At 62.7% G+C, this 108,100-nt stretch carries 131 protein-coding genes, 3 tRNA genes and 1 pseudogene (2 of these 135 running past the window's edge); 75 read left to right on the top strand and 60 right to left on the bottom strand.

Annotated elements, in window-relative coordinates:
* Both ABSY17_RS15300 and erpA read right to left on the bottom strand, forming a co-directional pair.
* Positions 1-480, bottom strand: the 5' portion of a protein-coding gene (locus ABSY17_RS15300; RefSeq protein WP_378952348.1) for a hypothetical protein. 33 nt of this gene lie to the left of the window's left edge; only the first 480 of its 513 coding nucleotides appear in the window; its start codon is at positions 478-480; the stop codon falls past the left edge of the window.
* A 1-nt stretch (position 481) separates the two neighbouring features.
* Positions 482-829 carry an iron-sulfur cluster insertion protein ErpA gene (gene erpA / locus ABSY17_RS15295; RefSeq protein WP_378952345.1) on the bottom strand — a complete coding sequence of 116 codons (348 nt, stop codon included), beginning with the start codon at positions 827-829 and terminating at the stop codon, positions 482-484.
* A 71-nt stretch (positions 830-900) separates the two neighbouring features.
* Here erpA and ABSY17_RS15290 point away from each other — a divergent pair, with 71 nt between their 5' ends.
* The 14 genes from ABSY17_RS15290 (at position 901) to ABSY17_RS15225 (ending at position 17,286) form a co-directional block, all read left to right on the top strand.
* Positions 901-2,121 carry a deoxyguanosinetriphosphate triphosphohydrolase gene (locus ABSY17_RS15290; protein ID WP_378952342.1) on the top strand — a complete coding sequence of 407 codons (1,221 nt, stop codon included), beginning with the start codon at positions 901-903 and terminating at the stop codon, positions 2,119-2,121.
* Positions 2,122-2,184: 63 nt separating this feature from the next.
* Positions 2,185-3,942, top strand: a complete 1,758-nt coding sequence (gene argS / locus ABSY17_RS15285; RefSeq protein WP_378952339.1) for an arginine--tRNA ligase — start codon at positions 2,185-2,187, stop codon at positions 3,940-3,942.
* Between the two features lie 103 nt (positions 3,943-4,045).
* Positions 4,046-7,315: an SPOR domain-containing protein gene (locus tag ABSY17_RS15280; RefSeq protein WP_378952336.1), complete on the top strand. Its 3,270-nt coding sequence runs from the start codon at positions 4,046-4,048 to the stop codon at positions 7,313-7,315.
* A gap of 113 nt (positions 7,316-7,428) precedes the next feature.
* Positions 7,429-8,448, top strand: coding sequence for a beta-N-acetylhexosaminidase (gene nagZ, locus ABSY17_RS15275; RefSeq protein ID WP_378952333.1), 1,020 nt, complete (start codon positions 7,429-7,431; stop codon positions 8,446-8,448).
* Positions 8,449-8,514: 66 nt separating this feature from the next.
* On the top strand, positions 8,515-9,315 hold the full coding sequence (locus tag ABSY17_RS15270; RefSeq protein ID WP_378952715.1) for a segregation and condensation protein A: 801 nt from the start codon (positions 8,515-8,517) through the stop codon (positions 9,313-9,315).
* On the top strand, positions 9,312-10,046 hold the full coding sequence (gene scpB, locus ABSY17_RS15265) for an SMC-Scp complex subunit ScpB (protein ID WP_378952330.1): 735 nt from the start codon (positions 9,312-9,314) through the stop codon (positions 10,044-10,046). Before ABSY17_RS15270 ends, scpB begins: the two co-directional genes overlap by 4 nt.
* Before the next feature lie 39 nt (positions 10,047-10,085).
* Positions 10,086-11,189: an ABC transporter ATP-binding protein gene (locus ABSY17_RS15260; protein ID WP_378952327.1), complete on the top strand. Its 1,104-nt coding sequence runs from the start codon at positions 10,086-10,088 to the stop codon at positions 11,187-11,189.
* A gap of 35 nt (positions 11,190-11,224) precedes the next feature.
* A complete protein-coding gene (locus ABSY17_RS15255) occupies positions 11,225-11,443 on the top strand; it encodes a twin-arginine translocase TatA/TatE family subunit (protein WP_378952324.1) in 219 nt (72 codons plus the stop codon).
* Positions 11,444-11,475: 32 nt separating this feature from the next.
* Entirely contained in the window at positions 11,476-12,144 is a 669-nt protein-coding gene (gene tatB, locus ABSY17_RS15250) for a Sec-independent protein translocase protein TatB (RefSeq protein WP_378952321.1), read from the top strand.
* Entirely contained in the window at positions 12,141-13,031 is an 891-nt protein-coding gene (gene tatC, locus ABSY17_RS15245) for a twin-arginine translocase subunit TatC (RefSeq protein ID WP_378952318.1), read from the top strand. Before tatB ends, tatC begins: the two co-directional genes overlap by 4 nt.
* Before the next feature lie 56 nt (positions 13,032-13,087).
* Complete coding sequence (gene serS / locus ABSY17_RS15240) at positions 13,088-14,392, top strand: serine--tRNA ligase (RefSeq protein WP_378952315.1); 1,305 nt, start codon at positions 13,088-13,090, stop codon at positions 14,390-14,392.
* Between the two features lies 1 nt (position 14,393).
* Entirely contained in the window at positions 14,394-15,152 is a 759-nt protein-coding gene (surE, locus tag ABSY17_RS15235; RefSeq protein ID WP_378952312.1) for a 5'/3'-nucleotidase SurE, read from the top strand.
* Positions 15,149-15,802: a protein-L-isoaspartate(D-aspartate) O-methyltransferase gene (locus ABSY17_RS15230; protein ID WP_378952309.1), complete on the top strand. Its 654-nt coding sequence runs from the start codon at positions 15,149-15,151 to the stop codon at positions 15,800-15,802. Before surE ends, ABSY17_RS15230 begins: the two co-directional genes overlap by 4 nt.
* A 176-nt stretch (positions 15,803-15,978) precedes the next feature.
* Positions 15,979-17,286, top strand: a complete 1,308-nt coding sequence (locus ABSY17_RS15225; protein WP_378952712.1) for a peptidoglycan DD-metalloendopeptidase family protein — start codon at positions 15,979-15,981, stop codon at positions 17,284-17,286.
* Between the two features lie 84 nt (positions 17,287-17,370).
* Here the strand turns inward: ABSY17_RS15225 and ABSY17_RS15220 are convergent, their stop codons facing one another.
* Positions 17,371-18,243 (bottom strand): ATP-binding protein, encoded by an 873-nt coding sequence (locus ABSY17_RS15220; RefSeq protein WP_378952306.1) that lies wholly within the window; start codon positions 18,241-18,243, stop codon positions 17,371-17,373.
* 179 nt (positions 18,244-18,422) lie between these two features.
* Here ABSY17_RS15220 and yajC point away from each other — a divergent pair, with 179 nt between their 5' ends.
* Genes yajC through ABSY17_RS15200 form a run of 4 tightly spaced genes read left to right on the top strand, consistent with a single transcriptional unit; the run spans position 18,423 to position 22,587 of the window.
* A complete protein-coding gene (gene yajC / locus ABSY17_RS15215; protein ID WP_378952303.1) occupies positions 18,423-18,761 on the top strand; it encodes a preprotein translocase subunit YajC in 339 nt (112 codons plus the stop codon).
* A 51-nt stretch (positions 18,762-18,812) separates the two neighbouring features.
* Positions 18,813-21,371 (top strand): protein translocase subunit SecDF, encoded by a 2,559-nt coding sequence (secDF, locus tag ABSY17_RS15210; protein WP_378952300.1) that lies wholly within the window; start codon positions 18,813-18,815, stop codon positions 21,369-21,371.
* A 6-nt stretch (positions 21,372-21,377) separates the two neighbouring features.
* Positions 21,378-21,764, top strand: a complete 387-nt coding sequence (locus ABSY17_RS15205; RefSeq protein WP_378952297.1) for an Mth938-like domain-containing protein — start codon at positions 21,378-21,380, stop codon at positions 21,762-21,764.
* Between the two features lie 25 nt (positions 21,765-21,789).
* A complete protein-coding gene (locus ABSY17_RS15200; RefSeq protein ID WP_378952295.1) occupies positions 21,790-22,587 on the top strand; it encodes a phytoene/squalene synthase family protein in 798 nt (265 codons plus the stop codon).
* A 6-nt stretch (positions 22,588-22,593) separates the two neighbouring features.
* Here ABSY17_RS15200 and trmFO read toward each other — a convergent pair whose 3' ends face one another.
* Positions 22,594-24,000, bottom strand: a complete 1,407-nt coding sequence (gene trmFO, locus ABSY17_RS15195; RefSeq protein WP_378952292.1) for a methylenetetrahydrofolate--tRNA-(uracil(54)-C(5))-methyltransferase (FADH(2)-oxidizing) TrmFO — start codon at positions 23,998-24,000, stop codon at positions 22,594-22,596.
* Positions 24,001-24,104: 104 nt separating this feature from the next.
* Between trmFO and ABSY17_RS15190 the strand changes: the two genes are divergently transcribed.
* Positions 24,105-24,710 (top strand): hypothetical protein, encoded by a 606-nt coding sequence (locus ABSY17_RS15190; protein WP_378952289.1) that lies wholly within the window; start codon positions 24,105-24,107, stop codon positions 24,708-24,710.
* Between the two features lie 306 nt (positions 24,711-25,016).
* Here ABSY17_RS15190 and ABSY17_RS15185 read toward each other — a convergent pair whose 3' ends face one another.
* Together ABSY17_RS15185 and ABSY17_RS15180 are read right to left on the bottom strand one after the other, a co-directional pair.
* Complete coding sequence (locus ABSY17_RS15185; RefSeq protein ID WP_378952286.1) at positions 25,017-25,157, bottom strand: DUF1127 domain-containing protein; 141 nt, start codon at positions 25,155-25,157, stop codon at positions 25,017-25,019.
* Between the two features lie 45 nt (positions 25,158-25,202).
* Entirely contained in the window at positions 25,203-25,343 is a 141-nt protein-coding gene (locus tag ABSY17_RS15180; protein ID WP_378952283.1) for a DUF1127 domain-containing protein, read from the bottom strand.
* Between the two features lie 223 nt (positions 25,344-25,566).
* On the opposite strand from ABSY17_RS15180, the gene ABSY17_RS15175 reads away from it, so the two are divergent.
* A complete protein-coding gene (locus ABSY17_RS15175; RefSeq protein ID WP_378952280.1) occupies positions 25,567-26,673 on the top strand; it encodes a DUF2157 domain-containing protein in 1,107 nt (368 codons plus the stop codon).
* Positions 26,670-27,254 (top strand): GDYXXLXY domain-containing protein, encoded by a 585-nt coding sequence (locus tag ABSY17_RS15170; RefSeq protein WP_378952277.1) that lies wholly within the window; start codon positions 26,670-26,672, stop codon positions 27,252-27,254. The genes ABSY17_RS15175 and ABSY17_RS15170 overlap by 4 nt, the downstream gene beginning before the upstream one ends.
* Before the next feature lie 39 nt (positions 27,255-27,293).
* Here the strand turns inward: ABSY17_RS15170 and ABSY17_RS15165 are convergent, their stop codons facing one another.
* Complete coding sequence (locus ABSY17_RS15165; protein WP_378952274.1) at positions 27,294-28,742, bottom strand: glycosyltransferase; 1,449 nt, start codon at positions 28,740-28,742, stop codon at positions 27,294-27,296.
* A gap of 652 nt (positions 28,743-29,394) precedes the next feature.
* Here ABSY17_RS15165 and ABSY17_RS15160 point away from each other — a divergent pair.
* Entirely contained in the window at positions 29,395-30,753 is a 1,359-nt protein-coding gene (locus tag ABSY17_RS15160; protein WP_378952271.1) for a DUF6538 domain-containing protein, read from the top strand.
* Between the two features lie 174 nt (positions 30,754-30,927).
* Here the strand turns inward: ABSY17_RS15160 and ABSY17_RS15155 are convergent, their stop codons facing one another.
* From ABSY17_RS15155 to ABSY17_RS15025, 27 genes are all read right to left on the bottom strand, one after another.
* Entirely contained in the window at positions 30,928-31,449 is a 522-nt protein-coding gene (locus ABSY17_RS15155) for a hypothetical protein (protein ID WP_378952268.1), read from the bottom strand.
* A complete protein-coding gene (locus tag ABSY17_RS15150; protein ID WP_378952265.1) occupies positions 31,446-31,781 on the bottom strand; it encodes a hypothetical protein in 336 nt (111 codons plus the stop codon). The genes ABSY17_RS15155 and ABSY17_RS15150 overlap by 4 nt, the downstream gene beginning before the upstream one ends.
* Positions 31,774-31,998 carry a hypothetical protein gene (locus tag ABSY17_RS15145; RefSeq protein ID WP_378952262.1) on the bottom strand — a complete coding sequence of 75 codons (225 nt, stop codon included), beginning with the start codon at positions 31,996-31,998 and terminating at the stop codon, positions 31,774-31,776. Before ABSY17_RS15145 ends, ABSY17_RS15150 begins: the two co-directional genes overlap by 8 nt.
* Positions 31,985-32,287, bottom strand: a complete 303-nt coding sequence (locus ABSY17_RS15140) for a hypothetical protein (RefSeq protein WP_378952259.1) — start codon at positions 32,285-32,287, stop codon at positions 31,985-31,987. The genes ABSY17_RS15145 and ABSY17_RS15140 overlap by 14 nt, the downstream gene beginning before the upstream one ends.
* Complete coding sequence (locus ABSY17_RS15135) at positions 32,284-32,613, bottom strand: hypothetical protein (protein ID WP_378952256.1); 330 nt, start codon at positions 32,611-32,613, stop codon at positions 32,284-32,286. The genes ABSY17_RS15140 and ABSY17_RS15135 overlap by 4 nt, the downstream gene beginning before the upstream one ends.
* Positions 32,614-33,747: a hypothetical protein gene (locus tag ABSY17_RS15130; protein ID WP_378952253.1), complete on the bottom strand. Its 1,134-nt coding sequence runs from the start codon at positions 33,745-33,747 to the stop codon at positions 32,614-32,616. It lies immediately after the preceding gene.
* A complete protein-coding gene (locus ABSY17_RS15125; RefSeq protein ID WP_378952250.1) occupies positions 33,740-33,970 on the bottom strand; it encodes a hypothetical protein in 231 nt (76 codons plus the stop codon). Before ABSY17_RS15125 ends, ABSY17_RS15130 begins: the two co-directional genes overlap by 8 nt.
* Complete coding sequence (locus ABSY17_RS15120) at positions 33,967-34,479, bottom strand: hypothetical protein (protein ID WP_378952247.1); 513 nt, start codon at positions 34,477-34,479, stop codon at positions 33,967-33,969. Before ABSY17_RS15120 ends, ABSY17_RS15125 begins: the two co-directional genes overlap by 4 nt.
* Positions 34,476-35,201, bottom strand: coding sequence for a hypothetical protein (locus ABSY17_RS15115; RefSeq protein WP_378952244.1), 726 nt, complete (start codon positions 35,199-35,201; stop codon positions 34,476-34,478). The genes ABSY17_RS15120 and ABSY17_RS15115 overlap by 4 nt, the downstream gene beginning before the upstream one ends.
* Complete coding sequence (locus tag ABSY17_RS15110) at positions 35,194-35,634, bottom strand: hypothetical protein (RefSeq protein ID WP_378952241.1); 441 nt, start codon at positions 35,632-35,634, stop codon at positions 35,194-35,196. The genes ABSY17_RS15115 and ABSY17_RS15110 overlap by 8 nt, the downstream gene beginning before the upstream one ends.
* 14 nt (positions 35,635-35,648) lie before the next feature.
* Positions 35,649-36,236, bottom strand: a complete 588-nt coding sequence (gene ssb / locus ABSY17_RS15105) for a single-stranded DNA-binding protein (protein ID WP_378952238.1) — start codon at positions 36,234-36,236, stop codon at positions 35,649-35,651.
* 1 nt (position 36,237) lies between these two features.
* Positions 36,238-36,822, bottom strand: coding sequence for a J domain-containing protein (locus ABSY17_RS15100; RefSeq protein ID WP_378952235.1), 585 nt, complete (start codon positions 36,820-36,822; stop codon positions 36,238-36,240).
* Entirely contained in the window at positions 36,819-38,051 is a 1,233-nt protein-coding gene (locus ABSY17_RS15095) for an AAA family ATPase (RefSeq protein WP_378952232.1), read from the bottom strand. The genes ABSY17_RS15100 and ABSY17_RS15095 overlap by 4 nt, the downstream gene beginning before the upstream one ends.
* Before the next feature lie 81 nt (positions 38,052-38,132).
* Positions 38,133-38,606: a helix-turn-helix domain-containing protein gene (locus ABSY17_RS15090; RefSeq protein WP_378952229.1), complete on the bottom strand. Its 474-nt coding sequence runs from the start codon at positions 38,604-38,606 to the stop codon at positions 38,133-38,135.
* 3 nt (positions 38,607-38,609) lie between these two features.
* Positions 38,610-38,942, bottom strand: a complete 333-nt coding sequence (locus tag ABSY17_RS15085; RefSeq protein WP_378952226.1) for a hypothetical protein — start codon at positions 38,940-38,942, stop codon at positions 38,610-38,612.
* Positions 38,942-39,679, bottom strand: a complete 738-nt coding sequence (locus ABSY17_RS15080) for an exonuclease domain-containing protein (RefSeq protein WP_378952223.1) — start codon at positions 39,677-39,679, stop codon at positions 38,942-38,944. Before ABSY17_RS15080 ends, ABSY17_RS15085 begins: the two co-directional genes overlap by 1 nt.
* Positions 39,680-39,741: 62 nt before the next feature.
* Complete coding sequence (locus ABSY17_RS15075) at positions 39,742-40,410, bottom strand: hypothetical protein (protein ID WP_378952220.1); 669 nt, start codon at positions 40,408-40,410, stop codon at positions 39,742-39,744.
* A complete protein-coding gene (locus tag ABSY17_RS15070) occupies positions 40,410-40,805 on the bottom strand; it encodes a hypothetical protein (RefSeq protein WP_378952217.1) in 396 nt (131 codons plus the stop codon). The genes ABSY17_RS15075 and ABSY17_RS15070 overlap by 1 nt, the downstream gene beginning before the upstream one ends.
* A gap of 3 nt (positions 40,806-40,808) precedes the next feature.
* Positions 40,809-42,002 carry a recombinase RecT gene (locus ABSY17_RS15065; RefSeq protein WP_378952214.1) on the bottom strand — a complete coding sequence of 398 codons (1,194 nt, stop codon included), beginning with the start codon at positions 42,000-42,002 and terminating at the stop codon, positions 40,809-40,811.
* Positions 42,003-42,027: 25 nt separating this feature from the next.
* Positions 42,028-42,834 carry a hypothetical protein gene (locus ABSY17_RS15060; protein ID WP_378952211.1) on the bottom strand — a complete coding sequence of 269 codons (807 nt, stop codon included), beginning with the start codon at positions 42,832-42,834 and terminating at the stop codon, positions 42,028-42,030.
* Positions 42,821-43,774 carry a YqaJ viral recombinase family protein gene (locus tag ABSY17_RS15055; protein ID WP_378952208.1) on the bottom strand — a complete coding sequence of 318 codons (954 nt, stop codon included), beginning with the start codon at positions 43,772-43,774 and terminating at the stop codon, positions 42,821-42,823. The genes ABSY17_RS15060 and ABSY17_RS15055 overlap by 14 nt, the downstream gene beginning before the upstream one ends.
* A complete protein-coding gene (locus tag ABSY17_RS15050; RefSeq protein ID WP_378952205.1) occupies positions 43,771-44,274 on the bottom strand; it encodes a hypothetical protein in 504 nt (167 codons plus the stop codon). The genes ABSY17_RS15055 and ABSY17_RS15050 overlap by 4 nt, the downstream gene beginning before the upstream one ends.
* The gene (locus ABSY17_RS15045; RefSeq protein WP_378952202.1) at positions 44,274-44,447 is read right to left on the bottom strand and encodes a hypothetical protein; all 174 of its coding nucleotides are present in this window, start codon (positions 44,445-44,447) and stop codon (positions 44,274-44,276) included. Before ABSY17_RS15045 ends, ABSY17_RS15050 begins: the two co-directional genes overlap by 1 nt.
* Positions 44,444-44,623, bottom strand: a complete 180-nt coding sequence (locus ABSY17_RS15040) for a hypothetical protein (RefSeq protein WP_378952200.1) — start codon at positions 44,621-44,623, stop codon at positions 44,444-44,446. Before ABSY17_RS15040 ends, ABSY17_RS15045 begins: the two co-directional genes overlap by 4 nt.
* A 384-nt stretch (positions 44,624-45,007) precedes the next feature.
* The gene (locus tag ABSY17_RS15035) at positions 45,008-45,310 is read right to left on the bottom strand and encodes a hypothetical protein (RefSeq protein WP_378952197.1); all 303 of its coding nucleotides are present in this window, start codon (positions 45,308-45,310) and stop codon (positions 45,008-45,010) included.
* A gap of 18 nt (positions 45,311-45,328) precedes the next feature.
* Positions 45,329-45,655 (bottom strand): hypothetical protein, encoded by a 327-nt coding sequence (locus ABSY17_RS15030; protein ID WP_378952194.1) that lies wholly within the window; start codon positions 45,653-45,655, stop codon positions 45,329-45,331.
* Positions 45,656-45,806: 151 nt separating this feature from the next.
* Positions 45,807-46,268 (bottom strand): helix-turn-helix domain-containing protein, encoded by a 462-nt coding sequence (locus ABSY17_RS15025; protein WP_378952191.1) that lies wholly within the window; start codon positions 46,266-46,268, stop codon positions 45,807-45,809.
* On the opposite strand from ABSY17_RS15025, the gene ABSY17_RS15020 reads away from it, so the two are divergent.
* The 13 genes from ABSY17_RS15020 to ABSY17_RS14960 all read left to right on the top strand — a co-directional run bounded on the left by ABSY17_RS15020 (position 46,267) and on the right by ABSY17_RS14960 (position 56,187).
* Positions 46,267-46,524 carry a hypothetical protein gene (locus ABSY17_RS15020; RefSeq protein WP_378952188.1) on the top strand — a complete coding sequence of 86 codons (258 nt, stop codon included), beginning with the start codon at positions 46,267-46,269 and terminating at the stop codon, positions 46,522-46,524. The genes ABSY17_RS15025 and ABSY17_RS15020 overlap by 2 nt on opposite strands.
* A 232-nt stretch (positions 46,525-46,756) precedes the next feature.
* Entirely contained in the window at positions 46,757-47,200 is a 444-nt protein-coding gene (locus ABSY17_RS15015; RefSeq protein ID WP_378952185.1) for a hypothetical protein, read from the top strand.
* 141 nt (positions 47,201-47,341) lie between these two features.
* Positions 47,342-47,848, top strand: a complete 507-nt coding sequence (locus ABSY17_RS15010; RefSeq protein WP_378952182.1) for a hypothetical protein — start codon at positions 47,342-47,344, stop codon at positions 47,846-47,848.
* 158 nt (positions 47,849-48,006) lie between these two features.
* Positions 48,007-48,630: a hypothetical protein gene (locus ABSY17_RS15005; protein WP_378952179.1), complete on the top strand. Its 624-nt coding sequence runs from the start codon at positions 48,007-48,009 to the stop codon at positions 48,628-48,630.
* A 204-nt stretch (positions 48,631-48,834) separates the two neighbouring features.
* Positions 48,835-49,542: a winged helix-turn-helix domain-containing protein gene (locus ABSY17_RS15000; RefSeq protein WP_378952176.1), complete on the top strand. Its 708-nt coding sequence runs from the start codon at positions 48,835-48,837 to the stop codon at positions 49,540-49,542.
* On the top strand, positions 49,539-50,132 hold the full coding sequence (locus ABSY17_RS14995; RefSeq protein WP_378952173.1) for an MT-A70 family methyltransferase: 594 nt from the start codon (positions 49,539-49,541) through the stop codon (positions 50,130-50,132). The genes ABSY17_RS15000 and ABSY17_RS14995 overlap by 4 nt, the downstream gene beginning before the upstream one ends.
* Positions 50,129-50,608, top strand: a complete 480-nt coding sequence (locus ABSY17_RS14990) for a hypothetical protein (protein WP_378952170.1) — start codon at positions 50,129-50,131, stop codon at positions 50,606-50,608. Before ABSY17_RS14995 ends, ABSY17_RS14990 begins: the two co-directional genes overlap by 4 nt.
* Positions 50,605-52,596: a DNA cytosine methyltransferase gene (locus tag ABSY17_RS14985; protein ID WP_378952167.1), complete on the top strand. Its 1,992-nt coding sequence runs from the start codon at positions 50,605-50,607 to the stop codon at positions 52,594-52,596. Before ABSY17_RS14990 ends, ABSY17_RS14985 begins: the two co-directional genes overlap by 4 nt.
* Positions 52,589-52,873 (top strand): hypothetical protein, encoded by a 285-nt coding sequence (locus ABSY17_RS14980; protein ID WP_195432372.1) that lies wholly within the window; start codon positions 52,589-52,591, stop codon positions 52,871-52,873. Before ABSY17_RS14985 ends, ABSY17_RS14980 begins: the two co-directional genes overlap by 8 nt.
* Positions 52,870-53,988 (top strand): CHC2 zinc finger domain-containing protein, encoded by a 1,119-nt coding sequence (locus ABSY17_RS14975; RefSeq protein WP_378952164.1) that lies wholly within the window; start codon positions 52,870-52,872, stop codon positions 53,986-53,988. The genes ABSY17_RS14980 and ABSY17_RS14975 overlap by 4 nt, the downstream gene beginning before the upstream one ends.
* The gene (locus tag ABSY17_RS14970; protein WP_378952161.1) at positions 53,985-55,316 is read left to right on the top strand and encodes an AAA family ATPase; all 1,332 of its coding nucleotides are present in this window, start codon (positions 53,985-53,987) and stop codon (positions 55,314-55,316) included. The genes ABSY17_RS14975 and ABSY17_RS14970 overlap by 4 nt, the downstream gene beginning before the upstream one ends.
* 17 nt (positions 55,317-55,333) lie before the next feature.
* Complete coding sequence (locus tag ABSY17_RS14965; protein ID WP_378952158.1) at positions 55,334-55,717, top strand: hypothetical protein; 384 nt, start codon at positions 55,334-55,336, stop codon at positions 55,715-55,717.
* Positions 55,717-56,187: a hypothetical protein gene (locus tag ABSY17_RS14960; RefSeq protein ID WP_378952155.1), complete on the top strand. Its 471-nt coding sequence runs from the start codon at positions 55,717-55,719 to the stop codon at positions 56,185-56,187. The genes ABSY17_RS14965 and ABSY17_RS14960 overlap by 1 nt, the downstream gene beginning before the upstream one ends.
* Before the next feature lie 354 nt (positions 56,188-56,541).
* Here ABSY17_RS14960 and ABSY17_RS14955 read toward each other — a convergent pair whose 3' ends face one another.
* The 15 genes and pseudogenes from ABSY17_RS14955 to ABSY17_RS14885 form a co-directional block, all read right to left on the bottom strand.
* On the bottom strand, positions 56,542-57,999 hold the full coding sequence (locus tag ABSY17_RS14955) for a helicase HerA-like domain-containing protein (RefSeq protein WP_378952152.1): 1,458 nt from the start codon (positions 57,997-57,999) through the stop codon (positions 56,542-56,544).
* The gene (locus tag ABSY17_RS14950; protein WP_378952149.1) at positions 57,989-58,309 is read right to left on the bottom strand and encodes a hypothetical protein; all 321 of its coding nucleotides are present in this window, start codon (positions 58,307-58,309) and stop codon (positions 57,989-57,991) included. Before ABSY17_RS14950 ends, ABSY17_RS14955 begins: the two co-directional genes overlap by 11 nt.
* Positions 58,310-58,407: 98 nt before the next feature.
* A complete protein-coding gene (locus ABSY17_RS14945; RefSeq protein ID WP_378952146.1) occupies positions 58,408-58,683 on the bottom strand; it encodes a hypothetical protein in 276 nt (91 codons plus the stop codon).
* Entirely contained in the window at positions 58,683-59,024 is a 342-nt protein-coding gene (locus ABSY17_RS14940; RefSeq protein ID WP_378952143.1) for a hypothetical protein, read from the bottom strand. The genes ABSY17_RS14945 and ABSY17_RS14940 overlap by 1 nt, the downstream gene beginning before the upstream one ends.
* 165 nt (positions 59,025-59,189) lie before the next feature.
* The gene (locus ABSY17_RS14935; RefSeq protein ID WP_378952140.1) at positions 59,190-59,924 is read right to left on the bottom strand and encodes a hypothetical protein; all 735 of its coding nucleotides are present in this window, start codon (positions 59,922-59,924) and stop codon (positions 59,190-59,192) included.
* Positions 59,917-60,618, bottom strand: a complete 702-nt coding sequence (locus tag ABSY17_RS14930) for a hypothetical protein (protein WP_378952137.1) — start codon at positions 60,616-60,618, stop codon at positions 59,917-59,919. The genes ABSY17_RS14935 and ABSY17_RS14930 overlap by 8 nt, the downstream gene beginning before the upstream one ends.
* Positions 60,619-60,659: 41 nt before the next feature.
* Complete coding sequence (locus ABSY17_RS14925) at positions 60,660-60,863, bottom strand: hypothetical protein (protein ID WP_378952134.1); 204 nt, start codon at positions 60,861-60,863, stop codon at positions 60,660-60,662.
* Positions 60,860-61,462 carry a methyltransferase type 11 gene (locus ABSY17_RS14920; protein ID WP_378952132.1) on the bottom strand — a complete coding sequence of 201 codons (603 nt, stop codon included), beginning with the start codon at positions 61,460-61,462 and terminating at the stop codon, positions 60,860-60,862. The genes ABSY17_RS14925 and ABSY17_RS14920 overlap by 4 nt, the downstream gene beginning before the upstream one ends.
* Positions 61,459-62,220: a hypothetical protein gene (locus ABSY17_RS14915; protein ID WP_378952709.1), complete on the bottom strand. Its 762-nt coding sequence runs from the start codon at positions 62,218-62,220 to the stop codon at positions 61,459-61,461. The genes ABSY17_RS14920 and ABSY17_RS14915 overlap by 4 nt, the downstream gene beginning before the upstream one ends.
* A gap of 96 nt (positions 62,221-62,316) precedes the next feature.
* A pseudogene (locus ABSY17_RS14910) lies at positions 62,317-62,607 on the bottom strand (DUF3560 domain-containing protein); the annotation flags it as partial.
* Between the two features lie 292 nt (positions 62,608-62,899).
* The gene (locus ABSY17_RS14905; protein WP_378952129.1) at positions 62,900-63,766 is read right to left on the bottom strand and encodes a DUF932 domain-containing protein; all 867 of its coding nucleotides are present in this window, start codon (positions 63,764-63,766) and stop codon (positions 62,900-62,902) included.
* Positions 63,767-63,900: 134 nt separating this feature from the next.
* Positions 63,901-64,146 (bottom strand): hypothetical protein, encoded by a 246-nt coding sequence (locus ABSY17_RS14900; RefSeq protein WP_378952127.1) that lies wholly within the window; start codon positions 64,144-64,146, stop codon positions 63,901-63,903.
* A 2-nt stretch (positions 64,147-64,148) separates the two neighbouring features.
* A complete protein-coding gene (locus ABSY17_RS14895; protein ID WP_378952124.1) occupies positions 64,149-64,403 on the bottom strand; it encodes a hypothetical protein in 255 nt (84 codons plus the stop codon).
* Between the two features lie 3 nt (positions 64,404-64,406).
* On the bottom strand, positions 64,407-64,631 hold the full coding sequence (locus ABSY17_RS14890) for a hypothetical protein (RefSeq protein ID WP_378952121.1): 225 nt from the start codon (positions 64,629-64,631) through the stop codon (positions 64,407-64,409).
* Positions 64,632-64,842: 211 nt separating this feature from the next.
* Positions 64,843-65,070 (bottom strand): hypothetical protein, encoded by a 228-nt coding sequence (locus ABSY17_RS14885; RefSeq protein WP_378952118.1) that lies wholly within the window; start codon positions 65,068-65,070, stop codon positions 64,843-64,845.
* 1,345 nt (positions 65,071-66,415) lie between these two features.
* On the opposite strand from ABSY17_RS14885, the gene ABSY17_RS14880 reads away from it, so the two are divergent.
* The 23 genes from ABSY17_RS14880 to ABSY17_RS14770 all read left to right on the top strand — a co-directional run bounded on the left by ABSY17_RS14880 (position 66,416) and on the right by ABSY17_RS14770 (position 85,378).
* Positions 66,416-66,820, top strand: a complete 405-nt coding sequence (locus ABSY17_RS14880) for a group I intron-associated PD-(D/E)XK endonuclease (RefSeq protein ID WP_378952115.1) — start codon at positions 66,416-66,418, stop codon at positions 66,818-66,820.
* Between the two features lie 384 nt (positions 66,821-67,204).
* Positions 67,205-67,540: a hypothetical protein gene (locus ABSY17_RS14875; RefSeq protein WP_378952112.1), complete on the top strand. Its 336-nt coding sequence runs from the start codon at positions 67,205-67,207 to the stop codon at positions 67,538-67,540.
* Positions 67,541-67,805: 265 nt separating this feature from the next.
* On the top strand, positions 67,806-68,117 hold the full coding sequence (locus ABSY17_RS14870) for a hypothetical protein (protein WP_378952109.1): 312 nt from the start codon (positions 67,806-67,808) through the stop codon (positions 68,115-68,117).
* 90 nt (positions 68,118-68,207) lie between these two features.
* Positions 68,208-68,333 (top strand): hypothetical protein, encoded by a 126-nt coding sequence (locus tag ABSY17_RS14865; RefSeq protein WP_378952106.1) that lies wholly within the window; start codon positions 68,208-68,210, stop codon positions 68,331-68,333.
* A 3-nt stretch (positions 68,334-68,336) separates the two neighbouring features.
* Positions 68,337-68,921 carry a hypothetical protein gene (locus tag ABSY17_RS14860; RefSeq protein ID WP_378952103.1) on the top strand — a complete coding sequence of 195 codons (585 nt, stop codon included), beginning with the start codon at positions 68,337-68,339 and terminating at the stop codon, positions 68,919-68,921.
* A complete protein-coding gene (locus tag ABSY17_RS14855; protein WP_378952100.1) occupies positions 68,922-69,470 on the top strand; it encodes a hypothetical protein in 549 nt (182 codons plus the stop codon).
* A complete protein-coding gene (locus tag ABSY17_RS14850; protein ID WP_378952097.1) occupies positions 69,460-71,283 on the top strand; it encodes a phage terminase large subunit family protein in 1,824 nt (607 codons plus the stop codon). Before ABSY17_RS14855 ends, ABSY17_RS14850 begins: the two co-directional genes overlap by 11 nt.
* 5 nt (positions 71,284-71,288) lie before the next feature.
* Positions 71,289-73,019 (top strand): phage portal protein, encoded by a 1,731-nt coding sequence (locus ABSY17_RS14845; protein ID WP_378952094.1) that lies wholly within the window; start codon positions 71,289-71,291, stop codon positions 73,017-73,019.
* On the top strand, positions 73,019-73,291 hold the full coding sequence (locus ABSY17_RS14840; RefSeq protein ID WP_378952091.1) for a hypothetical protein: 273 nt from the start codon (positions 73,019-73,021) through the stop codon (positions 73,289-73,291). Before ABSY17_RS14845 ends, ABSY17_RS14840 begins: the two co-directional genes overlap by 1 nt.
* Before the next feature lie 43 nt (positions 73,292-73,334).
* Positions 73,335-74,159 carry a S49 family peptidase gene (locus tag ABSY17_RS14835; RefSeq protein ID WP_378952088.1) on the top strand — a complete coding sequence of 275 codons (825 nt, stop codon included), beginning with the start codon at positions 73,335-73,337 and terminating at the stop codon, positions 74,157-74,159.
* A complete protein-coding gene (locus ABSY17_RS14830; protein WP_378952085.1) occupies positions 74,152-74,535 on the top strand; it encodes a hypothetical protein in 384 nt (127 codons plus the stop codon). Before ABSY17_RS14835 ends, ABSY17_RS14830 begins: the two co-directional genes overlap by 8 nt.
* Positions 74,536-74,566: 31 nt before the next feature.
* Positions 74,567-75,232 carry a head decoration protein gene (locus ABSY17_RS14825; RefSeq protein ID WP_378952082.1) on the top strand — a complete coding sequence of 222 codons (666 nt, stop codon included), beginning with the start codon at positions 74,567-74,569 and terminating at the stop codon, positions 75,230-75,232.
* A gap of 100 nt (positions 75,233-75,332) precedes the next feature.
* Positions 75,333-76,376: a major capsid protein gene (locus ABSY17_RS14820; protein WP_378952080.1), complete on the top strand. Its 1,044-nt coding sequence runs from the start codon at positions 75,333-75,335 to the stop codon at positions 76,374-76,376.
* Between the two features lie 16 nt (positions 76,377-76,392).
* The gene (locus ABSY17_RS14815) at positions 76,393-76,797 is read left to right on the top strand and encodes a hypothetical protein (RefSeq protein ID WP_378952078.1); all 405 of its coding nucleotides are present in this window, start codon (positions 76,393-76,395) and stop codon (positions 76,795-76,797) included.
* Entirely contained in the window at positions 76,794-77,585 is a 792-nt protein-coding gene (locus ABSY17_RS14810) for a hypothetical protein (RefSeq protein WP_378952076.1), read from the top strand. Before ABSY17_RS14815 ends, ABSY17_RS14810 begins: the two co-directional genes overlap by 4 nt.
* Entirely contained in the window at positions 77,582-78,142 is a 561-nt protein-coding gene (locus tag ABSY17_RS14805; protein ID WP_195432393.1) for a phage baseplate assembly protein V, read from the top strand. The genes ABSY17_RS14810 and ABSY17_RS14805 overlap by 4 nt, the downstream gene beginning before the upstream one ends.
* Entirely contained in the window at positions 78,139-78,321 is a 183-nt protein-coding gene (locus ABSY17_RS14800) for a hypothetical protein (protein WP_378952074.1), read from the top strand. The genes ABSY17_RS14805 and ABSY17_RS14800 overlap by 4 nt, the downstream gene beginning before the upstream one ends.
* Position 78,322: 1 nt before the next feature.
* Positions 78,323-78,703 carry a GPW/gp25 family protein gene (locus ABSY17_RS14795; RefSeq protein WP_378952072.1) on the top strand — a complete coding sequence of 127 codons (381 nt, stop codon included), beginning with the start codon at positions 78,323-78,325 and terminating at the stop codon, positions 78,701-78,703.
* A gap of 13 nt (positions 78,704-78,716) precedes the next feature.
* The gene (locus tag ABSY17_RS14790) at positions 78,717-79,553 is read left to right on the top strand and encodes a baseplate J/gp47 family protein (protein WP_378952070.1); all 837 of its coding nucleotides are present in this window, start codon (positions 78,717-78,719) and stop codon (positions 79,551-79,553) included.
* Positions 79,553-80,692 (top strand): phage tail protein, encoded by a 1,140-nt coding sequence (locus ABSY17_RS14785; RefSeq protein WP_378952068.1) that lies wholly within the window; start codon positions 79,553-79,555, stop codon positions 80,690-80,692. Before ABSY17_RS14790 ends, ABSY17_RS14785 begins: the two co-directional genes overlap by 1 nt.
* Positions 80,692-83,877, top strand: a complete 3,186-nt coding sequence (locus ABSY17_RS14780) for a DUF4815 domain-containing protein (RefSeq protein ID WP_378952066.1) — start codon at positions 80,692-80,694, stop codon at positions 83,875-83,877. Before ABSY17_RS14785 ends, ABSY17_RS14780 begins: the two co-directional genes overlap by 1 nt.
* An 11-nt stretch (positions 83,878-83,888) precedes the next feature.
* Positions 83,889-84,854, top strand: a complete 966-nt coding sequence (locus ABSY17_RS14775) for a hypothetical protein (protein ID WP_378952064.1) — start codon at positions 83,889-83,891, stop codon at positions 84,852-84,854.
* Positions 84,851-85,378, top strand: a complete 528-nt coding sequence (locus ABSY17_RS14770; protein WP_378952061.1) for a DUF4376 domain-containing protein — start codon at positions 84,851-84,853, stop codon at positions 85,376-85,378. Before ABSY17_RS14775 ends, ABSY17_RS14770 begins: the two co-directional genes overlap by 4 nt.
* Here the strand turns inward: ABSY17_RS14770 and ABSY17_RS14765 are convergent.
* Positions 85,375-85,932 (bottom strand): CatB-related O-acetyltransferase, encoded by a 558-nt coding sequence (locus ABSY17_RS14765; RefSeq protein ID WP_378952058.1) that lies wholly within the window; start codon positions 85,930-85,932, stop codon positions 85,375-85,377. The genes ABSY17_RS14770 and ABSY17_RS14765 overlap by 4 nt on opposite strands.
* A 149-nt stretch (positions 85,933-86,081) precedes the next feature.
* Here ABSY17_RS14765 and ABSY17_RS14760 point away from each other — a divergent pair, with 149 nt between their 5' ends.
* The 12 genes from ABSY17_RS14760 to ABSY17_RS14705 all read left to right on the top strand — a co-directional run bounded on the left by ABSY17_RS14760 (position 86,082) and on the right by ABSY17_RS14705 (position 94,084).
* Complete coding sequence (locus tag ABSY17_RS14760; protein WP_378952055.1) at positions 86,082-87,578, top strand: phage tail protein; 1,497 nt, start codon at positions 86,082-86,084, stop codon at positions 87,576-87,578.
* Positions 87,579-87,609: 31 nt separating this feature from the next.
* Complete coding sequence (locus ABSY17_RS14755) at positions 87,610-88,149, top strand: phage major tail tube protein (RefSeq protein ID WP_378952052.1); 540 nt, start codon at positions 87,610-87,612, stop codon at positions 88,147-88,149.
* Between the two features lie 8 nt (positions 88,150-88,157).
* Positions 88,158-88,517 carry a hypothetical protein gene (locus ABSY17_RS14750; RefSeq protein WP_378952049.1) on the top strand — a complete coding sequence of 120 codons (360 nt, stop codon included), beginning with the start codon at positions 88,158-88,160 and terminating at the stop codon, positions 88,515-88,517.
* A gap of 381 nt (positions 88,518-88,898) precedes the next feature.
* Positions 88,899-90,782 (top strand): hypothetical protein, encoded by a 1,884-nt coding sequence (locus tag ABSY17_RS14745; RefSeq protein ID WP_378952046.1) that lies wholly within the window; start codon positions 88,899-88,901, stop codon positions 90,780-90,782.
* The gene (locus tag ABSY17_RS14740; protein ID WP_378952043.1) at positions 90,779-91,201 is read left to right on the top strand and encodes a phage tail protein; all 423 of its coding nucleotides are present in this window, start codon (positions 90,779-90,781) and stop codon (positions 91,199-91,201) included. The genes ABSY17_RS14745 and ABSY17_RS14740 overlap by 4 nt, the downstream gene beginning before the upstream one ends.
* Positions 91,198-91,431, top strand: coding sequence for a tail protein X (locus tag ABSY17_RS14735; RefSeq protein WP_195432377.1), 234 nt, complete (start codon positions 91,198-91,200; stop codon positions 91,429-91,431). Before ABSY17_RS14740 ends, ABSY17_RS14735 begins: the two co-directional genes overlap by 4 nt.
* A gap of 3 nt (positions 91,432-91,434) precedes the next feature.
* Positions 91,435-92,448, top strand: coding sequence for a phage late control D family protein (locus ABSY17_RS14730; protein ID WP_378952040.1), 1,014 nt, complete (start codon positions 91,435-91,437; stop codon positions 92,446-92,448).
* A 30-nt stretch (positions 92,449-92,478) separates the two neighbouring features.
* Positions 92,479-92,982 (top strand): M15 family metallopeptidase, encoded by a 504-nt coding sequence (locus ABSY17_RS14725; RefSeq protein WP_378952037.1) that lies wholly within the window; start codon positions 92,479-92,481, stop codon positions 92,980-92,982.
* Entirely contained in the window at positions 92,982-93,425 is a 444-nt protein-coding gene (locus ABSY17_RS14720; RefSeq protein ID WP_378952034.1) for a hypothetical protein, read from the top strand. Before ABSY17_RS14725 ends, ABSY17_RS14720 begins: the two co-directional genes overlap by 1 nt.
* Positions 93,426-93,450: 25 nt before the next feature.
* A complete protein-coding gene (locus ABSY17_RS14715) occupies positions 93,451-93,597 on the top strand; it encodes a hypothetical protein (RefSeq protein ID WP_378952031.1) in 147 nt (48 codons plus the stop codon).
* Positions 93,594-93,917 carry a hypothetical protein gene (locus ABSY17_RS14710; protein WP_378952029.1) on the top strand — a complete coding sequence of 108 codons (324 nt, stop codon included), beginning with the start codon at positions 93,594-93,596 and terminating at the stop codon, positions 93,915-93,917. The genes ABSY17_RS14715 and ABSY17_RS14710 overlap by 4 nt, the downstream gene beginning before the upstream one ends.
* The gene (locus tag ABSY17_RS14705; protein ID WP_378952026.1) at positions 93,914-94,084 is read left to right on the top strand and encodes a hypothetical protein; all 171 of its coding nucleotides are present in this window, start codon (positions 93,914-93,916) and stop codon (positions 94,082-94,084) included. Before ABSY17_RS14710 ends, ABSY17_RS14705 begins: the two co-directional genes overlap by 4 nt.
* 353 nt (positions 94,085-94,437) lie before the next feature.
* Here the strand turns inward: ABSY17_RS14705 and ABSY17_RS14700 are convergent.
* Positions 94,438-94,522: transfer RNA gene (locus tag ABSY17_RS14700), tRNA-Leu, on the bottom strand.
* A 343-nt stretch (positions 94,523-94,865) separates the two neighbouring features.
* Here ABSY17_RS14700 and tig point away from each other — a divergent pair.
* A complete protein-coding gene (tig, locus tag ABSY17_RS14695) occupies positions 94,866-96,332 on the top strand; it encodes a trigger factor (protein WP_378952706.1) in 1,467 nt (488 codons plus the stop codon).
* A gap of 108 nt (positions 96,333-96,440) precedes the next feature.
* On the opposite strand, the gene radC is transcribed toward tig, so the two are convergent.
* The 9 genes from radC to ABSY17_RS14650 all read right to left on the bottom strand — a co-directional run bounded on the left by radC (position 96,441) and on the right by ABSY17_RS14650 (position 104,415).
* Positions 96,441-97,190 carry a DNA repair protein RadC gene (radC, locus tag ABSY17_RS14690; RefSeq protein ID WP_378952023.1) on the bottom strand — a complete coding sequence of 250 codons (750 nt, stop codon included), beginning with the start codon at positions 97,188-97,190 and terminating at the stop codon, positions 96,441-96,443.
* A 47-nt stretch (positions 97,191-97,237) separates the two neighbouring features.
* Positions 97,238-98,065 (bottom strand): type I methionyl aminopeptidase, encoded by an 828-nt coding sequence (map, locus tag ABSY17_RS14685; RefSeq protein WP_378952020.1) that lies wholly within the window; start codon positions 98,063-98,065, stop codon positions 97,238-97,240.
* Positions 98,066-98,205: 140 nt separating this feature from the next.
* Positions 98,206-98,931 (bottom strand): SH3 domain-containing protein, encoded by a 726-nt coding sequence (locus tag ABSY17_RS14680; RefSeq protein WP_378952017.1) that lies wholly within the window; start codon positions 98,929-98,931, stop codon positions 98,206-98,208.
* Positions 98,932-99,076: 145 nt separating this feature from the next.
* Complete coding sequence (locus tag ABSY17_RS14675; RefSeq protein WP_378952014.1) at positions 99,077-99,976, bottom strand: hypothetical protein; 900 nt, start codon at positions 99,974-99,976, stop codon at positions 99,077-99,079.
* A 301-nt stretch (positions 99,977-100,277) separates the two neighbouring features.
* Positions 100,278-100,502: an alkylphosphonate utilization protein gene (locus tag ABSY17_RS14670; RefSeq protein WP_378952011.1), complete on the bottom strand. Its 225-nt coding sequence runs from the start codon at positions 100,500-100,502 to the stop codon at positions 100,278-100,280.
* Between the two features lie 187 nt (positions 100,503-100,689).
* Positions 100,690-100,764: transfer RNA gene (locus tag ABSY17_RS14665), tRNA-Glu, on the bottom strand.
* Positions 100,765-101,059: 295 nt separating this feature from the next.
* Positions 101,060-101,134 (bottom strand) — tRNA-Glu (locus tag ABSY17_RS14660).
* A 79-nt stretch (positions 101,135-101,213) separates the two neighbouring features.
* Positions 101,214-102,347, bottom strand: coding sequence for a YcbK family protein (locus ABSY17_RS14655; RefSeq protein ID WP_378952009.1), 1,134 nt, complete (start codon positions 102,345-102,347; stop codon positions 101,214-101,216).
* A gap of 238 nt (positions 102,348-102,585) precedes the next feature.
* Complete coding sequence (locus tag ABSY17_RS14650; protein WP_378952006.1) at positions 102,586-104,415, bottom strand: PHA/PHB synthase family protein; 1,830 nt, start codon at positions 104,413-104,415, stop codon at positions 102,586-102,588.
* A 144-nt stretch (positions 104,416-104,559) separates the two neighbouring features.
* Here ABSY17_RS14650 and ABSY17_RS14645 point away from each other — a divergent pair, with 144 nt between their 5' ends.
* The 4 genes from ABSY17_RS14645 to glpX form a co-directional block, all read left to right on the top strand.
* Positions 104,560-104,895 carry a hypothetical protein gene (locus ABSY17_RS14645; protein WP_378952003.1) on the top strand — a complete coding sequence of 112 codons (336 nt, stop codon included), beginning with the start codon at positions 104,560-104,562 and terminating at the stop codon, positions 104,893-104,895.
* A 45-nt stretch (positions 104,896-104,940) separates the two neighbouring features.
* Positions 104,941-106,158, top strand: a complete 1,218-nt coding sequence (locus tag ABSY17_RS14640; protein WP_378952000.1) for an LL-diaminopimelate aminotransferase — start codon at positions 104,941-104,943, stop codon at positions 106,156-106,158.
* A 53-nt stretch (positions 106,159-106,211) separates the two neighbouring features.
* Positions 106,212-107,525, top strand: a complete 1,314-nt coding sequence (locus ABSY17_RS14635) for a homoserine dehydrogenase (protein WP_378951997.1) — start codon at positions 106,212-106,214, stop codon at positions 107,523-107,525.
* A gap of 196 nt (positions 107,526-107,721) precedes the next feature.
* A protein-coding gene (gene glpX, locus ABSY17_RS14630) for a class II fructose-bisphosphatase (protein WP_378951994.1) crosses the window boundary here: on the top strand, positions 107,722-108,100 show its 5' end (the start). Its footprint extends 596 nt past the window's final position; only the first 379 of its 975 coding nucleotides appear in the window; the start codon lies at positions 107,722-107,724; its stop codon lies off the right edge, out of view.

Here is a 108,100-nt window from a genome sequence, read left to right as displayed (position 1 = left end):
TTCCACGAGTATTTGTTCTATCCCGTCCCGCAGATGCGACGCATGCTCGCGTGTTGTACGCTCGTCGATCCAATCGCACGCTTCGTAGAAGTCGTGAAGCCAATGTGGAAAGCCGTAGGCATCCGCTATAGGGGTCAGCATGCGGCAGACTTGGAAGGGTTGTAGTTCACCGTCAAGATAGGCTCGGATGCGTCGTAGGAATACCGTACGAGCTCTCTCCTCAGCATCCTTGGACTTGATGTTGAAGTCAGGAAAGCACTGCGTAATCAACGCTTTCAGGCGGCTCTCGGCCTCATTTATATCTGCGACATTTCGTGGGTTGGAACGCACCAATCGCTGGTAGTTTGTATCTTCAGCATAGGCTGGGGCGGCAGCATGACGATTGGCCCAATCGACAATGTCGACCACGGAAATGGCTTCTATCTCGCGCGCGACCAGAACCGTTGTAGGATCCTCGTCTCCGTCGAGAAGTGGCCTCATCTCATATGCTGAAGCTGGTGCCGCAGCCGCAGCCGGCGACCGCGTTGGGGTTCTTGATCTGGAACGACTGGCCCATCAGGTCGTCGACGAAATCGACCACCGAACCGCCCATGTAGACAAGCGAAAGGTCGTCGACCAAGAGCGTCGCACCATCCTTTTCGATGGCGACGTCGTCGGCGTTCGCGCCTTCGACCAGGTCGAACTTGTAGGAGAAGCCGGAGCAGCCGCCGCCTTCGACCGAAATGCGCAACGCCGTTTTGCCAGGCTCGCCGGCAACGATCTTGGCAATCCGCTTGGCGGCGGCGTCGGTCATTTCGACCTTCATGGCAGTCTTGGCATCTGCGCCCATCGACGTCACCTTGCTTTCGGTTTCTTGTGATAGGTATGAAGCCCCTCGGGGCAAGTCAACGGGTAGGAAGCATGGACGGCGAGCGGAAACTTGGCGACATCGGCTTCGGCTACCGGCCGCGTGCGGCCTATGCCTGCGATCCCGCGCGCTCGCGCGGGCGTTTCGTCGACGAGGTCGAGAGCCCGACTCGCACGCCGTTCCAGCGCGACCGCGACCGCATCATCCATTCGACCGCCTTCCGCCGCCTCAAGCACAAGACGCAGGTCTTTGTGGCGCATGAGGGCGACCATTTCCGCACACGTCTGACGCATACGATCGAAGTGGCCCAGATCGCCCGGGCGTTGGCACGGGCGCTGCGCTGCGACGAGGATTTGGCGGAAGCAATCGCCCTGGTCCACGATTTCGGCCACACGCCCTTCGGCCATACTGGCGAGGACGCGCTGAACGACAAGATGGCTGCCTGGGGTGGTTTCGACCACAACGCGCAATCGCTGCGCGTGGTGACCAGGCTCGAACGGCGCTATGCCGAGTTCGACGGGCTCAACCTGACCTGGGAGACGCTGGAGGGACTGGTCAAGCACAACGGCCCGCTGACCGACGCCGAGGGCAAGGGCCTGAAGGGTGCGGTGCCGCAGGCGATCCTTGACTATTCGCAGATTCACGATCTCGAACTCGACCGCTTCGCCAGCCTGGAAGCGCAATGTGCGGCGATTGCCGATGATATCGCCTATAATACCCATGACATCGACGACGGCCTGCGGGCAGGGCTGCTGACCCTCGACATGTTGGACACCGTCGCGTTGCCGGCAGGGATCCTGCGCGGGGTGCGCGAGCGCTATCCGGCGCTCGATGCGGTGCGTACCGGTCACGAACTTATGCGCCGGCAGATCACCTTCTTCGTCGAGGACGTGATTGCGACGGCGACGGCCAATCTCGGCACCTTCAAGCCGCAGAGCGCCGACGAGGTGAGGGCGGCAAACGCGGCGATGGTGACCTTCTCCGACGAGATGACCGTACAGGAAAAGGAACTGAAGGCCTTTCTCTACCGCAACATGTACCGCCATCCCGAGGTGATGCGGGTGCGGGCCAATGCCGACACAATCGTGCGCGAGCTGTTCGACGCCTACTTCGCCGATCCGCGCGCCATGCCGGAAGGCTGGCGCGAAGGCCTCGACCGCGCCGAAGATCGCATCAAGGCGCGCGCTGTATCCGACTTCCTCGCCGGCATGACTGACACATATGCCATCAAGGAACATCGGCGCTTGTTTGACCATACGCCCGATTTGGTTTAGGCCGGACGCGATTTCCGGCACAATTGTGACGGAGCCTTTTCAATGCCATCCAGAGCCGAGCCAATGAATATTTTCGCCGAATTCAGCGAGCGGATCACCAAAGCCGTCGAAGCGCTTGAATTGACTCCGAAAGATGGCGGCGCGCTCGATCTGACGCGCATCGCTATCGAGCCGCCCCGCGATGCTAGCCACGGTGACCTGGCGACCAACGCGGCGATGGTGCTGGCCAAGCCGACGGGGCAGAACCCGCGCGCGCTGGCCGAGCGGCTCGTGGCTGAGCTTGCCAAGGATGCTGATGTCGCCAAGGCCGAAGTGGCAGGGCCAGGCTTTGTCAATCTCAAGCTCAAGGACGCGTTCTGGCACAAGCATCTCGCCGGACTTCTGTCGCGTGGCACTGACTATGGTCGCTCCGGCATTGGCAAGCGCAAGCGCGTCAATGTCGAATATGTCTCGGCCAATCCGACCGGCCCGATGCATGTCGGCCATTGCCGTGGCGCCGTCGTTGGCGACGCGCTGGCGAACATCCTCGGCTTTGCCGGCTATGACGTGACCAAGGAATATTACATCAACGACGCCGGCGTGCAGATCGACGTGCTCGGCCGTTCGGTGATGTTGCGCTACCGCGAGGCGCTGGGCGAGGACATCGGTGAGATCCCGGTGGGGCTCTATCCGGGCGATTATCTCGTGCCGGTCGGCAAGGACCTGGCTCACGAGTTCGGCAGACGCCTGCTGGAGATGCTGGAGGACGAAGCGTTTGCCATCATCAAGGATCGCACGATCGATGCCATGATGGCGATGATCCGCGAGGATCTCGCGCTACTCAACGTGCGCCACGAGGTGTTCTTCTCCGAGCGCACGCTGCATGCCGACAACGCCAAGGCGATCCGTTCGGCGATCAGCGACCTGACGCTGAAGGGCCACATCTACAAGGGCAAGCTGCCGCCGCCCAAGGGCGAAAAGCCGGATGATTGGGAAGACCGCGAGCAGACGCTGTTTCGCTCGACCGAGGTCGGCGACGACATGGACCGGCCGCTGGTCAAGTCGGACGGCGCCTTCACCTACTTTGCCGCCGACGTCGCCTATCTCAAGGACAAGGTCGATCGCGGCTTCGAGGAACTGGTGTTTGTGCTCGGCGCCGACCACGGCGGCTACGTCAAGCGCATGGAAGCGCTCGCCCGCGCCGTCACCGACGGTGCCGTCAAGCTCGACGTGCTGCTGTGCCAACTCGTCAAGCTGTTCCGTGACGGGGAGCCGGTGCGCATGTCCAAGCGGGCAGGCGAGTTCATCACCCTGCGCGACGTGGTCGAGGAAGTCGGCCGCGACGCGATCCGCTTCATGATGCTCTACCGCAAGAGCGACGCGCCGCTGGACTTCGACTTCGCCAAGGTCACCGAGCAGTCGAAGGACAATCCGGTGTTCTACGTGCAGTACGCTTCGGCGCGCACGCATTCGGTGTTCCGGCAGGCCAGGGAGCAGCTCGGCAAGGAGGACTTCGAGCGCAGCGGCCTCATCGCCGCTGCCGGCCGGCTGACGGACGAGGGCGAGATCGCGCTCATCAAGAAACTCGCCGAATATCCGCGCCTGATCGAGTCCGCTGCCCAGTCGATGGAGCCGCACCGGCTGGCGTTCTACCTGTATGATCTCGCCAGTACCTTCCACGCCCACTGGAATCGTGGCACGGACAACCCCGACTTACGGTTTGTTAAGGTTAACGATCCAGAATTGACCTATGCCAGACTCGGGCTGGTGCAGGCAGTTTCGGACGTCTTGACGTCGGGCCTGGCGTTGATCGGAGCGGATGCGCCAACCGAGATGCGCTAGGTTTTCCGGGGCTTTCTGTCACCTTTTGCCCACATTGCGCTGGTAAGGGCCAACCTTACGCGACGCTCATGGCGTGCGAAGAAGTGCGAGTTCGGGAAAAATAATGGCAGACGGAACCCAGCTGAAGATCGCCGACAAGAATGATTTCGCCGAAGAAGATCCGTTCGCGGAACTGACGCGGATCATGGGCTTCGATCCGCGGCAGCCGGTGCGCCAGGAAGCGGAAACGCTTTCCGCGCGTGTCGAGCCAGCGATGGACGATTTCGGGATCGACCTGGAAAAGGAATTGCTTGGCGAATTGGCGGCCGAGGACCTGACTGCCGTGCCAGAGCGCGCTGCGCCTTCGGCCTATGTTCAGGCCGAGCAGCCGGTTGCCTATGCGCCCGTCGAGGCGTCGGTCGCTTATGCCCCGACCTATGCGCGCGCCGAGCCGGCATTCGCCGCTGAGCCGTCTTTTGACGACGCGATGGTTGCGAGCTTCGAGCAGGAATTTTCCCTTGAGGACGAGTTGCTGCCGCGTGAGGCTACAGCCTATGCGCCAGAGCCGGCCTATGCGCCCGAGCCAGCCTATGCCGCAGCTTCGACCTATGCCCCTCAGTCCGTCTATGCGCCGGAGCCGGTCTATTCGGCATCTCCCGAACCCGATTTCACGCCTGAAGCGGCGTTTGATGATGGGGTGGATGCGTCCTTCGATCAGCATTTCTCAATCGAGGACGAATTGCTCTCGGTCGAGAGCCCGGCCGAGCCGGTCGTTGCTCAGCAGCGTTACGCGCAGGCCGAGCCTGACTTCGATACCGAATTCGACGTCGCGCTTGCCGATGTCGATATGGATTTCACCGCCAATGACGATGCTGGCTATACCGCACCTGTAAGCGCGGCCAACGCGCAGTTCAGCCATGGTGGGTACCAGCAGGCAGAGCCCGAGATCGCGTTCTCGCATGAGGATTTGGTCGAAGAAGTAGCCATTGCGCCTGTTGCGCAGGCACACGACTATGACGAGTTCGAGCGCCGTCTGCAGGAAACGCTCAGCGATAACGAGCCTGCTGTAGCGCCCGTCCCGCAGCTTGCCTATGCGCCTGCCTATGAACCGATCCATGCGCCCGAGGTTGCACCGGCTGCAGTGGCCGAGGACAAAAGCCTGGAAGACGAACTCAATGCGCTTCTTGGCAGCATGAGCAGTCAGTCCAAGGCCTTGTCGGAGCCGGCACCTGCGCCCGTTCCGGCGATCGAGCCGATTGCGGCTGGGCCTGCCGTTTCCTATTCGCAGCCGGTATCCTGGACGGCCGAGCCGCCGGTCGAGGCGGCACAGCAGGCCTCTTATGCCCAGGAAGTCTATGCCGACACGTCGGCAGACGACGACTTGGCCTCTCATAGCCATGAGGCGCCGCAGGTCGATTTCTACGCTAGCCAAGACGCGGCTCCCCTCGAGGCCCAGTCCGGTTACGCCGAACCGACCTACGATCATCAATCGGACGTTGACGTCAGCTTTGACGACGATGCGTTCGACCTCGCTCTGCAGAACAGTGTACCCGAGCAGCCTGCACCGGTAGCTGCGCCCGCAGTTCAACCAGCGCCAGAGCGTCCGCTTGCCGCCTCGCGGTACGCTCAGGCCCGCAGTTGGGGCCTCGGCACGCCGGTCGCACCGCGTGCGGCAGCACCCGTTGCCGACGCACAGCCCGTCTATACGCCCGACGCATATGTGCCGGTGGCCGAGACCTATGTTCCCCGTTCCGAGCCAGTGGCCTATGCGCCGCCGGTCGAGGAAGAGCAGGTCGATCACACGATCGGCATGGAAGATGACCTCGAGGCGGAGCTTTTCGCCGCCGTGTCGTCGTTCGACGATGCGCCTGAAATCGAGACCGTGGACGTGCCCGAAAAGGCCGTCGCGCTCGCCGATGATCTCGACATTCCCGAACTGTCTTTCGAGGATGAGACGCCGCCTGGGTCTACTTTCGACGATCTCGACGGTGAGTTCACCAATCTGATGAACGAGATGAACGCCGGCGACACCGGCGCTCAGTCGGCGGCGTCGCATTATGGGTCCAATCCTTATGCGTCCGGCTTCGACCGCAAGACGCTGCGCGATGGTGACACCACGCCTGCACAGTCGATCGAGTTCCCGGCCGCTGCGGCAGCCGGAGCCGTCGCCGGTGCGGCTGCCATGTATGCCGGTCGCCAGTCAGCGCCGCAGCAGGGTTATGATCCGCTGGGCGGGTTCGACCTCGGCGGCACGCCGCAGGGGCGCAATGCACAGCAGGCTGCAGACGACGATTTCGCTTACGACCCGGATTTCGACGAGGCGATGGCCACTACGGGCTTTGCCGCTTCGCAGCCCGAGGCACGTCCGGCGCGCCGGGGCATGATGATTGCCGCACTTGTCGCAGGCGTCGCCGTGATCGGTGGCGTCGGCGCCTGGGCACTGTCTTCAGGCGGCGTCGATGGGGGCGGTTCCCCGGTGCTGGTCAAGGCCGACGAAAGCCCGATCAAGGTCAGGCCGGAAAATCCCGGCGGCGTGACCGTGCCCAATCAGGACAACAAGGTCTATGACCGCGTCGCCGGTTCCGGCGACGGCGCGCCGACGCAGCAGAAGCTGGTGACCAACGCCGAAGAGCCGATTGATGTCGCCGCTCAGGAGGCCGAGGCCGCCGCAAGCGACATGCCGCTCGACGCGGAAGAGACCGCCGATGCGCCAGCGCCCAAGTCGGAAGATCGTGTCGACCAGGCGATGCAGGCCGCACAGCCCGACGCCAACACCGAGACTGCCGCGGTAGCACCGCGCAAGGTTCGTACCATGGTGGTCCGGCCCGATGGTACGCTTGTGCCGCGCGAAGAGCCGGCGCCTGCGCCTGTGGCCGCTGCCGAACCGGCCGACCCAGCGCCTCAGCGCGTGGACGGGGCGACCAGCGTAGCGACCGGCACCGTTCCGGCCACTGCCGAAATCCCAGCCCCCGCACCTGTTGCTGCAGCCAAGCCTGCGCCGGCCGCCAAGCCTGTACAGACTGCATCGACGCCGACTTCCGCTCCGATTGCGCCGCAGCGTCCGTCCGAACAGCCGGTCAACGTGGTCGGCGAGGTCAAGCCGGATCAGGTCGCAGCCGTTGCCCCATCGGCCCCGACGGCTGCCGCCTCCGGTGCGTGGGCAATGCAGATCGCCTCGCAGCCGAGCGAGGAGGCCGCTAAGTCGACCTATCAGGACCTGGTGAAGCGTTACGGCAGCGTGCTCAACGGCCGCGAAGCCAGCATCGTCAAGGCCGAGATCGCCGGCAAGGGTACCTTCTGGCGCGTTCGCGTCCCGGCCGGCTCCCGCAACGATGCGGTTGCCCTATGCGAAAGCTACAAGGCTGCCGGCGGCAACTGCTTCGTCTCGAAGTAGTCTGCGGCGGAGATCAGACAAGCAAACGGCGCGGCACTGCTGCGCCGTTTGCGTTTTCGGGCATTGCCAGCCCAAAATTCTCACTTGTCCCAAAAGGCGCTAAGCTTTCCGTCATGACCGAATCAAAATCGATGATCCTGGGCTGCGCAGGCCTGTCGTTGACCCCCGAAGAGATCGCCTTCTATCGTCGCGAGCGGCCGTGGGGGTTCATCCTCTTCGCCCGCAACGTGAAAGAGCCGGAGCAGATCCGCGACCTCGTTGCTTCGATGCGCGACAGCGTCGGCCGACCGGAGGCGCCTGTTTTCATCGACCAGGAAGGTGGGCGCGTGCAGCGGCTGCGGCCGCCGCTGGCGCCGAACTATCCGGCAGGCGGCGCAATCGGCGCGCTCTACCGGAACGACCGCGAAGCGGGCCTGAGGGCGGCATGGTTGCATGCGCGGCTGCACGCCTTCGATCTGGCACGCTATGGCATTACGGCCGACTGCCTGCCGGTGCTGGATGTGCCGGTGGAGGGCGCCAGCGACGTCATCGGCGCACGCGCCTATGGCAAGGACCCTGCGAGCGTGACCGCACTTGGACGTGCTGCCGCCGAGGGGCTGCTGTCGGGTGGCGTACTGCCGGTCATGAAGCACATTCCCGGCCATGGCCGCGCCTTTGCCGACACCCATTTCGAGTTGCCGACGGTCGACACGCCGCTCGATGAGTTACGCGCGTATGACTTCGCTCCGTTCAAGGCGCTCAACCACCTGCCGGTCGCCATGACCGCGCATGTCATCTTCAGCGCCGTCGACCCGGCGTCGCCCGCGACGACGTCGCGCAAGGTCATCCAGGAGATCGTGCGCGGCGAAATCGGTTTCGACGGACTTCTGGTCAGCGACGACACCTCCATGAAGGCACTTTCTGGGGATTTCCCGTCAAAGTCGGCGGCAATCCTTGCGGCGGGCGTCGATCTTGTCCTTCACTGCAACGGGGTGATGGAGGAGATGGAGGGGATCGCCTCGCGCGCCACAGCACTGACGGGCAAGTCGCTCGAACGCGCCGATCTGGCGCTCGCAGCGATCACGGCAGGCGACGGCCACGACGAAGCGGCGCTCAGGGCGGAATTCGGACACTATTTCGAGGCAGTTGCTTAGCCTCTCAACGAGAAGGCACGGATTTTGGCGGAAGCATTGGAAAGCAAGGCTGCAAAGCCCGCACCGATGGACCGCCTGTGGGCGGAGAACGTCGAGGACCGCACGACGGATGATCCGTCGCTCGTCGTCGACGTCGCCGGTTTCGAAGGTCCGCTCGATCTGCTGCTGCATCTGGCGCGGAGCCAGAAGGTCGACCTGTCGCGCGTTTCCATCCTGGCGTTGGTCGAGCAGTACCTGATCTTCGTTTCACAGGCCCGTGCGCTGAGATTGGAGCTTGCCGCCGATTATCTGGTGATGGCGGCGTGGCTGGCTTTTCTCAAATCGAAGCTTCTGATCCCCAAGCAGCCCGGCGACGAGGGCGAAAGCGGCGAGGAGATGGCCGCCGTCCTGCAGTTCCGGCTGAAGCGGCTGGAGGCGATGCGCGATGCCGCCTCGCGCCTGGTCAACCGCAACCGGCTTGGCCGTGATGTTTTTCAGCGCGGCGCGCCGGAAATGGTCATCGTCGACAAGCGCAACGAATATTCGGCCTCGCTCTACGACCTGTTGAGCGCTTATGCCGGCCAGCGCCAGCGTCAGGCCATCACCAATGTGCAGATAGCCAGGCGCGGGGTGTGGTCGCTCAAGCAGGCGCGTGAAATCCTGACCCGCATGGTCGGAGAATTGAAGGACTGGACCGCGCTCGACCATTTCCTGCTGCGCTACATGACCAGCCCGGCCGAACGCGTGACGGCGATTGCGAGTTCCTTTGCCGCGAGCCTGGAAATGGTGCGCGACGGAAGCGTCGAAATGCGCCAGCACGAGCCGTTCGCGCCGATCTATCTTCGCGAACGCCAACCCGCCCCGCCGCAGACCGAAGGTGCGTCATGACCGAAGGATCGAACATCGTTCCGTTTGCCGTCGGCAGCGAAGATGACGAGAGCGTCGAGCGCAATCCCGCCGCGCGACTCCATCTTGCCGAGGCTGTGCGCATGGCCGAGGCGATTGTCTTTGCCAGCGCCGAGCCGGTGAGCGAGCGCCAGTTGGTTTCGCGCCTGCCCGAAGGTGTCGATGTGCCTGCCGCGATGGTCGAACTGCAGCGCATCTACGAGCGCCGTGGTGTCAACCTCGTCCGCGTTGGTGACGCCTGGGCCTTCCGCACCGCCGGCGACCTGGCATTCCTGATGAGCCGCGACACCGTGCAGCAGAAGAAGCTGTCGCGCGCCGCACTCGAGGTCCTGTCGGTGATCGCCTACCACCAGCCGGTGACCCGGGCCGAGATCGAGGACATCAGAGGTGTCGAGACCTCCAAGGGCACGCTCGACACGCTGATGGAAACGGAATGGGTGCGCATGCGCGGCCGGCGCAAGACGCCGGGGCGGCCGGTCACTTATGGCACCACGGAAAAGTTCCTCGACCATTTCGGTCTGGAGGAAATCCGCGACCTGCCGGGCATGGAGGAGCTGAAGGGGGCAGGGCTCCTGTCGTCGCGCATGCCGCCGGGCTTCTCCGTGCCGCTGCCTCCTGCCGATCTGGACCAGCTTACGGAGGACGAGGATCCGCTGACGGATATCGACTTCGAGGAGCTTGGCCTGTTGACACCCCGTGTCACAGATGATTGACCGGCGCCGGTGTGGAACCGGCCCCCGGAGGCCCATCCTGTGACGACCAACCAAGCCCAGACGGCAGCTCGCGTGACGGCGGGCGTTACCTTTGCCGCCCGTCTTGCCTTCGAAAACATCCGCCATTGCTTCGCCAATGGTGCGGAGACGTTGCGCGATGTCAGCCTGGCGGCCGAGCCGGGTGAGGTTCTGTGTCTGCTCGGGCCGTCGGGATCGGGCAAGACGACGCTGCTCAGGATCGCCGCGGGCATCGAGGCACAGACATCGGGCCGGGTGCTGCTCAACGGCAAGGAAATCGCCGGGCCGTCGATCTTCCTGCCGCCGGAGCAGCGTTCGATCGGCCTGGTGTTCCAGGATTTTGCGCTTTTTCCGCACCTGACCATTCTCGACAACGTTCGCTTCGGCCTGACGGCGCTGTCGCGCGAGGAGGGCAGGCGTGAGGCACTGATCGCACTCGCCCGCGTCGGGCTCGAGCACTATGCCGACAACTACCCGCACGCGCTGTCGGGCGGCGAGCAGCAGCGCGTGGCGCTCGCCCGCGCGCTGGCGCCGCGGCCGGCGGTGCTACTGATGGACGAGCCATTTTCGGGCCTCGATTCACGCCTCAAGGATTCGGTGCGGGCCGAGACACTGGCGATCCTGCGCGAAAGCCGTGCAACCGCGATCGTCGTCACCCACGACGCCGAAGAGGCGATGCGCATGGGCGACCGTATCGCACTGCTGAAGGACGGCAAGTTGGTGCAGACGGGCAGGGCGGAGGACCTCTACCAGAGGCCGGTCAATCTGTTCGTCGCCGGCTTCTTTTCCGAACTCAACGTCTTTTCGGCCAAGGTGGTCGATGGTTACGCCGATACGCCGGTAGGCGAGGTCGAAACCGATATCGCCGAGGGAACCGAGGTGTCGGTGGCCGTGCGTCTCAACGGCATCGATGTCAGCGAAACGACGGGCGAGACCCAGGCGCGCATCCTCTCCCGTCGCTACCTCGGCGTGGTCGAATTGCTGGAGCTCGCGGTTCCGGGGGCCGAAAAGCCGGTCAGGGCGCGCATACGCTGCGGCGCTTTGTCTGCAAAAGCACGTGATATATGGCTGTCGCTTAGGAAAGCTGATGTTCTAGTGTTTGAATCCGGAAGCGAAAGAGCCTAGATCAATCGCAGGGAAACAGTTCGAAAGAGAGTTCAATGGGATCCTTCTCAATCTGGCACTGGCTGATCGTTCTGGTCGTCGTGCTGCTGCTATTCGGTCGGGGCAAGATTCCCGAGCTGATGGGCGACATGGCCAAGGGCATCAAGAGCTTCAAGAAGGGCATGTCCGAAGACGAAGCCGACGACGCCAAGACGGTCGAGCATCGCAACGACGAGACCGTGAACTCGACCAAGGAAAAGGCCAGCAAAAGCTGAGGCCGCACTCCTGCTAGCCGGATCGCACCGACATGTTTGAAATCGGCTGGACCGAAATGCTGGTGATCGCGGTCGTCATGATCGTGGTCGTCGGCCCCAAGGATTTGCCCAAGATGCTCCGCACGATGGGGCGGATGATGGGCAAGGCACGTTCTATGGCAGGTGATTTTCAGCGCCAGTTCAACGAGGCGCTGAAGGAAGCCGAACTCGACGACGTCAAGAAGTCGTTCGACGACCTCAAAGGCCTCAATCCGGCCAACGAGATCAAGAAGCAGCTCAATCCTTTCGAGCAGGCTGCAGCCGATGTGCGTGCCGGCTTTGATTCGGCGATGAAGCCGTCTCAGCCAGCCGCTCCGGCCGATCCGGCTTCGGAGGTCGCGCATCCTGCGGAGCCGCTCAAGGGCGGCGCGACCGCGATGCCAGGCGTTGCCGGGCCCGAGGCGATGCCTGCGACGCCGGTGTTCCCGGCTGCGGAAAGCCGTTCGACGCCGGTCCCGGCAGCCGTGGCTAAGGCAGAAAAGCCGAAGGCGGCCGCAAAGTCCAAAACAGCTGCAAAGGCCAAGGTGGCGACGGACGCCAAGCCGGCTGCGAAGCCCAAGGCAAGCGGGGCGCCAACAAAGGCCAAGCCTGCTGCGCCCAAAGCCGATGCGCCCAAGAAGACCGCTGCCAAGGCAGCGACCAAAGCAGGAAAAGACTCGTGAGCGCCGAAGACGACGAGATCGAAAAGTCATCGGCTCCGCTGATCGAGCACCTCATCGAGTTGCGGACGCGACTCATATGGTCGATTGGTGGCTTCTTCGTCGCCTTCCTGGTCTGCTTCTTCTTCGCCAAGCAGCTGTTCAACCTGCTCGTCATTCCGTTCAAATGGGCGACGAAATGGGCCGGGCTCGACCCGCACAAGGTCGAGCTGATCTACACCGCCCCGCAGGAATTCTTCTTCACCCAGATCAAGCTCGCCATGTTCGGTGGCATGGTGATCGCGTTTCCGCTGATTGCCACGCAGATCTACAAGTTCATCGCGCCCGGGCTTTACAAGAATGAGCGTGCAGCCTTCCTGCCCTTCCTGATCGCCTCGCCGATCCTGTTCCTGATGGGCGCGTCGCTGGTCTATTTCTTCTTCACGCCGATGGTGATGTGGTTCTTCCTCGCCATGCAGCAGGCCGGCACGGACGATCAGGTGCAGATTTCGCTGCTGCCCAAGGTGTCGGAGTATCTCAGCCTCATCATGACGCTGATCTTCTCCTTCGGCCTTGTGTTTCAGCTACCAGTGGTGACGACGCTGATGGCGCGGGTCGGCATGGTTTCCTCGCAGGGGCTCGCCGATAAGCGCAAATGGGCGATCGTCATTGCTTTCGTGGTGGCCGCGGTGCTGACGCCGCCCGATCCGGTCAGCCAGATCGGCCTTGCCCTTCCCACGATCCTTCTTTACGAGATTTCCATCTGGACCGCCCGGATGATCGAAAGGAAGCGCGAGCAGGAGCGCGTGGCGAGCGAAACGCAGGACGCGGGCGACAATCCCGCCGCAGAGCAATCGCCAGCAACGTCGACCTCTCTCGAAGGCACAGGCAGCGGCACCAACGCCGCCTGACAGCCCGATCCGCCGTCGCGGTCGTTTTGACAACCGCCGCGACCGGAACCTTTTAAATGCTTGATATCAAATGGATTCGCGAGAACCCTGAAGCTCTGATCGAAGCGCTTGGCAAGCGCGGACAATCGGCCGAGGCGGCGAAGTCGACTGTCGAGGGCCTTGTCGCCAAGGACGAGGCGCGCCGCGCCCATGTCTCGAAGCTGCAGGATGCGCAGGAGCGCCGCAATGCCGCCTCCAAGGAGATCGGCAACGCCATGCGGGCGGGCGATTCTGCGCTTGCCGAAAAGCTCAAGGCCGAAGTCGCCGAGATCAAGGGTTTCATCCAGGACGGCGAGGGCCGCGAGCGCGAACTCGACAAGGCGCTCGATGATGCGCTGGCCGTGATTCCCAACGTTCCGCTTGAGGACGTGCCGGTCGGCAAGGACGAGCACGACAATGTCGAGCTGCGCAAGGTGGGCAAGGTTCCGCCGCGCCCGAACTGGGTCAAGGAGCATTTCGAGATCGGCGAAGCGCTCGGCTTGATGGATTTCGAGCGGGCAGCCAAGCTCTCCGGTTCGCGCTTCACCGTGCTGAAAGGCCAATTGGCGCGCCTGGAACGCGCTCTCGGCCAGTTCATGCTCGACCTGCACACCACCGAGCACGGTTACACCGAGGTTCAGGCGCCGCTTCTGGTGCGCGACGATGCGCTGTACGGTACCGGCAATCTGCCCAAATTCGAGGAAGACCTGTTCTTCGTGCCGCACGGCGACAGCCGGCTGGGTCTCATCCCAACCGCCGAGGTGCCGCTGACCAATCTCGTACGCGAGGAAATCCTTGCGAATGAGCAATTGCCGTTGCGCATGACCGCGCTCACGCCATGCTTCCGTTCGGAAGCGGGCTCGGCCGGGCGCGACACCCGCGGCATGCTGCGCCAGCACCAGTTCTACAAGGTCGAGATGGTCTCGATCACCGACGCCGAAAGCGCGCTTTCCGAGCATGACCGCATGACCGAATGCGCCGAAGCGGTGCTGAAGAAGCTCGGCCTGCCGTTCCGCACCATGGTGCTTTGCACCGGCGACATGGGCTTTGGCGCGCGCAAGACGCACGACATTGAGGTCTGGCTGCCCGGCCAGAACAGCTATCGCGAGATTTCGTCCTGCTCGGTCTGCGGCGATTTCCAGGCGCGCCGCATGGATGCCCGCTACCGCCCCAAGGAAGAGAAGGGTACGCGCTTCGTTCATACGCTCAACGGCTCGGGCGTGGCGGTCGGCCGCGCGCTGATCGCGGTGCTTGAAAACTACCAGAACGAGGACGGCAGCGTAACGATTCCTGAAGTGCTGCGTCCTTACATGGGCGGCCTCGAAAAGATCGAAAAGAACTGACATGCGCATTCTGCTGACCAATGACGACGGCATCCACGCCGAAGGGCTAGCCTGCCTGGAGCGCGTCGCCAATCAGTTGTCCGGAGACGTCTGGGTTGTGGCGCCGGAAACGGACCAGTCGGGATACGCGCATTCGCTGTCGATCTCCGAGCCGCTCAGGCTGCGCAAGATCAGCGACAAGCACTATGCGGTGAACGGCACGCCAACCGACTGCGTCATAATGGGGGCGCGCAAGATCCTGCCCGAGCCGCCGGACCTGATCCTGTCGGGCATCAATTCGGGCCTCAACGTCGCCGACGACGTGACCTATTCGGGCACGGTGGCCGGTGCGATGGAAGGCGCACTGATCGGCATTCGCTCGATCGCGCTCAGCCAGGCCTATGTCTACGAAAACGACGAGCGCATCGTACCCTACGAAACCGCTGAGGCGCTGGCGCCCGACTTGCTGCGGAAGCTGATCGCCACCGACCTGCCGATTGGCGTGCTGCTCAACGTCAACTTCCCGAACTGCCCGCCCGAAGAGGTGACCGGTCCGGTGGTGGCGAGCCAGGGCAAGCTTTCATATGGCATCTGGGTCGAGGAGCGCCGCGACGGCCGCAGCCTGCCATACTACTGGCTGCGCTTCGGGCGTGATGAACCGGACGTCAAGCCCGGTACCGATCTGCATGCCGTGCGCAACAAGCAGATCTCCGTCACGCCGCTCAAGCTCGACATGACGGCGCATGAACTGCGCGATCAATTGGCCAAGGCAATCGCATGACCCTGATGCCGGACGACCGCGAAGGCTTCGCCGCCTTTATCCTTCGCTTGCGAGGGCGCGGCATCGTTCCGAAGAACCTGATCGCCGCCTTCGAGGCGACGCCGCGCCGCCAGTTCATCGACGGCCAGTTCCATTCCCTGGCCTGGTCGGACCGGATGCTGCCGATCGAATGCGGCGAGGCGATCGAAGGCGCCGATATCCAGGCGGCGATCATCTCGGCACTCAACATCGAGCCCGGCAACCGGGTGCTCGAAGTGGGAACCGGCACCGGTTATACCGCTGCCGTCATGGCGCGGCTGGCGGGGCGCGTCGTCACCGTCGACCGTTTCAAGACCCTGACCGAGCAGGCACGCCTGCGCTTCGAGGCGCTTGGCATAAGCAATGCGCTGCCCCGCCAGGCCGACGGCTCCAATGGCCTGCCGGGCGAGGGGCCTTTCGACCGCATCGTGGTGTGGGCGGCGTTTGACAGCTATCCGCGCACGTTCGTGGATCAACTGTCGAGCGGCGGCACGATGATTGCTCCAATCGGCCCGGACGAGGGCGAACAGGTGCTGGTCAAGCTGACCAAGGTCGGCAGCCGTTTTGAGCGCGAGGATCTTGGCACGGTCCGCCTGCAGCCCCTGGCTCGCGGCGTCGCTGCCGTGCTCTGAGCGGCGGCGGAACCAAACCTATCCGACATCTGTATGAAGGGCCGCTCCGAGGGCATTGCCGTGCGTTCGGAGCGCATTGCCGAAGCCGTTGATTTATTTGATCCCCTTAACCGACCAGTAACATTAACGCGCTTTAATCATGCCAGTTGGTATAGGGTAAAGCGCGGGTCATGGCGATGCGTTTCAGTGTTTTGAAGGCTAATGGACGCTCTCTGGCGCGTGGCGGCGCCGTTCTGGTGGTGGCCGGCATGGCTGCCGGGTGCAGTTCGGGGGTGGCGCGATTCGGCGGCAGCGGGATTGACGACATCTTCACCTCCGCGACGCCAAATCAGCGCGAAATCATCAATCAGCAGTCGCAGGCGCAGGTCTATCCGGGTGAAACCCAGGCGGCCCCGCTGGCTGCTTCAAGCTCCGGTTCAGTGAGTCGCGGCAGTCTTCAGCCTGTCTCTTCGCAGCCGCTGCCGGCACCCGTCGCAGCCGCACCCGCTCTTGCACCAGTTGCCGAACCGGTCCGTACCGCCCAGGCCCCCGCACTGGCTCCAGTCGCCCAACAAGCGCCGGCGCAGCCAAAGGTCGCGCAAGCGCAAGACAATGTGCTGAAGGTTCCGGGCGAGGCGGGCAAGAAGCCGCTGCCGGCCAACCTGCCTGCGAACTCCGAAAAGGTTGCTGTGCTGCCGCAACAGCCCAGGACCAAGGAGAGCGGCGCAGCCGCTCAGCTCGACGCATCAGCGGCCAATAATGCCAAGCCGGCAGGTGCTGGCGGGTCCTACAAGGTGGTCGAGGGCGACACGCTCAATCGCATTGCCGGCAAGCTCGGCGTCACCACCGCCGCGCTCAAGGAGGCCAACGGCCTGCAGGACGGCCGCATCCGTATCGGCCAGACCCTGAAGGTGCCGTCCGCCGGACCCGCGTCGACGGCCATTGCCAAGGCGGCGCCCGCCGCGGTCGATCCTGTCGTCACCGCTACGCCCGCTCCGGCGAAGCCTGCCGTAGCAGACGCGAAACCAGCCGGAAACGAAGCTCCGGTGGTTGCTGCCTACACGCCACCGAAGAAGGACAAGCTGGTACAGCAGGCTGAGGATTCAGCCGAAGTGGCGCCGAATTCGACCGGCATCGACCGCATGCGTTGGCCGGTCCGCGGCCGCGTGGTCGCCAATTATGGCAAGGGCGGCGGCAAATCCAGCGATGGCATCGACATCTCCGTGCCCGAGGGCACGCCGGTGAAGGCGGCCGAAAATGGCGTCGTCATCTATGCCGGCGACGGCCTCAAGGAATTCGGCAACACTGTTCTGGTGCGCCACGAGAACGGCCTGGTCACCGTCTATGGCCATGCCAGCCAGCTCAAGGTGCAGCGCGGGCAAAAGGTCAAGCGCGGCGACGAGATCGCTCTGTCTGGCATGAGCGGCTCCACGGATGCGCCCAAGCTGCACTTCGAAGTGCGCAAGAATTCGGCGCCGGTCGATCCGAGCACTTACCTCGAATAGCTTTTCGCGGCCCCTGACCTCCAGTTATGGCCGTCAGATTCGCCCGTCCCGATCAGGGGCGGGCGTTTTCGTGTCTGAAGCCGCTCAGTCCTTGAGCGGCTTGCCGAGCCGGCCGGCAAGATCCTGGATGAACTGCCAGGCAACGCGGCCGGACCGGCTGCCGCGCGTCGTCGCCCATTCGAGCGCCTCTGCACGCAGCGTGTCGGCGGCGGTGTCGAGGCCATGGTAGCGGGCATAACCGTCGACCATGTCGAGATACTCGTCCTGCGAGCATTTGTGGAAGCCGAGCCAAAGGCCGAAACGATCCGACAGCGAGACTTTTTCCTCTACCGCCTCGGACGGATTGATCGCCGTCGAGCGCTCATTTTCGATCATGTCACGCGGCAACAGGTGGCGGCGATTCGATGTGGCATAGAAGATGACGTTGTTGGGACGGCCCTCGACGCCGCCTTCAAGCGCTGCCTTCAGCGACTTGTAGGAGGTGTCGTCGTGATCGAACGAGAGATCGTCGCAGAACAGGATGAAGCGATAGGGGGCAGCCTTCAGCAGGTTCATCAGTCTGGGCAGCGTATCGATGTCCTCGCGATGGATCTCGATCAGCTTGAGCGGGGCCTTGCCAGTGCGACCGGCGTTGACGGTGGCATGGGCTGCCTTGACCAGCGACGATTTGCCCATGCCGCGCGTGCCCCAAAGCAGCACGTTGTTGGCGGGGAGGCCGGCGGCGAAGCGCTCGGTGTTGTCGACGAGGATATCGCGCACGCGGTCGACGCCCTTGATCAGGCCGATGTCGACCCGATTGACGCGATGCACCGGCTCGAGAAATCCGGGATCGGCCGCCCAGACGAAACAATCGGCGATCTCCATGTCCGTTTGCGGCACAACCGGCGGCGCCAGGCGGGCGACGGTGGCGATCAGAAGGTCGAGCTTGTAGTTGAGCGCTTCGATCGTCTTTTCCATGGTCGGCACTTCCCTAGCTTGAAAATCGCGTGGGGTCAGCCTCTACCATGCGCGAACAAGGCGGAAAAGCTCGGTATCGGGCCTGATGCGCAGTTGCATTGGTCGCTTTAGCCACTATATTCCGGCCACATTTCCAGGGGCCGGTCATGCGGCCTCCCGATACTTCTCAGGAGACATTCATGTTCGTCACGCCGGCATACGCACAGGCCACTGGGGTCACGCCCGACGTATTCGTCAGCATTCTGCCGTTTGTGCTGATCTTTGTGGTAATGTATTTTCTCATCATTCGCCCGCAGCGCACCCAGCTCAAGAAGCGTGGCGAAATGCTCTCTGCGATCCGTCGCGGCGACACGGTCGTCACCGGCGGCGGCTTCGTCGGCAAGGTGACGAAGGTCATCGACGATAACGAACTCGAGGTCGACCTGGGTAACGGCGTCAAGGTGACGGCGCTGCGCGCAACGATTGCCGACGTTCGGGTCAAGGGCGAGCCAATCGCCAACCAGAACGCCAAGAAATAACCGTATTAAAGGCGGAACGCACCGCTTTCACGCCTTAACGGACGAGGCCACATGCTTTATTTCTCGCGCTGGAAGACGATCTCGATCTGGGCCGTGGTCCTCCTCGGGGTGCTCTTCACCATCCCGAACATGCTGACGCAATCGCAGCTGGACTCCATGCCGGGATGGTTCCCGAAGCGAGCGTTGACGCTTGGCCTCGACCTTCAGGGCGGTTCGCACATCCTGCTTGCGGTCGACAGGCAGGATCTGGTCGACGAACGCCTGCAGGCGACGCGCGACGACATCCGCACGATGCTGCGCGACGCCAAGATCGGCTATACCGGGCTTACCGGGACCGGCAAGACGATACAGGTGCGCATCACCGACCCGAACGAACTCGCTGCGGCAAAGACTGCTCTTGCGTCGCTGACGCAGCCGGTTTCGACCGGCGTGTTCGGTGGCAGCGGCGTGCATGAACTGGCGCTCGAAGAGCCGGAACCGGGCGTGCTGCGCTTCACGCTGACGGAAGAAGGTATCGACCACCGCGTCAGCAACGCCGTCACCCAGTCGATCGAGGTCGTCGGCCGCCGCGTCAACGAACTCGGCACGACCGAGCCGATCATCCAGCGCGCCGGTGCCGACCGCATCCTCGTCCAGGTGCCGGGTCTGCAGGATCCGACACGCCTCAAGGAAATCCTTGGCAAAACCGCCAAGCTGACCTTCCAGATGGTCGATCAATCGATGCCGGTTCAGGAGGCCATGCAGGGCCGTCCGCCGGCCGGCTCGACCGTGATGTATTCGCAGGACGACCCGCCTGTTCCTTACCTGATTGAGAACCGCGTCATCGTGTCGGGCGAAAACCTCGTCGACGCGCAGGCGACGTTTGACCAGCGTACCAGCGAGGCTGTCGTCTCCTTCCGCTTCGACGGCAAGGGTGCGTCGCGCTTCGGTCAGGCGACCCAGCAGAATGTCGGCCGCCTGTTCGCCATCATCCTCGACAACCAGGTAATCTCGGCGCCCCGCATCAACGAGCCGATCATTGGCGGTTCGGGCCAGATTTCCGGCAACTTCACCGCCCAGAGCGCCAACGACCTGGCGGTCCTGCTGCGCGCCGGTGCGCTTCCCGCGGACCTTACCATCGTCGAAGAACGCACCGTCGGCCCGAGCCTTGGTGCCGACTCGATTGCCGCAGGCAAGTTTGCCTCGCTGATCGCCGGCATCCTGGTCGTCGGCTTCATGCTGATCGCCTATGGAACGCTCGGCATCATTGCCAACATCGCGCTTGCTGCCAACGTGTGCTTGATCATCGCGATCCTGTCTCTGCTGGGCGCGACGCTGACGATGCCCGGCATTGCCGGTATCGTGCTGACCGTCGGCATGGCGGTGGACTCCAACGTCATCATCTATGAGCGCGTCCGCGAAGAGCGGCAGTTGGGGCGGTCTCTCGTCCAATCGCTCGATCAAGGCTTCGCGCGCGCGCTGGCGACGATCGTCGACGCCAACTTCACGACCTTCATCGCCGCGATCATCCTGTTCTACCTCGGCTCCGGTCCGGTGCGCGGCTTTGCCGTCACGTTGGCCATCGGTATCGTGACGACGGTGTTCACCGCCTTCACCCTGACCCGCTGGCTGGTGGCGATCTGGCTGCGCCGCTTCAAGCCCAAGGAACTGCCCCGGGGTGTACGCTTCGTTCCCGACAACACCAATTATCCGTTCATGGCGTGGCGCCGCTATGCTTTCACGCTATCGGCGCTGGGTTCCATCATCGCTGCGGTGCTGTTCTTCAGCGTTGAGATGAACTACGGCATCGATTTCCGCGGCGGCACAAGCATCGAAGTGCAGGCCAAGAGCGGCGACGCCAGTTCCGCCGCAGTGCGCGCCAGGTTGAGCGAACTCAACATCGGCGACGTCCAGGTCCAGGAGTTCGGCTCCGCCAACACCTTGCTCATCCGCGTCGAAGGCCAGAAGGCCGGCGACAATGCTGAACAGAGCGTGGTCGAGAAGGTGCGTGGCGAGCTTTCCAACGACTACGAATTCCGTCGTGTGGAATCGGTCGGTCCGACCGTGTCGAGCGAACTCGCATGGTACGGAACGCTCGGCGTTCTCGCCTCTATGCTGGCGATGCTGGTCTACATCTGGTTCCGCTTTGAATGGCAGTTCGGCCTCGGTGCGATCATCGCCACCGTGCACGACGTGACCATGATGGTGGGGCTCTATGTCGTGACCGGCATCGAGTTCAACCTGACCAGTATCGCGGCGATTCTGACTGTTGTCGGCTACTCGATCAACGATACGGTGGTGGTCTACGACCGCGTCCGCGAAAATCTGCGCAAGTACAAGAAGATGCCGATCGAGGATCTTCTGAACATGTCCATGAACCAGACGCTGTCGCGCACCATTCTTACCGGTGTGACCACGCTTCTGGCGCTGGTGGCCCTCTACCTATTCGGTGGCGAAGTCATCCAGTCGTTCACGCTTGCCATGATCTTCGGCATCGTAGTCGGTACCTACTCGTCGGTCTTCGTTGCTGGCCCGCTGCTCATCCTGTTCCGGCTGCGCCCGGACAGCCTGGAGACAGAGGGCAAGGATCAGCCGGCCGTGCCGGCTGGTGTCCAGCCTAAGAAATCGTAAGCGGCCATGGCAGGACTGGTCATTCGCGAAGCGCATTTCCCAGGGCGGGCCCCCGTCGACGCCTATGGCGACGGCGGCTTCCGCTTTGCGGACATGTCGCATCGCGGCTCGATCCTGTGCCTGCCCTCGGGCATCTATGCCTGGGAGCCGGCTGATCCGCTGGCGCTCAAGCCGGCGGATTTCGCCAGACTCCTTGGCGAGGCCGACAAAATCGAGATCCTGCTCGTCGGCATGGGTAAGGAATTGAAGCCTTTGCCTGCCGAACTGCGGACTGTGCTCAAGGAAGCCGGTATCTCGGCCGACCCGATGTCCACCGGGGCGGCCGTGCGCACCTACAATGTGCTGCTGGCGGAAGACCGCGCGGTGGCCGCCGCCTTCATTGCTGTCGACTGAGGTGGGCGAGGGCGTACAGACGGTCATGGAACTGGTTCGTGGCACCGACCACGACCGTTATCTTTCCGTGCTCTACGCGCCGGACGACAGGCGCGAGGCGCTTTTTGCGCTCTATGCATTCAATGCCGAAATAGCCGCGATCCGCGACAGGGTCAGCGAGCCGATGCCGGGCGAGATCCGCCTGCAGTGGTGGCGCGACGTCCTTGCTACGGGCAACAAGGATGCCGGCGCCGGGCATCCGATCGCCACTTCATTGCTGGCCGCGGTCGAGGCTCATCGCCTGCCGCTGGCCGCCTTCGACAATTATCTCGAAGCCCGCATCTTCGATCTCTATGACGATCCGATGCCCTCACGCACTGACCTCGAAGGCTATTGCGGCGAGACCACTTCGGCACTCATTCAACTCGCTGCGCTGATCCTCGATCCGGATGAAGCCACCAAACACGCCGAGCTTGCCGGCCATGCCGGCTGTGCCCAGGCGATTGCCGGGCTGTTGCGGCTGCTGCCGATCCATCGCGGGCGCGGACAATGCTATCTTCCGCGCGATATTCTCTCGGCCGTGGGCACGACGCCTGAGGATTTCCTGGCTGAGCCCGAGTCGCAATCGTCAAGGCAAGCCGTGCAGGCCATGGTGGCGTTGGGGCGCGAGCACTTGGCTGCCTTCCAGCGCAAGGCCGGGTCCTTGCCGCCCTCGCTGCGGCCGGCTTTCCTGCCGCTGTCGCTGACTGCCGCCTATCTCGACCGGGCGGAGCGCGGCAAGGACTGCATGTCCTTGCTGCGCAAGCATTTCCTGATGCTGAGAGCCGCTTCGCGCGGCTGGTAGCGGCGTCTATTCGGCAGCCACCGCCTGTGCGATGCCCAGCCAGGCGCGGCAGTCCGCCAGCGCGCGGCCGGTCATCGCCTTTTTCTTGGCGATGGTCTTTTCCTTGCCGCGCAGGCGCTTGCCTTCGACCTTCGGCGCCTCGATCTCGGGGAACAGGCCGAAATTGACGTTCATCGGCTGAAACGAACGCTTGCCGGGCTCGTCGTCGGAGACGATGTGGCCGCCGGTGATGTGGTTGAGCAGCGCGCCGAAGCCGGTAGTCGCCGGCGGCGGGGTAAGCTTATGGCCAAGACGCTCGGCTGCGGCGAAGCGACCGGCGAGCAGGCCGATGGCCGCGCTTTCGACATAGCCTTCGCAGCCGGTAATCTGGCCGGCGAAGCGCAGGCCGGGGCGCGACTTGAGCTGCAATGTCGGGTCAAGCAGCGTCGGCGAGTTGAGATAGGTGTTGCGGTGCAGACCGCCGAGACGTGCGAACTCGGCGTTCTCAAGGCCAGGTATCGTGCGGAAGATGCGCACCTGTTCGCCATGCTTCAGCTTGGTCTGGAAGCCGACCATGTTGTAAAGCGTGCCGAGCGCATTGTCCTGGCGCAGTTGGACGACGGCATAGGCCTTGACGGTGGGGTTGTGCGCGTTGGTCAGGCCCATCGGCTTCATCGGACCGTGACGCAAGGTCTCGGGACCGCGCTCCGACATGACCTCGATCGGCAGGCAGCCGTCGAAATAGGGCGTGCCTTCCCATTCCTTGAATTCGGTCTTCTGGCCGTCGAGAAGGGCCTGCACGAAGGCGTCGTACTGCTCCTTGTCCATCGGGCAGTTGATGTAGTCCTTGCCGGTGCCGCCGGGACCTACCTTGTCATAGCGTGACTGGAACCAGCAGGTGTTCATGTCGATGCTGTCGAAATGGATGATCGGGGCAATCGCGTCGAAAAAGGCGAGCGCGTCGGACGAGGTGTTCGCGGCTATCGCCTCGGCCAGCGATGGTGCGGTCAGCGGCCCGGTGGCGATGATTGCCTGGTCCCAATCGGCGGGCGGCAGGCCGGTCACTTCCTCGCGGACGATGGTGATTAGCGGATGCGCTTCGAGCCGCGCGGTGACGGCGTCGGAGAAGCCGTCGCGGTCGACGGCGAGCGCGCCGCCGGCGGGAACCTGATTGGCGTCGCCGGCGCTCATGATCAGCGAGCCGGCAAGCCGCATCTCGGCATGAAGCAGACCGACCGCATTGGTCTCGGCGTCATCCGAGCGGAACGAGTTCGAGCAGACCAGTTCGGCAAGGCCTTCGGTCTTGTGCGCATCGGTGCCGCGCACCGGGCGCATTTCGTGCAGGATCACCGGCACGCCGGCCTGCGCCGCCTGCCATGCTGCTTCAGATCCGGCGAGGCCGCCGCCGACGATATGGATAGGTTTTGTGCTCATGTTCGCCGGAATAAAGCCTCGGTCGCGCGAATGCAACGATTGCCATGGAATGCGCACTGTTGCGGGGTTGCGATTGTTGCGCCACAAACCTTATGATCCCTCACATGGCAAGGCGCTCGAAGTGTCATGTGCTCTTGGCTGGCGCCTTGGTCGTGCTGGCGTGTGTCGCGGTTTCTCATCGCGTCGCTGCGGCCCCGGAATCGAAGCGCATCCAGATTTGCCACGGTTACGGTTGCGCCTTCCGCTCCACGCTTGTCCTTGGGCCGGGCGATGCGCAGCGATTTGCGTCGCTGCTCGCGGCGGGAAGAGCATCGCCGAAGGCCGAGCGCGCCGCGATCTCCAGGGCGGTGAGCTATTTCGAAGGCCGTGCCCAACAGGTGACCGGCGTTCGCGACCAGCCGAAATCGGAATTCGGGGCTTCCAAGATCAAGGGCCAGATGGATTGCGTCGACGAGTCGACCAACACCGATGCGCTGCTGCGATATCTCCAGGGGCGCGGGCTTTTCAGATATCACAAGGTGGAAGCTAGAACCTCGCGCGGCTTTCTGCTCGACGGTCGCTATCCGCACTGGACGGCGGTGATCCGCGCACCGGATGGCGTCAGATGGGTGGTCGATTCCTGGTATGCGCCGATGGGTGGCGCGCCCGACATCTTCCCGCTCAGTGAGTGGAAGCAACGCGGCGTGCTCGAGAGCGGCGCCCTGAACTAGCAATTTGCCGAAATCATGATCCAGAAACGACAACACCCGCCGGGGGAGGAGATCCGGCGGGTGTCGTTTTGGTGGTCAGCTTCAGGGAGGAGGAGAAAGCTGACCTATTCGCCTTCGCCGGGGAGGAGGTCGGCTCGGGCAAAATTCTGTCCGCCAATTGGGAGAGGGCGGAACTCCGGGGTAACTGCACCCGCCGAGGGAGGAGGTTCGGCGGGTGCGTTAGGGTGGTCAGCTTCAGGGAGGAGGAGAAAGCTGACCGGATCCGGCAGGGTCGGGGAGGAGGTCGACCCCGTCGGAAAGGCTTGATTAGATGGCGCGGCGTGCGATCGCTGCGATGTCACCGCGGTTGATGCCGAGATCGGCAAGCTGGCGGTTCGACAGGCGGCCCAGCTCGTTCACCGTCTCGCGGTAGGCGCGCCAGTTACGGTAAGTGCGGAGCAAGTTCATTTTCGTTCTCTTTTCGGTTCGGACGGTTGTTCAGGTGATCGGTAATCAGACGGCCTTGCGCGCGACAAAGTGAATGTCGCTGCGGGCAATGCCCAGGTCGGTGAGTTCACGGTTCGACAGGCGGCTCAGCTCGGAGACAGTCTCACGGTAGCGGCGCCAGTTGCGGTAATTGCGGATCAGGTTCATCTTCGTATCCCGTTCGTCTTTTTTCGCTCTTCTGTGTACGAGGCGTAGATATGTCGGCTCTGATTAAAATTGAAGCGCTATGCTCGCATGGCAGCAATGCGTTTTGTGCAATGCAACATTAATGGGCATTCACGGATTGGTCATAATTGTGGCCAACTCGAAATTTGGCCACAATGCCAACGGTTTGGGCGCGTGGTGCAGTGCGTGATGGGGACGGTGACTTATGGCAAGCTATGCCAGCAAGGTTAAGAAGGATATCAACCGCTGGGTCGAAAGCGGGTTGCTCGATCGGACCACTGGGGCAGCGCTTGCCCGCGACGTCGAGACCAATGAGCGCAACGGGCTCAATTTCGGCTCGATCCTCGCCATCATGGCAGCGCTACTATTTGCTGCGGCCCTTCTCATTCTGGTCGCAGCCAACTGGGAGGCCATTCCGCGCATTGCCCGTGTTGGCGGATTGTTCGCCATCATCCTCTGTGGCTATGTCGGCGGCGCATTGCTCAAGCAGCGCGGACACGGCGCCTTCGCCGAGGCGTTGTGGCTGATTGCCGCCGCTGCGTTCGGCGGCTCTATCGCCTTGATCGGCCAGATGTATCACTTCTCCGGCGATGAGACGGCGGCTGTCCTCACATGGTGCATAGGCACAGCCATTGCGGCAGCAGCACTGCGTTCCAGCGCGCTCACCATCGCAGCTGTCGCCATTGCCGATACGTGGCTGGTCATGAAAGGCTTCGAGTGGTTCCGCCGCTCGGAATTCCCGCACGGCTTCATCGTGCTGATGGCGGTGTTCTGGGCGCTTTCATTGTGGACTCGCAGCCGCGCGGCGCGGCACCTGATCATGCTGTCGCTCATCCTGTATGCCGTTCTTTTTGCAGTGCACAATGATCTGCTGCAGGTGGCGATCATCCTTGCCGCGGTTTCAGCGCTTCTGCTGGCCGCGTCGGCGCTGCTGCCCGCGATGGTCGAGCGCGTATTTCAGCTGGGCGGCAGGTTGCCTGTCCATGCGATGATCGGTTTCCTGATCGGCGTGGGCATGGCGCAGGCCGACCTGATCGACGAACGCGGCTTCGTGTGGGTTGCAGCCGTCGCGCTGGCCGTCATTGCGGCGGCGATCGTCTTTCTCGGGCGCGAGAGCAGGGCACTGCGCTGGCTTGCCTATATCGGCTTCGCATTCGAACTCGCCGTGGTCTACATCGCCACCGTCGGCACCATGCTGGGTACGGCAGGCTTCTTCTTTGCCGCAGCGATCGTCCTGGCGGGGCTGGCCTATGCCATCATTCGTATCGAAAGACGCATGAACAGCCAGCCTGCAACTGGAGCAACGGCATGACGTCGCGCTACAACATCATCATTGCGGCTGCCGTTCTCGCGCTGGCGCAGATCGGCTTTCTTGGATGGATGATCGCTGGGCGGGCAGCGCTGCTGCGCAGCGGTCAGGAAGTGTTGCTCAAGGTCGAGCCGGTCGACCCGCGCGACCTCTTGCGTGGCGACTTTGTGCGATTGGGCTACGAGATTTCGCGCCTGCCAGTGGAGAAGATCGAAAATTTGCCCGAGAGCGAGCTGACCGCGACCGAAGGGCCTGTTGTCGTGCGGCTCAAAAAGGATGCTGACGGCTATTGGCGCGCGACGGCCGCGTGGCTCGGCGATGCTGCCGCGACGCCGGCGGGAGCGGGGGAGGTCGACATTGCAGGCCGGATTGGCAGCGGTTGGAGTCTGGCGCCCGGATCAACCATCGGCGTCGACTACGGCATCGAACGATTCTACGTGCCGGAAGGCGAGGGGCTGGCAATCGAGCGCGACATGCGCGTGCGCAGCTTCGGCATCAAGCTGGCGGTTGGCAAGGATGGCAGCAGTCAGATCAAGGCGCTGGTGGACGGCGACAAGGCGCTGTTCGAGGAGCCGCTCTACTAGAATTGTTGGTGTTCCGCCGTTCAGGGTAGCGGATGTGCTTCACCAGGGCACGTGGTGCACCTCGACCTGCGGCAGTCCGATTGGGCTGATGCCGAGATCCTTGGCAAGCGCGGCGAAGCCCTCCGTTTCGATCAGGAACTTGTAAGGGATCTCCGGAAACCTACGGCCGCCGCGATGCAGCGCAGCGTCGACCAACAGCACTGCCCCGCCGACGCCATCGAGTTCGATCTTCTCATAGTTGCGCAGGTCGCTGAGATACAGCCGCCCGTCCTTTGCCGGTGGCTGGTGGAGTCCGTTCCGCATGGCCCTGTAGTAGCGATAGTCTCGCCGTTTCGAGACCGATACAAAACTGTTCAGGTCGAAACTGTCACCGCCGGGTGACGTCGTACAGTTGGGCACAATGATGCGTCGGCCGGTTGCCGTCATTCTCGCAATAATGTCTACCGGCCAATGCCAGACATCGATGTCCATCCAAAGGGCCCAGTCATCGGTCTCGTCGAGGCCGTGTTCGATGAGGTGGTTTCGAACAGCAGCGATGCCTGCCCGGCGCACGCGCTGCAATGCTCGTTTGGACCGCTTTTCCCGGTCGATGTGAGTACCGAGTTGCTTGCGCAAGAATACGACGTCTCGATAGCGGTGTGTAAGGGCGGCTGTTGCCTCGTTCAGTCTGTCCCAGGTCCCATCGGTGCTGTCACCTTCGCAAAAGACCAGCTTGATGCGTTCAGCCGGATGTTCCAGCGCTTCCAGCGCAGCCAGGAAGGGGGCGATGTGATCGACGGCGTCGCGTAGCGGAACAAGGACAGCGATGTTGCCTCCCGACGGTGGCGGCCGATCGATCACCGCGCGATCGACGCTTGCCTGGGCAGCGGCCACGTCCATCTGCTTTCCCTTGGTCAGTTCGTGCCTTGCACGATAAAACTCGCGGCGTAATCTGCTGAGCAGTGGCCGCGGTTTGACGGGAGACCACCAGGTGCCGGCCCAATGATGAATCGACAAGGTTGGACCATGCGTGCCCTCAGGCGGTGCGACGCGCCCGTCGAGGTCGATTGGACTGAAAAGCGGATTCGGATGTATCGAAAAGGCGGTCTGGTCGGGGAAGCTTAGTTGCGCCGCCGTCAGCAGGAACGGCCCAGTCGAATCCAGGACATCGCGGGTGTCCCGGGTGAGCGGCAACCGGGCAATCAGGTGTTGCCAGAACGGGTGGCCTGGGGGGCTCGCCATCGTGCCGTTGAATAACAGGTAGGGAAGGTTGCGCACCTTTTTCTGCTCGTGTGCGTGGTGGTCCGGCTCCTCGCAGAGCACGATGCGGTCTTCATCCATGATGCTGCCGAAGGGGGCGATGCATTCGCAATCGAGATCGGCGTAAACCCCACCGAAATGGTGCAGCAGCATGTAGCGTGCCGCATCAGCTCGCTGAACCCCGTTGCGGTATCCGCAATAGGCGGGCAGGATTTCGGGATAGTGCTTGGCGATGAACTCGAGCAGCATCCTGTCACTCCACAGAATTCGCTGCCAACCGTTATTGTGCTCGTGCCAACTTAGCGATCAGTCCCGGAATCTCTCCGGAATGGTGCTGGATTTCCATGTCTGATGAAGAATTCGCGGGATTGCCATGAAATACCAATCGAGCCGTCGGATCCGAGGAATACGACTTCATGGCATCTTTTGAGGTGTCGAATCAATGCACTGTGGCGCCGACTTAAATTGATCAGGACTTGCCGGTATCGCGAGACTAGATGGGGTTTCTTGGCGAATTGCTTGTTGGACCCAGCCGCGCCCGCCGTGCATGTAGATGCGCGCATAGTTGAGTTCGGCCGCTGTCTTGGCTTCGAGGATCGGCGTCGCCGGCTCTTCGTCCTGTGTCGCCAGTGCCCGAGCATTATGCCCGTTGCGCAGATAGCAACCTGAACTCGCCCCTCACGGCTTGCCGGCTCTAGATCTGAGGCGTGTCAGACTCGGTAAGGGTGGTATTTGGTGCGGATGATACGCCACGGTTTGAACTGGAAGTTTTTTGCCTAATGGCTTGAAAGAAGCCGGATATTCAAGCTGGCAGAAAAATCCTGTTGCTTCGGGTCGGTTTTTGGTGCCACAACAGCCGCCACATGGCGCGCCACGCATGGCGCTATCCGGGGCAACGGATATGAAAAGAACCACAAAAAACGACTTGGATCGTCACCTAATTCTGCGTCGTGGTATCTACCACTACAAGCGTCGAGTGCCGGCAATCGTGGTGCCCAAGGACAAGCGCGCACCACATGTCAGGACATCTCTGAAGACGTCCGATCTCGTTCTTGCAAGAAGCAAACGAGATGCCCTAGAGGCGGCCGACAATCTCCTTTGGGCATCGATGATCACCGACGAAGCGGTAGACGCTGCGCAGGCACGCTATCAAGCCGCGGTGAGGCGGGTCGAGGCCATGGGCTACAGCTATAGGTCTGCAGAAGATCTAGCTGCGGCGTGGAGCCTTAACGACGTGGTTGAGCGCTTGGAGGCCGTGATGGACGCACGGGCGCCTAACGCGAGCAGAAGAGCCGTTCTCGGACTGGAAGACGTTCCACAGGTGAAGGTCTCTGAGGCCTTTAGGATTTATACAGATGAGATTGTTCATGACGAGCTCAGAGGGAAGAGCGAGAGCCAGAAGCAGTCCTGGAAGAAGGTCAAACAACGGGCGGTCAACAATTTCATCGATCTGGCCGGCGACAAGCCAATAGCCGACATCACGCGCTCCGACGCACAAAAGCTGTACGCGCATTGGCTGGCCAGGATCGCTCCCAAGACTGGACGGGCGACGCACAAGGCTACATCCGGGAACCGCGACCTTGGCAACATGCGGGGGCTCTACGAGAGCTACTTCAAGCACCAAGGGATCACGGTTCAACAGAACCCTTTCGAGAATCTCTCATTTTCAGAAAAGACAAAGCGTTCGCGTCCGCCGATCCCTTCCGAGTGGATAAAGACAAAACTGATGGCCGTTGGCGCCATGGCGGGCATGAACGCGGAGGCGCGCGGAGTTGTCTTGGCGATGATTGAAACCGGCGCCAGGCCGAGTGAGCTGTGCAATCTGACGAGGGGTTCGATCTTCCTCGACGTCGATGTGCCCTACATTCGCATCGAGCCGCGGGAGGATGTCGACAACCCGCGAGAGATCAAGACCGAGTCCTCGGTTCGCTCCATCCCTCTGGTCGGTGTCGCACTGGCCGTATTCAAGAAGCACCCCAACGGGTTCCCGCGCTACTTGGACAAGGAAAACAGCCTTACGACGGCGATCAACAAGTACCTGCGCGAGAACAAGCTCCTGCCCAGCGCCAAGCACACGTTCTACAGCCTGCGACACTCTTTCGAGGATCGGATGAAGGAGGGAGGGTTGGACGAGGAGCTGCGGCGCGGCCTCATGGGCCATACGATTCACCGTCCGAGATATGGCAGCGGCGGAGCCTTGGCTTGGCAGCGCGATGAGCTCAGTAAGATCGCTCTGCCTTTTGATCAAGCGATCGTCTAGCCCGCTCAAAAATGAGGCTAATGTCGTCTTTCTGTTGACGCAATGATTCCGCCTCCTCTTCAAGCTTTTTGTAGATCGGGAGGAGGCGTGGCGCGTCTTTTCGGTTCTGCATCATGATGACCGCTAGAAGGTCGAGACACTTCTCGACCCTAGCAAGCGTGATGGGAGCCTTCTTCATGCGGGCTCGTTCATCCAAAACTGGTAGCCGCTCCGGATCTCACGGAAGATCTCCGCAGCCTCCTGGTTGTGGTCCAGGTATCGGCGACTGGTGATGCCGCACTTCCGAAGGATCAGCTCGCGGGCGTCGTTGGCGTTACGCACCTCGACGTTGAATTCTTCCGAGGCCCAAAGCCAGAAGGCTCCCTCGTTGCAGATGATGCCGGCGGCGGTCGCCAGCTGCCCGCCCTTGGGCTCCTCTGTCTTTTCGGCCTTCTCCGGCGGGAAGAATTCGGCCTCGACCGTGGCCTCATCGGTTTCCTGCCGCTCTTCGGCGATACGGCTGGACACCTCTTCGTGGTTGGATCCCTCGTCGACAACTATCTGCTCGAGCGAGACGGGCGACAGCAGGTCGATGACGACCTGACCGCAGTCGATTTTGATCTCCCAACGGTTACAGTCGGCGGCAGCGCTGCCGAGCAGCGCCTGGATCGCGTCCCTGGCGGTGAACGCGTAACGGTGGATTATCTGCGGCGTCAAAGGCCCATCTCCTCAAGAAATGTGTCCAGGCCGGCGGGCTTCTCCGGCGCTAGGAAGAAGGTTTTGATCTCACGGACCCAGTGCCAGCTGAGGTGCCGAGAAACCCGATCGCGGATGGCCCGCATCCGATCGATCTTTATGTCGTCGCTGGTACGCGCTATGCGCCGGTCCCACTTCCTGATTTCGCGCCAGAACCGACGATGCTCCTGGCGAACTGCTTCCGGCAGCGCCCGGAAGCACTTGCCGCAGATGATCTCGTCGGAGTTCGGGAACTTGTCCCTAGCCGCCGTGCAATTGCAGCGCGGATTGATACAGGGGATGCGCTCACTCATCGCTCAGCTGCCCCTTCCGCATCATCTTCGCCATGATGGCCCTTGCCCTGGTGCGGGCGGCCTGCTGGCGCCGTTCCTGGGCCTCGGCGAGGCTCGGACCGCTCAGCGTGTAGCTGGGCGTGCTGACGCCCTTCTTCGCCTTCCGCTGGCCGTCGTCCTCCAGCTTCCGCGGCCGAAACGGGTCATACGGACGGGCGAGATCCTCAAGTTTCGCCACGACCGACCTCTACGCGGATCTGTGCCCGGGCGATGTCGATATCATTGCGACAGCACGACAGCGCGGACTTCACGATCTGGGGCAGCTCAAAGCGGGCGTATGCGGCGAGCAGCTCCATCGCCTCGACAGCCCCGTCCTGCCCGCCACCGATCTTCATCGGGCGGAGGCTGAAGACCGGCTGCCCATCCTGCCGGCCGTCGAGTTGGGGGCCGAATTTCTCCAGCCAGGCCATGGCCCGCTTTCGGGATGCGATGAGTCGGGCGGCGTCCTCTATGCGCTCCTCGTTCATCGGCCGGCCTCCTCCACCTTGGGCGCGTGCGCGGCATCAGCGAGCGCGCGCAGCCGCTCGGCCCGCTTGATCGCGGCCCGCTCCAAATCCTTCCGCGCCTGATCTATGTCGGACAGCGCCGGGAGCACTTCGCCGCGGACGGTCTTAAAGAACGACCGCAAGCCGCTCTCGTGATCACGGATATAGGCGGCGCCGAGCTGCTCCTTGAAGACCTTCAGAAAGGCATCGTCGCCATAGCCGACGAGGGCCTCGAGCGCGCGAACTTCGGTTTCGTTGAGGGTGATTGACGCGCCGAACGTCAGCGTCGCTGTGGTGCGAGTGGCCATCTAATTGCCCTCCGGGGAGCGGAGGGCGGCGAGGGCTGCGTGCGCCCGGTCAATGACCGTTTCTATCGCGTCGACCGCGCTTTCCGGCGCGCCGTTCCAGTATTCTGTGATACCGATCAGCACATCTCGCAGCGCCTCCGCCACCCCGGGCGCGGGGACTGGAGCGGGGTGGACTAGCGCAGAGACCTTGGAATGGTCCCATGCACAGCGTGCAATCTCCAAAGCATCGGCCATCTCTGCGTCGCCGATGAACGGCTCTTCATCGAGCAGCTTGATCAGCCGACCAAGTGCATCGTGTTCCTTGTTCCAGCTACCGCCCAGCGCCTTGATCGCCACCGGCTCTCCTGCTGTGACTGCAGAGGATGCGAAAAATTCAAGAAGTTCGCGCGACGAGGCCGTCACGCTGAAAGGGTGCTTCCAGCCTCCGGTTTTCAAGTCAGGGACAGATGCGCTCTCACGCACATACCAGCCACGGCGCTTCGCTTCCTCGCGAAGCTTTTCTTCTGTCCACGCGACCGGTGCCGCCTCTGTTTGCTGGCTGGTTTTCAGCTCCTCGATCGAATTCGCCTGGTCGACGACCAGCTTCTGAAGGCGGAGATAGTCTTCGCGGAGCTCCGTGAAGTCGTCAGATGGAGGCGAGATCTCGCGCAGTTGGCGCTCGATCGCTGCGACCCCCTCTGCCATTGAACCGATGACCGCAAACGCGGTGCTGTCTTGTTTGTTGTGGGCCTCCCCGATTGCGGCGTTCCAGAAACAGCCGAGGGCCTCGGCTAGGTGCGTCGCCGTGAGAGGTGCTACGCTGGTGGTCTGCATAGTCGCGAATGTCACGTTGGAGAAATCGCGGGTGAACCCGGCGAGCTGGCGCTCGGCAACGCGTGCCCGCTCCAGGTAGCGATTGTTCGCCTCGAGCAGCTCTTGAATGCGGCGGTTCGATTGCCTCGCTGCCGTGTAGTTAGCCCGGCGGCTCCGTTCAAAGGCATCAGCCGTGCCTTCGTAGAGGTCGAGCAGCTCGTAGACGCTTTCGGACGGGTATACGGTCTCTACCCTCGTCATGCGGTTGGTGCGTAGGGTGGCGAGGAAGTCATGCCACTGGTCCGTGGCGACGTTGGACGATAGTGCAGAGGTCTCAATCATTCTTCGCCTCGTTGCAGTTGGGGCAGGGCAGGCCCCGCCGGATTTCGGTGTCGGAAAGGTTGAAGAGCCAGCCGGCGTCATGGCCGCACCGGCATTTGAAGTGGCCGCCATTGGGCGTCTTCCACCCGGGCAGTATGCTCGGGGCCAGGCCATGGTCGACGGCGTGCATGCGTACGATGCGCCGTCCGCGCTCGATCGGGCCGAAGAGGTCAGCGGCCGTCATACTTCTGCACTCCTAGCCGGAAGGCATCGGCTCCAGTTGATGTTCGGCACACTCGGGCAATAGTCGTCGTGCCCCTGCAGACGCGTGATCTGCCGGCAGTAGTGACAGACGTTTTCGCGGACGCCGTCGCGCTTCCGGATGCGCTGGAGGGTGATCTTGCAGAAGCCGGTGCCGGAATTCTTGGGGGAGAACGGATAGTCGCCATCCTCAAGACCGTACTCGAACACGCCCGGTTTGATGAAAACGAGAAGCTTTGAGCCGAAGTTCTGGATGACTGTTGCCGGGTACTCTTGCTGAACCGGCCCTTCATCGTCGTAGTCCGACGCAGCGGCTATGTCGAAAAGGGTGGTTGCCCAGACCGGATCGCCTGGCCTGAACTGCGGCCGCTTCCATCCACACCGCCATTTCAGCGAGGTCACGCCGAGGCCGGCGACCTGCTCACGGACGCGTTCGCGCTCGTGGCAGTACCCAGTCCCGTGGACGCAGCCGACGCAAGTTCGATAGGTCATCGCGTCACCTCGTCGATGTTGCCGCGCTGGATCGTGAAGCTCGTCGCGGTCACCCACGGATTTGCGTCCCAGCCGTACCCGCGCTCGGCGTTGAGGCTGTCCCAAAGCGAGCGAAAGCTTGTGGTCGGCAGCGCGTAGGGTGCGGCGTTGTGCGGGTGCTCACCGCCATCTGGCAGCCGGTCGTAGGCGCGCCAGCCGTGCATGCCGAGGTATTCAGGCAGGTTCCCAGTGTAATGGACCCGCTCAATGCCCTCAGCCATCGCATCGGCTTCGGCGATCTCCTGGATGCGCTGAACACGGACGTCGGTGACGGTCAGGGTTAGGCGCGATGCCCAGCGCGGCATGTGCATGCCCTGTCGAAACTTGCCGGTCGCAGCTCGGCGGTCCCCGCCGATGTCTGCCTCATAGAAAACTGGCGTGTCGGTCGGGAGCACAGACGGCTTGAACCGGTCGAGGTGCGTGTGCGTGCGCCAGGCCTCGCGAACGTAGAGTCGATCGCCGATCGAGTGGCGCACACGGAATGGTTCGCCTATCCCAACGCCTACGCCGGGACCGTTGTTCGGCCTGTGGTCGGTGGTCCAGATCCAGCGGCCATCGGGCCGGCGGAAGCAGCCCTGCAGATTGTTCGGGGCGTCTTTGATGATCCGACGCGTCTGGGTCTTTCTGCCCTCAAGCAGAGCTCGGACCATGTCGGCCATGAAGGGCGTGGGGTGGTCAGTCATCGCGACGGCTCCTGATCTCGAAGAACGTGCGATCAGGGACCGCGCGCGCCATCTCGGCCGCCTTGCGCGTCCGCTCGTGGGTTTCCTGCCAGCCCGTCACCGCGGAAACGAGGCTGTCGAAGTCCTTCGCCGCGTTGTCGATCGCTCGACTGAAGAATGCCTCGACCCAGCTGTGGTCGAAGTGGGTTCGGCCGCGCCCGCTTGCGGTGCTGACCCGCGTCAACACTTCATGGGGCTGCGGCTCGGCGATAGTGATCACCCGAACGTCAAGCTTGCGTTCCTTGAAGATGCGCCGCAGCCGATCAGCTTCTTTTTGGTGAAGCGTCACCACCTGGTCGCCGTCCTTCAGGTTGGCGATCATGCGAGTCGTCTTGCCGGTGCGGCGCGACGAGAGAATGTAGATTTCAAGGCCTGCCGCCAGCATCGCGGCCATATCGGGACCGTCCATCAGCGCCACTCCATTGCGAACGGGATCTCGTCGTCTAGGTCGCGGCCGCCGTAGTAACCGCCTCCGCCGGCGCCGCCATAGCTGCCCCGGTCGGATCCGCCGCTCTGCTGGCCGTAGCCGCCGCGGTCATTGCGATTGTCGTCACGGCGTCCGCCGCTGCTTCCGCCGCTCGGCGGCCGGCCACGGTCGTCCTGGCGGCCGCCATCATCACGACGTCCGTCACCGTTGCCTGCGTTGTCGTCCTTGGACCCGAGGAGATGCAGCTCGCCGCGGAAGGCGCCGACCACGATCTCGGTGACGTAGCGCTTGTCGCCATCCTTCTCGTATTCGCGGTACTGGATTTCGCCGACAATGCCGATCAGGCTGCCTTTCCTGACGTATTGCTCGGCGATCTTCGCCTGCGCCTGGTTTAGGATCTTGATCTTGTGCCACTGCGTCCGCTCTTTGCGTTCGCCAGTTTGCTTGTCGCGCCACGATTCCGACGTCGCGAGCGAGAACTCGACCGACATGTCGCCACTGTTGAAATTGGTGACCTTCGGATCCTGGCCGACACGGCCGACCAGCGTAACCTTGTTGATGCCTGCCATGTCAGGATCCTATTTCCTTGAGTGCTTGTTCTTTGGCGGCATTGAGCTCGGCCATAGCCTCGGCGCTGCCGCCGGCGTCTGGATGGGTACGCTTGGCCGCATTCCGAAATGCCGCCTCAAGGCTTGTTTTGCTGGGGGTTTGTTGCGGCGCGTAGCCGAGCACCTCGCGCCACGCCCTTTTGCCCGCGGGCGCCGGCAGAGCCATGAATCCGCGGAATGTGGCGCGCACGATATGGAGCCCGCCGTGCCGCATTTCGGTTCGCCGGGCCTCAATGATGTGGTGGATGGCCTGCAGGTTGTCTTCGACCTTGGCGTAGCGGTCGACGGCGATGCAGACCTGAGAACCGTCCCAGGTGAACCACACCGCGACGCCGGCATCAGCCGGGCGGTCGACGCCGAGCGTTACATTCGACGATATGACTACGCCCTCGACACGCTTACCGGTATCTCCGGCGAAATGGATCAGCGACGTCCGCACGTTCTTCAAGGCAGGTGCGAGCCCGGTCCTAAACCGAGAATCCGCCTTGCGCTCGGTCCGGGGCATGGTGTCCGGCCACGTGAGGGGAAATGCCTGGACCTCGCTCATTGCACGCGGCCTTTCGGTTCCAGCATCTCGCGGACAGGCAGGTTCTCGGCAAACTCCTGAATGGCGAAGCTGTGCGACAGCTTGCGGTTCTCTTCGAAGATCTCCTTCACCGCATCGACTACGTCAGGCACGGTGAGGCCCCTCTGCACACCGGCGTCGCGATCGCGGCGGAACGCCCGGGAGGTCGCTCTCGTCGCAACGCTGGTCACCATGGCACCCGAAACCACGTGCTCGAGGCAGAAGTTGATGGCGACATGGCGGTCCGCCTGGCCGTTGCGCTGCGCAACGAGGTGGCCGTCGCAGATGACGTAGTGCGGGTTGAAGAAAGACTCGACGCCAGCCACCACGAGGTCGTCGACAGGAACAACCGACGGCACTTTTGACAGCACCTTCTGGAGAATGGACTCGGTCGCTTCCCGCGTCGGCCTGTTCACGCGGATCTTGCGGTCACACCGACCGTCGCGGAGAAGGGCCTCGTCGATCGCTTCCGGTCTGTTGGTGGCGAGGATGACGAATGCGCCCATCGACTCGAGGCCATCCATCTCCGCCAGGAACTGTGCAACGTTGGACTCCTCGTACGAGAAGACCTGTCGGGTGCGGCCGGTGCGATCAGGGAGAAACACCTCCGCCTCGTCGATAAACACGGTCAAGGGATGTCCGTGGCGGGCGGAGTAGAGGCGGGCGTAGGCGAAGATGTTGCGAATGGTCTCCTCGGTGCCGCCGACATAGGTGGATTGGATGGAGGGGCCGCTGATCAGCAGCACCTCGGCTGCCGTGCCGTACAGCCGCCCGACAGCGGCCGCCGCCGCCTTGGCGAACATGGTCTTGCCGCAGCCGGGCGGGCCGTAGAGGAGCACACCTTTGGGTGGCTTCATGCCGTAGAACTTATAGAGGTCGGGATGACGCCTCGGCTCCTCGATCGCTTCGATCAGAGCGGCACGAGCATCGTCATTGCCGACGATGTCGTCCCAAGCGGTGTCGTACTGCACGTCGAGGAGGTACTTGGCGACCTTCTTGCGGGCGCTATCGTATTCTGCGTGCGACGAAGGTGTCTTCATCTGGCCCTGAAGCAGCGACAGAAGATCATTTCCCCACAAACTACCTGCACGTTCACGTGCTTCGGTAGCGGTGGTTGCTCCGCCTGAGCCGAACATTTTTTCGCCCGGGCAATTGGGGTCGCCGCAGAAGCAGATCTGACGCGGCGATTTTTGAATCTGAAACTTCTCCATCGAGCGGTAGCTCCTCGTCTTGAAACTCGGGTCGTAGGGGGAAAGGGGCTTGTTAGGGGCTTCGCGGCGGGCCATGCCTCGTCAGCCCCTACGATCCCGGCCCGGCATCAACATGTAGCCGGCGCCCGCCTCGCTCAGGATCCGGAACCCGGCGACGCGCAGATCCTCAACGTAGCGGTAGATGCTGCGGTGGGAGACGCCGACGTCGCTGGCCAGCCTCTCGGCTGTCACCATGCCCTTGGTCGTCCGTAGGCACTGGACGACCTTTCGCATACGCCGGGTGCGAACGCGCCCGTCGTCGAGCTGGTCATCCGGCGTTGGCCGTAAGACGTCGAACCGAACGTCGCCGGCAATCTGCCGAACTACCGCAAGCCGATGAAGCCGGTACCGCTCGGCCTGGTCGCCGAACTCGGCCTCGGTGTAGAGCTCGGCCCACCTCTCACCATGGGCGCCGATCATGAAGGCACGGGCGCAGTGGTGGTCGACTGCGTGCAGTTCGACGTAGCAGCCGTGATATTCCATGCCTGTGCCGAAGGTGGCGAAGAAGCGCTGCATTGTTCAATCCTCCTCGTCGTCGGTCGGCGATGGGAGGTAGCGCGCTGCCGACGCATACGGGCTGTTGATCTTGAGGACGGTGGCCTCGTCGGTCAGGGTGAGAGAGAAGATCGAGGAGCCGCCGTACCAATGGGTGGTCCAGCCCTCGACTGCCCTCTTGATAGATGCGGGCTCGGCTTCAGTGACTACGGCGACCGTCGGCACATCGATGCGCAGCATCTTTGCGCCGAAGCGCTCTTCCTCACGGATCCTGCCGGCATGGCGGCGGTGACCAAAGATCTCGACGATCGCCCATTCGAAGCCGTCGTCGACAGTGTTGGTGGCTTCCTCCGACATCAGAAGCTCCCCATCTGAGACCGCCAGGCGTCGGGGTCCGGCTCAGGAGCTTTGGTGCCGACGAGCTTCTGCTTCGCGATGCGAGCAGCCTCTTTGATGCCAGGCGCCATGTCCGACTTGGTGATGATGAAGTTCAGGTATTGCTCGGGGATCTCGGTAAAGAGCTTGCCGGCGTGGGCGCCAAACGGCATGCGGAGAGGCTGGTAGGACGGGCTTGAGGCCTTGAGCATCTTCTCGATCGACATGACCTTGACGATCTCGAGGAAGATGCGGGCGGTGACGGCGGAGTCGTAACCGGCACGATGAGCGTCGCCGCTGACGGATAGGCCGAGCTCTTGGCGGATGGTCTCGTTCTTGTAGTTCGGGAGGCCTGGAAATGCCTGCCGGCTGCACTGGAGTGTGCAAAGCCACGGCAGGGTGTGGCCACGGAGAAACTGCCGGTCGAACGCGGCGTTGTGGGCGCAGAGCATATCCGGGCCGGTGGCGATGAATGCGCGGGCCTCGTTCGGGTCCATGCCCGCGACGACCATGTCGTCGGTGATGCCGTGGATCTTCGACGCGCCGGGCGGGATCGGCCGGCCGGGATTGACGAAGCGCGACTGGCCGTCGGACTCGATTACCCAGCCTGTCGGGTAGTAGCGGAGATCGGTCCAGCCAATCTCGACCATCTCGGCATCCGGCGGGAAACCTGTGGTTTCCGTGTCGGCAATTCGCACGAAAGTAAATGTCTCAGTCATACGACAGATGTCCTGTTTGGAATTATTTCAGCTGCGGGATATTGAGCGGCAAATTATGCTGGTCAGCCGCGGCGCTTTCGCCTCTCGGCCTCTTCAATTTGCTTTGCCTTCGCGTAGAGCATGCTTGCGGCTCTACGGAACTCGTCAGATGATCCGGAAGGCGAAGGCGAGGCTGAATTGCACTTAAGGGAGGTGATTTCCCTTATGAGGGTACTAATCCCATTCTCGCAGCGGGTGAGGCGCAGCAACAACTTATCGATACTCGTGCGCTGTTCACGCACCAGCCGTTCCAAGTCGTCTATCCGCTGCTCCTGCGGCGGCGCGGGCTGTTGGTCTGACCCTTTGTCCGTATCTTGATCGATGGCGAGTGCTTTCACCGCGTCGAGCAAGTCCTTCACTATCCCCTCGGCCTTTTGCACATTCACGCCCATCAGGCGCAAATAGGCGGCAAGAGCGTCTTCCCGAATAATTCCGGCGTTGGGGCTTACTCTTTCGGATTGTCGCCCCCTGCCAAGGCCGAAGTAGCCTGCTCGGCGATAGATTTCGGTGAGCGGCACGTCCAAGACAGCGGCAATATCGACGGAAGACGGCTGGGGCGCATAGTTGGCCAAGGGGCTGTGCTGCAAGTGAGATCGATAGATGTCTATCGCGAGAAACCAGTAGCCGTCTGACCTCCTCATGAAGCGCAGAATTCGGCCATCTTCGAAGCGTGCTCTTATGATCTCGCTCACTAGACTCGCCCCGTTGCGCTGGTCGGATGCTTCATGACAATGCCGTTGGCCACGACTTCATCGGCTGCGGCCGTCTCGCGGTTCACGCCGCGCACGATGCGCGGTACCCGTTGCTCGGTGGCGCTGGGCTGTGGCAGCTGGGGGACGCGCTCGTCCTTGAGCACCGCCTCGGCCGATGAGAACGCCGCTATCGCGACGCGCACCTGACGAAGTCGCTCAGACGCCTCCGAGATGGTGTTCTCGAGGGAGATCTCGTTGCCGCGCAGCTGGTCGAGGGTGGCGCCGACCGACGCCTTGCTTCGGTCAAGCAGCGACCCAACAACCTGCGGCTCCGGCCGCAGGTCCTCTTCCTCAAGGTCGATACGCTCCATGGACTTCCGCAACCAGAAACCCATGGCTCAGCCCTCCTCGCCGGGTTCGCGCGCGGCCTGGCCGTTGTCCCAGCCTGCGGCCCAAGCCGTGGCCAGTTCGTTGTTGTCGCGGTACTCGCGGGGGCAGGCGCGGCGGGTCATGCCGTCGGCCTTGGCGGTCGCGCCGCGCCGGCGAGCCTCGACGAGTTGCTCTTCAGAAGGGGTGCCGTCGTCCGGGAGGGAGGTGGTCCCGGACGACGACGATGATGCGGCAGCAGTCGCGTTCCGGGCGGACGCCCGCTTGCCTGCATCTTCGGAGCCACGTTCTAGGGAGGGGCCGGGCTCCGAATTGGTTACCGGCTCGCGATCGCGGCCGGAGAAATCCTGATCCATAGCCATCGGGCTGTCCGAAGGCTTGGCTAGCATCGGACGCCCGCCGGCGGCGAGGTCGTCGAGCTGCTCGGTGAGGGAGCCCGTGCGACGACGCGTTGCCGGTGCGGCCTGGTCAAATTCGTAGAGGTAGTTGTCGCGTGACAGGACGGTTTCGATCTCGTTCGAGATCGGTAGGCGCTTGGAAAGACGCTTCAGGGCCGTCTTCTTCGCCATCTCCTCGTACCAGTCCACCCAAGGGCCATACTTGGAGTTCTTAGAGGCGGTCTTGACCTTCTCGACGTCCGCCATGTCCAGCACTTCAGCAAAGACGCCGCCGCCGGCCTCCTCCTTCATGACCACGTGCGCATAGACGCGCCGCATGATGGACTTGCTGCGGTCCTCAGCCGGCCTGTGCTCGAGATGCTCGCCCTTGTCGTCGACGTAGTATTCGAAGTGGTCGCCGCCGTAGACGAAGGCCATGTTGACCGACTTCACCTTCCCGGTGTTGTAGATCTTGGTGATGATGCCACGCACCATCGGGAGCCACTGGACTTTCTTGACCCACTCATCCGGGTCGCGCTTGTCCACCTTCGGGAGCTTGGTGTTGTAGACGACGAGCGCACCCTGCTTCTTGTCCGGGAGGAGCCCGTCATTTGCGGCCGCCAGGCAAGCCTCGAACAAGGAAAGGCGGTCTGCCGCCAGCAATTCGGGGTTGGCCATCACAGCCCATGCGATCACGCTCTTGAATCGCGCGGCCGTGATGTGAGGAGGGAGGGCTTCCTGGAAGCCTGCCAGCCTGGCTTCCAGCTGGGCGCGGAACTGCGCCGCTGGGCTCTGCCGCTCTTCGGTCTTGTCGGGTACTTGGCTCATGGGTGCTCCGATTGGTCCGCCGGCGTCAGCCGCGGAACGTCGCTTTGTTGGTCTTGAAGAAGGTCACGCCGTCGATCGGCGCCTTGTCCTGGTTGGCGGTGGCGTACTTGCCGAGTGCCCTCTCGATGTCGGGGACCGAAAGGAACGGTCTGAGCTTTTCGAGCGGGATCTTGGTGAAGTCGTCGATGCGGAAGGTCCACCTGCCAGTCGACGAAACGGTGCCGCCGGAGGTCTTGGTACGCACGAGGTCGGCGGAGGATCCTGTTGCGACGGCCGCCGCATGTTCGGCCTTCTGCTCGGCTTTCTGGGCCTCTATGAGCACGACGTCGCCTTCGACGCTGTTTGTGGCTGCTGCGGCCTCGGCAAGCCGTTTTGCGGCTTCTTCCTGGGCCTTCCTTGCCTCTTCGGCCAGGCGGCGGCGCTCGCTCGCCTCCTTCTCGTCGTTGTAGGTCGTCGCCCACGACTCGAGCGTTGTCTTGATCGTGTTCAGCCGCCCGGTGAGCTCGCCGAAGAAGTCGTTCGTTGTCTTCGATGCGGTCCGATACTGTTCGGTCTCAGCGAGGCGCAGTTCGTCGAGCTGTTTCGACAGCTTCCTGGCCTCGACCGCCACCTCGGCAACCTTGCCAAGCTCCTCGTCGTTGACGATGAAGGGGATGGGCTTGTTATCGTCGCCCAGCAGCGGCTTGTTGTCGGCGTCGACCTTTCGCAGCTCATTGGCGCGCTTGGCGACTGCTTCGACCTCCTTCATACGCGACTGAAACTGGTCGCGCAGAACGTCGATCAATGGTGGCTTGTTGTGGCCCATGCCGGCCACGGTCTCAGAAACTTCCACTGAAGCTCTCCCGGGGTTTGATGCGAAGGTGACGTGAACTGCTGGCCTGCACTGTGAAGGCGGCCTTGTGCTGGGTGCGTGCCGTGACGTCCCAGCTAACCGTGATGCCGGCCTCGGAATTTCCGAGTGCGTAGATGATCTGCGGCTTGAGGACGTCGGCCTTCTTCTTGGCCTCGGACTCCGCCTCACGCAGCTGCTTGTAGCGGGCGATCAACACATCGAGATCGCTGTCCGACGAAAGGTCGCGTCGGTCGACGTAGGTGTCGCGGTACACGTCGAGCACGACGCGCCCGTCGCGGTCCCAATCCGGAGGCGGCTCCTCGCCGGCTGCAACCATCGCCCAGAACTCGTTGACGGCATCCACCAGGCGCGCCCAGAGGCGCTGATGCAGCGGAATATCGATGACGTGCAGGCGAAGGTTGCCGCGCCACGTGACGACGACGACCGCCACGCAGGCCCATTCGCAGCCGGTGAGCTTTGCCTCGGTGATCGCCTGCACGGCGATCCAGGTGGGCGGCACGACGTCGCCGGTGTCGGGGTCGAGCCAGAACTCCTTGAACGCGCTCTCCGACGCGCTCTTGATCTGCATGTTTCCTTTGCCGAACCGATCCGGCCGTCTAAGGAAAGCGTCGGGCGTTGCACCGATGCGCAGTACCTGGTCGCGATAGTAGGCGCGGTCGTTTTCGTAGAGGACTTCCCACTCGGGGTGCCTCTTTCGCACCATTGCCACGGCAACCGGCTCGAGGAGGTTGCCTCGTTCCATTGCTTCGGTCTCTTCGTCGTCAGGCGAGCGACGACCGGTCTTTTCTGCCCAGAGCTGATAGGGCGACGTGTACGGGTGTGCGCCGAGGACGGCGGCGGCGACGGAAGCAGTGACGTCTTGCTGGCGAGCAGCAAGCCACTCGGCGCGGTCAGCGGGATAGATGACATTGATCGTCATAGCTGCCACGGCCTCGTGTCTATTGAAAATGTTGAGTGAAAATCGCGGCTGCGGTAGTGCGCGTTGATGTACGACTTGGCTTTCATCTCGATCTGGTCGACCGCGATGTGTCCGTCGAAGAGCGCGAGAACGATGTCGCTTGCGACGTCGTCACGGACGTCGCGCGGTAGTGACGAGAGGACGGCTTTCCGAACGCGCGCAAAGAGCTTCTCCGGCGCAGCTGTCCAAGCTGCACTGTTCTCTATGGAGTTCGCCACGCGCCGCTCTTCGCGCTGAATCTCCGCTAGGTGGCGGCGAGCTCGGCGCTGTTTGCGTTTAGCTTCATTGCCGCGGGCAACCTTGCGAGCCCTGTCCGTGCCCGACATGCGAGCATAGTTGGCTGCCATACGGAGGCGCGCCTTCTCCCGATCCTTGGCAACTTGCTCGGGGGTCTGGGACGCTCGATAGGCCCGCATGGCTGCGGCCTTCTTGGCTCGTGCTTCGAGGCTGGACGACAGCATCAGTACGTCTCCTCGAGACGAACGATCTGCTGTTTGATGGAGGCGATGCGCTGGCGGGCGCTGGACTTCTCCGCATCCCGACGGACGTTGCTGTCGATCATGTCGGCGCATACGAGGTCGTGCTCGGCGCGCTCCAGGTCCATCCGCAGGGTCTCGAGCGATGGCGAGGTCATGCCGTCACCGCCGGCGCAGAGGCGAGCTGGTCAACCATGTTCTGGTCGCGCAGGAAGCCGAGGTAGGCGAGCTCAGCCGTCGTCATAGCGAGCCCGGCAAGCCAGGCAGCCATGACGTTCTTGGCGCGGTCGCTGTCGATCTGGGTGCGGTTCTTGATGGTTGAAAGGGGCGGCATGGATCGTCTCCTATGCCGGCCAACATATGCGGTTACAAAACCGCTCGTCAATCAAAAACGGTTTTGAAACCGCATAATTTTTTGTTTACGGCGACCCGCGAATTGCACCAAGCCGCTTAACGTGCGGTTTTCAAACGGGATTCGACGCGGTTTCGCGCGCGCGGAACCTGGTGAAAACAGTACATCATTAGCGAGAATGTGAGATGGTGGAGGAGGGCGCCTAAAGCGCCCGATCCGACCTTCATATGAAGCTCTACGACATACGTCGGTGCTAGAATTTCAAACGTAGAGCTATGAGTATATTTAACTTCTTTCCGCGCGGACCACGCGCGCCACGTGGCGCGCGATAGTCGGATCATAGCGAAATGCAAGAGTGAATTGCCGCTATTCGGCCATTGTCGGCGAAACCCAGAAACACCGGCCGCTGCCGGTCGGTTTCACACAGGAGAGCCCGAAAGTGGATTTCGATTCGATTTCCACCTGTTCGCCGATCTTGAACACCCGGCAGGAGCCGGACCGGATGCCGTCGTCGATCATGGCGCCGGCGGCCGCGGGATCTCTCGTGACATCTCGGTGTGTGAACAGCTTCTCGGCGTATGATCGATCGAGGCAGCCAGGTCCGGCCTGAGTGATCTCGCCGGCTTGGGCCGGCAGAGCCGTCAACGCCATCATGGCGGCAGCAAGCATTGCTCGCATCAGGATCTCCTAGTTTGCGGTCCTTGCCACTTCGCGGGCGAGGCGCTCGAGCATCGTCGCGGACTGCTGCGCGGTTACGCGAACAGTCAGGGGCGAGTGATCGGAAAACTGGAAGACGAAGATGCGGTCGCCTGTTGCCGCGTCGATCAGGACTTCGATCGACTGTGGCTGCATGGCCGTTTCAATGAGCTCTAGTAACACTCCCGCGCCCCGATCGTGTTGTCGGCGCCGACGGTTCACCATCAGCGACGAGGCAAATCGGACCTCGTGCATAACCTGCCCGATCTGCGTCAGAGGAATTTCCAGCGAAAACGTGGGCTCGTCATCGACCTTCATCGCAAATGTCGACGCGATCCCGTCTGGCTCGACGTGTGCTCGTATCGCAGTCAGATGCTTGGTCGGTTGGGACGTGTTCCCCGACGTCTCCTCCTCTAACGTCGGTCCCCACCGCATTGTCAGCATTTACTCCACCCTTGTTACGCTACGCTTACTCGCCGCCAGAACTTCTCCGCTCTAGCCGCTTGTTCACCATGATTTCGAAGGCCTCGAACAGCTCATCCGCGTCCTCTTGCGGCAGTAGCTCAAGCTTGGCGTCGATACTGCGAGGCGGCGTTTCCGGGCCTGCGCCTTCCGTAAGCCAGGCGACCGTCGTCTGAAGGACGGGCGCCAATTTTGACAGCGTCGTTACCTTGATGCCGTGATCCAGGCCTCGAGCCACGTTGCGTTCGATATTTCGAATTCCATCGGGGGAAAGCCCGGCCGCTTTCGAGGCGCCCTGGGCAGACATGCCAACGGCCTCCAGGCGCTGATGAATGCGCTCGAGGGTGGCTTTTGTCTGGGCGAGATGAGGCTTTTCCATGGGGCGGTATTCTAACCGCATCATTTTTTGGCAGTTAGCGGTATCTAAACCGTTGACAGATGCGGTTTTAGAACCGTATTGCTGTTGCATGATACAGATTTCGCACCTCCTCAAAGTCGTAGATGCCTACCGCGTCGCCACCGGGACATCCGAGACGACAGTGAGTCATCGTGTCTTCCGCGACACGAAGAAGGTTCGCCAGTTGCGCGAAGGTGGCGATATGCAGATCGGCCGCTTTAACGAAGCGCTCGTCTGGTTTTCGTCGAGCTGGCCGGAAGGCGCGATCTGGCCCGCTGACGTCGAGCGCCCCGCGCCCGTCGTGCAGCCCAGTGAGGCCGCTGAATGAGCTTCCTATCGCGCCTCGCCGTCATCGCTGGGCGTGTTTGCCGGACCGTTGCCCCGGTCTCCGGCATGGTGGGTCGCGTTTTCGCGACCCGCCGCAATTCCTCGGTTCGGTCATTTCTGTCGTCCTCGCTTTCGATGACGACAGGGATATCCGGCTCCGATTCTGATCTCTCGGAAAAGGCTTCGCAGATCTCAGAATTCTGTTCTGAGCGCGTCCATAGTTGGGGTGCGGCATGCAGAGCCTAGCCGACGTCAAATGCATTACGCGTGAACTTGGCGACATGCTGGCCCCGCACCGTGGCTGGCAGGAGCAGGTAAGCGCTGTCCATCGTGAGCTGACCAAGAACGAATTTGCATGGTCGATCCCCGGTCTCAGCTGGAACCGCGTGAAGGCGTGGTTCTACGGCGAGGCACGCCGCATCGACTACGAGCACATGGTCGCCCTCAAAGAACTCAAAGCCACCCAGGAGGCGCGGCGTGAACACCTCGAATTTCTGGCCGCCACAAATCGCATGGCGGCGCTCCTTGCCGCTGAGGGCGCGTCGCTCTCTGGCGCGCAGCTGGAAGCGTTACAGCGCGTGGCGAGCCGACAGGCTCATGCTGCGAGCCGTCCTGACAAGGGATCGGGCGGCACGGTTCGCGGAATGGTTGGCGCCGGAGATCATCACCCCGCTTAGCGAGCCTACGGCTCCCCGGCAGGCGGAGCCACCACCATCAACGCCATCTGGCAGCCCGGTCGTCAGACACAGTTCCGAAGGCCTCCCAGACCGGAACGTCTTCCACGAGCTCTTTCAGCCACACACGTAAGGAGATGCGCAATGGCGCGGCAGGTGCATGAACGTCAGAACTCCGCGACGCCGTCTGAGGCGGCATCGTATGTCGAGGAATGCGATCGCCTCGAGCAGGAGCGTGAGCGGCTGCTCGACGAGCTCGACGCAGCGTTCAAAAAGAAGAAGCGCGAACTCAACAAGCGCATCAACGATGAGGTCGCCAGCCAACTCGAGGACGCCAAAAAGGTCGGCGTCAAGAAGGCCATCATCCGCGCGATCGTGAATGGCCAGAAGGGCAAGCGGAAGGCCCAGGAGTTGCTTGCCAGCAAGATCGAGCGCGCCGACGAGCTGCTCGATGCCCTCGAGGCCGACGATCGGCAGCAGGCAACGTCCATCCTTGACGCTCTCGGCGAGGACTTCGCCGGCCTGCCGCTGGGCGCGGCTGCCGTCGCTCGCGAGGAGAAGCCCGCGGACGATGTCACCCAAGGCATCGTCGCTGCCGCCACGGCGGCGTGGGGTGGCGACGAGCCCAAGAAGGACAAGGCTAAGCACTAACCCCAAACGGGGTCCAGAATGGGCGGCGACGTAGGCCTCGCCGGGGTGCTTGGTGGAAAATCCGATAAAGGCCACTGTCCAAGCCCCTGCCCACCGAAACTAACGGTCGGAACCGTTTCGGTGGGTGCCCTGCCGACTTTCCAGCACGGCGGGCAACCATGACCAATCTTCCCAAGATACTGTTCATTGACGCCGCAACCAAGTTCGGTTGGGCGCGCGGCCGACCAGGCGACTGTCCGGAGTCGGGCAGTGGTCGCTTCGCTAGCGAAGGCGCGTCGCAAGGCGCTGTCGCGTGGGGCGCGATGCGCTGGATCGCGGCGCAGATCAAAGAATTCGAGCCCGACGAGATCGTGATTGAGGCCCCGCTGCCTGCGTCGATCGTCAACGGCAAGACCTCTCTGGCAACGCAAGAGATACTAATGGGACTGCCCTTTGCCGTGCAAGGCATGGCCTTCGGCATGAATATGTTCCGGGTCTCGGTCGCCCGAGTGGCCAAAATCCGGGCACATTTCATCGGATCGAACCCCAAGGGTGACGTCGGCAAGGAAAAGACCTGGCGCAAATGCATGGCGCTCGGCTGGATCTCGGCGACGGATGAAGATCTGTCCAACGACCGAACCGATGCTCTGGCCGGCTGGCATTACGCCTGCACCGTCATCAGCCCAAAGCACGCTCAACCGATCGACGACCTGTTCGTGAAAGCAGAGCAGCGTCGGCGCCAGGCGGAGCAGGCGGCGCAGCGCGAAACCGATGCGCTCGATCAAGTCCGGAGGTTGTTCTGATGCGGCCTCCTTCGACCATCTTCGCGCTCGTCATGTTCGCGGCAGCTGTCGCGGTCGTCATCGCGATCACGATGGGAGAGCTCTGATGCTGCTCCTATCCGCTTGGAACGCAATGGGCCGCCGCCGCAGCCCGCGCCAGCTTCTCCCGACCGACCGACGCATGATCTGCCGTCTACCAGGACTTCGTATCCGCTGGAGGCAAGCATGATCGTCCACTGCTTTCTCGTCATGCGCAGCCACGCGCCAAAGCTTGAGCTGGCCTGTCAGATCGCCGGTTACGAGATCGTCCGGCATCGTTCGCTTCAGGAATTCAGCACGGCGCTCTACCGCGATCCGGGATCCATCGGGGTCTACTGGTCGATCGGCCTTGCATCGTCGCTATTCACGTGTCGCGAGATCCGCGTGGGCAACGTGAGCAACTGCATTCTGGCGTTGCTGCCGGACCATTGCGCTGAGCACACCACGTTCGCAGGCATTCTCAATGCTGGTGCCGACGACGTGCAGAGTGACCAGATCGATGTCGCTGAGCTGGGTGCTCGGCTGACAGCTCTGGGCTCGCGTCAGCGCCAGATGGGCGACCCTGTCATTTCGTTCTGTGGATGCACATACAACCAGAGCACTGGGGACATCGTGTCGGAGTTCGGCCGCGTGGTGCTCACCTCGCGCGAGTCGATGGTCATGAGCCTGCTTCTCGCCCGCACCGGCGCCGTCGTCACCAAGCAGATGATCTTCGACTATCTCTATCAGGGACGCGATGAGCCTGAAATCAAGATCGTCGACGTGTTCATCTGCAAGCTGCGCAAGAAGATCCAGGCCGTGACCGGTGGCGTGGACCTGATCGAAACCGTCTGGGGCAGGGGCCATCGCTTTGCCAAGGACCGCTTCCGCGAAGCCGAGGTGGCAGCGGAATGAGACTGTTCGCTCACGGCGGCTTGGTGAACTGGCCTTTCGGGGATCTCGACCCGCATTCCTACGATTTCATTATGGCAGATCCTCCGTGGGCCTTCGGGCTGCGCTCGAAAAAGGGCGAGCGGAAGAGCGCGCAGGCTCACTATCGGTGCCTTCCCCTGGACGAGATCAAGGCGTTCCCGGTGCAGGATCTCGCCGCGCCGAACTGCCTGTTGTGGCTCTGGGCTACCAACCCGATGCTTCCCCAGCAGATCGAGACGTTGCAGGCGTGGGGGTTCGTGTTCAAGACCGCCGGCACTTGGATCAAGACCACCAAGAACGGCCATCTGGCATTTGGCACCGGATACATTTTGCGAGGCGCTTCGGAGCCGTACCTGATCGGTACCCGTGGCAAGCCGAAGGTAACCGCCAAGAACATCCGCTCGGCCTTTCTTGCTCCGATCCGTGAGCATTCCCGCAAACCCGACCAGGCGTTCAGCGACGCAGAGAAGCTCATGCCGTCCGCGCGCCGGCTGGAGCTGTTCAGCCGCACCAACCGACCAGGCTGGTCCTCATGGGGTGACCAGGTCGGCAAATTCAATGAGGCAGCATGACCAGACCACTCCGCGATCGCCTCGGCGAGATGATGCGCGAGGCGCGCATTGGTAAGACCCGCTACGCATGGTCACGTCTCGACGATTCCGCGCAGGAAGAATGGCGGCGCAGCGCCGACCATCTGCAGCGCCTGGCCGCGGATATGGGCGTCAGCATCACGCTTACGGGTGACCAGAAGCCCAAGCCGACGCCACCGGCGGCCGCTGTCATTTATTCGCTCCACGACGCCCGAGATTCCCAGAACGAGCGGGCGATCCGTTGCGAAGGCGATGGCAGGTGGTCGGTGATCACCACCAACCGCCTGACCAAGGCCACCAAGATCCTCCTGACTTTCAGCGTCGAAGAGGTCGATCGCGACTGCGATCAGATCCTCGGGGGCGATCCGAAGGCCAAGGAAATCACCGGCGCTCTGACCAAGGTCGCCGCCGTCAACTTCATCCGCATGTTGCATGCCGAATCCATGGAGACCGCATGACCATTCACACTGCCGTTACGGAGGTCGAGTTCCGTCACTTCCACCTGTTCTGCGGCCTCGGTGGCGGCGCCAAGGGGTTTAACAAGGGCCATGCTCGCGTCGGCAGCCTAAGCGCAAGGTTCCGCTGCATCGGCGGCGTTGACGTCGATCCAGCTTCCATCCGCGATTTCACCCGCGCCGCCGGCGTGCCCGGCACGGTGCTGGATCTCTTCAGCCGCGAGCAGTATCACGCATTTCACGGCAAGGAGACGCCGGCAAACTGGCGTGAGGCTTCGCCGGTCGACCTGCACCGCGCAGCGCACGGCGAGCGTCCGCACATCGTCTTCCTTTCGGCGCCGTGCAAGGGTTTCAGCGGATTGCTGCCGGAAGCGTCTAGCGCCACTGCGAAGTACCAGGCGCTCAATGGCCTCACCCTACGTGGCGTCTGGCTGATGCTCGAAGCGTGGAAGGACGACCCTGTCGAATTGATCGTGTTCGAGAACGTTCCGCGCATTGCGACGCGCGGGCGGAAGCTTCTCGACCAGATCGTCGCGCTGCTGCGCTCCTATGGCTATGCTGTTGCCGAGACCACGCACGACTGCGGCGAGCTCGGCGGCCTCGGTCAGAGCCGCAAGCGATTCCTGCTGGTCGCCCGCTCCGAGGCCAAGGTGCCGCCGCATCTCCGCGTGCCCCAGAAGAAGCGGCTCCTCGGCGTAGGTGAGATTCTTGAAAAGCTGCCGCTGCCCGGTGACCCGCGCGGCGGCCCAATGCACCGCATGCCTTCGCTACAGTGGAAAACGTGGGTGCGGCTTGCATTCGTCGAAGCCGGCTCCGACTGGCGCTCGCTCAACAAGCTGGCGATCGAGGAAGGCGTGCTGCGAGACTTCGCGATTCAGCCGGAGGGAGACTGGCAGTCGAGTGTGCTCGGCGTCCGGCACTGGGAAGAGCCCGTCGGCGTCATCGCCGGCCGCAGCAGCCCTACGAACGGCTCCTACAGTGTTGCGGATCCACGGTTTGCATCCGGCGGCAACGAGTATTCGCAGTATGGCGTCCGCCGCTGGGAAGACACGATGGGCGCGGTCATCAATGTGAAGTCACCCGGGCAGGGCGCCTTTGCGGTCGCCGATCCAAACATCCCCGGCAAGCCGCGGTTCAACAACGTGTTTCGCATCGTGCCATGGGGCGGTGCGGCGCCGGCGGTGGCAGGCCCAGGCGGCCCCGCCGGCGGCCTTGCGGTCGCCGACCCACGTCCGGCTGAGCGCGACGACTACAAGCAGACCAAGTATCGGGTCACCGGTATGAAAGAGGCGGCAGGAACGGTAATCGCCGCGTCGACGACCGGCAACGGCGCCTATGCTGTTGCTGATCCTCGGCCCGGCTATGGAGCCGGTGCCCACCAAAACATCTTAGCTGTCACCGATTGGGAGAAGCACTCCAAGACCGCAACCGGCGCGACCCATGTTGCCGGCGGCGCCCTAAGTGTCGCAGACCCGCGCCCTGTCGGCCTCAACACCAACCGCGAACACTATGTCACCGGAGGGCACTATGGCGTTGTGCCATGGGAGGGCAGCTCTGGCGCCGTGCCGGCGCATTGCAAATACGACCGCGGCGTGTGGTCGGTCGCGGATCCGCGCGAGCCGGCGCCCGAGCCGCTGTTCGAACTTCCTAAGCCTGAGGATCGCCTCGTCGCTGTGATCCGCGCGCTGGACGGCACCTGGCACCGGCCATTCACCACGCTCGAGCTGGCCGCACTGCAATCGCTCTTCGATCCCGAGGATCTCGCCGCCGGCGATTTCGTTCTCGACGGAAATTCGGATTCGGCATGGCGCGAGCGCATCGGCAACGCTGTCCCGCCGTTGGCCGCAACGGCAATGGCCGAGGTCTTCGGTCGCACGCTGCTGTTGGCCATGTCCGGCACCACCTTCGAACTGTCCAATGAGCCGATCTGGGTTCGCCCGATCGCCATGGCCCTGACTGTCGACCAGCGCGGGAACCTGCCCCATGAATGAGGTCGGCGCACGCAGCATCCCCGTGATGGGCGGTTTCGAGGGGCAGTTTCGCAAGGTCCACAAGGCGACCTGGGAACCGGTTCGCGTCAACGGCGTAGCCCAGATCTACCCCACCGAGTTCGAGGCCGAGACAATGGCCTGGCGCGCGCTGATTGCCCACCTTTGCGGCGACATCGTGCGGTCCGGCGAGAAGGTCTCTACGGCCAAGACCAAGGCTGAAGAGTTGTTCGGTGCCCTGATCAGAAAGGGCCGGAAGATCCCGGTGGAGCGGCGATGAGCAGGCGTATCGATCCGATCGAGCTCGAGCACCTAAAGGATCGGACGCCGCTGTCCGCTGTCTTCGCTCAGTATGGGATAAAAGGAAAAGGCCAGGGCAAGGTCATCTGGGCGAACTGCTGCTTCCACGGCGAGAAGACGCCCAGCCTGAAGATCAATGACGAACGCGGCATGTACCATTGCTTCGGCTGTGGCGCGACGGGCGACCATTTCACCGTGCTCACTGAACTCGGCGGAAAGTCATTCCCCGAAGCGATCCAGGCCCTCGGTGGACAGACGCTTGTAACCGCCGAAGAGCGCAAGGCGATCGAGGAGCGCAAGGCGCGATGGGAAGAGGAAGAGCGCAAGGAGAAGGAGCGCGGCCGCAGCAATGCCGAGCGGCTGTTCGGTTCCGGAAAGCAAGTCGCCGGCACGCTCGTTGAAGAGTACCTGAGGGCGCGAAAACTGATGGTGACGCCGTCTTGGACGTTCGATCTTCGGTTTGTCGCTGAGCTGTCGTATCGCGGCTATGCGGACTCCGAGGCGGAGGAAACGGTCGAGCTTGGCAAGTTCCCGGCCATGGTGGCCGCCATCCGTGATGCTGGCGGCAAGATCATCGGGGCCCACCGCACCTATCTGGATCCGCAGCAGCCGGCCAAGCTCACACCGCCCGGCGACCGCAAGCGGAACAAGGCCAAGAAGGTATTGGGCGAACAGCGCGGTGGCATGATCCGACTGTCGGCGCCGGGGCGCCGCCTGGCTACTGGCGAGGGCATCGAGACCACGCGCTCGTGGTTCGTCATGGGCATGGCCGAAGGGGACGACATAGCGCTGGCTGCAGCCGTCTCGCTCGGCAACTTGGCCGGCAGTTCGACCGGGTCACGTCCGCACCCGAAGGACGAGCGCAAGCTCATCCCCAACGGTTTCCCCGACATGCAGCGCCCAGGTCTTGTGCTGCCGCGCGAAGTCGAAGAATCTATCCTGATCGGTGACGGCGACAGCGAGCCTTGCATGACTCGAGCACGCCTCCTCGTCGCCGCTCGTCGCTTCCACCAGCAAGGCCGCATCGTGTCCATTTCCATGGCACCCGACGGCTATGACTTCAGCGACCTGCTGATGCAGGAGATGAGCAATTGACCGAAATACCTGCCATCCAGTCGTTCGAAGATTTCGAGGCCTACACCGAGAAGCTGCTTTTGCCGCCGGTGCGCTCGCACTTCGGCGCGATCGACTGGAGGGACCGCAAGAAGCCGCGCAAGCGGCTGACGTTCCTGGTCGAGGACTGGTTGACCACTAGCGGCATCTCCGTCATCGGCGGCCGGTCCAGCTCAGGCAAATCGTTCTTTGCCCTGCATCTGGCCCTCTGCGTCGCCCGGGGCATCGAATTCTTCGGCCTCACCGTACAGCGGTGCGGTGTCGTCTATCAGGCGGGTGAGGGCGGCCTTGGCCTGCTCGATCGAATGGAGGCCTACTCGCGGCACTTCTCGGTGCCGGATGACGAAGACATTCCCTTCACGCTGCTGCCGCGCAAAATCGACGTGTTCACCAAGGACAAGAAGGACGTCGACCTATTCATCGAGGAGGTCAACCGCCTATCCGATCGGTGGGAAGAGCAATTCGGGTTTCGGGCTGGTCTCATCACCATCGACACGCTGAAGAAGGCCGCCCCGGGCATCGACGAGATCAGCGGCAAGGATAACGCTGTCGTGCTCGACAACGTCGCCCGCATCGAGCGCGAGACGCGCTGCCACGTTGTGCTGGTCCACCACACCAACGCCGACGGCAAGAAGTTGCGCGGCCACACATCGCTGCGCGACGACGTCGACCAGGTGATCCTCATCGAGCACGACAAGGAAACAGGGATTCGCGACGCCGTGCTCGACAAGATCAAGGACGGTGAGGACGGCAAGAAGATCCGCTTCACGCTGATGGCAGTGCCGGTGCGATCTGAGCAGCTACCGGATGGGTCGACCAAGGAATTCACGTCTTGCGCCGTCGTGACCGTGACCGAGAAGGAGCGCCTGAAGAAGGAGCAAACCCGTCTCGGCTACAGCGTCAACCCGACGACGCGGAAAATCTTCCTCCACCTGTTCGAGGCCCAGGACAAGTTCGGCAAGTTCGTGGCCAACGACAAAGAAGGCCCGCCGGCCGCCGTCGGCCGCATCATGGTGCATTGGGACCACTACCGCGAGATCGCGCTCAGCATGACGGTGGCCACCGAAGATCGAAAGAAGGCGGCCGACCAGATCAGGAACGAGTTCAAGCGCAATTCCACTGACCTCATCAAGCACGGGATCATCGGGGTGAGCCATCCGTATCTGTGGTGGGACAAGAAGCCGATCCGCGGCTTCAAGCGGACGTTTCCGAACAATCAACTTCCTGAGGGTGAATCTGATGCGACCACGGAGCCACTTTCCGAGGGGCTGAAGGAGATATTCGACGGCGGCGAGGACATTGTGCTGTGAGGAAGCGGCGACCCACGATGAAGGAGGCGAAGCGTCATCCGAGCGAGCGGTTGCGTGCGAGCATGCTCTATGTCGAACGCTGGACCAACGCCAAGGCAGCGTTGATCGGCTTTCGGACGGGGCAGGGACACACCGCCGTTGCCATTGCCGAGATGCTCGCCGACGGCACCAGCTCGGACAGCATCCGGTGCATGTGGCGCAAGTGGCGATTGCCGATCGACAGGACGGGTGGGCGCCAGCGCGGCCAGGTGCCAGTAATCCTGACCGCCCATCAGCGAAAGCTACTCGCCAAGCATGCCCGGCGGCTGGGCCTCAATCCCGAAGAATACCTGCGCCGGGTGGCCTCGGTGGCGATCGAAGACAACCTCTATGCGGCAGTGACGGACGGGAAATTCGACTGATGACGAAGTGGACATCCAAGCTCGTCCGTTACGAAATGGCCAAGGCCTACCAGGTGCTGTTCGACACCACTGGTGGGATCGGCCCGGACACGATCAAATCAAGCTGGCCAGACTATCGCTATTCGACGGCCGACATCGCCGAGCAGCGCATCGCCAAGACGAACGGCAAAGGCCGCATGCGCGCCAAGGTGCCGAGGACCGCCCGCGAGATCTACCGCATGGAAATCATTCTGGCCGGTGCCACCGTCAACGGCCTGCATCGGCCAGCATGGGCGACAGCCTACCTGAACGGCGATAAAGCGCTGCGCCGCGCGCTGGTCGAATGGTGCATGTGGGAATTGTACGGCTGGGACACAGAGGCCGAGTGCCGGCGCCGAGGCTGGGCCTATTCGACCTTCCGCAGCCGGCGCGACAAGGCCGCTGGGATCATTGCGGATGCGCTGAACACGGCAGGGGTGCCGACATGGTAGAGATGCCGATGAAGCTGTGGCACCTGAACAGCCCATTGGGCAAGGACGACCAGGTCATCGAGCTAGTTGTGAGGGCTCGAAGCGCCACGCGGGCGCGAGAACTTGCTGCCCTCGAGTCGCGGCGCAGGGACGAAAATCGGAATGGCGACCATTGGGGCGACCCGAAGGTAACGACGTGCGTGGAGATCACGGTCGATGGGCCAGAGGAGGTGATATGCGTCGATTTTTACGAGCCGTAGTGCTGACATGGTGATGTGGGCCATCCTCATTGCATGCGCGGTGCTGGGCGTGGCGTGGGCGAGTGTGCCGTTCGAACCGCTCGCGCCATTTGCACCGCCTCCGCCGGCTCCGGGCCTAGACGACCCCAGCGACGGTCAGGCCGGCCCACGCCACGCAGCCCCAGAAAGCTATCGAGACCAGCTGCCGCGCCAGTGAGCGCGACTTGCTCGTTCCTTCGTCGATCGGCAGATACTTCTTATAAAGCCCGGGCACGTAGGGCTCCGGCTTGGTTTCCGGTTCCAGCGCGATGCCCCGGGCAGCCTTCATGCGGCGGTCAAAAGAGTAGCCAGCTTCCTGCTGGCTGAGGCCGCCACGGTATTTCGGATAGAGCGGCGATGCTTCCATGAACGCCTGGCGCTCCATGCTGGAGATTGGCCCGATCTGTCCCGCCGGCGGAATGATCCGCACCTTCTCGACCAGCGTCGGGACGTTGTCGTTTTCCATGACCGAGATCAGGGCTTCGCCGATTCCCATGGTGGTGATCTCGGCGCGCACGTCGACCTCCCGGTTCGGGCGGAAGGCATCGGCTGCCGCCTTCACCATGCGCTGCGCCGCCGGCGTGTAGGCGCGCAATGCATGCTGGATCCTGGTGCCGAGCTGAGCGAGCACAGTATCGGGCACGTCCTGCGGCGATTGTGTGACGAAGAACACGCCCACGCCCTTCGATCGCACCAGACGCACCATCCGCTCGATCTGCTGGACGAGCGGCTTGGGCGCGTCATTGAACAGGAGATGCGCCTCGTCGAAGAAGAAGACGAGTTTCGGCTTGTCCAGATCGCCAGCCTCGGGCAACCGGCGGAACAATTCGCTGAGCAGCCACAGCAGGCAGGTGGCATAAAGTTTCGGCGCTTCCATCAACTGGTCGGCATGCAGCAGGTTGACGACGCCGCGACCGTCGGCGGCCACGGCCATGAAATCGGTGATCTCAAACGGCGGTTCGCCGAATAGGTGGCTGCCGCCCTGCGCCTCGAGCGCGAGAATGTTCCGCTGGATTGCCGAGATCGACGAGGCGGTGACGTTGCCGTATTGCTGGCAAACCTCCTCGCGGTCGTCGAGCATCTCGACCAGCGTCCAGCGCAGGTCTTCCAGCGTGAGCATGTAGGAGCGCTCGTCCTCGGACTTGCGGAAGGCAATTTCCATCGCGCCCTCCTGCGTCGGGTTGAGGCCGAGCATCCGCGAAAGCAGCTGCGCGCCCATCTCCTGCACGCTGGTGCGCACCGGCAGGCCGGCCTTGCCGAAAATATCCCAGAGCGCCACCGGATAGCTGGTCGCCGACCACGTGCGGCCCAGCGCCGCGGCACGCTCGGCCGCCTTGCTGTTCGCATCGCCGGCCGCCGCAATTCCGGAAAGGTCGCCCTTCACGTCGGCCGCGAAGACCGGGATTCCGGCTGCGCTGAATTGCTCGGCGAGGCGCTGCAGCGTCACGGTCTTACCGGTGCCGGTGGCGCCGGTGACCAGCCCGTGGCGATTGGCCAACCGGTAGGGCAGGCTGACAACCTTGCCGCTGGCAGTCTGTCCGATCTCAAGTTTCATCCTGTTCGCCCTCCATGAAGTCGCCGCCGGCGGCATAGGGATATTCGCCGAGTTGCGGACGGAGATTGTCTCTGCGGATCATGTTGGCGGCTGCGTCGCGTGCTGTGACCATTGCGCCGTCCTGGCGCATCAGCGCGAAAGCAACATAGACCCACGGGGGAATGTCTTGCTCGCCTTTCACCCACTTGCCGACGGTGCCGGCGCGGACGCCCCAGATCCTGGCGAAACCCTTCGCCGGCAGGTCCAGTCCTTCGAGAGCAGCGCGGAAATCCTCTGCCGTCATCCGGTCGTATTCAAATCGCTGCGGCATTGTTCTTCCTTTTGTTCCGCTGGGTGCTGACGAGTTATAGGCGGGCTGGGGGAACCCGTCACCGGATCATGGTGGGCCGCGTGCGCGCTTATGCATTTCTACTCTATCTCCGCCTTTCCCTCATTGAGCAGCTCGGCGATGCGGCGCGCGATCTGCTTGCGCTTGGCGAGCGTGCCCTGCGTGATCCTGATGACCTCGTATTGCGTGGCGTCTGTATTGCAGACGAGCACGGTGTCGTCGCCGTCGCCTTCCTCCGGCCCGCTCATCTCCCACGGCCCGTCGATGACCTGCCGGGGCTTGCGCTTGCGTGTTTCCGGCGCGAGGTTGCCGCGCGTGGCGAGGAAATTGACACGTTCCATGATTGATGCCGTCATTATCGTGCCGCCTTGTTTTCGACGTGGCGCACAGCGCCCGTGGCCGACGACAGCGCAAGCCGTGTGCGTTCAGCGGCGCGCGGCGCATTGGCGGCGACGAGGCAGTCACGGGCGAAGCGAAGGGCCTGGACGGCAGCGCGCGCGGCCTCGACCGGATTGTTGGGAACGCTTGCAAAGCGCCCGGCGGCTGCGGCCTCGTTGATTTCTTGCAGGTCAACGCGCGTGATGTTGCCCGCGTCGTCCGCAATGTCGAACACGTTCGCGGTGGAGTCGGGTTTGCGCATGAATGCCCATGCCTGGCGCGCGGCGTCTTCGGGCGTGGCGGCGCTGAGGGCGTCCATTGTCCAGGTCGCGGAGAAGTCTGGCATTGATATTCCTTTCGATTGCTCACAGTTGAGGCGGGTCGGGGTGGCGTGGTGCGGGCTATGGAGGGGGCGTCTCTTCCCCCTCCGGCAGGGCGGCCAGCGCCGCGCATGCGGCGAGGGCGGCGAGGAATGCGCGGCGCGTCACCAAGCGAGGCCTGCGGGCTCGAGGTCGTATTTCTCGCCCAGCAGACGCACGAATTCGGCGGGATCCTGTTTCGCCTCAAAGGCAACGCGCGTCCGCTCCTCGTGATCGTCGATCAGCTCGGCATAGCCCCATTGCTTGTGGCATTCCCGCCTGGCCTTGGCCATCCACTCGGCGGCGCGGTCGCGCTTGGTGATCTGGTCGCCTAGATCGGCCAGCACCAATTCAAACAAGGTCGGGATGTCGGGCCGGTACGGCTCCCCGGAATACTGGTTGTCTTGGACCAGATGGAGCCAGTCGAGCTTGACCAGAACAGACGGCACGAAGTCCCAATCATAGGAGCCGCCGTCGTGCTCGTAGTCGTTCGTTTCCATGTGGTCATGGACCGCCAGAGCGATCGCGCCGGCCTGCATGGAGACATGGCGCATTGCCGCGTAGCCCATGGACCCGAAGGCACCGGCGATGGCCGGAACGCGTTTCTCCTCCGGCAGGTTCTCGTGATCAAGCAGGAACTCCCACGCGCAAAGGGCGGCTTCCATCTCAAGCGGCGTGTAGAACTGGCGGTCGCGGGATTTGACCGGCGGCGTCACAGCACTGTCCAGCGCCAGAACTGCGGCCTGATACCTGCATTTCGGGCCGGGTGTCTCGCCATTGGCGGCGTCGTAGATGTGCAGGTTCATTGCTTCGGCGAGCGCGTCACGGCCAAGCTTGAGGGTATCGACGATGTTAGACATTGGCGCGGCCCTCCGCATGGGCGATTGCAGGAAGGACGAATGCGCGTCTCCAATTTCCGAACCATTCGACAAGATCGCCGCCGTTGACGTCGCCGTCGCCGTCTTCCTGACACCCCGGACGCCTCAATGCCGGCTCTGCGTCGAATTGCGGCCAGTCGGTCACGGCGAGTTTCAGCACGGCCAAGAGATCGAGATGCGCTTGCGGTTTTGCCGCGTTGCCGGCGAGCGTTGCTTGGCCTTCCGCCATCGCAATGGCGTCGTCCATGAGATTGCAGGCGGCTTGCTCGAACGGTGATGCGCCACAGTTGCCACGAGCACGCTTGATCGCCTTCAGTGCCGCCAGCATGACAGGCGCAGCTTGCTCCCGCTTCATTGCAGCACGTAGGCCCGCAAGAATGTCGGCAACACCAATCTGTGTCGCATCATCCTTGAAGCCGGCGATAAAGGCTTCAGCCTGAACCAGCGCGTCAATCGTTTCGTTCGCCTCGTCAGGCGCGGTTTCAGCATCGCCGACTAGGTGAACCAGAGCGCCGCAATGATTGCACTGGCCTGCCGGCATTGGCTCGCCCGGGCTTACACGCTCGCTGATGTGATGGATATAGGAACGAAAACCGGTCTCATTTGCGCCGTCGTCGGCGTCCATGTCGTCTTGAGTGAACTCGGTTCCGCAGTCTTGGCATTCGTATTTCGTCATCTGATGCGTCCTTTCAGTTGCGCACGATTGCGCGGATTGGTTTAGGCGGCGATCTCGGCGCGCCATGCGCGTAGGATAGAGGCGGCGCTGTCGCGGGGCATATCTGCATCGGCATGTCGGCAGAACGCCGGGATTACACAGGCCGATTTCTTACCGGTGTAGTAGTTCCGATGCGTCACCAGAATCGCGCCGCTCGGATGGTGATAACGGCGCAGAACGCCGCCGTTCCAACGGTCGATTTTCATTTGGTGATCCTGATAATCTTGGTGTGAACCTTAGCCGTTGCGAACGTGTCCGGCGGCAGGGTTTCGAGCGTCTCGGCGTCCTGGTGCTGGTAGGTGACGGGAACGAGCGCCACCAGTACCGCAGGCTCGTCGTGGCCGCTGCGCCCCAGCAGCCAGAGGGCGGCGGCAACGTGCTTGCGCACCTCGCTGAACGGCGGGTTCATGATGATGCGCGGATATTCGACCTTGCCGCGCACCTCCGCCGCCCATTCCAGAAAGCACCGGTTGACGACAGGGCCGAGCTGGTGAAGGCCGGCGGCTAGGCGATTGTGCCGCTCAACCTGTGTCAATTCGTGCTGGCTGTGGCCGGCGGCGAGCAATGCCCGGGTCAATTGCCCGGTGCCCGCGCTCGGCTCCAAGGTCAGATAGTCACCCTGCGGTCCGAGGTAGTGGACCATTCGGGCGGCAACGTCGCCCGGGGTCACGTGGCATTCGGTGAATTTGTCCACTGTCACAGGGGCGGCCACTGTCAGCGGCTCCAGCTTGGCGAAATCGTCGCGGCGGCGAACTGGTATGCTCATGGGTTTAGCGGGCCGGCTGTAAATGGCGGGGCGCTTCATTCTGCAGCCTCGGCATTCTCGATCGCCGCAACCGAGTCCGGCAGCGGATGCGCTTTGGAGTCGGTGAGGAAGACGGCGCACCAACCGGCCATGTAACGCGGGACGTCGGTGCGAGGGTTGGGGCAAATCTTGAAGCGGAATTCACCGCAGAGCGAAGGCCGCGTGCCGCGCTGCTCGGCATGAATTTTCGAATATTCGGCCTTGGTCATCTCGACCACGGGGAACGTCTCGACCTGGTCGCGGTGGTAGCGGTGGCGCGCCTTCAATTCCTTGACTTTCAAATTCAGGATAGGCGGCGATGCGTCTTTCTTGGCTGGCACCTCATAGCCTGCCGATTGCATGAGATCGCGCCATTCGTCGGCGGTCAGTTCAAGCATGGTGTCATTGGCCAGATGCAGCGGCAGCGCCACAGTGCTTTCAAGCACAAACGTTTCGCCGTCGATGTTGCGAGCTTCCGGCTTGTGTGCGCCGTGCTCGCGGGCGAAGGCCTGCAGCATGACGGGCGTCAATTCGCCCTCATGGCGGCGGACCGGGCCGAGCAATTCGCGTTCATAGCTCAAACGGTTCAGGGTGTGTTCGATGTAGCGGCGGCGGTAGTCGTTGCGAATGGTGCGCTCCGCCGACTCGATTGCGTGCTGGCGCGCTTCCTGTGGCGTCACTTCGCCTTTGTCGAGTTTGCCCCACAACCCATAATGGGCAAGCGGCCCCGTGGCGATTGCGCCGCCGATTGCCTTTTCTATAGCCGCGTCGTCGGTCACCTTGGCCCACACCTTCAGGCAAAGGTGAGCGTGATTGATATCGCGTTGCATGTCGCGCAGCTCAGCGAGAAGCGTCTTGATACGGTTTGCCCGGACGCGTGGGTCGTTCTTCATGTTGGCGAAGCTCTCGACGCCCTCGGCACGATAGAGCCAGTAATTCGAGAGCTTTGCGGCCTTGTTGGCATTGGTCATGGCCGATTGCATGCGCTGCTGCGTCTTCCGCGCCTTAGCCTCGGAATGGTGGCCGACAAGGATCGGCTGGCCATGGGCGAACGCCTCGGAAAGCTCCTGCGCGGCCCGCTGGAACGCGTTGGCCTGCCGATTGCGCTTGTGGGCCAGCTCGTCGAGCCGCTCGGCCTTGGCCTGCGCGCGCTCGGCGATGGTCATTTCTTCAGGCTCAATTTCGCCGGCAAGCTCGATAGCCAGGTCTTCGCGGCTCGGTGACCATTTGGGCGCAACGAAAAGCTCTTGCTTCGGTGCCCAGATGAAGCCGGCAGCCCTCACGCGGGCGTAAGTCTCGGCATCGAGGCGTTGCGATGGGTAAAGCCGCAGCTTGTTATCCTCGGGGCTATAGGTGGCGTCGATCTGCATTGCTGGAATCCTTCCGGATGGCGCGCGGGGCGCTTCGAAACTGAAATGAGGTGTGGCGGGGCGTGCTTGGCCGCCCCGCATTGGTTGGCTAGGCGGCGGCGCGGATGCCCTTGAGCTGCGCCATTTTCTCGGTCAGCACCCAAAGCGCCTTATTCAGCTTGATATCCTGATCAATTCCGTTGACGGCGCGGGTGGAAACCCGGCGGCGGCGGTTGTTGGCGTCGCGCGTTACGCCGTGCAGACCGCCCCGGATGATGTTTTCTTGTGCCACGTTGTACGTGGTCCACAAATCCTCGCCACGGTCATCGAAGCGGCGCGGGATGAGCAATTGCGTGGGCTGAATCGGGGTATTGGTTTCGCCTTCAGCATCGCCGAAGCGGATGAGGTGCGCGGCCTCGGCGAACGCGGCCCGTTCGTCTCTGTCAAGCTTGACCGTGCCCCAGTCCTGCGGTGCGGCCAGCGTCTTTTCGGCCTCGCCAAGAACGCGATACGTGCCCTCGATGACCTTGGCACCGACATCGCCGGAATGCCGCACCTTCACACTGTCGAGCGTGGCAGTCTGCGCCACCATCGAATTCAGGCAGCGGATGCGGAAAAGGCCGGCCATCAGGTCATAGGCGCTGGTGCCGTCGTTGGCATTCTTCAGCAGGATTTCACAGACGGTATCACCGACGCTGTAGGCGTTGACGTTGTCCATGCGCCGCAGGCGGATCAGATGCTTAGTGAAATCGGCCTTGCCCTCGATCCTGGTGCGGGACTGCTTAGCACCCACGGGCATGAAGCCTTCGGCCATCAGGCCGCGCAGCACGTCGATTGTCGGAATCGGCATGAAGCGTTCTGACCGGCTTTCGTGCGCAGTGGTGGCGAAGATGGACGGCGCGACGCGGCGCAACTCGTCTTCGGTCATCGCGCGGCCGGAATGATCAAAGCGGGCGGTGCTGGTGTAAACGGTCATGGGTCTTTCCTCTTGATTGCGCACAATCGCGCGTTGCGGCCATGGGCCATCAGGGCGGCGCGCACGCCGACCGAAAAGCTAATGGAAGCTAATGGGCGAGGGGAGAGGCGCGGCCCGTAAGCCGCGCCGTGGTCTTAGGTGAGCTTGATCAGCGCCGCGAGCGCGCCGACGCCAACGACCATCAGGCCGCCAAGCCGCACCGTGACCATAAGCGCGTTGCGCTCGATCAGGTGCTTTAGTTCGGCAATATCTGCCTTTGTGGCGAGTTCGGGCATGAGGTAATCCCGCGCGGCTTCTGCGTGCGCCTCTGCCTGCTTTGCCGAGACACCGGCGGCGGTGAGGCGCTTCGAATAGCCAAGCGTATCATATGCAACGGCCATGGTCAGCGGCCTTTCACGTGTGGCGTGCGATAGGGCGCACCGCCGAGCATTTCCATAATGGCGTTGTAATCGTCGCCGTTCGGTGCGAGCTGCAGCCGGTTCAACTCGGCATCGTAACGGCTGGCGTTGGCTATCCCGTCCGGAGCGTCGACGGGCTTGGACACGTGGCCAGATACCCGACACGAATGCGCGTCGTCGCTGAAATCATGATAGCCGCCCGCACAGTCGAGCATGTCGGATTTGTTGAAAGTCGGCATGGCCTATACCTCCGGGTCTTCTGCCGCTTCCATGTCGTGCATGTCAGCGGAGAGCTTGGCGAAGTGCCCGGCATCCTCAACGCCGCATTCTCGGCGCGCGAGATGGAGCAAATCGGTTATCAGGTCCTTTATGTCCGTTTGCATGTCGCCGTCGGCATCGTGAGCGGCACGGAAAGCTTCGAGCGCATTTGCGGCCCATGCGGCGCGGTCAGCATTGGTAACGGTCATTGTAGACCTCACATTTCCAGCCAAGCGCGCTTGGCGGCGCGGGCGTTGCGGCGCATGTCGCGGCGCACCTTGCCCTGTGGGCTGTTGGCAAACGTTTCGCGACGGGCGGGCTTTTCGGTCTTGAACATGGTTTTCACCTTTCGATTGCGCACGATTGCGCGGGCTGGACTAGCGTCCACCAAACCGCCCGCATGGGGCGGAAAGGTCGAGGCTAGGCCCTCACGTCTGCGAAGCGGGCATCGCGGCGCTTGGCGGCTACGGCAGCTTCCGGCGACGTGTAGACCACGCCGCAGCAGTGCAAACCGTCCTGGCGCTGCCAGCGATAGCGCGTCACACGCAGGCCGTTGCGCTTGGTCATGAAGGGCTTCACGAAGGCCAGCACCGGGCCAGCCCAAGGGTCAAGGTAGAGAGCCGAAGGGGAGTTGTGGGCGGTTGTCATCGTCTTACCACTCCCCATAGACGCGGCCAGCCTCAAGCCAGCAATCAACCCACTCAACGCGATAGTTGGGCGTGCGGACACGGACTTGAACGGTTGCCACGCCGTCAACGTCAATGGAGCGGGCATAAGTCGCCACTCCCTGCGTAATCTTCGCGGCATGGGCCATAGCGGTTTCAAGGGTGAGGAGAGCGTTTGTCATCTGGTCAGGTCTCTTTGTTGCTCACGATTAAGCACAAAACGAATATGGCATATCGCGCGGGTGTCTGCAACAGAAAAGCGGTTATAAAACCGCTCATATGCACTTTTTCCCGGTTTTCATACTGGCCGCGTGTGCCGTGATCTGGGCGAACTCACGCCCTCAACCGTGCGGAATCATGCCCAAAAACGGACTCGTAGGCCGCTTTGACGAAGCGAGCACTTTCACCGCATAAAGCCGCTCATACCCGATAGCTTAGGACACGTGAGCACGGCGGCAGGAACGCCCCGGCCCGGTGCCGTTCGCCATCTCGTCGGGCTTGCACCTTTCGTCAAATCGGTCGGGTGAGCTGGCCCGCGCCTCACGTGCTGCACGTCACGCCCTGCACTCGATGCCAACGCCATGGCCATGCGGTCGCGTGCATCGGGTGCGCTGGCGCTGGCCTTGCCCCGTGCCATGCGTGCGGCCTGCCTGCCGTGCCCCATGCTGGCCACCACGCCGAGACCTGGCCCCACGTGCCAGCCGCTCGACGACGCGCGCCGCCATAGATGGCCGCCAGCGCGCGCCCCGTGCCGCTGGCCTCCGTGCTCGTCGCGTGGTGCTCGTGCCCTCTGGCGTGCCTGCCTGCCACCGCCACAAAGGCTTTAGGGACCGTATCGAGAGGGCGAGGCCCGCGGGGCGCAGCACCGCGGATAAAAGCTGACCTTATTCTTCTAAGGGCGGTTCTTCCCCTGGGCCGAAATCCGTCAAGCAAAATCGGGCCGGTACAGGAACTGGGGAAAGAAATTTCGTGATCGGGATTTCGGACAGCAGCCGGACAGGAGCCGGACCAGAGGCGACATTCGGTGAATGGCCGAAAATCGACGACGGGTTGTTACAATCTGTGAGGTGACGAAAACGGTGCCGAAAAGGCATGTTTTCGCGACCTCCCTCGCATAGCGCTACATCCTGAAAGACCGAGCCAGGAGGCGGGCCGCGATGAGCGGACCGCGCCCTACGGGAGACGTCCTCTCCTTCGTATGAATTCTTAAATACAAGAGATTGGCCCGCCGTCATGTGAGGCGAGGTGCGAGCCCTCGGCCCCATCATCGGGGACACAGCAGGCGCATTAACAGGGCGGGCCAGCCCATTTCGCAGGGTAGAGCAGTGGTGTCGAAGCCGGCCAATACCAAGACCATTGGCGAGCGCACCGAGGCGATCGTGCTGGCTCACCTATTGCGCGCGGGCGCGGTCGTGCTGATGCCGTTCGGCGACAACCAGCGGTATGACCTGGTGATCGATCGGCAGGACGGCACTTTTGAGCGGGTGCAGTGCAAGACGGGGCAGCTGAAGAACGGCTGCGTCATGTTCTGGGCCTGCAGCACCAACGGGTTCACGCACAGCAAGAAGGGGTACGCCGGGCAGGCCGACGTCTTCATGGTCTACTGCCCGGACACCGACAAGATCTATCGCGTGCCCGTTTCCGAGGTGGGTGAGACCAACGTGAACCTGCGGGTGGAGCCCGCGAAGGTGAATTTGCCATCCATAAGATGGGCGAGGGATTACGAGATGTAGGTCGTCGGTTCAAATCCGACCCCTGCAACCAATCAGGACGGCGGGCGCTCGATACACTGAGGCGCGAACGCGGGCGAGAAACGGCAGAGAAAACGGTCCTAGGCAACCGTCCGGCTGAGCCCCGATTAAGTTCCGGGGCCAACACTGAAACGGGGCGCTGCCATTAGCCGGAGACGTGCCGGCCCGTCCTGAATTCATGTAGCCCCTTCCTCCAGGGAAGAGAGAACGTCGGACGGACGAGGCTATGGCCCGTGAGGTGATAGGCAGGGAGTGGTAGGAACTGCTTCCATTTTGGAAGTGGTTCACGTTGAACCACCGAAGCCGCCGCCAAGCCGGGGTGGGAAGCGAGCGGTCTAGACGTTCCGCCAATTTTTAGGAGTTGCGATGTTCGAGATTGGTCAACGTGTCGTTTGCGTCAAGCCCGCCGAGAATGTCTGGTTCCCCGGTCTCCCGGTAGAATTGCGCCCCGAACACGTCCCGGTCACCGGCGGCATCTACACGATCAGGGACATCCTGATGGGGAGCCCGGAGCCGGGCGGCCCGCACTGGACCAAGGCTCCCGGCCTAATCGGCTTGGTGTTCGAAGAAATCGTCAACGCGAAGCGGTTCACGACGAACGGACCGAATACCGAGCAGGCGTTCCACGACATCGACTTCATGCCACTCGACGATGGCGAAGAGCAGGAATTGCTCAGTGACATGGAGCTCGCGGTGAGATGAACGCCTTCTGGATGACGGCCGGCGCCGTTGCAGTCGGCGGCGTGGTCGCTGGCGTCGCCCTGGCGGCCGCCGCGTTCGCCGCCTTCAGCTGGCTGTTTTAACCCGACGCGTGACGACGCACAGGGGTCCGAGCCGAGAGGCGGTCAGGTCTGCAACGGACTGAAAGAAGTGCAGGCGGGGTGCCGGTGCCCCTCACTAGAAGCCGGACAGTTCCCAGCCGCGGGGGATGCGCCGTGGCACTTCCTCGAACCCAGGAGAACTGCACATGCGATTATCCCGCATGCTCTTCGGACTACCGTTAGCCGGCCTGCTCATTGCGGCCGCGCTCACGTTTCTGTCGCCAGCGCCATCGGTCGATCTGTCGATCGCATCCGGCGGCATCTCCTACCAGGTGCCGGAATACGCGCTGGTCAATGCCATCCTCCCGGCGGATCCGGCGCTCACTGCCGAAGCCGCGATCGACAAACCGCGCGATGCTCATCGCCACGTCTATGTCGTCGCGAACCGTCCGCTTGCAGCCTGGCGCATCGCCGCCGACACGACGTTTATGCTCATCGATCCGCATATCGCGGTCTGAGCCCCATAGTCGACCTCGACCCCATCGCGGGGTCGGAGTTTTCCGGCAGGTCGCTACGGCGGACTTCCAGAGAACCCCGTAGGAGCCGGAATGTATCTTCGAATTGGCGGTTTCGCCGCGCGGACCATCCTGGCTGAGGCCTACCCATCCCTCTATGCGCTCTACTCGGCCGGCTGGCGCGCTGGTTTCATGGTCAACGGCCTCCGCCAGAGCTGAAGCATGAAAATCAAGGCCGAGTTCCATCAGGATGCGGAGATCTTCCGATTCCTGAAGAAGCTCGATGGCCCTGAGATCCGCCATGCGGCTGCGCTCGGGTTGAACGAACATGCCGGCGAGCAGCGCCGGCAGTCGATCGTCCGTATCTCGGCCACCACCGGCGTACCTTCGGGGCGTGTCGGGGGCAAGACGCGCGTCATTAAGGCCTCAGCCGGCCCAGTCATGTCGGCGTCGGTAGAAACGTCGGACGTCGCGATTCCTCTGTCCGAGTACGGTAACCCAAACTGGGTTCGTGACCTCAACCCGATGGCCGACGGCAAGCGCGGCGGCGCCGTGAGCAGTATGCGCGGGGTCGAGGCAACCGGATGGAACGTCCGGCGCCAATTCCCGCATTCGTTCATGGCCGGCGGCCAGGTCGTCGTTCGCAAGAGTTCGAGCAGGTATCCCTTGAAAGTGCTCTCCATGGCGGTCCTGGCCAACGAATTGGCTAAGCCGACGCGCCCGAACGTGCCTGAAGCGGCGAAATTCGCCGCCCTCGACCTCGAGCGGCGCGTAGTCCGGCACGTCATCCGCACTCTCGGGGCGTAAATGGCCAAAAAAGCCCGCGTGAGCGGTCCGGTCGGGGGCGACTGGATCCCTGCGACCTGTTCGAAGGCCGATTTGGCCGTTCTTTTGGGCATTTCGACGAGGGCGATCACCGATTGGGACCAGAAGGGCGTGCTCGTACGCGCCACAGCGCGCGGCCGGTACCAGACGACGCCTTCGATCCACGGTTACCTAAAGGCGCTGCGCGACCAGGCCGGCGGCCGGGCGTCGTCGACGGGCAAATCACTCGCCGACGAGCGTGCTGAGACCGAAAAGGTCGGTCGCGAGATACAGAAGCTCAAGCTGGCCCAGATGAAGGGCGAGGTGATGACCCTCGCCGAGATCGACGCGAGCTGGTCGGCCTTCGCGTCGGCTGTGAAGCAGATGGTCTTGACCATCCCGGGCAAGGCGCGGTCCACGATCCCGCACCTGACCGCGCATGACGCGGAAGTGCTGAAGAAAATGTGCCGCGACATGCTGATGGACTTGGCCGAGGAGGTCGAGACCGTCGTCATATCCGGCGATCCTAAGGCGATTACCGATGACGACTAGCGCCATCGGCCGCCTTTTCGGCTCGGTCGCCAAGGCGCTGCGGCCGCCGCCGGTGCTGTCCTACTCGGAGTGGGCGACGCAGCATTTTCGCCTTAGCGCGACGTCGTCGGCAGCGCCAGGCCGTTTCAGGCCGTGGAAGTTCCAGCGCGGTATCCTGGATGCCATGGGCGACCCGCTTATCGAGCGGGTTTCGGTGATCAAATCGGCCCGAACCGGCTACACGGTCAGCCTGGTGGCTACGGTCGGTGCATTTGCAGTCAACGACCCGTGCCCGATCATTCTGTTGATGCCGACGGACGACGACGCCCGCGGCATTGCAGTCGACGAGATCGACCCGGCGTTTCGGGAGACCCCGTCGCTTCGGGAGGTGATGCAGATCGGCCGTTTCGACGGCCGCAACACCCTGACGCAACGCATGCTGCGTGGCGGTGGTTCGCTGAAGATCCTGTCGGCCATGGCGCCGCGTAATCTTCGCCGCCACACCGCCAAGGTGCTGCTGTGCGACGAGGTTGACGGCATGCGGATCACCCCAGAGGGTGACCCGCTCAAGCTTGCCGAGATGCGCACGACGTCGTTCGCCGATCGCAAGATCGTGGCGGGCTCGACTCCGACTGATGATGCGACCTCGATCATCATCAAGCGGTACGAGGAATCGGACAAGCGGGTTTTCGAGATCCCTTGCATCCACTGCGACACGCCGTTCGAACTGCTCTGGGAGCACCTCGACTGGAAGCCGGGGCAACCGGAAACGGTTGTTTGCATGTGCCCGCACTGTGGCACGGAAATCGAAGAGCGGTACAAGCCGCAGATGGTTGAGGCTGGCGAGTGGCGCGCCACCGCGCCGCACGTCAAGGGGCATGCTGGCTTCCGCCTCAACGCGCTCATTTCGCAATTTGCGAACGCGGCCTGGCCAAAGCTGGTCGAAGAATACGAAAAGGCCCAGAAGGCTGGCGCCTCCGCCATGCAGGTGTTTTACAACACTGTGCTAGGCAAGGTGTGGTCGACGTCGATCGACTACGTCAGCGAAAACCAGCTTCTGGCCCGCTGCGAGGACTTTGGTCTCGAATGGGACCACGCCAAGTCGAAGTGGCGCGAAGACGTGCCGGAGGAGGTGGCCTACATCACCGCCGGCGTGGACGTTCAGCCGGACCGCCTCGAGGTCACGCTCGTCGGCTGGTCCCGCGACCACCGCTGGATCCTGGGCCATCAGATCATCCGCGGCTCGGCCTTGCTGCAGACGACGTGGGACGAACTCGACGCCCTCTTGTCGACCACCTGGCGGCATCCGCTGGGCGGCACGATCGGCGTCGAAGCAGCATGCGTCGACTCCGGCGACGGCAACATGACCCAGCGGGTCTATGACTACTGCGAGAAGGTGCAGGGCCGCCGCATCGTCGCCATCAAGGGTGACGACGGTCCTCGTCCAGTCCTACAGGCCAGCCGCACCAAGCGGCGCAACCGCACGGCAACGCTGTACATCGTCGGCGTCGACCAAGTGAAGACCGACATTCTCGTCTCGCTCTCGCTCGAGAAGACGGAACAGCAGGCCTTCCGGTTCTCGAACGTGCTGACCGAGGACTATTTCGTGCAGCTGACCGCCGAGCGGCGAGAGCTGAAATACAAGGCCGGCCGTCCGGAAATCGTCTTCACCCGCCTCGGCAACCGTCGGGCGGAGGCGCTGGACTGTGCCGTCTATGGCATCGCGGCCAAGCAATTGTGCCGTTTCGACTTCGATCGCCGCTACGCAGATCTGAAGGGCAAGCCGATCCAACGGCCGAGCCTGAAGGATAGCGTCAAGCGCCTTCACGGTTAGGGTTCATGAAAGCTCCATCGTTCATCAGTCGCCTGTTCGGTGGGGCGGCCGGCGGAGCTACGCGCTCGGCCACCCCGAGGGCGGCCTACTTTCACGGCGAGAAGAACCGATTCACCTTCGGGTGGAACCCAACTCTCCGCGACCGTCAGGCGGACGTGCAGGCGTCGTGGGAAAAGGCCGCAGCGCGCGCCATCTCGGCGATCCAGAACTCCGGCTTCATGACCGGCATCGTCGAGGTCTCGTCGGGCGCCGTCGTTGGCGCCGGCCTGCGCATGGCATCGCGCCCGGATGCGGATTCGCTGGGTTGGAAGCCAGAATACGCAGCCAAGTGGTCGCGCAAGGTCGAGAGCAGGTTCCGGGCCTGGGCGAAGAAGCCGATGGCCTGCGACGCTGCCGGCCAGATGACGTTCGGCCAGCAGCAGCAGGCGGCCTACGCCTCGTATATGGCCTACGGCGAGATCCTCGGCCTCCTGCCGATGATCAAGCGGCGGAACACCCGGTCGTTGACGAAGGTGCTCCTGCTGCCGCCGACGCGCCTGGTCAACTCCACCGACATGACCTCGGCGATGGTGCAGGGTGTGCGCGTCGACGAGTGGGGCATGCCGGTCGGCTACCGCCTGCGCAAACGCGCGCCCGATGGTGGATGGAAAGAGGTCGACTACGCGGCAGCCGATGCCGACGGCCGGCCGAACATCATCCATATCAAGGATCCGGCGATCGCGACGACGCGTGGCATCAGCCCGTTCGCGCCCGTCCTGAAGGTTCACCGCCAGGTGGACCAGTATATGGACGCCAATCTGACGTCGGCGCTGATCCAGACAATTTTCGCCGCCACAGTCCGGACCAACATCAGCGGGCCGGCCGCTTTCGACGGCCTGATCACGCAGAACGAGAAGGGCGGCCCGGATCTTGCCGGCTTCGCGGCTTCGAAAGGCGAGTGGTACGACGGCGCCTCGATCGACCTGTCGCAGCACGGTCGCATTGCCCACCTGTTCCCGGGCGACGAGCTCGAGTTCACCGAGGCCAAGCAGCCGGGGCAGCAGCTCGACCACTTCCTTGGCTGGTTGCACCGCGAAATCGCCCGCGGCGCCGGCGTCACATATGAGAACGCTACCGGCGACTATCGCGGGGCGACCTATTCGTCGGTGCGCATGGCGGGCGCCATCGAATGGCTGACGGTCATGCGCCGGCGGAACAACATTATCGTTCCGTTCTGCGACGCGGTGTTCGAGTGGTGGCTCGACGAAGAGATCGCCACCGGGCGGATCGAGTTCCCGGGCGGATACGAGAAGTTCCTTGAGTTGAAGGAATTCGCGGTTCGCGCAACCTGGACTGGCCCGGCCAAGCCGCAGGCGGACGACTTCAAGACTGCGCGCGCCTACCAGGTTCGCAAGGAGATGCAGGCGACCACCCTCGCTGAGATTGCCGAAGAATACGGCAACGATTGGGATGATGACGCGCGTCAGCGCGCGGCCGAGAACGCGCTTCACGACGAACTTGGCCTCCCGCGTCCTTGGGCTCCCAGCGACATTCTGCAGGTTGATGGAGGCCAGGAGGTGGCCCTCAAGGATGCAGGCAACGACGGCTCCGGCGAGAAGAAGGATGGCAAGCGACCTGAACCGAAGCGCTCCGGGCCGCGAAACCCAGCCGAGAAAGACCCGGCAGACGCAACAGATCCTGAAAAGGAGCTGCAGGCGGAGGATCCGGAGCTCGAACTGCAGATGGAGGCCGGGTGATGGCGATCAACTTCGATGCGATTTTCGGTGTCGAGGAATACGACCCCTGCGTCGCCCTGAGGGCGTTGCGGCCGGCCTACATGAAGCTGTCGGTTGGCCAAGGCGTGGCCAACGTCACCTTCCGTGACCGCAAGGTGGAATTCCATCGTGCCGATTTCGGGGCCTTCGGCGCCTTGATCGCTCAGCTCGAGTCGGAATGCGCCACGAAGCAGGGGCGCGGCGCCAGGCGCTTCGCCATCACAGCCGGCTATCGCCGCGACAACGGGTGCTGACATGAGAGCATACGATGCGGCAATGGCCGCCTCCTGGGCGATGTTGCCGGAGGCGGTCGAGCAGGTGCTCGAGGTGGCGGCGCGGGAGAACGACCCAACGCCGGAGGCTCTTGAGGCCTATCGGGCGGCCCGGGCCGATAATGGCGAGCGTTTGAGCATCCGCGGCAACGTCGGGATCCTCGACGCCAAGGGGCCGATGTTCAAGCGCGCCAACTTGATGACGGCGTTCTCTGGAGCGACTTCATACGAGGTGCTCAGGCGAGACCTTCAGATCGCGCTCGACACCACGTCGATCCAGGCGATCATGCTGCGCGTCGACAGCCCCGGCGGCGAAGTCAGCGCATGCGACGAGCTCGCGGCCGCCATCTACCAGGCGCGCCAGCAGAAGCCGATCGCCGCATACATCAGCGGGCAGGGCGCCTCGGCCGCCTACTGGCTCGCCTCGGCGACCGATAAGATCACGGTCAGCGACGTCGCTGCGGTCGGCTCGATCGGCGTCGTCCTCGGAGTCACCGACCGTCGCAAGGCAGATGACCGGAATGGCATCAGCCGGACCGAGTTCGTTTCGTCCCAGTCTCCTGACAAGAGACCAGACCACGCGACCGATGCCGGAAAGGCAAAGATCCAGAAGCTCGTCGACGACCTCGGCGCCGTGTTCGTCAGCGCGGTGGCCAAGCACCGCGGCGTCTCGGCAGAGCATGTCGTCCAGAAATTCGGGGCAGGCGGCCTCGAAATCGGTGCGAATGCCGTCGCCCTCGGGATGGCCGACGAGGTCGGCCAGTTCGAAGCGGCGCTCGCGCGCCTGTCCCTGCGCGGGAAAAACCGCGCTTTCATCGCAAGTCAAAAGAGGATTTTTGGACATGCCTGACCCGGAAAATGAGGACTTCGCCGCGGTGACCGCTGCTGCGATCCAGAAAGCGCAGGGCGATGAGCGCAAGCGCATCACTGCGATCAACGGCGCCGAGGGCGCTCAGCTTCATCCGAAGCTGGCTCAGGCCCTCATCGACAACAACGTGTCGGCGGACGTGGCAACGACCTACCTGGCTGCCGCGCTCGAGGGCACGAACGCAGCCGTCGCCGCTGCCAAGCCGCAGGAGACGCAGCCGCAGCGCGAGGAAAAGCACGTGCAGAAGAAGACCCAGGCCGGCGCGCTCGGCCTGGGCTCCCCCGAAACGACCGACAAACCTTCCGCCTCGGCCGGTTGGGGCAAGGCCGTTTCCAACGCCAACCGCCGCGTCGGCTAAGCCGCCGGCACGACCCTAACGGAGAACCAAAATGGGTACCGTTCTGACCGAAGGCCGTCGCCCCGGCGAGGCCATCATGAGCGAGGCTGAGTTCCATCGCTCGCGCGATAACGTGGTGATCGCGTTTTCGCAGGACATCGAGCCGAACGCGCTCCTTGCCAAGCTGGCCGTTGCCGCCGGCGTCGTCGCATCCCCGTCGGCCAAGGCCGGCAACGCCGGCAACGCGACGATCGCGATGGGCGTAGCGCCTGCGACCACCTCGAAAGTGAAGGATGGTCGCTACAAGGGCATCGCCCAGACGGCCACCACCGCTCGCTGGGAAGACCCATCTGGCAAGGAAATCGGCACGTCCACCCACGGCGCAGAATTCAACAAGGGCGGCGTGAAGTTCACGATCACCGCCGGCGGCACAGCCAACGTGGCGGGCGACGAATTCTATGTCGACGTCGCGGCCGATGCCGAAGACTTCCAGTACGTGGACTTCAACCCGGCTGGCACGGACGGCTCCGAGATCCCCGTCGCCTACTCGATCTACGCAGTGAAGACGCCGGCTGATCAGACCGCCAAGACGGCCGTCATTTCGCGCTCCGCCCAGCTCAACGGAAACTGCATCGCCTGGCCGGATAGCATCACCGCGGCTCAGAAAGCGAACGCCGTCCAGGCGCTCGAGGAGCGGGGCATCATCGTCCGCTACTGAACTGCCGCTGGCGGTTGATCCGCCGGCGGAACCACCGCGGCCTCGCCGCATCGGTCCATCGCCCCGCCATCGTGCGGGGTTTTTTTTATGGGAAAACACAATGTCTGTGCTCGATATCTTCGACCAGGACGCATTTTCGGTCACGACGATGTCCGATGCGATGCGCGAGGTCAAATACGTCCCGGGCTTCATCACCAAGCTCGGCCTGTTCCAGTCCACCTCGATCGACACGCTTGATATCGTGATCGAGAAGGACAAGGAGGAGAACATCTTCATCGTGCCCGCGTCGCCGCGCGGCGGTCCTGGCAAGACCTTCGGCAAAAACCGTCGTTCCATGCGCAAGCTGAGCGTCCCCCACTTCCAGGTGGATGACGCGATCTACGCCGACGAGGTTCAGGGTGTCCGCGCCTTCGGCGACGAGCGCGCTGTCGAGACGTTCCAGGGGCGCATTGCCAATCGCGGCACCGAAGTCAGGCAGTCGTTTGCGTTGACTGAAGAATACCACAAGCTCTGCGTGGTCACGAAGGGGCAGCTGTTGGATGCGGATGGTAGCGTCCTCTACGACTACTACGACGAAATGGACGAATCGCCGGCCGCAATCGTCAACTGGGATCTCGAGGCCGCGAATCCCGGCGAGGGCGACCTCCGTCAGAAAGCCACGGACCTGTCTCGTGCCATGGGCACCGCGCTGGGCGGCCTGCCGTTCAACGGCATTCTCGCCATCGCGGGTGACGAGTACTGGGATCAGCTCGTGAAGCACAAGGAAGTGCGCGAGACCTACAAGGGATACGAGGCCGCCGCCACGCTGCGGAAGGCCACGATCGAGATGAACTCGCAGAGCACTCAGAGCGGCGCCTGGGGTGCCTTCCCGCTCTTCGATATCACGTGGGTCAATTACCGTGGCGGGCTCGATGTCGGCGTTGCGGCGGACGAGGTCAAGTTTGTGCCCCTCGGCGTTCCTGGTCTCTTCCGGTCCGTGTTTGCGCCGGCCGACTACATCGAAACCGTCAACACCATGGGCCTGGAGCTCTACGTCAATCAGTTCCGCATGCAGAACAACAAGGGCATCTCGCTCGAGTATCAGAACAACGTCATCCACTACTGCACGCGGCCCCGCGTGCTAATGCGTGGCGCGGCCGGTTAAGGAGCATCCTCCCAAGATGATCTCCGAGTTCGCGGACCTCGAGAAGCTCGTCTCCGAGGCGGTGGACGATGTGATGGGTGAGCCCACGCGCATCGTTCGCAAGGTCAAGGGCGAGTTCCTCTCGAGGTCCGCGGATGGCAGCCGAGCACCTCTCGACGTGGACGGGGTGGTCGACTTCAACCCGGTTCTGGCGAAGCCCATGGATATGGGCCAGTACGACGGCTACCAGCCGACGACGGCCGCCGACCGGATCCACGTTTCCTATTCCGAGCAGGTTTTCGCCGACGGTAAGTCGGCGTGGCCGAAGGACCAAGACGAGATCCATCTCTTGGCGCCAGAGCGGGCCGGGCAGGCCCTTCGCGTGACGAGGGTGGATCCTGACGGTCTCGGTCGCCTCGTTTGCGTGTGTGTGCCCGCATGAGCCTCATCAGCCTCGCAACCCGCACCGTGCTTCGCCAACTGCTTTTAGGTCGCACATGGGCCGGCGACCTGGTCGTCGACCAGCCTCTGGATCCGATCGCAGAGGTGATGCGGCACGCCACCGGCAAGCCGGCGCCCGTGATCGCAATCTACACGGCCGAAGCCAAGGGCGAGCCTTGCGGACTCGAAACGCAGGGCGGGCCGCAAGCCATCAAGATGATGGTCTACGTCTACCTGCCGCCGTCGCGGATCGATCTCCCCGACGGTGTTAGCCTCGAGATCGACAACGTCGGCTCGGCCCTTGCCCTCAACATCATGGGGCGCCAGGTCGATGCCGCGATGCACTTCGGAAATACTGACTGGATCGCCTTGTGGCGGAAGTTCGTGACCCGCATTGCCGAGAAGACGAGCCGGTTTATCCTCGTGCAGATTGAGCAGGGCGTGCCGATCCCATGCCTCGAGATCCAGTACGAGTTGACGTGTGTGGCCGACGCGGATTTCGGCAAGCCGATCTATGGTGGGTGGCTGAAGCTGGATGCCTTGCTGCGCGCGAAAGGCACTGAGGGTGCGGATCTAGCAGACCTCATCAAGGGATTGATCGAAGGCCCGCAAGGCCTTCCCGATTATGAACAATTCCAGGTCAACTTTGGCCTGTCCGCCTCTGCGGTCGATGCCATCGGCATCGCCCCGGTGCTGGGATCGGCTGACGATGACGGCAACGTGCCACCACTCAACGAAGTTACCGGCGATCCCGAGATTACGGTCGTAGGGCCGAGCGAGGTTCCATGAGCGTTCACAAAGCCTTGCGGTCGATTTTCGAACGACTGCAGGAGCATGAACGCCGCCTTGCCGGATCCAATTGGACCGGCAAGGTTAAAGAGGTCGATCCTGCCAAGAAGTTGGTCCGGATCGTGCTGGGCAAGGACGATGACGGCCATGAGGTGCTGTCGCCCTGGATGCCTTATGCGCAGACGGCCGGAGCCCTCAAGGTTCACAATCCGCCCTCAGTTGGACAGGTGATGACGATCTCGTCCGAGGCCGGCGACCTGGAGCAGGGCCGTGCGCATCCGTTCCATTGGTCAGACGACAATCCGTCGCCGTCGGATTCGGGTGACGAGCACGTGATGACCTTCGGGTCTGTCACGGTAACGCTCACAGCCGGCGGCTTGAAGCTCGAGGTTGGCGGGACCGTGCTTGAGGTCGGCGCGGGCAAGATCGGCATGCTCGCCGACCTTATCGACACGCGGGGCGGTGCCCTGCAGCACAACGACAAGAACGTCGGCAGCACCCACGTCCATGGTGGCGTGATCAAGGGCGGCCAGCACACCGAGGAGCCGGCAGGATGAAGCAGGAATACATCGTCACCGAGCTCGCGGGGAACCACGTGGCAGGCAACAGAAACCCGGGCGCGGGGGCAACCGTCATGCTCACGGCCGAGCAGGCCGAGCACCCCCTTCGCCTGGGACACCTTCAGGATCCGCGCGCCGCGCCGGCGCCAAAGCGTCGCAGCAGCAAGGTGAAATGACGTGGCCGGAGTGGACGCAGATACCGGCCTGGTGCTCGACGGTTTCCCGCACGTCGAGCAGAGCCTCGGCAAGATCTTCACCACTTTTCAGGGCGAGCGCGTCATGCGCGAATGGTTCGGCAACCCAGGGCTAAAGCTCTTGGGCGAAAACGCCACCGAACGTACGGTTCTTCTGTGGTTCAACGTGCTCTGGATGCTGACTGAGCTGTTCGAACCTCGTTTCAAGATACGGCAGTTCGTCCTCAACGACATCAACCGCCTTGGCTTCGGCGATTTCACCATCAACGGGGACTATCGTCCGTTCGGGCACCTCGACTGGCAGCAGACGGCCATGTTCGTGAGCATCGAGGGCGGCTCGGTGATCGTTCGGCCGGGCAACTGAAGGCTCCCTTCCCATGGCAGACCTACCGAAGCCGGCCATCATCGAGGAGCTGGTCTATGAAGCGTTGCTCGACCTGAGGGTCGACAAGACGCAGGAGCTCTTCGCGGCAAAGGGGATCGACTACGACGTCGGCAACCTTGAGACCGATCCGGTGAAGATCCAGATCGAGGAGAACGCCTATCGCGAGGTACTGGTTCGTCGGCGCATCAACGACGCGGTGCTGGCCAATATCCTCGCCTTCGCAATCGACGTCGCGCTCGACCACCTGGCCGGGTTCTACGACGTGGTGCGCATGCCTGGCGAAAAGGATGACCGGCTGCGCCAGCGGGTTCGCCTGGCTATCCAGGGGCGATCGACGGGCGGTACCGAGCCTCGGTATCGCGGCATCGCTATGGCCGTCGACCTGCGGGTCAGGGACACGTCGATCTACACGATCGGCCGCAGCCCGATCATCTACGCGGCCGTCTTCTCCACGGACAACAACGGGGTGGCAGACCCGGATCTTATCGCGCGCGTCGCGGCCGCGCTCAATGATCCGGAAAAGCGGATGGTCAACGACACGATCGTTGTCGAACCGGCTGCCAGGATTGTGGTGAACCCGACGGCAGATGTCTGGCTCTTGCCGGATGCCAACGCCGACGTCCTCACCAAGATCGGTCCCGCGGTCAAGGCAGCGTGGCAGGAGATAATGGCCCTCGGCCGCGATCTGCCGAACGCTTGGCTGACTGCAATGATGATGATCCCGGGCGTCCAGCGGGTGGAAGTGCCCACCCCGGATACAATCGCTTCGTTCCGGGAGGCCATCGCCATCGGCACCGTGTCTGTCACGTTCAAGGGGCGTTCCTACTGATGAAGCAGGTTCTGCTCCCAAAGAACGCCACCAAACTTGAGCGGGCGGTTTCCGAAACCACGGCGCCGACCCAGCAGATACTCGAGGCGGTCGAGGCAATCAGGGTCGCCAAGCACGTCACACGGCCGCCGTCTTTCCTGCCATGGCTGATCGATGAGTGTGGGCTTGAAGAGCTCACGCCGTATTTGCCGAACCTCTACGAGCTGCTCGACGAGGGTGTCGCCTGGCAGCGGATCCGCGGCACGCCTATGGCTGTTGCGAAGGGGCTGGGTTGGCTCGGCTACACTGCGGCGCAAGAGGAAGCTTCGCCAAATCGGCGCTACTGGAACTCGTTCCAGCTCCGATTCCCTTCCTTGCCAGCGAATGACGATCCGGACCTCAGTCGCATCGAAGGCATCTCGACGCTGTCGGTCTCGCGTCGATCGCGTTTCCGCCGTGGCGTCCATCGTTACGACATCAAACCGCTCGAACTTGACTACAGTAGGCTCGACCAAAGCATGCTGGAGTTCGAGAGCGGTGTGGCGGCCACGCCCGGCACCCCATCCTGGCCGGGCCAGCCCGCCATATGGTCGTTCGGCCGTTTGGCCGAATTCGACCACACCTTGTCGCAGGCGGAAGGCGAGGCCATCGGCAACTGGATCGACCCGCCTGTAGGGGGGGGCTCCCTCGCATGGGAAGACATGACCTATCCATGGGAGGAGGCCACCTTCGCTTGGGAGGATTCTCCTGAGGCGCAGCGCCAGGCATTGATGGCCGGGTGGTTTGCCGGGCGGCCGATCTATCTTTGCCTTCGCGCTGCGGGCGGCGCGGTCATCGGATACCGGCTTTGCCGGGCTGTGCGACCTGTTGGTCTTGCACCGGGCGGGGCCTACAGGGTTGGCGGCGCCGCCTACGACCCGTCGCCGTCTGGCACTCGTGTCTACATCGAGGCCATGACCCAGTTTGAGGATGCTGATGACGTTGCAGCGACGTCCATTTCGCTCCTAGTCAATGCCGTTCGCGCGCCCGGTGTGAAGCCCGGCAAGCAATGGCTTACGGCCGCCCAGCTGTCAGGAGGGCAAGAGTTCGCCCAGCGGGCGGTCACCATCCCACTGCGCCGCACGGTGCGGGATCAATTCAAGTTCCTTGTGAGGTTCTGATGTACGAACACAAGAGCGGCCTGCCGCTCGCCTTCAGCCGTGCAGACGGCAGGGGTGAGCAGCAGTCGGTGGTCTTCTATGGCCGGCGCCCGTTCCTACAGGGCGCCGAGCTCAACGACGTGCAGGACATCATCCGCGGCCGCCACGACCGCCTTGGCCGCCTTATCGCCAGTGACGGTGACCGCGTCGAGCGCGCGTCTGCCGTGGTCGACCGCGAGGCGGGCACGGTAACCCTTCAGGACGGCCTAATTTACGTCGAGGGGGACGTCTTTCCTGTTGCGGAGAAGGTGCTCACGCACGTGCCGATGGTCGGTCGCGTCGAGATTGGTGTGCGCGTCACCCGCACCTGGCTGACGGCCGACGATGCGCCAGAACTACGCGGCCTTGTGCCCGGATCCGAAGCTGCGGACGAAGATGGCGCCGCTCGAGAGGTCGTGACCCTCGCATGGGCTGGGGCTGGCGACAGCGGTCAGGGCGAGTTCCATCAGGTCTATCTCCTGCAGGACGGTACTATCCTTGACCAGACGCCGCCGCCGCAGCTTTCTGGTGTTGCGCAGGCCCTTGCTCAGTACGATCGCCCCCATGGCCACTACATCGTGTCGGGTTGCCGCGTTACGGCGCTGGGCGCCAACGCAGGGGATGAGCTCTTCTCGATCGAGCAGGGCGAGGCCAACATCAACGGCTTCAAGATCACGCGTTTCGCGGCTCTACGCCACGCCGAGGCCCGGATCTGGGATGTTGGCGCGGTGCCGGGCGAGACCCACACCTACACTGGTGGCGCCAGTGTTACGATCCAGGTGGCTGCGTTTCCCATCGACACGATTTCGTCGATCCTGTTGACCAAGGAGAAGACGGTCAACGTGACGCGCGGCGCAACCGCGCACGGGATCGATGGGCTCCCCGACACCAGTGTCATCGACCTTATCGAGGTGAAGCAGGGCGCCACGGTCTATGCCAAGGATACGAGCTGGATCCGTACCGGCAACGGCGTTGACTGGGGGCCGGCCGGTCCGGAGCCCGGCGCAGGCCAGACGTATACGGTCAAGTACCGCTATCGCGACAGTGTCGTGGCCACCAGTTTTGACGACAAGAGCATCACCGTTTCGGGCGGCGCCACTGGCGGCGACATCATCGTGTCGTACACCTATAAGCTGCCGCGCATCGACATGCTCTGCCTCCGACAGAACGGCGAAGTCGAATACGTGAAGGGCATCTCGGCGCGCGCCAATCCTGTCAGGCCTGTGCCTCCACTAGACGTGCTGCCGCTCTGTCAGATCAGCAACAACTGGATGGGTACGCCGACGGTTGTCAACGACGGCGTACGCTCGATCGACTACGGCGAGATGTGGCGCTACTTCAACCAGTTGCGCGACCATAGCCGTCTCATCCAGCTCGAGCGATTGAAATCTGGCATCAACGCTCGCGATCCGAACGCCAAGAAGAACATGTTCGTCGATCCAATGATCGACGATAGCTTCCGTGACATCGGGGTGCCTCAGAATGCGGCCGTCGGCGACGGCGTCATGCAGCTGCAGATCACGCCGACGTTCCATTACGCCGCGATGGTCGGGCCGGTAACGCTCGACTGGGTCGAGGAAGTGATCGTCGACCAGGCGCTCAAGACCAACTGCGTCAAGATCAATCCTTACGCCAACTTCCTGCCGTTGCCCGGTTCGCTGGCGCTCACACCCGCGTCGGACTTCTGGACAGTGTCACGCACCGAATGGTTGTCGGAAGAAACGCTCGAGTTCCAGCGCGGCTTCCAGCGTGGCAGGGGACCGCTACAAACTGTCGACGTTCAGGACAGGCTTGTCGACCAGCGCCAGGAGCAGGCGGAATTCCTTCGTGAGATCCTCGTGAGCTTCAAGCTGACTGGTTTCGGTCACGGTGAAGTCCTCGACGTCCTCACCTTCGATAGCGTCAACGTCAAGCCGGTAGGCGTTCTTTCGGGCGACGCCAACGGCGAAATCGCGGGCGCTTTCACAATCCCCGCCAATATTCCCGCGGGAACAAAGACGGTGCGGGCAGAGGGCTTGGGCGGCAGCACCGCCCAGGCCATGTTCACCGGCCAAGGCACGATCGAGATCGATGTCATGCGCCGAACGACGACGATCCGGCGGTGGATCCCGCAACCGCCGCGGCCAGCCGGCGGCGGCGGAAGCGAGAGTGGTTCCGATCCTCAGGCGCAGAACTTCATGTTGCCTGAAGCTCGTCAGCTGCTCGGTATCGATTTCCACCTATGCGCACTCGGCAACCTGTCGAACAACATCCTCGTGCATCAGGTTACCGTCGAAAACGGTATTCCGACCGTCGACGTCATGGCTGAGGCGTTCGTTCCGATGGCCGGGGCCACAGAGGGATGGAAGTCGGCACGATATCCCCTGCCGGTGACCACCCCTGATGACCGGGACCATTCCGCGGTCATCAAGACCGACGACAATGCTCACTCGGTATCGGTCGCTGCTTTGGGTGGGTTCGACATCGATCTGCAGCGAAAGGTGACGGCGCATCCTTACCCGATCGGCCCGCGGCTCGACGGCGTCAATGGTCGCAGTTGGACGGCGCATCAGGGCGAGGCTTTGTCATTCCGCCTGGTGGCTGCGCGCTATCCAGTGACGACCAAGACGGTCAACCTCGGCTCGTTCAACCTTGTCGACTGCAGCGACCTGCAGGTCCGCGCGGCCGTTGAGCTGCCGTCGGCGGCTTGTTCGGTGGTGTTCGAGATAGAGCGCACCAACGGCACGATCTGGCGGCTCCTACCGTTCCAAGTAATGCAGCTCAACGAGTTCATCACCGAGACGGTTCAGCTGCGCGCGGTGCTGAAGGGAACTGAGAAGCTTTCGCCGATCCTCTACGCACCGGTCGAGCTCATCGCCGGCGAGATCGCGACCACGGCTGTCTACATCACCGAGGCGTTCAAGTTCGGGACAGCCATCGACCTGACAGCCTACTTCAAGGCGTACCTGCCTGGCGGGGCGACGGTCACGATCGAGTACGACAAGGCCGACGGGAACTGGCTGGCCTTGCCTCTCATCGACACTGAGCCGCTCGATTTCCCCCAGTGGGTCGAGAGGACCAACGAGGTGACGAACATCACAGCGATCCAGGGGCGCCTCCGGATCACCGCCACCGGCGGGCCGTCCGCGCGCCTTATCGTCGGCGACCTCGGCGCTTCCATCAGGTAAGGATATCGAGAATGGCTGGTGAAACCGAAACCCCAATTTACGGGTTTCCGATTCCGACCCGTGGCCTCGCGCCGAAAGAGTTCGTCGACGAGGCACTCGACAAGATCGCGCTCGCCATTGCGATGGTCGAAACCGTAGTTGTTGGGATCAGCAACCTGGCGGCAAGCAAGGCCAACGCTAGCCACACCCATTCTCTTGCACAGGTCTTGGGTTTGGTCGATGCGCTGGCCGGCAAGATGTCGGCAAGCAAGACCTTCACTCTTGCGGAGTTGATGGACGTCGAGGGCGCTGCCGCGGCCCCGGCGGGTTACGTTCTGGTCAAGTCCGCGACGTCGTGGCAAGTGATGTCGGCAGCGGCGGCGATGGGCAACCATCAGCATGGTGTGGCCGACATCGTTGGTTTTGATTCCGCTGTTACCGCAAAGATCAACGCCCTCATCGCGGGCGCACCGGGCGCGCTCGACACCCTCTACGAGTTGGCCGCCGCACTAGGGAACGATCCGAATTTCGCTACCACCGTAAGCACGGCGCTGGCGGCACGCGCGCTGGCAATTCGATCTGTAGCGGGTGCTGGGTTGGCCTCGGGCGGCGGAGACCTTACCGCGGATCGAACGATCACGGTGACAAAGTCGACGAACCCTCAGGCCGTGGCAGGGATAGATGACACCACTGCCATGACGCCGATCCGGACCAAAGAAGCGTTTGATGCGCGTGCTCTTGGTGCGGGGCAGACATGGCAGAATGTCTCCCGAGCTGCGGGCACTTCATACCAGAACACCACGGGACGCCCGATCCAAGTCGTCATCAATGGCGGCATCACCGGCAACAACAACAGTTTTCAAGTATCGACTGACAATGCTTCATGGGTGGCAGCGGGCACCGTGAATGACTTTGGTATCGTCTACTCAGTCGTCCCTAACGGTCACTACTATCGTCTAGGCGGTGGTTCGTTCAGCTACTGGTCGGAGTTGAGATGATGGCGGAGACCGGCTTCTTCCACCCAGATCGCGGATACTGGCAGGCTATCGATGGCAGCCCGAACGAACTACTGCCCAACTACCCAGAAGGGACTTCGGTTGTCCCCCTGCGCCCAAGCAGTCTGCATGTCCTGCAAGACGGCGAGTGGGTGCTACAGGCAGTACCTCTGACAGAACGCAAAGCGGCTCGTCTCACCTCGTTGGCGGAAAAACGTTGGCAGGTCGAGACAGGCGGGATCGTCGTAGGTGGTACCCGCATAGCCACCGACATCGCAAGCCAAAACCGCATCGGCAATGCCTATGCCGGGGCGCAACGCTTCCCGGACAGGCCAATCGATTTCAACGGCGTAGACGGATGGGTAACGCTCGATCCGGCGAGTATGATCGCAATCGGCGATGCGGTGTATCTGCACGTTCAGGCCTGCTTTTCCCGGCATAAGGCCCTTGCTCTGCAAATCAACGGCGCTGCCGACCAGGCCGCGCTCGACGCCATCGACATCGAGGCCGATTGGCCGGGAAGCTAGCGGCGATACTTGGCGACGAACGCTTCGGCCGGCAGATCAAAGGAGGCTTGCTCTCGAGCGATCATCTCGTCCGGCCAGTCCCACCAGCGAATTGCCTGCATCGCATCAGCGATGTCCTCTGGAAACCTGCGTCTGATGAACTTGGCAGGATTGCCGCCCACGATGGTGTAGGCGGCAACATCCTTGGTGACTATACTACCTGCGGCGACCACTGCACCGTCGCCAATCGTTACGCCAGACATGATGATCGCACGTGCGCCGATCCAAACGTCATTCCCAACCACGATGGGGCCGTTTGTCTGGAGGTATTCATCGATCGCCTGCGTTTTGAAGCGCTTATTCTGAAAAGGGTACGTCGCTGCTGTGTGGGTAGGGTGGTTGCCCTGGCACATGAACAGCACCTCGCGCGCGATAGAACAAAAAGCTCCGATGCTGACCGGTGAGGTGGGGAAGCAGTTATAGAGGCCTTCCTTAGACACACCGTATGTGCCGCGCCCAACCGTTACAGAGGCGGGCATTGCCGAGGGGTCGCGCTTCTTTAGACCGAGCCGCATTCGTAGTTGTCTGAAAGGTGCCATAGCTCGCCCTATCAGCGCACTACTGACAGTTCAACTCTCCGATCCCCACCAGCCCGCCATCTGGCGGGTTTTTTTGTTGCCCTGAGTGACCCTTGGGCAAGGTCGAGTCCCTGAGGAGCCCAGACATGGCCACTGAACTGATCGCAGGTATCAGGCACCTGCGCGACGGAATCGAAGCGCAGGCGGTGCTTGCGGCCGACATGAGCGTTATCGGCATCATCGGCACCGCGCCGAATGCCGACGCCGTAACCTTCCCACTGGACAAGGCGGCGACCTTCTACACGAACGATAAGGCGAAGCTCACGGCGCTCGGCGCTACGGGCACGCTCGTCGATGCGCTGATGGGCATCTCAGCCCAGCTGGGTGTCCGCGCTGCAGCCGCTCGAGTCGTGGTGGTTCGCGTCGAGGACAATGCTCAGGCATCGGCCGTCATCGCCAAGATCATCGGCAGCGAGGCAAATGGAACTGGCGTCTGGGCGCTGCTCGACGCACCGGAGGAGCTCGGGGTCACGCCGCGACTGCTCATCGTGCCTGGCTACACTTCGCAGTCGTCGCAGGGGCTCAAGTTCGGCTCCATCACGGCAGCTGGCAGTGGCGGAGCCAACGGCACCTTCCCGCTGGCCTTCACCGGCGGCACGGGATCTGACGCAGCCGGCACGTTCACGGTCACCGGGGGGGCGCTCACGGCCGTCAACATCACCAGCCCCGGCACGTACACGGTGGCGCCGACGCTGTCGTTCGCCGCTTCCGCCGGCCTCACGGGTGCGACGGCGACGGTCACGCTCGGACAGATCGGCAACGCTGTCTGCGCGATGATGCCGACGATCTGTGCTCGGCTGCAGGCCCACTTCCTCCCGGAAGGGCCGACCAACACACGGCAGGCGGCGATCGACTGGCTTGAGACGCTGCCACGTTCCGAGTGGATCCTTCATCCGCTGCGGCAGGACGTGAAGGTTTCGAACGCCAGTGGCGACGTCGTGACCAAGCCCATGTCTCCCTATGTCATTGCGCTTTATCCGCGCCGCGACGCTGAGCGCGACGGCCGGCCGAGCTTCTCGATCGCCAACCAACAGATCTACGGCATCGTCGGCCTGTCGCCGTCGATCCCGTTCTCGATCACCGACGCGGCGGTCGAGGGGCAGGACGACTTGGCGCTGTCGTTCGGCATTGCATTTCGCGGTGACGCTGGCGTGGCTGGCTCCCTGACCGATGGTGGCTTCACCTTCTGGGGTACCGACACATTGGCGGAACTCGAGGACTGGCGCTTCGCCAACGTGTGCCGCATGCGCACCTACATGGAGCTGATGCAGGTGAGGGCGGTTCGCAACTTCCTCGGCCGCTTCAATCTCACAGTCCAGACGGTCCAGGCTGTCGTCAACACGCTCGACACGCAGCTGCGCGTTCTGAAGGCGGACGGCGACATTCTCGACTACCGGGTCGACTTTGAGCCGGACCGGAACACTCCTGAGGAGCTGCGTCTTGGCAACATCGACCTGACGTTCAAGGCCGAGGAGCCACCTGTCTTCCGCAAGGCCACGATCCGGTCTCGCCGCTATCCCGAGGCGCTGGACGGACTGGTCCGCAACATTTCCCTGCAGCTCGGCAACCTGATCGCGGCCTAAGGCCGCGATCCTTCCATTGGGAGACCAGAAAATGTCCTCACCCCTCTACAACCTCGACGCTGCGAACATGTTTGTTGGCGACGATGACCCCGGGGAATCGCTCTACACCATCCTTAAGAGCGTCAAGTTCTTCGGGCTCGAGGAGGCAACCAAGGATCATCTTGGCGGCGGCGCCGTCACCAACATCAAGCTGGGCATGCGGGCGTATACGCTTTCGCCGATCGCGTTCACGCTTGAGGGCCTGGCGCCAAATGTCCAGAAGCGCATCATGCCGGTCGGTGCGCAGCGGATCAAATACACGATCCGCGGCAACGTTCGCGACATTCGTTCTCACGACGATATCCCCCTCCGGTGCGTCGTTGAAGGTCGCATGACCAAAGCTGAGATCTCCGAATTCGAGCGCGATAAGGGCGTGTCGTCCAGCTACGAGATCAACGAGATGCTCTTCTACCACCTGCACCTTGGGGCGGAAGAGAAGTTCTATTTCGACTACTGGGCCGGTCCGAACGGCCTGCGCATCGACGGCGTTCCCGTGCTGCAAGGCATGGCTCGCAATCTCGGCCTGGCGTGAGGTGATCCATGACTGACCAGCCCGAAACCACGGCGCCTGCGGAAACCTCGCAGGCGCGTATCATCAGCACTAAGGTCCGCAGTGCCACGGTTCCACTCGATTATGAGGTCGAGTTCGGCGGCAAGGTCTGGACGGAGATCACGGTCCGCCGCGTCACCGGCAAGGAAGTCCAGGGCTACATCGACGCGCTGGCAAGGGGAGAGAATATCGCCCCTCCGATGTTCGAGTGCCCGCTTGAGGTCTACGATGCCTTGGACGATGACGACCGCATGGCCGTGGAGGAGGCCGCCCTCCCTTTCTTGCCCCGCCGTTTGAAGGCGGCGGCAGGGTCTTCCCCTCAGAGTGGATCGGCTACGTCGGCCTCGTAGCCCACACCTTCTCCACACCGATTCCTCAGGTGCTCGAAATGGAGTGGCTGCGAATCCTTGATTTCTACTGCGGCGCGCTGGCGCTGCAGCGGGACAAGGCCAGCTTCCAAGCCCGCCTGTTCGGCTCAAAACTAGGGTAATCCAATGGCACGCACGCTAGTCGGTCGCCTTCAGCTCGTCGTCGAAGCGATGGGCTTGGGTGAGGCGAAAAAGGTTGGCGACACCATCCGTGACATCGAGGCGACCGCCAAGCGGCTGTCCTCGGCGTCGTGGGGTGTCGGCTTTCAGCGCCAGATCGAAAAGCTTGGCCTCGGCGCCCGGCAGATCGACGATATCCGCCGGTCATGGGAACGGCTCGAACGGGACATGTCGTCCCGCGGATTGTCCAAGGCACTCCAGAAGAGCGAGATCGCGGCGTGGAAGACGGCCACGCTGGGGCACTTCGCGTCGGTACGTGCCGGCATGCGGGAGACCGAGGCCGAGGCCAAGCGCATCGGTCGCGGCATCCAGGCCGCCATGAAGCCGGCCTACCTGCTACTCGGCGGCTATACCGGAACGTACATCGGCAGCATGGCCGGCCGGGAGGCGCTGATTGCGGCATCTGAAGGCCGCCGCGTTCAGGCTGAGGCGAAATACTCCGGCCTGTCCGAAGGCGAGCGAGGCAGGATCAATAGCCAGTCCGACTACCTCTCTGGCAAGTACCGCCTGTCAAAGTCCCAGATTTTCGAGGTCATGAAAGAGGCGTCGCTGTCGATGCCATCGACTGACGCCGCTCTGGCGGTTTCGGAAAAGATGGCCCAGGCATTCCTCATCCTCTCGAACGCCATGGGGTCTGAAGGGGCGATCTCGGGCCTGCGTCAGTTCAACAAGGCAATGGACAACATCGAGAAGGTCACGCCGGAGGAGTATACGAATTACCTCGAGAACTTCATGAAGGCCCAGCAGGTCGCCGGCATGGATATCGACCCCGGCGCCTACGCGCAGGCGATCAAATATGCCCGCTCCTCCGGTAAGGTCTACGGCGACGACTTCATGTCGAAGTGGCTGCCTTTCCTGATCGCCGAGACGGGCGGCTCCGACGCCGGTACGCAGATCCGCGCTGCCTTCGACCAGTTCATCGTCGGCCGCGCGTCGAAGAAGGCGATCAAGGCGCAGGAGGAGTACGGCATCCGCAGCTCTGACGGCCAGCTGATCGGAGGCGATAAGGCCTTCACAAACAACCCGATCAAGTGGGTGAAGGAACATCTGCTGCCTCAACTGGTGAAGGCCGGCGTGGACATGTCGGACGAGACCGCTGTCGCCAAGGTGCTCGGTGAGGTAACGAACAACCGTCTGTCGTCCGACCTGCTGAGCCGCATCGTCTTCTCGTTCGACCAGTATCAGCGCCTCGTCGAGCAGCGCTTACCTAACGCGGCCGGCCTTGATGCGGCCGGTCAGGTGCAGGGCGATAACCCGTTCGCGGCCTGGCAGGGCTTCAAAGACAGCCTCAAGAACCTGTCCGATGCCCTTATGCCCATGGAGCAAATCAGCTCCGGCCTGAATGTCTTCGCCGACACGATCAATAGATTCCAGCAGGCGGTGCGCGACGGCGATCCGAAGGTGGCCACTGGCCTCGCCGTTGCGGGGGTTGGCGCCGCTGGATTCGGTGCATGGAAGGTCGCATCCGCGATCTGGGGCCTGATCACTGCCGGGACGAACCTCAACATCGCGGCGGCCGCGCTGCAGGCCGCTGCTGTGGCTCAGGGGGGCGCCGGCGTGCTGGACAATGTTGGCGGCGGCAAAGGCAAGAAGCCGGGCGCCGGGTTCGCCGGTTGGCTGGCTTGGGCCGGTAGTCGTGCTCCGCTCTTATCGACGCTCTTCCTATCCGGCGACACGCCCGGTGGTGGCACCTGGCGCGACGACCCAAGGTCGGCGACGTTCCTCGCCAACCAGCGTATCGCGGCGAGCAAGTCAGGCATCGAGGAGCGCGAACGAGACAGCAGCCTGGACGGTGCGATGATTTCTGGTGGTCCGAACAGGGCAGGTGGAATTCACAGCGTCCTCAACGGCGACGATGCGATTGGCCGGATGCTGGCGGGCATGGATGCACTCGCCAAGTCATCTGCCGCCCCGACGGTCGACTCGAGCTCGATCGACGCGGCAATTGCAAAGGCGCAGCAGCTGCTAAGCGTGCTGCGCAGCGCCGCCAACTCCGCGGCCTCGGCCGGCTCCAGCGTCGACAAGGAAATGCGCCGGACCTATTCGGACTATGGGGTGACGCCTTGATCGCGCTGATGTCTCTGGGGCCAGTGGTCTTCGACCTGGTCACCAACCTCGACGCCACCGAAGGCGAGGCGAACACGTCGTTTGCCAAGCACGACGTCATTGGCGCGGCGCCGATCTATGAGGAGACCGGTGACGAGGACGCCCCGATTACGTTGAACGGGGTGATCCACCCCTCGCACTTCGGTGGCCTCGGGTCGCTCGCCGCACTCGAGGCGGCACGTGCGGCCAAGATCCCGCTGCCGCTGATGCGTGGCGACTTCATCCCGCTCGGCTGGGTGCTTATCCAAGGTTTGGCGGAGAAGTCTGCCTATTTGGATCACCACGGCGTCGGTCGGGAGATCCGGTTCACCGTCAACCTGTTGCGGGTCGGCTCACCTAGCGCCGGCATGGCTGCATCCATCCTGAGGCTGTTCCTGTGACTGAGAAGTACGTGACCGAGACCGTCAAGACCGAGCACATGACGCTGTCGCAGCTGGTTTGGCGCATGTTCGGCCGTCAGCCCGCCGGATACGTCGAGCGGGTGCTCGCCTTCAACCAGGATCTCGCTTTGCAGTCGCCGTACCTTACCGTCGGTTCGGTGGTGAAGCTGCCGATCGAGAACATCGAGGCGGACACGCGCCGGCGCGATGTCGTCAGGCTGACGGACTAGCTCATGTTCATCAAGGGCAGTTACAAGGTCACGATCGACGGTCGGGACGTCACCAGCCGTTTGCGTCCGCTCTTGAAGGATCTCTGTATCGAGCGGGCCGCCGGCGAGGCTGCCGACAGCCTCGACCTGACGCTCGCTGATCCCTATGGCGGCATCGTGATGCCGCGCGATCGCGCCCCGGTCGAAGTGGAGCTCAACGGGCAGTGGGGGTTCATTGGCTTCATCTCGGAGGTCTGTTGCTCGATCAGCAAGCAGGAAGGCCGCGAAATCCGGGTCTCGGCCAGTTCCGTAGACCAAGGCGGCAAGGCCAAGCAGCCGTCGCTTCGGCACAAGGACAACGCCATGCTGGGCGCCGTGGCCGCTGAGTGGGGCGAGAAGGCCGGCCTGCAGGTGCAGGTGCTCGGTTCGCTCGCATCGATCCAGCGGCCTTACTGGATCCAGCAGAACGAGAGCTTCATTTCGTGGGGGCAGCGCACCGCCCGAGAGGTTGGCGGCACCTTCAAGATCCTCGGCACCCGCGCTTTTATCTCGCCGCGGAACGAGGGGATCTCGGCATCAGGCCGCCCGCTCACACCCATCCACGTCCGCGTGGGCGATAACTTCATCGACGGCTCTATCACACCTGTAATTGGCCGACCGAAGTTCTCGAACGTAACGCTGTCCTACTTCGATCGCGGGAAGGGCGAGCGGGTCGAGGTGGACGTCGACACTGGGATCGACGGTGTGGACGCCAAGCTGCGCGCTCTGGTCACCGTCGCCAACGAGGACCAGGCGAAGACCAAAGGCGGCGCAGTCGGCAAGGAATCAGATCGGGAGAAGGGGCAGGGCGACGTCACTATCATCGGCGACGCCATTGCCGAGCCGGAAGCCGAGTGCATCGTTTCGGGCTGGCGGCCCGGGGCGGACGGGGCCTACCAGATCCATTCGGTCTCGCACAAGGTCTCCAAGCAGGGCGGTTTCACGACATCGCTTGGACTGCGGCAGCCGAAGGGCGGCGCCGGCAAGGACGCTCGCTAGGCGGGCAAATTCCCACATCGGAGAAACGATATGAACGCCTGGCCCAAGCAGAGCGAGTGCGACGCATTTTATGGCAACCCCCGCGGTCCAGATGGATCCGCGTCGGCCAAATGGGAGGCCGAGAATCTCGTCTACATCGCCGCATTCGATCTGCCGTTCATAATCTATTACGACGGCAAGCCGGTCACGCGGGTTCGCGTCCACAAGAAGGTGAAGGACGCATTCCTGCGCGTGCTCAACCGGATCTGGGAAGCCTCCGGAAAGAGCCAAGCCAAGGTCGACGAGTGGGGCATTTCCAAGTACGCCGGGTGTTATGAGTACCGCAAGAAGCGGTCGGGCACGACCCTGTCGATGCACTCGTATGCGTGCGCCTTCGACTTCGACCCTGCGAACAATGGCTTCCGCGACCCTACGCCGCGCTTTGCTGACTACCCGGAGGTGATCAAGGCTTTCGCCGCCGAGGGTGCCGTCTGGGGCGGCGACTGGAAGACCAACTGCGACGGCATGCACTGGCAGTTCGCGCGGGTCGGCTGATGTTCGGGTTCTTCGACTGGATCAAGATGGGCGCCGCCGGCGCGCTCGTCCTCATGGCGGCGCTGGCGTTTGACCGTTGGATCGACGACCCGTTGGTCTTCGCAGCTGGCAAGGATGCCGGCGCCATCACAGAGAGGCAGGCTTGGGAAGAGGCGCGCCGGCGTCTCGAGGCCAAGAGGGCCGAGGACAAGCGAATAGCTCAGGCAAAGATCGACGCCGCCGAACGCGCATACTTCCGCGAGCGCATCGGGGACGTCGTTCGCATGACGGCGCTGGATCAGGAAATCAGGAAGGCGGCGGCAGATGGTTCGACGGCATGTAGCGATGGCTCTTCTGCTCCTCCTGCCTTCACTCGCGGCGTGTCGCGCGCACTCAACGCGATTGGTCGACGTGGACCTGTCGCCGGCGGTGACGCCGCAGTCGGCCAGGCAACCGTGCGCTGAGGTCGTCGACATTCCGGATCGCGACTTGTCCAGCGTGGAGAGCGCGCCGCTCTGGGGCACCGATCGGCAGAACCTCGGCGAATGTGCCGCGCGCAACCGCGTGCTGGTGACCGCTATCGAAGCGTTGGAAAAGCAGGGCGGCGGCCCGCATTCGAGGGGGGGAGCAGAATGAGCTTGTGGGAATGGTTCTCTACCGGCAAGGGGGAGCTGCTCCAGGCCGGCTTCCTTGGGTCCGTCGTCGCTGCCGTGATGGAGTGGAACGGGGTGATCCCTGCACTGCGCAAGATCATCGTCGGGACGATCTGCGCCCTTCACCTCTCGCCCGTCGCCCTACCGTTGCTTGCCTGGGCGCTGGGTAACCTGCAGGTTCCTCAGGAGAACGCCGCCGGCCTCAGCGGGTTCTTGATGGGGGTCACTGGTATCATTGTGATCGAGATCATCCTGAAAGCGTTTCGCCTGCGTCGTGACGACATGCGGAGGAGCTCGGAATGATGCTGACAGGCAAGCATATCGCCAAGGCGGCCAGGTGCCAGCGCGCGCCGGCGCTGGCCGCTCTCTGCATCGCCATTGGCTATGTGATTGCCCTTGCGATCTTTACGGCGGAGAGGGACAGTCCTGAGTTCAAGGATCGACACACGACGATTTTCTATCCCGGCTAGACGCCGGCACCCCCAATTTTGCGCCCGCTGCCCTTCGGGGTGGCGGGCGCTTTTTTGCGTTTACGGGCCAAGTATCTCGGTCAGCTTCTGGGGTCACTCGGTGGCTGGAGGGACGCGGCGTTCTCCATGGCGACCAGCAGTGCGGTTCCGATATGATACGCAAGCAATTGGTCGCCGGCGGACTCGGCCCTGCGCTCGGCCTCGGTCAGCCTGCCCGATCGATGGGTCAAAGCTTACGCGACTCACAGTCACTTGGGTTGTTTATCGATGCGCACTTTGCGCCCCAATGGGCGCCTTTTTCGGAGCCACTCTTCGAAAAATTATTCAATAATAACAGCTTACATCTGGAATTGTGGTGCGGATGATAGGAGTCGAACCTACACGCCTCTCGGCACTGGAACCTAAATCCAGGGCGTCTACCAGTTCCGCCACATCCGCATGGACCTGCCAATCCCACGCTGCCATCGTTCTGTCAATCTCACGGCTGAAATCAGCAGAACAGGTGGAAACCGCGAAGATGGTTGAAAATTCGCCTCGCCTGTGACAAAAGGCCAGTCGAATATGACGGTACGCAAGAATCCGTCTCTGAAAGTTACGATAAGAAGTAGGAATAACAACAACTTATCGCGATTTTTGGAGGGCGGCGGGAGAAACGGACCGCTGATGGCGGACCCCAGGAACCGAATTGCGAACTTGAAGCCATCCCCGGCAAACGAATTCCGGCAGGCTTGACGGCAAAGGACCGTCAAGACGCGCCACACCTGAAAACAAAGGTTTGATGATGCAGGTCACCGAAACGCTCAATTCCGGTCTCAAGCGCGAGATCAAGGTAACGGTCCCGGCTGGCGACATGGAAGCCCGACTCGTGAAGCGGCTTTCGGATGCCAAGGACAAGGTCCGTATCAACGGCTTCCGCCCCGGCAAGGTGCCCCTGCAGCATATGCGCAAGGTCTATGGCAAGTCGTTCATGGCCGAAGTGGTCAATGAGATCCTGACCGATTCGACCCGCTCGATCATCTCGGAGCGTGGCGAGAAGGCTGCGATGCAGCCCGACGTTGTGATGACCGAGGACGAGAAGGAAGCCGAGAAGATCCTCGCCGGCGGTGCCGACTTCGAATTCAGCCTGAGCTACGAAGTCATCCCGGCGATCGAGATCAAGGACTTCTCCGACATCAAGGTTTCGCGCCCGGTCTACGACGTTCCGGAAAGCGAGATCGACGAGCAGGTCAAGCGCATCGCCGAATCGGCGCGTTCTTATGAAGAAAAGAAGGGCAAGGCCGCCGAAGGGGACCGCGTCACCATCGACTATGTCGGCAAGATCGACGGCGTCGCCTTCGACGGTGGCACGGGCTCCGACCAGCCGCTGGTGCTCGGCTCGAAGGAATTCATCCCCGGCTTCGAGGAGCAATTGGTCGGCACCAAGGCCGGCGACGAGAAGCTGGTTACCGTGACTTTCCCGGAAAACTACCAGGCCTCGCATCTGGCCGGCAAGGAAGCGACCTTCGACGTCACCGTCAAGGAAGTCGCGGCTCCTGGCGAGCTGGAAGTCAACGACGAGACCGCCAAGAACCTCGGCCTCGAGTCGCTCGAGAAGCTGCGCGAGATCGTCCGCGGCCAGATCGAGAACCAATTCGGTGCGATGACGCGCCAGAAGGTCAAGCGCCAGTTGCTCGACCAGCTTGACGCGACCTACAAGTTCGAGGCGCCGTCGAAGCTCGTCGAAGCCGAGTTCAACAACATCTGGAGCCAGGTCACCCGCGATTTGGAAATCGCCGGCCGCACCTTCGCCGACGAAGAGACGACGGAAGAGGACGCCCGCGCCGAGTACCTGCGTCTGGCGGAGCGCCGCGTGCGCCTCGGTCTGGTGCTCGCCGAGATCGGTGAGAAGGCTGGCGTCACGGTTACCGACGAAGAGCTGCAGCGCGGCCTGTTCGATACGGTTCGCCGCTATCCGGCCAGCCAGCAGCAGGAAGTGTTCGATTTCTACCGCAACAATCCGTCGGCGCTGGTCAACCTGCGCGCGCCGCTGTTCGAGGAGAAGGTAGTCGATCACCTGCTGTCGCAGATCTCCGTCACCGACAACAAGGTGACCAAGGAAGAACTGCTCGCCGAAGACGAGGACGAGGCTTCCGCTGAAAAGCCGGCCAAGAAGGCATCGGCCAAGAAGGCTGAAAAGGCCGAGGGTGAAGAGCCCAAGAAGAAGGCCGCCCCGAAGAAGAAGGCCGCCAAGGAAGGCGACGCCGAGTAAGGCATCGCGCTATCTATCGAATGAAAAAGGCCGCTGGTTCATCCGGCGGCCTTTTTGATTCTGGCCGGATTTTGAAAGTGAGTGAGGCGGGACGCGATTGCACCGCGCTCATATCAGCAGCAGCCCCTTCATGCTGGCATAGCCCTTCTTGCCGATGATGATGTGGTCGTGGACGGAAATGCCGAGCGGTTTGGCGACATCGACAATCGTCTTGGTCATGTCGATGTCGGCGCGCGAGGGCGTCGGATCGCCCGAGGGGTGATTGTGGACGAGGATGAGCGCGGTCGCCGACAGTTCCAGCGCGCGCTTGATGACCTCGCGCGGATAGACGGGCGTATGGTCGACCGTGCCGGTCTGCTGCACCTCGTCGGCGATCAGCACGTTTTTCTTGTCGAGGAAAAGGATGCGGAACTGCTCGCGTGCCTCGAAGGCCATCGCCGCGCGGCAATAGTCGAGTACCTGGTTCCATGACGACAAGACTTCGCGGCCGCTGATTTCGCCGCGCGCCATCCGCTTGGCCGAGGCCGCGATGATCTTGAGATCGAGCGCGACTGCCGGGCCGATGCCCTTGACCTCCTGCAGAAGATTGACCGGCGCGCCAAGTATCTCGGCCAGCGTGCCGAAGCGGGCAAGCAGCGCCTTCGCCACCGGTTTGGTGTCCGAGCGCGGGATCAGCCTGAAAAGCAGCAGTTCGAGCAGTTCATAGTCGGCGAGCGCATCGCCGGCTGCCGAGAAGCGTTCGCGGAGCCGATCGCGATGTCCGAGATAGTGCGGCTTCTCACGCACAGTGTCGCGCTTGACGGGCAGCATTGGCTGCTCGCCGAAGAAACCGCGCTCGTCGTGGTCGTTGCTCGCCATTCCCGCCGGTATCGCCCCCGCTGGCTTCTCCACCAGCGGCAACGATCTTATGCGGACAGGCCGGGTCGGTCGAGCCCCTTGGGCGAGAGCGTGAAGATCTCGCAGCCGGTGGCCGTCACGCCGACGGTATGCTCATACTGCGCCGAAAGCGAACGGTCGCGGGTGACCGCCGTCCAGCCGTCGGACAGCACCTTCACATGCGGTCGGCCAAGATTGATCATCGGCTCGATGGTGAAGATCATGCCCTCACGCATCTCGACGCCCTCGTTGACGTTGCCGTAGTGCAGGATGTTCGGTGCGTCGTGGAACAGCGCGCCGACACCATGGCCGCAGAAATCGCGAACGACCGAGCAGCGCTCGCCCTCGGCATAGGACTGGATGGCCGCGCCGATCGCACCCGTGCGCGCGCCTGGCCGCACCGCGGCGATGCCGCGCTCCAGGCACTCATAGGTGACTTCGAGCAGGCGCTCGGCGGCGCGCTTGATGGTGCCGACCGGATACATGCGGCTCGAATCGCCGTGCCAGCCGTCGAGGATGTAAGTCACGTCGATATTGACGACGTCGCCGTCCTTGAGCGGCTTGTTGTCGGGGATGCCGTGGCAGACGACGTGATTGATCGAGGTACAGCACGACTTGGTGTAGCCGCGATAATTCAGCGTCGCGGGCATCGCGCCATGGTCCATGCCGAACTCGAAAACGAAGCGGTCGATGGATTCGGTGGTGACGCCGGGCGCCACGCGGTCGACCAGTTCATCGAGGCATTGCGCCGTGAGCGCGCAGGCCTTGCGCATGCCTTCGAAGGCTTCCGCGCCATAGAGGCGGATCTGGCCTGTATTCCTGAGGGGCGCCGTGTCGGCGTCGAGATAGCTGACCATGGATTTCTGCCGGGTGTTTTCGGGGTATGCGCAGGAACTGCGAACTGTTGCCGCAGATTTGGCACCTGACGCATCCGGATTCAACCCGCAAAGGTCGATCCGCGCCAAAATGCGCGGGCTGCGCGTCGAAATCTGCTCGTTCAGCCGGGTGAAGCCGGCCTTGCCGGCTCGGCCAGCACTTCCTTGGGGCGAGGGGCCGTTGGATCCGCCGGCCGCAGCGTGTTGTCTTGCAGCCAGCCCTTGCGTCCCGATGCCGACACCAGCGTCCACTTTCCGTCGCGCGCGAAGATGCGCACGCTCTCGCCCTGCTTGAGGCTGTGGATCACCGGGGCGGCAGCATTCGGTCGCTGGCGCAGATAGACGCTGGTGCTGGTGTAGAGCACGTTGAGGTGCGGAACGGCATCGCTCGTCGTGTTTGTGGCTGTGCGCTTTGCCGGGGCCTCAGGGGTGCCAGCCTTGGGGCGTGGCGCCGGTGTCGGTGCTTGGCTGATCGATGCGGTGGCGATCTCGGCGGACGGCTTGCGTGGGCCGCCTTCGCTGTTGGTGCGCGGGGTGGCTTTTGTGACCGCGATCGGCTTCTGCGCTGCGGCAACGGGCCTTGGCGTGACCTTCGCGAGCTTTGCGGGTTCGATGTCGACCTTCGGTCGCGTCACCGCAACATCCGGCCGCGGCGCGACATTGGCCTTCGGCCGGGCTATCGCCGCCTCGGTGCGTGGTGCGGTTTCGGGCCTGGGACGGTGTGCTGTCCTCGCCGGGCGGTCATCGAGTCGCGCCTTGTTCGGCACTTCCTGCGTCATGGCCCAAGCACCCGCCGCGAGCGCGCCGAGCACCAGCCATCTCAACTTCGGAAGGGCGAATCCAGACATGGGTTGAGTCTGGACTTCAGAGCTTAAAACCGCGTTGACGGGGTATCCGTCGGCGCACGGATGCAAACCTGCGCGCATCTTTGGGCAGCAAAAAGGGGGCGCGCGGCCCCCTTGGTCGTGAAGATGTCGTGGAGACAATGAATGCTCAGTCGAGCACTTCGCCGTAGGCTGCAGCGCGGAACGGCGTGATCGGCGTCTGGAAGGGATTGAATGTATCCTTCGCCGTGGTCGCCCCACCAAACGCATAGGATACGCCGAGCCGGAAGCTGTGCTCAAAGGCACTGTCTTCGGTGTTCGCTTCGAACTTGCGGTACTCGTAGCCGGCGGTGCCAAACAACGGCATCGTGTCGGTCAATTTGAGCGCGCCCTTGAGGCCGACTGTCCAATATTTGCCGGAATCGTCTTCGTCCTCGTAGTCCTTCGGCGCGCGGCCATAACCGCCGTCGAGTGCCAACGCGAAGTTTTCGGACACGCCATAGATCATGCCAAGCTTGCCGAAGGTCCCGGTGAAGCCGCTGTCCTCCTCGTTGACACGGATGTCGGCGCGGCCGATCTGGCCGAACACGGTGGCCGAGCCGAAGTCGAACGATGCTTGTGCGCCAGCCACATAGGGCGTGCCGTTCTTGTTCTCGTGCCTTTCGTTGTTGGTCCCGCCGACACCGCCGAACACGCCTAGCGCTACTGCGCCAGAGCGATAGTTCAAGCTGGCGCCGACGACGCCTGCGTTGCTCGGCTGATAGTTCCTGAAATCATCAGGTTCATCGATGCGCAAATATTCGCCTTGTGCATCCAGGCCGACGAAGAAACCGCTGCCGACGTCGATATGGGCGAAAGCCGAGCCATAGATACCATAATCGGTATCACTGCGCGGATAGTCGGTCTGGTTGTAGTGATTGGCCCAGCCGCCGATTTCGAAAGCACCTTTGATACGGCTTTCGGCCGCGACAGGCTCTAATACTTCTTGTGATACTGCGTCGGCGGCATGAGCCGTCACCGAACAAGCAAATGCCAACGCGGCGCTTGCCAGCGCTAACTGATATTTCATGAACGTCTTCCCAAGCCAATATACGGGTCAGTGTTCAGCCAAGCTGAAACTGCCACGCATCTCCCACCTTGGGGCTCGGTTGTTTCCGATTCTTCGTTTCCACGATCGGAGCCGAGTCCCTAAGGCGGGGACGTCTAGCAAGGGTCAATTTCGTTTCAAATGGCGTGGCAGCTTCTGGTTGTGCAATTTGTTTCCTTGTTGCAAATCAGCAACAAATCGCCTGTCTTTGATCTGTCGCATGAGGGGCGATGACTTCTTGGTGTCTTGTGGCGATCTGATGAGCGTTGCCGCTTTGGCTGCTTTACGCCTTCTTCAGAAACTCGGTCTTCAGCACCAGGCCCTTGACCTGCTTGGTGTTGCATTCGATCTCGCCGGGATTGCCGGTCAGGCGGATGTTCTTAACCATGGTGCCGCGCTTGATGGTCTCCGAGGTGCCTTTGACCTTCAGGTCCTTGATCAGCGTCACCGAATCGCCCTCGTTGAGCTGGGTGCCGTTGCTGTCTTTCACGATGATGTCGTCGGACATGATTCTTCCTCGCGCGGTCGTTTCGTCGATGGCGCTGGCCTAGGCCTTATGGTGGGCGGCGTAAAGGCCGGGAGGCAAAACCCTGTTGGCATTGGCGGTCCAGAGCAGCCGCGCAGCAAAAAGCCAAGCGCTACAGTTCGCCTCAACCGAGTGGCCGAAAATACAGATCCTTGTAAGGAAAAAAGCCTGGTACGCCCAAGGGGAATCGAACCCCTGTTACCGCCGTGAAAGGGCGGTGTCCTAACCGCTAGACGATGGGCGCGCTCAGGTGAGGCGGTGTATAGTTGGGTTATTCGCAGCAGGCAACCCGTCTTTTTGCTGCGGCATCTGGATCATTCGGCAACGTCGCATTTCCAGCAGCGGAAAGGGTGGTGTCGTCCAGCTATTGGCTGAAGTCGCATTGCCGCTTGGCAGCAATGACTTGCGGGCTGATCATCTGCTGGGCAGGGGAGGTCGCGATTTGCTGGGCAGTGTACAGTGCCCGTAGGGGCATTCGTGCACAAACAGAACGGCGTCGAACAAGTGCCGAAATATATGCGAAGTGTGTGTGAAAAACCTGGTACGCCCAAGGGGAATCGAACCCCTGTTACCGCCGTGAAAGGGCGGTGTCCTAACCGCTAGACGATGGGCGCGCTCAGGTGAGGCGGGGTATAGTTGGGATGTTCGCGACAGGCAACCCGTCTTTTTGCTGCGTCGCGAAATTTTTTCTAATTATCCACTGCGGCGGCCGCAGCGCCAGTTCCAGTCGCGCTCGGGGCCTACGTCGACGTGAACCGAGTTGGTGTGGCAATAGGTGCCGATACCGCCGCGGCCGGGCATCGAGCGCAGGAAATTGGCCAGCTCCCATTTCCCGATGCCCGGGACCTGGATGTCGGCGGCGGCGCAATACATGTGCTGCGAGTTCTTGGCGCCGCGGGCGCGGCGATTGCGCTCCGGATTGCGATAGCCCGACGTCACGATCATCTTCTTGCCAAAGCGCTGTTCGACGGCCTTCAATACGCGCACCAGCGATGGCTTGAGGCAGGCGACATCGACGCTCTCGGTCTGCTTGAGCAGTCCATTTGGCGCCAGTCGTGCGAGGCCGGCCACGGATGCGACCTGGAGATCGGAATCCTCGTCCTCGTGAAGGTCGACGTCGCTATCGTCGTTGATGCCGGACTTGCGCTTGATCTCAAACAGGTCGGTCGTGCGGACGCCGGGCAGAGCCCAATCCGAATCGCCGCTCGACGAACTGCCGCCGAGCGATGCGAGTGCCACCGGCTTGGCGTCGGACTTGGCCGAAGCGAGCGCGATGATCGGTTTGGCCTTTTCTTCGGCAGCCGCCGGGGCTGGGGCCGACGACGCGATCAGCGGCTTGGTTTTCTGTTCGGAAGGCGCGGCCTTTGCGGACGAGGCGCCGAAGAAAGAAGCGAGGAAGCCCTTCTTCTTGGGCTGCTCCGGCGCTACGGGTGCCGGGCCATTGGTCAGGTAGAAGCCCGTATCCTGCTGCGGCTTGGCCGTCTTTGCTTCCCCTGTCTGGGGTGCTTCGGACTGGGCCTTGGCTGGCTCGGCAACCGCCATAGCGATTGGTTGCTGCGCCTGCTCGGTGCTGGCGAGCGCGGCCTCCGAAGGTGTTGCGCCGCCGGGCTTGGCGATCGGCACATAACCAACCTGCTCGGGCAGGGCGGTGTCGCCTTCGAGGCTCATCACTAAGGGCGCGGTGGTCGCTTGGCCGGTGACAGGAGTCGCATCGGATGCGATTTCCTGTCCTGCCGCCTCGGCGGTGAGGGCAGCATTCGCCATTTCGAAATCAGGCTCACCGGTCGAGGTGCAGGAGGCGGCAAGCAGCGAAACCAGTACGGTCAACGCAACGCCGCATCGTCGGTCTGCGAATCGCAGTCGTCCTGACGTCAAACCGGTTCCCTCTCACGCAAACAGGCCAAACATTACACTTGGCGCTAAAATCGTACTTCGATGCAACTGCGCTTCTGAACCAGAAACAACGCCCCAACATATGGAAATGCCTCAAATGAGGCGAGATCATGATTGGACGCCACTTTTCAGCCCCTTTCCCAAAGGGGAGGCATCGCCGCGTAACGCCAGGTTACACGCGGACTTTCACGTAGCTGCCGGGCGCGTCTTCTAGCACCCGCCCGCTTACGCCAGGCTTGCGTGCCGCAACCCGGGTGTCGTCCTTGGCCTCGATCCAACTCTGCCAGTGAGGCCACCAGGATCCGGCCGTCTCGACAGCCCCACTCATCCATTCGTCGAAATCGCCAGTCGGCTTGCCGTTGGACCAGAACTGGTATTTGCCCGACGAGGGCGGATTGACCACTCCGGCGATATGGCCGGAGCCGGCGACGACATAGTCGACGTCACCGCCGAAATACTGGCATCCAAGGAAGACGGAGCGGGCGGGCGCGATGTGATCCTCGCGCGCGGCGAGGTTGTAGACCGGAATGGTGATGTCGGCGAGCGAGACGGTGCGCCCGGCGAGCTCCATTCGTCCTTGGGACAAGTTGTTTTCGAGATAGCAATTGCGCAGGTAGAAGGAGTGATTGGCCGCTGCCATGCGGGTGGAATCGGCATTCCAATAGAGCAGGTCAAACGGCAGCGGCTCCTTGCCGCGCATGTAGTTGTTGATGACATAGGGCCAGATCAGGTCGCCGGAGCGCAGCATGTTGAAGGCCGTCGCCATCTTTGTGCCGTCGAGGTAGCCCTTGTCCTGCATCGCCCTTTCGAGCGCGGCGATCTGGTCTTCGTCGACGAAGACCCTGAGATCGCCGGCATGGGTGAAGTCGACCTGGGTGGTGAAGAAGGTGACCGAGCGGATGCGGTGGTCACCTTCTTGCGCCAGAAGCGCCAGCGCTGCCGCAAGCAGCGTGCCGCCGACGCAATAGCCTATAGCGTTGACCTCGCGCTCGCCTGTCGCTTGCTCGACCGTGTCCAAACCGTATTGCAGGCCTTCGCGGATATAGGCCTCCCAGTCCTTCAGGCCATGGCGCTGGTCCGGGTTGATCCAGGAGATGACGAAGACCGTATGGCCTTGCTCGACCGCCCAGCGGATGAAGGATTTTTGCGGGTTGAGGTCGAGGATATAGAACTTGTTGATCCAGGGCGGGCAGATCAGCAGCGGCCGTTTCAGCACTTTTTCCGTGCTGGGCGAGTACTGGATGATCTCGGCCACATCGCTGCGGCCGACGACCTTGCCAGGAGACATGGCGATATTCTTGCCAATCTCGAAGCCGGAATAGTCGGCCTGCCTGAGCTTGAGGTCGCCTTTGCCGGCGGCGATGTCTTCGGCAAACATCTTCATGCCGCGCACCAGGTTTTCGCCGTTGCTTGCGACCGTTTCGCGGAACAGTTCAGGATTGGTCAGGATGAAGTTCGACGGCGAGATCGCGTTGCTGATCTGCTTGACGTAGAAACCGGCCTTGTGGCGCGTGTGCTCGTCCAGCCCGTCGGCATGCTCGACCAGATCGCCGGCCCAGCGTGTCGTCACCAGATATGCCTGCTTGAGGAAGTCGAAGAAGGCGTTGCGGCCCCATTCCGGGTCGAGGAAGCGCTTGTCGCTGGCATCCGGCCTGACGGCGTCGTCGACGGCTTCGCCACCCATGCGCTGGATGCTCTTGCCCCACACTTCGAGGTAGCCGGCGAAAAGCCGCGTCTGGGCTTCCAATGCGCGGGAGGGGTCTGACAGCCAGTACTCGGTGAGCTTGGAGAACGTCTTGACGACCTCGGCCATCGGTTCGGCGACGGTGTCGCGCATGTCGCCCTTCTCGCGCGGTTCGGCCCAGGCGGCTGCCGCCTTGCCCGCCTGCTCGATCATGCGGGCAATATTGATCGCAAAGCGCTCAGGGTCTTTCACCAGATACTGTTCGACGGAGGAGGGGGAATCGCCACCCGGCTTGTCCGAATCGTCTACCTTCGCCATGGTCCTCGCAGGTCCTCCCAAAGGGCCTTTTCTTGACATACTATCATGTGACGTCTTACCGGGTCCAACGCGCTCTACCGCGCCTGTCGGGGAAACTTTATGACATATAGTGTTGGTCGGCATGTTTTTTTCGGCGCCCGCCTGATGCTGTCGGCGAGCCTGTTGGCGTTGCCCCTGGCCGTCAGCGGCTGTGCGAGCAGCGCGAACAACAGCGTCGCCGCGGGGGCTCATGGCGCGCAGGATACCGGCACCTATCCCAATCTCAATATCTTGCCGAAGGTGGCCGCGCCGCAGCTAACCGAGGAGCAGAAAACTGCCAAGCTGGCCCAGTTGCACTCCGCGCAGCAGCGGCAGGGCGCCAAAAGCAACAGCGCTGCGGCCGAATCGACGGCCATGACTACGCTTGCAAGGCAGCACGGCGCTGAGGCGCTGAAGGCTATCCAAGGCAAGTGCGACCCTATCGACCCCGCCTGCAATTAAGTATATACGCGCACGCATCCCGAAGCCTGATTGCCTGGAACCACCATGGAAGAATTTCACAAGGTCCGCCGCCTTCCGCCCTATGTGTTCGAACAGGTCAACCGGCTGAAGGCCAGCGCCCGTTCCCGCGGCGCCGACATCATCGATCTCGGCATGGGCAACCCTGACCTGCCGACTCCGCAGGCTATCGTCGACAAGTTGTGCGAAGTGGTGCGCGACCCGCGTACCCACCGCTATTCGTCGTCGCGCGGCATTCCCGGCCTGCGCCGCGCCCAGGCCAACTATTATGCCCGCCGCTTCGGCGTGAAGCTCAATCCGGACACCCAGGTTGTCGCGACTCTGGGCTCGAAGGAAGGCTTCGCCAACATGGCGCAGGCCATCACCGCGCCCGGCGACGTGGTGCTGTGCCCCGATCCGACCTATCCGATCCACGCCTTCGGCTTCATCATGTCGGGCGGCGTTATCCGCTCGCTGCAGGCCGAGCCGAATGACGGCTTCATTCCAGCGCTGGAGCGTGGCGTCCGCCACTCCATCCCGAAGCCGCTGGCGCTGATCCTCAACTATCCGTCGAACCCGACGGCTCTTGTCGCCTCGCTCGACTTCTACAAGGACGTCGTGGCCTTCGCCAAGAAGCACGAGATCATCATCCTGTCGGATCTCGCCTATTCGGAGATCTATTTCGACGGCAACCCGCCGCCTTCCGTCCTGCAGGTGCCGGGTGCGATCGACGTCACCGTCGAGTTCACCTCGATGTCAAAGACCTTTTCGATGCCGGGTTGGCGCATGGGCTTTGCCGTCGGCAACGAACGGCTGATCGCAGCGCTTACGCGTGTCAAATCCTATCTCGACTACGGTGCGTTCACACCGATCCAGGTGGCTGCGACCGCAGCGCTCAACGGTGACGGCTCCGACATCGCCGAGGTGCGCGACATCTACCACAAGCGTCGCGACGTGATGGTCGACGCATTTGCGCGCTCTGGCTGGGAAATCCCTGCGCCGGCAGCGACCATGTTTGCCTGGGCGCCGATCCCGGAGCAGTTCAAGCATCTCGGTTCGCTGGAATTCTCCAAGCTGCTGATCGAGCATGCCGATGTTGCGGTGGCACCGGGCGTCGGTTTCGGCGAGCACGGCGACGACTATGTGCGTCTTGCACTGGTCGAGAACGAGCACCGCATCCGTCAGGCCGCGCGCAACATCAAGCGTTTCCTGTCGACGGCGGCCAATCAGCCCAACAATGTGGTTCCGCTTGCCGCTCGTCGCTGAGCGCGCGCCGCAGGGACAATCCAGTACTACTGAAACAAGAGGCGCCGCCGACCATGGCTGAAGCATTGCGTGTTGGAATTGCCGGTCTCGGCACGGTCGGCGCTTCGGTGGCGCGGGTGCTGCGCGACAAGGCGGCTGAACTCACCCGCCAGTGCGGGCGTGAGATCGTCGTCACCGCCGTGTCGGCCCGTGATCGCTCGCGTGATCGCGGCATCGACCTCGGCGGCGCGCAGTGGTTCGACGATCCCATCGCAATGGCCGAGAAGGCCGATATCGACGTGTTCGTTGAATTGATCGGCGGCAACGAGGGCGCGGCACGTGCCTGTGTGCGTGCCGCACTCGATGCCGGTCGCCATGTCGTGACCGCCAACAAGGCGCTGCTCGCCAAGCATGGCGTGGCGCTGGCCGAGATCGCCGAGAAGAAAGGCGTGCTGCTCAACTACGAGGCAGCCGTTGCCGGCGGCATTCCCGTCATCAAGACGATGCGCGAAGCCTTGGCCGGCAACAGCGTCAACCGCGTGTTCGGCATCCTCAACGGCACTTGCAACTACATCCTGACCCGCATGGAGGCCGAAGGCCTGTCCTTCGAGGAATGCCTCAAGGACGCGCAGCGTCTGGGCTATGCTGAAGCCGATCCGACCTTCGACATCGAGGGCAACGATACGGCTCATAAGCTTGCGATCCTGACCAGCCTTGCCTTTGGCACCGAGATTGCGGCCGACGACATTTACCTCGAGGGTATCTCCAACATCAGCCAGGCCGATATCCGCGCCGCCGGCGAACTGGGCTACCGAATCAAGCTGCTGGGCGTCGCCCAGCGCACCGAGACCGGTATCGAGCAGCGCGTGCACCCGACCATGGTGCCGACTGCATCGGTCATCGCCCAGGTTCACGGTGTCACCAATGCGGTCGCAATCGAGACCGACATCCTTGGCGAGTTGCTGCTTTCCGGTCCCGGTGCGGGCGGCAACGCTACGGCCTCTGCCGTCGTTGGCGATATCGCCGACATTGCCAAGAGCCGCCCCGGCTTCCAGCACGGTCCGGTCTTTGGTCGCCCGGCAAAGGAACTCAAGCCCTACAAGAAGGCGCAGATGCGCAGCCACGCCGGTGGCTACTTCATCCGCCTGACGGTGCATGACCGTATCGGCGTGTTCGCGGCGATCGCCAAGCGCATGGCCGACGCCGATATATCTCTCGAATCCATCGTCCAGCACGCCAACGGTTCGAATGGTGTGGATCAGAAGACGGTGATCCTGGTGACGCATGAGACAACCGAGGCGGCCGTGCGCAAGGCGGTCGATGGGATGACCAAGGACGGGCATCTCACCGACAAGCCGCAGGTCATCCGCATCGAGCGCGCTGACTAAGCCAGAATAGCTGCAGGCTGCGCGTCCAACGGGACGCGCGATGCAACTGGCGAGAGCGGCCAATTTCTTTCAATCGATTGATATTACGTCGCTTTCGATAAAGCGGGCGACGGGTCTTGCCGTTGTCATGTCGGTTTGACAATAAGGGCCGGCCCTGTTCGGGCGAACGGAATTCAAAGACTTCAGGACCCTGGATATGGCGAAAAGCGTTGTTGCCGGCCTCGACCGGATTCTCACCATGGAACTCGTGCGCGTCACCGAGCGCGCCGCAGTGGCTGCCGCCCGGCTGAGGGGCCGCGGAGACGAGAAGGCAGCCGACCAGGTCGCCGTCGACGCCATGCGCCAGGAATTGAACAACCTCGCCATCAAGGGCACGGTGGTGATCGGCGAAGGTGAGCGCGATGAGGCGCCGATGCTCTATATCGGCGAGGAAGTCGGTTGCGGCGGTCCCGAGGTGGACATTGCGCTCGATCCGCTCGAAGGCACCACCATCTGCGCCAAGAACCTGCCCAACGCCTTGGCCGTCATCGCCATTGCCGAAAAGGGCAGCCTGCTGTTCGCGCCTGACGTCTACA

Source organism: Mesorhizobium sp. ANAO-SY3R2 (genome assembly GCF_042466635.1).
Classification (GTDB): domain Bacteria; phylum Pseudomonadota; class Alphaproteobacteria; order Rhizobiales; family Rhizobiaceae; genus Aminobacter.
This window is presented reverse-complemented; position numbering and strand designations above follow the sequence as displayed.

Bases quoted from the DNA above. Each gene is read 5' to 3' on its own strand.
- erpA (WP_378952345.1), bottom strand. From the start codon at position 829: ATGGGCGCAGATGCCAAGACTGCCATGAAGGTCGAAATGACCGACGCC.
- ABSY17_RS15290 (WP_378952342.1), top strand. From the start codon at position 901: ATGGACGGCGAGCGGAAACTTGGCGACATCGGCTTCGGCTACCGGCCG.
- argS (WP_378952339.1), top strand. From the start codon at position 2,185: ATGAATATTTTCGCCGAATTCAGCGAGCGGATCACCAAAGCCGTCGAA.
- ABSY17_RS15280 (WP_378952336.1), top strand. From the start codon at position 4,046: ATGGCAGACGGAACCCAGCTGAAGATCGCCGACAAGAATGATTTCGCC.
- nagZ (WP_378952333.1), top strand. From the start codon at position 7,429: ATGACCGAATCAAAATCGATGATCCTGGGCTGCGCAGGCCTGTCGTTG.
- ABSY17_RS15270 (WP_378952715.1), top strand. From the start codon at position 8,515: ATGGACCGCCTGTGGGCGGAGAACGTCGAGGACCGCACGACGGATGAT.
- scpB (WP_378952330.1), top strand. From the start codon at position 9,312: ATGACCGAAGGATCGAACATCGTTCCGTTTGCCGTCGGCAGCGAAGAT.
- ABSY17_RS15255 (WP_378952324.1), top strand. From the start codon at position 11,225: ATGGGATCCTTCTCAATCTGGCACTGGCTGATCGTTCTGGTCGTCGTG.
- tatB (WP_378952321.1), top strand. From the start codon at position 11,476: ATGTTTGAAATCGGCTGGACCGAAATGCTGGTGATCGCGGTCGTCATG.
- serS (WP_378952315.1), top strand. From the start codon at position 13,088: ATGCTTGATATCAAATGGATTCGCGAGAACCCTGAAGCTCTGATCGAA.
- surE (WP_378952312.1), top strand. From the start codon at position 14,394: ATGCGCATTCTGCTGACCAATGACGACGGCATCCACGCCGAAGGGCTA.
- ABSY17_RS15230 (WP_378952309.1), top strand. From the start codon at position 15,149: ATGACCCTGATGCCGGACGACCGCGAAGGCTTCGCCGCCTTTATCCTT.
- ABSY17_RS15225 (WP_378952712.1), top strand. From the start codon at position 15,979: ATGCGTTTCAGTGTTTTGAAGGCTAATGGACGCTCTCTGGCGCGTGGC.
- ABSY17_RS15220 (WP_378952306.1), bottom strand. From the start codon at position 18,243: ATGGAAAAGACGATCGAAGCGCTCAACTACAAGCTCGACCTTCTGATC.
- yajC (WP_378952303.1), top strand. From the start codon at position 18,423: ATGTTCGTCACGCCGGCATACGCACAGGCCACTGGGGTCACGCCCGAC.
- secDF (WP_378952300.1), top strand. From the start codon at position 18,813: ATGCTTTATTTCTCGCGCTGGAAGACGATCTCGATCTGGGCCGTGGTC.
- ABSY17_RS15205 (WP_378952297.1), top strand. From the start codon at position 21,378: ATGGCAGGACTGGTCATTCGCGAAGCGCATTTCCCAGGGCGGGCCCCC.
- ABSY17_RS15200 (WP_378952295.1), top strand. From the start codon at position 21,790: ATGGAACTGGTTCGTGGCACCGACCACGACCGTTATCTTTCCGTGCTC.
- trmFO (WP_378952292.1), bottom strand. From the start codon at position 24,000: ATGAGCACAAAACCTATCCATATCGTCGGCGGCGGCCTCGCCGGATCT.
- ABSY17_RS15190 (WP_378952289.1), top strand. From the start codon at position 24,105: ATGGCAAGGCGCTCGAAGTGTCATGTGCTCTTGGCTGGCGCCTTGGTC.
- ABSY17_RS15185 (WP_378952286.1), bottom strand. From the start codon at position 25,157: ATGAACTTGCTCCGCACTTACCGTAACTGGCGCGCCTACCGCGAGACG.
- ABSY17_RS15180 (WP_378952283.1), bottom strand. From the start codon at position 25,343: ATGAACCTGATCCGCAATTACCGCAACTGGCGCCGCTACCGTGAGACT.
- ABSY17_RS15175 (WP_378952280.1), top strand. From the start codon at position 25,567: ATGGCAAGCTATGCCAGCAAGGTTAAGAAGGATATCAACCGCTGGGTC.
- ABSY17_RS15170 (WP_378952277.1), top strand. From the start codon at position 26,670: ATGACGTCGCGCTACAACATCATCATTGCGGCTGCCGTTCTCGCGCTG.
- ABSY17_RS15165 (WP_378952274.1), bottom strand. From the start codon at position 28,742: ATGCTGCTCGAGTTCATCGCCAAGCACTATCCCGAAATCCTGCCCGCC.
- ABSY17_RS15160 (WP_378952271.1), top strand. From the start codon at position 29,395: ATGAAAAGAACCACAAAAAACGACTTGGATCGTCACCTAATTCTGCGT.
- ABSY17_RS15150 (WP_378952265.1), bottom strand. From the start codon at position 31,781: ATGAGTGAGCGCATCCCCTGTATCAATCCGCGCTGCAATTGCACGGCG.
- ABSY17_RS15140 (WP_378952259.1), bottom strand. From the start codon at position 32,287: ATGAACGAGGAGCGCATAGAGGACGCCGCCCGACTCATCGCATCCCGA.
- ABSY17_RS15135 (WP_378952256.1), bottom strand. From the start codon at position 32,613: ATGGCCACTCGCACCACAGCGACGCTGACGTTCGGCGCGTCAATCACC.
- ABSY17_RS15130 (WP_378952253.1), bottom strand. From the start codon at position 33,747: ATGATTGAGACCTCTGCACTATCGTCCAACGTCGCCACGGACCAGTGG.
- ABSY17_RS15125 (WP_378952250.1), bottom strand. From the start codon at position 33,970: ATGACGGCCGCTGACCTCTTCGGCCCGATCGAGCGCGGACGGCGCATC.
- ABSY17_RS15120 (WP_378952247.1), bottom strand. From the start codon at position 34,479: ATGACCTATCGAACTTGCGTCGGCTGCGTCCACGGGACTGGGTACTGC.
- ABSY17_RS15115 (WP_378952244.1), bottom strand. From the start codon at position 35,201: ATGACTGACCACCCCACGCCCTTCATGGCCGACATGGTCCGAGCTCTG.
- ABSY17_RS15110 (WP_378952241.1), bottom strand. From the start codon at position 35,634: ATGGCCGCGATGCTGGCGGCAGGCCTTGAAATCTACATTCTCTCGTCG.
- ssb (WP_378952238.1), bottom strand. From the start codon at position 36,236: ATGGCAGGCATCAACAAGGTTACGCTGGTCGGCCGTGTCGGCCAGGAT.
- ABSY17_RS15100 (WP_378952235.1), bottom strand. From the start codon at position 36,822: ATGAGCGAGGTCCAGGCATTTCCCCTCACGTGGCCGGACACCATGCCC.
- ABSY17_RS15095 (WP_378952232.1), bottom strand. From the start codon at position 38,051: ATGGAGAAGTTTCAGATTCAAAAATCGCCGCGTCAGATCTGCTTCTGC.
- ABSY17_RS15090 (WP_378952229.1), bottom strand. From the start codon at position 38,606: ATGCAGCGCTTCTTCGCCACCTTCGGCACAGGCATGGAATATCACGGC.
- ABSY17_RS15085 (WP_378952226.1), bottom strand. From the start codon at position 38,942: ATGTCGGAGGAAGCCACCAACACTGTCGACGACGGCTTCGAATGGGCG.
- ABSY17_RS15080 (WP_378952223.1), bottom strand. From the start codon at position 39,679: ATGACTGAGACATTTACTTTCGTGCGAATTGCCGACACGGAAACCACA.
- ABSY17_RS15070 (WP_378952217.1), bottom strand. From the start codon at position 40,805: ATGGGTTTCTGGTTGCGGAAGTCCATGGAGCGTATCGACCTTGAGGAA.
- ABSY17_RS15065 (WP_378952214.1), bottom strand. From the start codon at position 42,002: ATGAGCCAAGTACCCGACAAGACCGAAGAGCGGCAGAGCCCAGCGGCG.
- ABSY17_RS15055 (WP_378952208.1), bottom strand. From the start codon at position 43,774: ATGACGATCAATGTCATCTATCCCGCTGACCGCGCCGAGTGGCTTGCT.
- ABSY17_RS15050 (WP_378952205.1), bottom strand. From the start codon at position 44,274: ATGCTGTCGTCCAGCCTCGAAGCACGAGCCAAGAAGGCCGCAGCCATG.
- ABSY17_RS15045 (WP_378952202.1), bottom strand. From the start codon at position 44,447: ATGACCTCGCCATCGCTCGAGACCCTGCGGATGGACCTGGAGCGCGCC.
- ABSY17_RS15040 (WP_378952200.1), bottom strand. From the start codon at position 44,623: ATGCCGCCCCTTTCAACCATCAAGAACCGCACCCAGATCGACAGCGAC.
- ABSY17_RS15035 (WP_378952197.1), bottom strand. From the start codon at position 45,310: ATGCTTGCTGCCGCCATGATGGCGTTGACGGCTCTGCCGGCCCAAGCC.
- ABSY17_RS15030 (WP_378952194.1), bottom strand. From the start codon at position 45,655: ATGAAGGTCGATGACGAGCCCACGTTTTCGCTGGAAATTCCTCTGACG.
- ABSY17_RS15020 (WP_378952188.1), top strand. From the start codon at position 46,267: ATGATACAGATTTCGCACCTCCTCAAAGTCGTAGATGCCTACCGCGTC.
- ABSY17_RS15025 (WP_378952191.1), bottom strand. From the start codon at position 46,268: ATGCAACAGCAATACGGTTCTAAAACCGCATCTGTCAACGGTTTAGAT.
- ABSY17_RS15015 (WP_378952185.1), top strand. From the start codon at position 46,757: ATGCAGAGCCTAGCCGACGTCAAATGCATTACGCGTGAACTTGGCGAC.
- ABSY17_RS15010 (WP_378952182.1), top strand. From the start codon at position 47,342: ATGGCGCGGCAGGTGCATGAACGTCAGAACTCCGCGACGCCGTCTGAG.
- ABSY17_RS15005 (WP_378952179.1), top strand. From the start codon at position 48,007: ATGACCAATCTTCCCAAGATACTGTTCATTGACGCCGCAACCAAGTTC.
- ABSY17_RS15000 (WP_378952176.1), top strand. From the start codon at position 48,835: ATGATCGTCCACTGCTTTCTCGTCATGCGCAGCCACGCGCCAAAGCTT.
- ABSY17_RS14995 (WP_378952173.1), top strand. From the start codon at position 49,539: ATGAGACTGTTCGCTCACGGCGGCTTGGTGAACTGGCCTTTCGGGGAT.
- ABSY17_RS14990 (WP_378952170.1), top strand. From the start codon at position 50,129: ATGACCAGACCACTCCGCGATCGCCTCGGCGAGATGATGCGCGAGGCG.
- ABSY17_RS14985 (WP_378952167.1), top strand. From the start codon at position 50,605: ATGACCATTCACACTGCCGTTACGGAGGTCGAGTTCCGTCACTTCCAC.
- ABSY17_RS14980 (WP_195432372.1), top strand. From the start codon at position 52,589: ATGAATGAGGTCGGCGCACGCAGCATCCCCGTGATGGGCGGTTTCGAG.
- ABSY17_RS14975 (WP_378952164.1), top strand. From the start codon at position 52,870: ATGAGCAGGCGTATCGATCCGATCGAGCTCGAGCACCTAAAGGATCGG.
- ABSY17_RS14965 (WP_378952158.1), top strand. From the start codon at position 55,334: ATGAAGGAGGCGAAGCGTCATCCGAGCGAGCGGTTGCGTGCGAGCATG.
- ABSY17_RS14960 (WP_378952155.1), top strand. From the start codon at position 55,717: ATGACGAAGTGGACATCCAAGCTCGTCCGTTACGAAATGGCCAAGGCC.
- ABSY17_RS14955 (WP_378952152.1), bottom strand. From the start codon at position 57,999: ATGAAACTTGAGATCGGACAGACTGCCAGCGGCAAGGTTGTCAGCCTG.
- ABSY17_RS14950 (WP_378952149.1), bottom strand. From the start codon at position 58,309: ATGCCGCAGCGATTTGAATACGACCGGATGACGGCAGAGGATTTCCGC.
- ABSY17_RS14945 (WP_378952146.1), bottom strand. From the start codon at position 58,683: ATGACGGCATCAATCATGGAACGTGTCAATTTCCTCGCCACGCGCGGC.
- ABSY17_RS14940 (WP_378952143.1), bottom strand. From the start codon at position 59,024: ATGGACGCCCTCAGCGCCGCCACGCCCGAAGACGCCGCGCGCCAGGCA.
- ABSY17_RS14935 (WP_378952140.1), bottom strand. From the start codon at position 59,924: ATGTCTAACATCGTCGATACCCTCAAGCTTGGCCGTGACGCGCTCGCC.
- ABSY17_RS14930 (WP_378952137.1), bottom strand. From the start codon at position 60,618: ATGACGAAATACGAATGCCAAGACTGCGGAACCGAGTTCACTCAAGAC.
- ABSY17_RS14925 (WP_378952134.1), bottom strand. From the start codon at position 60,863: ATGAAAATCGACCGTTGGAACGGCGGCGTTCTGCGCCGTTATCACCAT.
- ABSY17_RS14920 (WP_378952132.1), bottom strand. From the start codon at position 61,462: ATGAAGCGCCCCGCCATTTACAGCCGGCCCGCTAAACCCATGAGCATA.
- ABSY17_RS14905 (WP_378952129.1), bottom strand. From the start codon at position 63,766: ATGACCGTTTACACCAGCACCGCCCGCTTTGATCATTCCGGCCGCGCG.
- ABSY17_RS14900 (WP_378952127.1), bottom strand. From the start codon at position 64,146: ATGGCCGTTGCATATGATACGCTTGGCTATTCGAAGCGCCTCACCGCC.
- ABSY17_RS14895 (WP_378952124.1), bottom strand. From the start codon at position 64,403: ATGCCGACTTTCAACAAATCCGACATGCTCGACTGTGCGGGCGGCTAT.
- ABSY17_RS14890 (WP_378952121.1), bottom strand. From the start codon at position 64,631: ATGACCGTTACCAATGCTGACCGCGCCGCATGGGCCGCAAATGCGCTC.
- ABSY17_RS14885 (WP_378952118.1), bottom strand. From the start codon at position 65,070: ATGACAACCGCCCACAACTCCCCTTCGGCTCTCTACCTTGACCCTTGG.
- ABSY17_RS14875 (WP_378952112.1), top strand. From the start codon at position 67,205: ATGTTCGAGATTGGTCAACGTGTCGTTTGCGTCAAGCCCGCCGAGAAT.
- ABSY17_RS14870 (WP_378952109.1), top strand. From the start codon at position 67,806: ATGCGATTATCCCGCATGCTCTTCGGACTACCGTTAGCCGGCCTGCTC.
- ABSY17_RS14865 (WP_378952106.1), top strand. From the start codon at position 68,208: ATGTATCTTCGAATTGGCGGTTTCGCCGCGCGGACCATCCTGGCTGAG.
- ABSY17_RS14860 (WP_378952103.1), top strand. From the start codon at position 68,337: ATGAAAATCAAGGCCGAGTTCCATCAGGATGCGGAGATCTTCCGATTC.
- ABSY17_RS14855 (WP_378952100.1), top strand. From the start codon at position 68,922: ATGGCCAAAAAAGCCCGCGTGAGCGGTCCGGTCGGGGGCGACTGGATC.
- ABSY17_RS14850 (WP_378952097.1), top strand. From the start codon at position 69,460: ATGACGACTAGCGCCATCGGCCGCCTTTTCGGCTCGGTCGCCAAGGCG.
- ABSY17_RS14845 (WP_378952094.1), top strand. From the start codon at position 71,289: ATGAAAGCTCCATCGTTCATCAGTCGCCTGTTCGGTGGGGCGGCCGGC.
- ABSY17_RS14840 (WP_378952091.1), top strand. From the start codon at position 73,019: ATGGCGATCAACTTCGATGCGATTTTCGGTGTCGAGGAATACGACCCC.
- ABSY17_RS14830 (WP_378952085.1), top strand. From the start codon at position 74,152: ATGCCTGACCCGGAAAATGAGGACTTCGCCGCGGTGACCGCTGCTGCG.
- ABSY17_RS14825 (WP_378952082.1), top strand. From the start codon at position 74,567: ATGGGTACCGTTCTGACCGAAGGCCGTCGCCCCGGCGAGGCCATCATG.
- ABSY17_RS14820 (WP_378952080.1), top strand. From the start codon at position 75,333: ATGTCTGTGCTCGATATCTTCGACCAGGACGCATTTTCGGTCACGACG.
- ABSY17_RS14815 (WP_378952078.1), top strand. From the start codon at position 76,393: ATGATCTCCGAGTTCGCGGACCTCGAGAAGCTCGTCTCCGAGGCGGTG.
- ABSY17_RS14810 (WP_378952076.1), top strand. From the start codon at position 76,794: ATGAGCCTCATCAGCCTCGCAACCCGCACCGTGCTTCGCCAACTGCTT.
- ABSY17_RS14805 (WP_195432393.1), top strand. From the start codon at position 77,582: ATGAGCGTTCACAAAGCCTTGCGGTCGATTTTCGAACGACTGCAGGAG.
- ABSY17_RS14800 (WP_378952074.1), top strand. From the start codon at position 78,139: ATGAAGCAGGAATACATCGTCACCGAGCTCGCGGGGAACCACGTGGCA.
- ABSY17_RS14790 (WP_378952070.1), top strand. From the start codon at position 78,717: ATGGCAGACCTACCGAAGCCGGCCATCATCGAGGAGCTGGTCTATGAA.
- ABSY17_RS14785 (WP_378952068.1), top strand. From the start codon at position 79,553: ATGAAGCAGGTTCTGCTCCCAAAGAACGCCACCAAACTTGAGCGGGCG.
- ABSY17_RS14780 (WP_378952066.1), top strand. From the start codon at position 80,692: ATGTACGAACACAAGAGCGGCCTGCCGCTCGCCTTCAGCCGTGCAGAC.
- ABSY17_RS14775 (WP_378952064.1), top strand. From the start codon at position 83,889: ATGGCTGGTGAAACCGAAACCCCAATTTACGGGTTTCCGATTCCGACC.
- ABSY17_RS14770 (WP_378952061.1), top strand. From the start codon at position 84,851: ATGATGGCGGAGACCGGCTTCTTCCACCCAGATCGCGGATACTGGCAG.
- ABSY17_RS14765 (WP_378952058.1), bottom strand. From the start codon at position 85,932: ATGCGGCTCGGTCTAAAGAAGCGCGACCCCTCGGCAATGCCCGCCTCT.
- ABSY17_RS14760 (WP_378952055.1), top strand. From the start codon at position 86,082: ATGGCCACTGAACTGATCGCAGGTATCAGGCACCTGCGCGACGGAATC.
- ABSY17_RS14755 (WP_378952052.1), top strand. From the start codon at position 87,610: ATGTCCTCACCCCTCTACAACCTCGACGCTGCGAACATGTTTGTTGGC.
- ABSY17_RS14750 (WP_378952049.1), top strand. From the start codon at position 88,158: ATGACTGACCAGCCCGAAACCACGGCGCCTGCGGAAACCTCGCAGGCG.
- ABSY17_RS14730 (WP_378952040.1), top strand. From the start codon at position 91,435: ATGTTCATCAAGGGCAGTTACAAGGTCACGATCGACGGTCGGGACGTC.
- ABSY17_RS14725 (WP_378952037.1), top strand. From the start codon at position 92,479: ATGAACGCCTGGCCCAAGCAGAGCGAGTGCGACGCATTTTATGGCAAC.
- ABSY17_RS14720 (WP_378952034.1), top strand. From the start codon at position 92,982: ATGTTCGGGTTCTTCGACTGGATCAAGATGGGCGCCGCCGGCGCGCTC.
- ABSY17_RS14710 (WP_378952029.1), top strand. From the start codon at position 93,594: ATGAGCTTGTGGGAATGGTTCTCTACCGGCAAGGGGGAGCTGCTCCAG.
- ABSY17_RS14705 (WP_378952026.1), top strand. From the start codon at position 93,914: ATGATGCTGACAGGCAAGCATATCGCCAAGGCGGCCAGGTGCCAGCGC.
- tig (WP_378952706.1), top strand. From the start codon at position 94,866: ATGCAGGTCACCGAAACGCTCAATTCCGGTCTCAAGCGCGAGATCAAG.
- radC (WP_378952023.1), bottom strand. From the start codon at position 97,190: ATGGCGAGCAACGACCACGACGAGCGCGGTTTCTTCGGCGAGCAGCCA.
- map (WP_378952020.1), bottom strand. From the start codon at position 98,065: ATGGTCAGCTATCTCGACGCCGACACGGCGCCCCTCAGGAATACAGGC.
- ABSY17_RS14680 (WP_378952017.1), bottom strand. From the start codon at position 98,931: ATGTCTGGATTCGCCCTTCCGAAGTTGAGATGGCTGGTGCTCGGCGCG.
- ABSY17_RS14675 (WP_378952014.1), bottom strand. From the start codon at position 99,976: ATGAAATATCAGTTAGCGCTGGCAAGCGCCGCGTTGGCATTTGCTTGT.
- ABSY17_RS14670 (WP_378952011.1), bottom strand. From the start codon at position 100,502: ATGTCCGACGACATCATCGTGAAAGACAGCAACGGCACCCAGCTCAAC.
- ABSY17_RS14650 (WP_378952006.1), bottom strand. From the start codon at position 104,415: ATGGCGAAGGTAGACGATTCGGACAAGCCGGGTGGCGATTCCCCCTCC.
- ABSY17_RS14645 (WP_378952003.1), top strand. From the start codon at position 104,560: ATGCTGTCGGCGAGCCTGTTGGCGTTGCCCCTGGCCGTCAGCGGCTGT.
- ABSY17_RS14640 (WP_378952000.1), top strand. From the start codon at position 104,941: ATGGAAGAATTTCACAAGGTCCGCCGCCTTCCGCCCTATGTGTTCGAA.
- ABSY17_RS14635 (WP_378951997.1), top strand. From the start codon at position 106,212: ATGGCTGAAGCATTGCGTGTTGGAATTGCCGGTCTCGGCACGGTCGGC.